Here is a 114,439-nt window from a genome sequence, read left to right on the forward strand (position 1 = left end):
GGTCGACAGGTGCACGAAGCGCGCCGTCTCGGGGAAGGCGGCCAGCGCGCTCCTGGTGGTCAGCACGTTGCCGTGGTGGAAGGCCTCGGGCCGGGCCCAGTCGGTTGCCAGGCCCGCGCAGTGGATCACCGCGTCAGGGCGGGTGAACGGGGCCGGGAGGGCGGGCCGGGCCGTGGGGTCCGCCAGGTCCCAGGAGAGGTAGGGCGCGCCACCGACCAGGTCGGCGGGGACGGCGCGCCGCCGTCCCAACGCCAGCACCTGGTGTCCGGCGGCCCGCGCCGCACGGCACACGGCGCTGCCGACGAAGCCGCTGGCCCCGGTGACGACGGTGATCACGGTGCCTCCTTCGTGACCAGCGTGCGGAGTTGTTCGCGGTCGGGTTTTTCGGTCCGCCCGCGTCGGGGGATCGCCGGGAGGCAGTGGATCCGGTCCGGCAGCGCCGCGTGGTCGATCGTCCGGGGCAGTTCGCGGTGCAGGCGGCGCAGGAGTTCCGGTTCCGGGACCGAGCCGTCCGGGCGTACGGCCAGTACCACCGCCTCGTCGGCGGTCAGCGGGTCGGGGACGCCCACGATGACGGCCTCGGCGATGCCCGGGAGGGCGGCTATCGCGGATTCGTACAGGCCCGGGTAGAGGTTGAAGGAGCCGCGGATCAGCATGTCCTTGGTCCGGCCGAGCAGCACGATCCGGCCCTCGGCGTCGATCCGGGCCCGGTCGCCGGTGTTGAGCTCGCCGATCGGTCCGTCACCGAGGTAGCCGATCGCCAGGTGAGCGCCGCGCAGCAGGAGTTCGCCCTCGTCGTTGAGGCGTGCCGTGACTCCGGGCAGGGGGTGGCCGGCCAGGTCGCCGTGGGGTGCGTGGTCGAGTTTCTCCTCGGCGTCGGTCACGGCGATCGGCAGCATTTCGGTCGCGCCGTAGATCACGGCGATCCGGGCCGAGGGGAGCACGGTCCGCAGGCGGCGCAGGATCGGGGGCGGCACGGGCGCGGCTCCGAGCAGCACCGTGGCCAGGGTGTCCGGGAGTTGGCCGGCGGCGAGCAGGCGGGCCAGGGAGGCCGGGGTACCGAAGGTGTGGGTGGCCCGGCGGCGCCGCAGGTCCCGCAGGAAGCGCTTCGGACGGACGGGGAGCGGTGCCACCGACCAGGTGGCGCCGGCGGCGAGGAAGGCGAAGGCGATCATCAGCTGCTCGGAGTGCACGACGACCGGGCCGGAAGCGGCGGGCAGGCCCAGGCTCTCGCCGAGCAGGTCGGCGCCGGCGAGCAGCGTGGCCTGGCTGTGCACCACCGCGCGGGGGCGGGCGGTCGTGCCGGAGGTGAACACGACGAGGGCCGGTCGGGCTGGGTCCCCCGAGGCCGCGGGTTCCGGCTCGGGTGCGGACGCGCCGCGGGCCAGGGTGGCGGCGGAGAGCGCGTTCGGGGGCAGGCCCGGCAGGCGCGGTCCGGTGTGGACGAGGCGCAGGGTCGGGTCGCAGAGCGCCGGCAGGTTCAGACCGAGGCGGCGCAGCAGCGTGCGTCCCGCCTTGGGGGCGGAGAGCGCGCGGAGCCAGGACTCGGCGGCCAGCCAGCGCGGCGCGGCGAGGCGCTCGGTGACCAGCCGCCCGCGCGCGGCGTCGAGTTCGTCGCCCGCGCCCGGGTCGGCCACCACCACGGCGGCGCCCACCGTCATGACGGCCAGGCCGAGCACCAGGGCGTCCCGGCCGGGGCGGACGGCGAAGAGCACCGTGTCACCGGCGGACATGCCGGCGGCCCGCAGCCCGCTCGCGGTGGCGGCGATCCGCTGGGCGAGCTCGGCGTAGGTGAGCGTGCCGTCCGCGTCGAGCAGGGCGACCGCGTCGGGCGTTCGGCGCGCGTGGTCCGCGATCCGGCCGGCCAGTCCGGCGCCCGGGGGGTTCGGCGTGCCGCTCATGAGGCGGTCACCTCCAGCGTTGCGTGGTTCGAAGGCCCCCGGTGAGCCGCCACCTCGAGCCGCGCGTAAGTCGGTATCAGCACCCGCCGTTTGACCCGTCGTCGCACGACGCGATCGGCCCCTGCCGTCAGCAGCGCCCGCATCAGAACCCTGATCTCGGCCAGCGCGAGCGGCGCACCGATGCAGTAGTGCGGGCCGGCCCCGAACCACAGGCGCTTGGGGTCGTGCGCCGGGCACCGGCCCAGCGCCGCCGCCGGGTCGAACGGCCCCGCGGCGACGTCGCACCGCGCGGTGGCGATGACCACCCGGTCGCCCTCACGCACCGCCGTCGCACCCAGTCGGCCCGGCCGCGCGGCCCGGCGCAGCATCGCCGGGCTCGGGGTGATCACCCGCATCGCCTCGTCGATCGCCGCGTCGAAGGTCGTGCCGCCCGCCTCCTCCAGGCCCGCCCGCAGCGCGGGCAGGAGCCCGGCGTCGTGCCAGATCGCGTAGACCCGTGGCACGGTGGTCGCGACCGTCTCCGTCCCGGTGAGCAGGAACGCCGCCGCCAGCCCGAGCGCCTGCTCGCGGTCGAGCCCGTGGCCGCGCAGCCGGCCCATCATCGAGTCCGGCTCCGCGCGGTCGTACGCCTCGCCCGCCGCCGTCACCAGGCCGGCCAGCACCGCCTTCGCCCTGGCGACCTGCCGTGGAGCCAGTTCCTTCGTCCGCAGGCCGACCAACCGCACGATCCGCTCGCCCCGCTCGAACACCTCCGCGCCGGCGGCGTCGGTCACCCCCAGCAGTTCGCCGATCACCGTGCCGGCCGCCGTCCTGGTCAGGGCGACCAGGTCCACCGCGCCGCCCGCGCCCAGCCGTTCGGTGGCCGCGTGCAGCACCGGTCCGAGCACCCGGGTGCACAGCTCCGTGGCCTGGGCCCGGGTGAACAGGCCGGCCAGCGCGGTCCGCAGCCTCCGGTGCTCCTCGCCCTCCATGTTCAGCAGGACGGCCGGCCCCAGGACCGGCGTCCACAGGGCGCCGGATGATCCAGGGCCGTCCTTGCGGAACCCCTCGTGGTCGAGCAGCACCTGCCGGGCCAGCTCCGGATCGCTGACCACGATCCCGACCCCGGGCACCCGCACGGCGGGGCCGCGCCGGGCCACGGCCGTGATGAACGGGTACGCGAACGGGTGGGCGCCCAGCTGCACCCGTCGCTCCCAGATCTGTTCGCGGTGCTTCATCGGATGTCGACCACGTCGGGCCGGTAGCGGTGGTCCGCGTACCAGGCGAGCGTGTTGCGCAGCCCGAAGGCGCGCAGCCGCCGCACCGAGCCGTAGACCCGCATGCCCGGGACCTGCCCGTAGGCCGCGGTGAGCCTGCGCACCTGGTTCACCAGGGCGCGGTCCTCGTGCACCTCCTCGATCGCGGTGCGCGGGAAGCCGCCACAGCGCTGGTAGAGGTCGGCGGTGATGGCCAGGTTGCAGCCGGGGCACATCAGGTACGGGCCGAGGTACTGCGGGTCGCGGTTGCCGGGCCGGAACCTGCCGAACCAGGCCGCCAGCGCGATGACGGCCGGCAGCAGCCGGCTCTCCCACAGCCTGAGCGCAAACTCGTCGGTTCGCGGCAGCAGTTGACCGGTGACCAGTTCCAGCCCGCCGGTCAGGCCGCGGCGGACGGCGGCCGTCCAGCCGGGTACCGGGAGGCAGTCGGCGTCGGTGCGGGCCAGGTACCGGGCGCCGGCCTCGATCGCGAACCGCATTCCAGTGTCCGCCGCCGCGCCGGTGCCCTTGCGCGCCTCGGTGATCAGGTGCAGCGGGAAACCCGCGGTGACCGCGAACTCCCGGACGACCTCGGCGGTCCGGTCGGTCGAGGTGTTGTCGACCACCACGCACTCGAAGTCCGCGTCGGTCTGCTCCGCCAGCGCGCGAAGCGTGGCCGGCAGCGAGACCTCCTCGTTGTAGGCCGGCACGACCACCCACAGGTCCGTCACTGGTGTTCCCCCCCAACCGGGCTCACAGCCGAGCCCACGACTGTCCTCACGACCGAGGCCACGACCCGGCTCACAGCTGCGCGAAGACGACGCCGAGCGAGACCCCGCCGGCCAGTCCGATCAGTGCCACCCGGTCGCCCGGCCCGCAGCGGCCCTGCTCCAGCGCCCGGGCGAGTTGGAACGGCAGCGCGGCCGAGGCGAGGTTGCCGTGCTCGGGCAGCACCGGCACCAGCGACCCGGCGGTCAGACCGGTCCTGCGCAGGAAGGTGTCCAGCAGCGGCACGGTCACCTGGTGCACCGCCACCACCGCGAAGTCCGCCCAGGCCAGACCGTGTTCGGCGAGCGCCCGATGGATCAGCTCGGGGCCGAGCGCCTCGAAGGCCGCGTGCAGCCGCGCGCCGTCCATCCGGAAGTAGCCCGCCTCCGGGTCCCGCGGGTACGCGGTGCCGCCGCCGGGCAGGGTGCCGACCTCCCAGGCCGTGGAGTCCGCGGTGAAGGCGCGGTGGAAGATCCCGGCCGGTGCCGTTCCCGCCTCCAGCAACACGGCCGCTCCGCTGTCGGACAGGGTGTAGCCGGGGAACGACTCGGCGAACTGCCTGCGGTCCCGGACCGACCAGCGGATCGCTCGCGACGGCACCTCCCCCGTGCACACCAGGACCCTGCGGTACTGCCCGCCGGTGATCAGCGCCTCGGCGACCTGGATCCCGTTGAGCACGCTGTTGCAGGCGTTCTTCACGTCGAACACCGGGCAGCGGGCCCCGATCTTGGCAGCCAGGATGTGCGCGGTGGCGGGCTCGACCATGTCCTGTGAGGCGCTGGCGAAGATCAGCAGGTCGAGGTCCCCGGCGTCATGGCCGGCGTTGGCCAGCAGCTTCCGGGCGGCTGCCGCGGCCAAGTCGGAGGCCTGCCAGTCCTGGGGGGCGACGTGCCGCGCGGCGATTCCGGTGACCGCCTCGATCAGCCCGCGGCGCGGCCGGTAGGGGCCGCTGTCGGCGATCCGCTGCTCCACCTCGCGCGAGGTCAGCGATTCCTCGGGCAGGTGCACCGCCACCGCGGCGATCACCGCGCGCTCCCCGCCGCCTTGCCCGACCAACTGTCCACTGCCCTCCGACACGGTGCTCAAGCCTCCCCCGAGCCGCCTGATCATACGATGATCACCGACTCGGCCTGTCACGGTACGGTTCCCAGCACAATCACTCGGGGCGGCGGTAGGACGGGGCGGCGATGGGCGCGACGACGGCGGAACGGCACGAGAGCAGACTCCTGTGGGCCAGCCGGCCCGCCCTGTGGACGCTGACCAGGATCACCATGGCCCGGCCCTTCGGACCGATCCGGCGGGTGCCCCGACTGGGCTGGGTGGCGAGCGAACCCACCCTGATCCGGGCGGTGCTCAACGACCACGAACACTTCACCCTGCTCGGCGAGGGCGGCGTGGGCCACCTGTGGGAGCAGATCCTCGGGCCCTACGTCACCCGGCTCTTCGACGGCGCCGGCCACGCGGACCTGCGCCGGCGCGCCCGGGACCTGTTCACTGAGGAGAACTCCGCCGCCCTGGTCGAACGGGCCTGCGGATCCGTCTACGCCGACGTCACGGCGCGCCTCACCGCCGGGGAACGGGTCGACGTCGCCGCGGCCGCCCGGCTCGTCGTCGGCCGGCTGATGGCCGACCTGCTGGGTCTCCAACTTCCACCGGAAACCCCGGACTCCACATACCTGGAGACCTTCGCCGCCGGCGAGCGGCTGGCCGCGCTGGCACTCGACACGGCCGCCTCCACCGAACTGCCGCCGGAGCGAATCGAAGCGGCCAGGGACATCGTCAGGTCACTGACCAGCGGCGTCCCGGAGGCGTACGCCAGTGCCGAACCCGAGACCCTGCTCGGCCGCTGCCGCCAGGCCGGGATCACCCTGGAGGAAGCCGGCGGGCTCGCCTCACTGCTGCTCGTCGCGGGCACCGAGACCGCCGCCAGCGCGATGGGCCGCACCGTCGCGCTGATCCACGACACCGGGCAGCAGGAACCGCTGCACGCCGACCCCGGGCTGATCCGCGACGCGGTCCGCGAAGGGCTCCGGGTGACCACCCCCGCGCCCGTGATCGGACGGCACGTCAGCAACGACGTCACCTTGGCCGGCCGCCGACTGCGCAAGGACGAGCGCATCCTCCTCGTCACCTACGCAGCCGACAACCTGGCGGGCGGCTTCGACCTGACCCGCCCGTACGACCCGCGCTCGCGCCAGCTCTGGTTCGGCGCCGGCCGCCACCTGTGCCTGGGCGCGCCCGTCGCACGCGCCGAGATCGCCCGCATGGTCGCGGCAGTCTGCGCGGCGGGGCGCCCGTACCGGATCGTCTCGCGCAGCTACGCCCGGAAGGTGATGATCCCCTCCTACGCCTCACTCGTCGTCGAGCTCGACTGACCGGACGTCCGGCGACTGCCGCTGCCGCGATCCTTCGCGGCAGTTCCGCTGTGTCGCCCACCGGTCCCCGACAGCTGTCGCGGGCCTTGTCCTGGGCTCCGGCCGGGGCGCCGACCTGCGGTCCCGTCCTGCCCGGACGCCGGAACGCGGTGCTCCGCCTGCCCGACGGCGCTCGTGCCTGTGCCCGGCACTCCGGCCGCGCGTAACGCGCACGTTCCTCGCGGCCGTCACCCCGCCACACCGGCCGGTGACCACTTGGCGGGCAACGGTTTGGCGTCGTATATGGGAAGCGGCAAGTTGATCGACTCCGGCAGGATGACGTGGTGAACTTCTTCTTCCGTCGTCAGCAGCCCCTCTCGCAGCCTTCCCCTGGCACGGACGCCTTGGAGCGTGTCCGGCTGGCGGTTGCCGGGGCACGGGCTCGGGAAGGAGGTGCGCTCGAGGAGTTGACCGCCGCGCTGCTGGCGGTGGGCTCGGCCGCGGATCGGGAAGACGCGATCGAGGCGCTGCGCGTGCTGACGGAACGTCCGGCGCTGCTGTTGCGCCTGGATGCCTTCATACGGCGGGAGTCGTGGTATTCGGCGCGCCCGGCCCCCTTGCTCACCGAGGCCGACCCGGTCGCGCTCGCCCTGGCGGCCTCGCACGCCGATGGCCGCATCCGCGAGCGCGCGGTGCGGCGGATGCTGAACCAGCCGTACCCGGAGACGATGCCGTTTCTGGTACTGCGGACCAGCGACTGGGTCAGGCAGGTCCGGGAGCCGGCGTGCACGGGTCTGGCCGTGCTGCTCCACGAGAACCCCCTGCTGGCCACCCCCGTGACCGTGCGTACGGCCCTGCTGGTCAACCGGCGCCGACGCGGCGCCTTCGCTCACGCTCAACTGCGTGTGCCGTTGCTGGATGAGTCGGGCACGACCCTGTCCGGAAGGCTTCTCACGGCCCCCGAGCCATCGGTGCGTCGCTTCGTCCTCGACACCGCCGCGCAGCGCCTGCGGCTTCGTGACCTCGCCGTCCTCGCCGAGAGCGATCTCGACCGGCAGGTCAGGGCCCGGGCCGCCGAGGCCGCCGCCCGGCAGGCGGTATGGACCGACCAGGTCGAGCTCCTTCATCGCCTGGCCCGCAACCGTCACGCCGAGGTCCGGATCACCGCCCTCACAGGGCTGATGCGCACCGGTTCCCCCCAGCGCGTGGTGCCGTTCCTCGACGACCCGTCCGCGCTGGTCCGGGCTCTGGCGCGGGAGGCGGCACGCCGCACCGGTACGGATTCACTGGCCTACTACCGTGCGGCGGTGCAGGCCGCCGAACCGCAGGTCGGAGCGGTCGGCGGGCTCGCCGAGACCGGCAGCCGGGCTGACGGCCCACTGCTCACCGCCCTCCTGGACAACCCGGCCCCTCAGGTCCGCGTCCACGCGCTGCGCGCCCTGCGGAGCCTGGATGCGGTGCCCGTGCCCCGGGTCACGCTGCTGCTTCGGGATGGCTCCACGGCGGTGGTCAAGGAGGCCGCCGCAGCCCTCGCGCCAAGTGCCACCCAGCTGCCCGCCGGCCTGCTGTGGGACATGCTCACCGACCCGCACCGGCCGGCGGTGCGACGGGCCGGCTACCGGCTCCTTAACCGGCACGACCGCCCCACCGCACTGCGCGCCGCCCTCGTCCTGAGCGCTGATACCCACCCCCGACTCGCCGCCCAGGCCAAGACCGACGCCACCACACAGATCCGCACCCTGGCTTCGCACCCCTGGCGCACCCGCCCGGTCCCGTCCCTCAATGCCAGCCCCGCACAGGCCGCCGAACTGCTCGCCCTGGCGGAGCAGCGCCGCACCGAGATCACCGAGGGCATGGTGCAACTGCTGCGTGACCTACTTCGTATGGCGCCTGGCAGTCGGTAGCGGAGACGGGCGGGCGCGCACAGCCGGCCGAATCGCTGCGCTGCGCGCGTTGCTCTGCTGTGGCTTGGTGCGGCGGCTGGCCCGCTGTACCTGGGCCGGCCCGTCGGCATGCGTCCAGGGGCCGTGATGGGTGGTGTGTCCGGGCAGGGGGCCGTAAGCGGCGCAGAAGCCGCAGTCGCAGCTGGTCATGGAGTTGGCCTGGCAGTGAGCGGTGGGCCGGTACGGGGACGCGCAGGGGCCGGGGTCGACAAGGGTGTCGTCGCCTTCGTGCTTCCCGCAGTCTCGGCGGGCCCAGTCGGTCAGAGGGCGGCGAGGCGGCGAGAGGTGCGCTCCACCGCGTCGAGCTGGGTGGTGGTGAGGCGTCGCGCTTCCCAGATGACGGCGGCCACGTCGGCGGCCCGTGGATGGAGCGGCGTCAGGTCGTCCGGCAGGCGGATGCCGCCGATCGCGCCCAGATCGTGGGCAGGAATGCCGAGCAGGCCCGCGAAACCGGCGACCAGTTCGGGGGTCACTTCGACGGTGCCGCGGCCGATCCCGCCGATGGTGGACGCCGACAGGTAGACCCGCCCGCCGGTCACCGCGTACAGGGCCTTGGCCGTGCACGTCCACTTGAGGTTCCGGCTGTGTGTGAGCTCCAGGAGCACCGCGCCGAAGCCCGGCTCGTACCGGTGGTACGGCCGGTCGGTCCCACCCCGTCCCTCCCGCGCGACCAGGGGCTGCGCCCGGATCGCGTCCAGCAGCGGGCGCCGGGTGACTGGCGTCAGGTCGTCGGGTACCGGCTGCCCGGCGAGGACGAACAGGTCGGCGGCGTGCAGGCCGGGTATCGGCCCGACGGTGCCGAGCAGCCGTTCGGTCGGCGGTTTCCCGTCGAGCACGGCCTGCAGCTCCTCCAGGCCGGTGCCGGCCGCCGTCGAGAGCACGCAGCCGTCGAGCGTTCGATGCCTCAACAGGCGCGCCAGCAGCGCGCCGAACTCCAGTGCTCCTGTCATCCCGTCAGCCTGTCGACCTGCGTCAGAGGCCAGCTGGAGCCTGCCCGGGCCCCGTGTGGCACCGGCGTTCGGCGCAGGCAGACAGGTCCGCGCGTACCGCCGAACCGTTCCACCTCTCTGCCGCCGCCGCGCCGTGCTGCCTCTACCGCACGCCCCGTCCTGGTGTCAGTGGAATGCCGATTGCGCTATCACCGGGGTTCAGGGCCCGGTGTCCTGGGTCCCGGACACCCGTGCGCAGGCGCACGGGTTCTCACGGTGTCGGGGGAGGGGGGTGGTGCTCGTGCGGGGGAGGACGGACCAGCCGACGCGGGGCCGGTGGTGCCGGTGGCGCTGGCGCGGCAGCAGGCGGTGGAGCGGCTGCTGGATCTGGACGCGCGGGGTGAGCTGGCGACCGGCCATGTGCGGCTGGTCGCGGACGTGGTGGGGGTGTCGCTGCGCACGGTGTGGCGCCGGCTGGCCGCGGGCCCGTGCCGAGGAAGGACCGGGACGCGGCAGCGGGAGTGTTTCACGCTCACCCCGCAGCTGCATGCCCGGCTGGTTCTGTGGCGCGGGAACGCGGCCGCGGTGCATCGTGAACTGCTTGCCGAGGCCAGAACGTGTGGCCTGGGTACGACAGCACCGTGAGACAGCCTCCCGTGCTTTGGCCGACGGCAGCCGTCCGTGACCTGCGGCAGCGGAGTTAGAACGGTTGTCGCCGAAGTCGGGACAACGCTGGTTTGCGGCAATGGTGTTGGGACTGGTTGGTCTCGTCGGCCGACGGGTCGGAAGCCGTTGCCGCTGTCGGGCGTCCGAGGTTACTGCTCGGCGTGCGTGCGATAGGTTGCCCGCCATGGCTGAACTCGGACCCGTCGCCTGGCCGCCCGCCCCGATCAGGACCGAAAGGCTCGTGCTCCGTGAGCCCGAGGCCCGGGACCGTGCGGCGTTCATCGAGCTGCTGGCGTCGCCGCAGGTGCATACCTACCTCGGCGGCCCCCGGCCGCGTGACGAGCTCGAGCGCGAGTTGCCCGCGGCGCCCGAGCGGTGGCCCGGGAGTTTCGTCGTCGATCTCGACGGGGCGGTGATCGGCCAGATCCTGCTCAGGAGAGCAACGGAGCACCGCCGCCCGGCTGCCGCGGGGAAGGCCGATCTCGGGTACCTGTTCCTGCCGCGGGCGTGGGGACGCGGGTACGCCGCCGAGGCGTGCGCGGCGGTACTCGACTGGTTCGACGGCGTCCTTCCCGGCGAGCCGGTGGTGCTCACCACCCAGACCGCCAACGTCGGATCGATGCGCCTCGCGGCAAAGCTGGGGTTCACCGAAGTAGAGCGGTACCAGGCCTGGGACGCCGAGCAGTGGCTCGGCCTGCGCTCCCCGGCCACGCCGTCCGCCTGAGCCCACGCTCGACAGCGCGGATCCACGAGGCCACCGATCGGCCGTCGGCGTCGGCGCGCCGTTTGCACCAGCGGTTCCCGACTTCGCTGTCGGTGGGTGTTCTGCGAGCGCTCGGCTGACTCGCGGTAGTTGACGCCAAGGTGTCCGGTTTCTGGGCTTCACAGCAAGCCGGGGATGCGGTGCTCTGGTGGACGTGGATGGGCGTGCGCCGTACCCCAGTGACCTTCCGGATGACGCCTGGAGTCCTTCCCTCCAGAGGGGAACCACCGATCCGGGCACCGCTCCGGCGACCCGCGCAGACCGTTCACCGGCCACCCCGGCCAGCGGCGCCTCCTCGCCTGCAGGCGGTTCTGCCAGGACTTCGGCCACCGTCTGACGGGCGATCACGAACCGCTCCCACGCGACTTCCGCCTCCTGCAGCTCGGCCTGCAGAGCCTCCACCCGCTGCCGAGCAGCACGCTCGCGCTCCTCCAGCAGCCCCATCACCGACGGCATCCGACACCTCCACCGAAGAGACGACACGACACCCCGTCTCTGCCACCGAGGCACCAACACCATGCCTGACCAGCAGAAACACATCCGTCACGATCGGAAACACAACGGCTTCTGACCGGCTGCCGTGCCGACGCCGTGTGGGGCCGGGACTGCCGACTTTGGATCGAGCCACTCGCGGAAATCAGGCGACGATGCTGATGCCGTCCCCAAGGAGTTTGAGACCGAGGACGAAGAACAGGACGGCCATGACCGCGACGTTGTGTTGTGCCGCCCAGTCCCGCCAGGTGCTGAGCACGCTCTTCGCCCGCTCGCCCATGATCAGGTACACGCCCAGCGGGGCTAGGACCCCGAGAGAGGCGGTGATCACGAAGATGGCGAGTGTTCCGACCTGCTGTGGCACCGGGATGCCGGCCGAGCTGATTGAGGCGCCGGCGGCGATGGTCAAGGGGGCGTTCTTGAGGTTGGCCGCTGACAAGGCCAGCCCGAGTCCGAGGACCTTGGGTGGGGTGAAGCGGTCGATTGCGGCCATCCACTTCGGCAGCTGGGCCTGGGAGGGGTCGGTGGGACGGCGGCGCCACTGGTGAGCTCCGAACAGGACGAGCAGCACACCGAGGGCGAGTTTGAGGGCACCCACCCACGTGGCGGGGTGTTTGTGGGTGGAAGCGTCGCCCGTGCCGCCGACCGCCAGCATGACCGCACCCAGGAGCGTGAGTCCCAGGACCCAGCCGAGGGCGAACAGCGGACCGTTGAGGCGACCGCGGGGTGTGGCCAGGATGAGAATGATCGCCACGATCGGAAGAGGGCTGACCGCGACGCCGGCGGCCAGGCCCAGCACGTCACCGACTGCGTGTCCCAAAACGTCCTCCACTCGCGGGTAGGGGAAACGGGGCTCACCGGGGCCAGGGCGCCTGTTGGGCCCCTCTGGCCGGCGGCTCTCCCGTACATCATCCGGCGATCTTGGTTGCGAAGGTGCGGTGCCAGGTGCGAATGGATGAGTCCGTCGATCGGTCCGGTGCCGGGACGGCCGTCTTCCGCATGCGTCCGGTCACCGGTCGTGCCTACGGTGGGTGGAGAGCCCACCTGCAGCACCTCAGCGATCTTCGGGGACTTGCGGCACCACGGCGGCAGGATCGCCGAGGAGAACCGCTTGCGCTCGCCGGTGGCCTCATCGACCCGCTTGTCGTTCACCCGCGGGGCCTTGACCTCGATCACACCCGCGGCGGTGGTGACCTTCCGTGGCTGGTGGTAGCCGTTGCGGACCAGGCGGACGCCGAGGAGCCGACCGACGAACTCGCCGACATCCTCCTCACCGAAGACTGCTTCGACGCCGACTGGGAGATCACGCCGTTCGGTGACCTGCTGGTCAACCCGCTGCCGCTGCACTGGATCCAGAAGGACGCCGTCGCCGCCGCCGTCCGGCAGGTGAAGAACGGCGGCCGCGCGACGGTCGTCGCCGCCACCATCTCCGGCAAGGAGCGGTGGCGTCCGATGAACGCCGGCAAGCAGTGCCGCTCGTCGCCTGTGCCGGCGGTGAAGGCGAGGTGGGCGGCGAGCCGGTACACCCCGCCCTCGCCAGCGGGCAGCGCACGGGCGGGGATGAGGTCGAGCGGGCCGCAGGCCTCGCCGCGGGCGCGGGTGTCAGTGAGCTGCCAAGGGCCGGGACGCGGAACAGCGCCGTTCGCACACGTCGTTGAACGGGCAGCGTCCCCACCAGGACGCGCGACTGCGCCTGCTCCATACTGCCCGGCACGTACACCTCCACGGCCCCGGGTGCCCGTAGGGTGAAGCCTGGGACGGTCGGGCCTGCATACAGCCCGGCCGCCCGACACGGTCTCCGTCTTGGGCGCGGCGAGTCGGCTGCCGATCGTCGGCACCGCACGGTCAACCGGACCCCGCGCCAAGCTGCCGAGCCGAGCTCGCCTCGGCGGCGTTCCGTCGGGCAGGCGGACCGATCCACGACGATCGCTTACCTCCTGGAGCGAGGCCAGCGCTCGCCCCTGATCCACGACCCCTGCAACCACATGGCCGAGGACAACTGCCCCGTCCGCTATATACGAATCAGGTCGCACGCACGCACGCACGCGCGTGCGGTCGGCCGGTGTGGCGTCCCGGCGCAGTTCGCCGGCCGCGTTGGCGGGAGGGGTCGGGGGCGTTCAGAGAATCGTGTGCAAGGTTGGCCGGTGGTGCGGTTGCGCCGGACCAAGTCGGGCGCTCAGAAGGCCGAGGGGCCGCAGGGTGAGGTCGGTGGCGGTGGCCCAGTGGGCGGCGTCGGCGGTGACGATCACACAGCCCTGCTGGGAGGGCAGCCGAGGGACGAGGGTACTGCGACAGCCATGGCGGTAGCGCACCTCCACCGGGGCGGGGACGCCGTGGAGCAGCACCTCGCCCGGGGTGGGCGGCCGTCGAGCGGGGCGAGGCCGGTACGCGGCTTGAGGCGGTCCGATTCGGCAAGGAAGGTGGAAGTTGGAACTGCGGAGGGGTGGGGGAGCCCACCCGGGGGCTTGCCGGAATGGGGCATGAGGTCTGGACGACGACGAGTTCGCCGTCCAGGTGATAGTTGGAAGTCGAGGTGGGAGAGGTAGCCGTCGGAGGACAGCCGCCCCAGCAGGACGACCCAGCCGGGCGGGGCGGCGCGGAGCGGGGCGATCTACCCGCCCCACTCCTCGGCGGTCTCGCGGTGGATCGGTATGCGGAGGGCGCGCGGGCGGGTGTCACGGAACAAGGGCTTCCCTCTACGAGCGTTACGGGAACGGTCGTGGGGACGAGCATGCGGGTGCCGCCCGGGGCAGGGCGGCGGGGACGCGCTCGGGGCGACCCTCCGGCTGTCGCCGGCGGGCCGCCCGGGCTCCATGTCAGGGATTGCTGTGCATGATGCGTCCGTTGGCCTCGATGAAGCCGATGTAGTGGAGCACGGCCGCGATGGTGGCGACGGTGTGGCCCATGACGGTGATGGTCGCCGTGCTCGGATCCCTGCGGGCGTTGCGGATGAACTGGCTGATCTCCCCCCACTGGTTCTCCACGTTTGCGGCCAGGATGTTTTCGCGGTTGTCGTTGACGTAGTTCAGCGGCCGGTTCAGGCCGGGGCGCTCGATGTTGCCCCGGACGACGTCGAAGACCACGCCGAAGCGGGACGCCTCCGAGAAGACCTGGATCGCCGTCAGCAGTGCCCGTCCGGTCGTGTCGTTGTACGCCCCCGCGCGGCCGAGGGTGCGCATGTCGTTGTAGATGCGCTCGGGGTTGAGCACCAGGGTTCCCCGGTCGTTGCCGCCCGGGATGTTGCTGTAATTGCCGCTGGCGATCCGGTGGTTGGCGGCGACCGTCACGCCCAGCGCGTTCTGGAACTCGTTGATCCGGTCCTGGAACGCCCAGTGGATGTTGGTCTGCGGGGAGTAGAAGCCCGCGACGTAGAGGTCGTCCGCCCAGATGTAGACGGACGTGAGGTGGACGTTGTTGGTGTCGAGGACGCGCACCTGTACGAGGCGGCCGCGTTCGGTGGTGGTCTCGGTGACGCCGTTGAGGCCGGTGGAGTCACCGTAGGTGTGCCGGTGGATGGCGTCGATCAGGTTCCAGTAGTTCTGGTGGGGGATGCTTCCTCCCGCGGTGATGTTCGAGATGTGCCAGTCGATCACCTGGTAGTTGGTCGCGGACGCGGTGCCGCTGAGCGCCGTCACCAGGCCCATGGAGATGGCCAGGGTCAGCAGGGCTGAGCAAAGTCGTTTCAGCACGGTCTTCTCGGTCTTCCGGATGGAGGCCTCGGGTCAAGGCCTGTCGCGGAACGAGGCTAGGAGCCGCCGTGCCCGAGGAGTCAGCCGTCCGCGCATCACCATGTGCCCGAGAATGCACTGCCTGAAAAGAGACATGACGGAACCTCATGTGGCGGCGGCCGTCGTCGGCCCCCGCAGATGAAGTCGGTAGGGGCTGCGCGACGGGGATCGGGTTCGGCCGGACGAGTGGTTTCCTCGGCCAGTACGGCATCCAACCGCTGCCGCCGTCCTATCGGACCAGCGCGCCCCGTCCCTGCGAGGGCCTGATGAAGTCCGTCCGCCAGCTGATCGAGGTCGTCAACGACACCCTCGAAGGCCAGCTCGGACGAACAGCACGGCGGCCGCACCATCGAAGGCATCGACGCCCGAGTCGGCCAGCGGCTCCCGGGCTGTGGGGTCGACTTCGCCTTCCTCAGGCCCGCCGAGGAACCTCCGAGCCGGGTGTCACACCCCCCGGATCGCGTCGAGCCGAGGCGTGGAACGGCGGCCGTCGAACAGCAGCCCGGTCGGCAGGCTGCCCCTGGCTTCCCGATGCGGCAGGAGCAGCTCCGCGGTTCGGGTTCGCCCCCGGGTACGGCGTCCGGCGCACTCCACGCGCACCTGGCATTCCTCGAGGATCCCGTGGCCGTCCCCGAGTCCGGACCATCGCTGTTCGACGACGGCGAGGTGCAGCTGCGCGCCAGGCCACGGGTTGTCGTAGGCGAGGACGACATTGTTGTTCGTGCGGAAGCGGGAGTCCAGGCGGGCGGTGAACTTGGCGGACACGTTCGTCGGCGGGCGGACCACGATCAGGGGGCAATTGGGGACGATCAAAGCCGGCAAGGCCGACCTGAACGAGCTGCACACCGCCGGGAAGGCCGTCGTCGGCGGTGACCTCACCGTCAACGGCCGGACGGATGCCATGGGTGAGTTGCACGCCGCGCAGAACATCACCGTTGACGGTGACCTCACCGTCAACGGTGTCAACACCAATTCCCGGCTGATCGTCCACGGGGCGTCGCAGTTCGAGGAAAGGGTGAACGCCAACGGCGATCTGCACGTCGACGGGGCCTCGGTGTTCCTCGGGAGGGTCAACGCCAACGGGCTCCTGTCGGTTCGCAACCAGGGCCAGCAACTCATGCACGTCAGCTGACGTGGTGGCGGTGGGTGACCTTGTTGCCGTAGCTCCCTCGACGGTCTCCAGGGTGCCGTCGCCGTTCACACCGACGACCACACCGACGTGCCCGCCGGGGGTCGCCTTCGCCGGCGGGCCGTAGACCACCAGGTCGCCCGGCTTCGGGGTGTACCCGGACCGGTCATGGAACAGTCCGTGCTGCTGGCCCCAGTAGCCGACACCACGTCCCGTCAGGTCGCTTGGCACGCTACGCCCCGGCCTGGTGCCAGGTCCATTCCGCGAACGCCGCACACCAGCTGATGCCCGGCCCGGCGCGATCCGCCGCCTCCAGCTCGACGACCTCGACGTCGGCAACCGCCGGCTGGTCGTCGAGGGCCGTGTCTGCCCCCTGGACGAGCTCGCCTGCAGGCCACCCTCGCCGGTTGGAGTACCGGCGACAACGCTGACCAGACACCGCCGACCCGCATGGGTTCACGGTGGAGGGGAGGAGGGCGGTTGCCAGAGCCCATGAGGTCAGGACGGGAGGGGAATGAACAGGAGGATGCCGTGGGCGGTGGAGGCGGAGTAGCAGGCGGTGCCGGGGAATGTGGCGGTGTAGAAGGGGGTGGCGACGGCGAAGACGGGGACGATGGCGTTGTGGATGGTGGCGGTGCCGCTGGCATCGGTGACGGTGGTACCGAGGTTGACCGGGCCGAAGAGCGTGATGGCGGTGAAGGTCACCGGCTGACCAGCCACCGGCATCCCCGAGGTGGTCGTCAGGGTGGCACTGAGGGTGGGGATGTAGAACTCCGGCAGCGGGGTCAGCCGGAGCCGGATCGTGCCTGGCTGTGCGGTCAGCGTTGTGGGATTGGGCGTCACGGTGACGGGAGTGCTGGCGGTGGAGCCGGTGAAACAGCTGTCACCGCTGTAGGCGGCGGTGAGGGTGCCGGCGGTCAGGGCGGTGGTGGTGAAGCAGGCCTGCCCCACGCCGTTCACGGGGACCATCTGGGTCTGGCCGTTGGGGAGGGTGAAGGTGACCGTGCCCATCGGCACTGAGGTGGTGCCTGTTGCCGGGGTGATGGTGGCGCATACGGTCACGCTCTGCCCACAGCTGGAGGGGTTCGGCGTCACCGACAGCGTCGGCGTTGTGGGGTTGGGGCTCACGGTGACGGGGGTGGGGTTGCCGTTCACGGTCGCGGTGAACGTACCGACGGTGTAGGTGTGGGTGGTCTGCCCGCTCCCGGTGGCGTCCAGGGCGGCGGTGACCGTGGGGCTGGCGTCCCCGAAGTTCACCACCGCTGTCCCGTTCGGAGTTCCCCCGGAAATGCTGAATGTCACCGCTTGCCCGCACCTCGGCGACGCCGGTGAGGTCGTCACCGTCAACGGCGAGATCTCCGTCACGGTCGCCGAATTGGCGTTGGTGACGTAGACGTTGCTGTTCGCCGCCGCCGCCGCCACCGAGAACGGGAACGCGCCGACGGGGACGGTGGCCAGGACGGTGTTCGTGGCACTGCTGATCACCGTCACGTTGTTCGAATTGGAGTTGCCGACGTAGACGTTGCCGTTCGGCGCCACCGCCACCCCGAACGGGCCGGCGCCGGTGCCGACGGTGGCCAGGACGGTATTCGTAGTGCTGCTGATCACCGTCACGTTGTTCGAAATGGTGTTGGTGACGTAGACGTTGCCGTTAGGCGCCACCGCGATCACCCCCGGGACAATGCCGGCGGGGACGGTGGCCAGGACGGTGTTCGTGGCACTGTCGATCACCGTCACGTTGTTCGAGGTCTGGTTGGCGATGTAGACGTTGCCGTTCGGCGTCACCGCCGCGAAGCCCGGGAAACCACCGGAGGGGAGGGTGGTCAGGACGGTGTTCGTGGCACTGCTGATCACCGTCACGGTGTTGTTGTTCCGGTTGGCGACGTAGACGTTGCCGTTCGGCGCCGCCGCCACCGCGTCCGGGACCGCGCCGACGGGGACGGTGGCCAGGATCGTGTTCGTGGCACTGTCGATCACCGTCACGTTGTTCGAGATGGAGTTGGCGACGTAGACGTTGCTGTTCGGCGCCACCGCCACCGCGAACGGGCCCCCGCCGACGGCGACGGTGGTCAGGACGGTGTTCGTGGCACTGTCGATCACCGTCACGTTGCTCGAGCTCTGGTTGGTGACGTAGACGTTGCCGTTCGGCGCCACCGCGATCATCGCCGGGTTCGAGCCGACGGGGACGGTGGCCAGGACGGTGTTCGTGACGCTGCTGATCACCGTCACGTTGTTCGAATTGTTGTTGCCGACGTAGACGTTGCCGTTCGGCGCTACCGTCACCGCGAGCGGACTCGTGCCCGCCGGGATCGTCACCGTGGAGAACGCCGCACTCAACAGCGGCGCCACAAGCCCCCGCACAGCGGGCACCTCGGATCCACCCACCGGTGCAACCGGCCGAAGCCCGCAGACTATCGCCGGAACTCCCGACCAACCCGTATTCGGCTCCATGGCAAACCTCTCTCAGCTGAGAGGGCCACCCAAGAAATCCCACCGGGGCCCGCGCCGAACGGCGCCGGTATACGCGAACCGGATCACCGCTTGCGCACCGGGACAGAGAGAAGGACCCGCCTACGCGTTCCGCGCACACAGGGGTTGCCTCTATCCCCGGAGAGATGGGCAACCCACCGGAAAAACGGTCACCACCATTAACCCGAAATAGGCAAGACGGCACCAGCCCTTGACGCGAATTCACCCAATCGGACCAGTCCACCACCCAACCGATCACGCCGCACGACGCACGAGAGGACGAACTGCCACGCAATGTCGCCCGGACGGTGGAGCTGAGCATGGGGACGAAGCGAGAGATGGAGCCGCTGACCGTGGAGGAGGGCGAACCTGACAGCTGGCCGGTCGGCGTGTTGTCCAGGAGGGGGCGGCGAAGCCCGCCGCCCAGATGCCCCGGTGAACGAGCTCGATGGGGTAGCGGTCGAGCTCGGAGTGACGCAGTTGCAAGGTCCGCTTGGACGTCGGCTGGAGTCCTGCAGCGAATATCGCGGAGCGCAGGGGTTGGTGGCGGTCGATCTCGATCACGACTTCGCCGGGCCGCCCGCTGGCCCGGCCGGGCGGGCGGACCCAGCGGGCGTCGAGGCCGACGGTCTGCAGGAGCGCAGCGCCTCCCCGGTCTTTGGCTGTTGTCTTTCCAGGCTTGAGGACTGCGTTCTCGCTGGTCAGGCATAGGGTCGACGGTCTCGTGAGAGTGGTGAGGTGTCGTGTCGTTGCTCTGGTGGAGGTCGCAGATGCCGTCGGTCGTGGGTTTGCTGGAGCAGCGAGAGCTCGCTGCTCGCCGTCGTGTGGACGAGTTGGGGGAGAAGGCCGACCGGATCCAGGCCGAGCTGGCCGTGGCTGAGCGACTGGAACGAGTGGGCCATCGTCTGCGCGCGGGTCGGCGAGGTGCTGGCCCCGACCGACGGCGGTGCCGTCGGCCCCGCGACGGGCGACTGATGCGCGCGGGCTGCAGGGAGCCAAGGCCGTAGCGGTGGTCGGCTTTGCCGATGACGGGCGTTGACGCCCCTTGCCGGTCCAGCCGGAGCTCCAGGCCCGCGGGGCGCCCATCTGGGCGGTTGAGCAGTCGACCGTGACGAGCCCGACGCCCGACCGCGCGACAACTGCCGCACTTTGTCCGTCCGCGCCTTCGGGGCGCGCAGGGCCGGGAGCGGCCCTGGGGCGCCCGGCACGGCACAGCACGGCGCCCAGCCACCGTCGCGCCGTCCGTGGCCCTCGCCCACGCCTGCCGCACCTGCGGGTTCCCCGCACGGATGGCCTCGAGGTCGGGCCGCACCACGGATCCCGGGGCCGATCACCGGTTCCGCCGACGAATCAACAGAACGGCCGGCGGCGGAGGACGGCATCCAGTGATCAGAAGCCCGGAAGGGTCCCCGCCCCGCGACCGGCGGACTTTTTCTGCCGCCCGTGACATCCCGGCACCGGGTGCGCTCCGTCGAAGTGGGCAGAGACGAACGGAGGACACACCCTGTGCGTAGCGCAGACCTGGAGGAATTCCGCGGCTTCGCCGAGGACCGGATGCCGCACCTGCGGCGGACCGCGTACCTCATGTGCGGCGACTGGCACCACGCCGAGGACATCACGCAGACCGCACTGACCAAGCTGTACGCGGTCTGGGGAAGACGGCACCGGATCGCCAACCTGGAGGCCTACGCCCACCGCGTGCTGACCCGTACCTGCATCGACCACACCCGGCGCCGCTGGCGACGGGAGGACCCGACACTCGCACTGCCCGACCGGCCCGGCCCGGGCACCGACCCCTCGCTCGGCCTGCAGGTCCGCACCGCGCTCGCCGCCCTGCCGCCTCGTCAACGGGCCGTGGTGGTCCTGCGGTACTGGGCCGACCTGGACATCGCGGACACCGCCAAGGCCCTCGGCTGCACCGCCGGAACCGTCAAGAGCAATACCGCCCGCGCGCTCACCAAGCTGCGCGCCCTGCTCGGCGACACCGACCCGTTCGACGAACTGACCGCCGCTCCGACCACCCTGAAGGAAACGCTGTGACCCACCACGACGCCCTCGACCCGCAGGACGAACTGCGCACCCTCCTCGCGGCCGGCCTCGGCGCCGAACCGGCACTGCGCCCCGGCACGGTGGACGCGGCGGTCGCGGCCGGACGCCGCCGCCGCGGCACCCGGCTGGCCGTCCGCGGCGGCGCCACGGTCGCCGCCACCGCCGCCCTGGCCGCCCTGGTGGCGACCCTGCCCACCGGCGCCACCCCCGCCCCCGGCACCCCGGGCAACCCGGTGGCGGCCGCCGACCCGCTGACCGGCCCGCTCACCCTGGCCAGCGCGGCAGGCGCGAGCGCCGAACCACTGCGCCCGGACTCCTTCGGCCCCGGCAGCGGCCGCGCCACCGACTGGACCAGCGACCGCCTGGGAACCACCCTGGCGGGGTTGCTCCCGGCCGGCGCCAAGACCGTGCGCGCCGGCGACATCCCGGGCCGCACCTTCCGGGTCGCCTGGCAGTCCCCGGCCGGCCCGGTGGACTTCATCGGCGGCGCCGAGCGCACCGCCGACGCGCCGAAGGTCCCGTTCTGCGCCGCCATCGCCCTGCCAAAGGTCACCGCGCGCCCCGGCGTGCCCAGCCCGCAGGAGGTCGCCCCGCGGACATCCTGCCACCTGGTCGAGCTCCCCTCCGGCGCGCGCGGCGAGGCCGTGACAGTGACCCTCCCGCAGAGCGGCCGCACCTCCCAGTACATTCGCCTCCAGCGCGCCGACGGCCGGACGGTGACGCTCCAGCAGTGGGCCGAACAGCCTGACGCGGGCCTGGACGAGGCCGCCCTGCTGGCGATCGTCGACGCCCCCGCCTGGCGGTTCTGACCCGCCTCCTACGTCGGTCGGTCGGGCCCGGGGGAGACCGGGCTGCGAGAGTGCTCCTTCGTTGCCGTCGGGGGGGGGGGGGGCCCCCCCCCCCACCGCCCCCCAACCGGGGAACACCGCCGGGGGCCCGCGCCCCGGGAAGCCAACACCCGGGCGGCGCGCGGCAAGCCCCCCCCCCCCCCCCCCCCCCGCCCCCCCCCCCGCCCCCCCCCACCCCCCCCCCCCCCCCCCCCCCCCCCCGGCGCCCCCCCCCCCCCCCCCCCCCCCCCCCGCCACGAGGGGAGACCACCGTGACACCGCCGGCCGCAGCCAGCGCCGCCGCCATCCGTACCGACGACCCGACCACCGACCCCGCCGCGGACAGCACCGCGGCCGCCGACGCCCAGGCCTCCGCCCCCAGCGGACAGCCCGGCAGCGGCGACGACGACCCCGACGAACGCACCGCGGCGGACCCCGCCGCTCAGCGCCGAGCCCATTCGGCCGCATCTCCCACGGGAGCCGAGTTCACCCGGCCCAGGGGGATGTTCTCCTCCCTGCGCGTTCGCAACTACCGCTACTACTTCGCCGGCCAGGTGGTGTCCAACACCGGCACCTGGATGCAGCGGATCGCCCAGGACTGGCTGGTGCTGAGCCTCACCGGCAGCCCGCTCGCGGTCGGCATCACCACCGCCATGCAGTTCCTGCCGATGCTGCTGCTCGGCCTGTTCGGCGGCGTGCTCGCCGACCGGATGCCCAAGCGCCGGCTGCTGATGTACACCCAGGGCGCCATGGGCCTGCTCGCCGCGGGCCTGGCCGCGCTCACCATCGGTGACGTGGTGACGCCGTACTACGTTTACGCCTTCGCACTGCTGCTCGGCCTGGTGACCGTGGTCGACAACCCGACCCGGCAGGCCTTCGTCTCCGAGATGGTCGGGCCCAAGGACCTCGCCAACGCCGTCAGCCTGAACGCCGCCAACTTCCAGACCGCCCGCCTGGTCGGCCCCGCCGTCGCGGGCCTGCTGATCGCCGCGGTCGGCAGCGGCTGGGCGTTCGCGGTCAACGCGCTGTCCTTCGCCGCGGTGATCGGCGGGCTGCTCGCCATGCGGGAGGACGAGCTGCGCCCGACCGAGCCGATCGCCCGCGAGAAGGGCCAGCTACGCGAGGGCCTGCGGTACGTGAAGGAGCGGCCCGAACTGCTCTGGCCGATGGTGCTGGCCGGGTTCATCGGCACCTTCGGGTTCAACTTCCCCACGCTGCTGTCCGGGTTCGCGTACGACACCTTCAAGGTGGGCGCGGGACAGTACGGCCTGCTGAACACCGCGATGGCGGTCGGCTCGCTGGCCGGTGCGCTGCTCGCCGCCCGCCGGGGCGCGCCCCGGCTGCGCCGGCTGGTCGGTGCGGCGCTGGCCTTCGGCACGCTGGAGGTCGTCGCGGCCTTCGCGCCCGACTACTGGACCTTCGCGCTGCTGCTGACGCTGATCGGGGTCTTCGGGCTGAGCTTCAACACCTCGGTCAACTCCACCATGCAGCTGGCCACCGACCCCGAGGTGCGCGGTCGGGTGATGGGCCTGCTGGTGCTCGTCTTCACCGGCGGCACGCCGATCGGCGCCCCGGTCGTCGGCTGGGTCACCGCCTCGTACGGGCCCCGGCTCGGCCTGCTGGCCTGCGGCGTGGTGTCCGCGCTGGCGGCCGGCGCGGTCGCCCTGGTGCTGGCCCGCAGCGCGGACCTGCGAGTGCGGTTCGACCTGCACCCGGGACGCGGCGGCCGGGTGGTGGCCTTCGTGCCGCGCACCGCCGCGGCGGGCAAGGGTGAGCTGGTCCCCGCCTGCTGACCGACCGTCGGGGAATCCCGGGAGCGGGTTCCGGGATTCCCCGACGGTGCGTCGGGCGGAGCGTCAGACCCGGATCTCCAGCACCTGGCCGGGCCAGGTGCCGGTGGGCTGCTCGACCTCGAAGCCCACGGTCTCGGTGAAGCCGAGCGCCCGGTACTGGCCGACCAGCTTGCGGTCGGCACCGGCGTAGCAGTCGACCCGCAGCAGGCCGATGCCGCGCCGACGGGTCTCCTCGACCGCGTCGGCGATCAGCGCGGCGCCGATGCCGGAGCCCTTGCGGCTGCGGTCGGTGACCAGGTTGCGGACGTAGAGCTCGCGCTCGTCCACGGCGGGGATGTACTTGCCGCGCTCCTCGGACAGCACGCAGCAGCCGACCGTGCGGCCGTCGTCGTCCACCGCCAGGCGGATCAGGAACGGCTCGGCGGCGTACTGCTCGATGTGCTCCACCCGGGCCGGGTTGGTGGAGAACGGCTGGTCGCCCCACTGCCCGGTGCGGTCCTGGGCGGCCAGCCAGGAGACGGCGCCGTCGAGCAGGGACAGGATGTCGGGGACGTCCTCGGGACCCCCGTTGCGGATCTTCATGGACATCCGTTCTACCCCAACGGGCCGATCGCGGGAAGATGGGACCATGAGGCTGTTCGTGGCGGTGCTCCCGCCGGACGCGGCGTTGCAGGGGCTCTCGGACGCGGTCGCGCCGGTGCGCGGGCTGCCCGGGGCGGACCGGCTGCGCTGGACCACCGCCGAGGGCTGGCACCTCACCCTGGCCTTCCTCGGCCAGGTGCAGCCCGAGCGGCTGCCGGAGCTGGAAACCGGCCTGGCGGCCGTCGCCGAGGTGCACCCGGTGCACCGGCTGCGGATCGCGGGCGCCGGCCGGTTCGGCGACCGGGTGCTCTGGGCCGGGGTAGAGGGGCAGACCTGGGCGCTGCGCCGGCTCGCCGAGGCCGTCACCGGGGCCACCACCGAGCTGACCGGGGAGACCGACGCCTTCGCCTTCCACCCGCATCTCACGCTGGCCCGGGCCGGCTCCTCGCGCGGCCACCGGCGGGCCGTCCAGCGGGTCGCGGCGGCCGAGCTGGAGGCGCTGGCGGCGGCGCTGGCGGACTACCGGGGGCCGGAGTGGGAGGCCGCCGAGCTGCACCTGATGAAGAGCGACCTGGACGGGGGCTTCGCCCACTACGAGTCGCTGCGCTCCTGGGCGCTGGCCGACTGGATCTAGGGGCCCGGTCCGGTCGCCGTGGCGCGAGCCGAGGGGCTCCGATTCGCGCGGGTGTGAGCCGGAGGTACGCTCGTTGACCGTGGATCCCAAGACTCGTATGCGCATCGTCTCCGGCACCCTGGTGCTGCTGCTGGTCGTCGTGCTGATCAGCTCACTGGTCAACCGGTAGGCCGGACGGACGCAAGGGCCACCGCCCGCAGGCGGTGGCCCTCAGCTGTGCTCGGAAGCCGCTGTCAGAGCCGCTCGACCACGTGGTCGATGCAGTGGGTGAGCGCCTCGACGTCCGCCGGGTCGATCGCCGGGAACATCGCGATGCGCAGCTGGTTGCGGCCCAGCTTGCGGTACGGCTCGGTGTCCACGATGCCGTTGGCACGCAGTGCCTTGGCGACCGCGGCGGCGTCCACCGACTCGTCGAAGTCGATGGTGCCGACCACCTGGGAGCGCTCGGCCGGGTTCGCCACGAACGGGTTGGCGTAGGAGGACTTCTCGGCCCAGCCGTACAGCCGGGAGGAGGAGTCGGCCGTACGGGCGACGGCCCAGTCCAGCCCGCCGTTGCCGTTCAGCCACTCCAGCTGGTCGGCCAGCAGGAACAGGGTGGCGATCGACGGGGTGTTGTACGTCTGGTCCTTCGACGAGTTGTCGATGGCCGTCGGCAGCGAGAAGAACGGCGGGATGTACCGGCCGGAGCCGGCGATCTCGGCGGCGCGCTCCAGGGCGGCCGGGGAGAAGGCGGCCAGCCACAGGCCGCCCTCGGAGGCGAAGGACTTCTGCGGCGCGAAGTAGTAGACGTCGGTCTCGGTGATGTCGACCGGCAGGCCGCCGGCGCCCGAGGTGGCGTCCACCAGCACCAGCGAGCCCTCGTCGGCGCCGGCCGGGCGCCGGATCGGCATCGCGACGCCGGTCGAGGTCTCGTTGTGGGTGAGGCCGTAGACGTCCACCCCCGCCTCGGCGACCGGCAGCGGGTGGGTGCCCGGGGCGGTCTTGATCACCGTCGGCTCGGCCAGCCACGGGGCGGCCTTGACCGAGGAGGCGAACTTCGAGGAGAACTCGCCGAAGTCCAGGTGCTGGGACTTCTCCCGCACCAGGCCGAAGGCGGCGATGTCCCAGAAGGCGGTGGAGCCGCCGTTGCCGAGGACGACTTCGTAGCCCTCCGGCAGCGAGAAGAGGCTGCTCACGCCCTCGCGTACGCGCTTGACCAGGTTCTTCACCGGGGCCTGGCGGTGCGAGGTGCCGAGCAGCGAGGTCTGGGTGGCGGCGAGGGCACTCAGGGCCTCGGGGCGCACCTTGGACGGTCCGCAGCCGAAACGGCCGTCTGCGGGCTTGATGTCAGCGGGGATCTGGATCTGAGCCACGCGCGCAGCCTACCGGCCGTGGCCCCCGCCGGATACGGTCGTCCGCCCGCTGAGATTGTGATCTCGGCAGCTCGGCGGTGTGCGAACAGCGGGCCCGGCCGGAGCCGGACCCGCTGGTCAGGGGCGCTTTTCGCGGGCGGACGCGCGGTGCGTCCGGTGCGCTCAGTGCGCGATGGCGTCCCAGCCCTCGATCTGCTCGGGGCGGCGCGGGCCGGGGCCGATGTAGCGCGCGGAGGGGCGCACGAGGCGACCGGTGCGCTTCTGCTCCAGGATGTGCGCCGACCAGCCCGCTGTGCGCGCGCAGGTGAACATCGAGGTGAACATGTGCGCCGGGACCTCGGCGAAGTCCAGCATGATCGCGGCCCAGAACTCGACGTTGGTGGCGAGCACCCGGTCGGGGCGGCGGGCGTGCAGCTCCTCCAGCGCGGCCTTCTCCAGCGCCTCGGCGACCTCGAAGCGCGGCGCGCCGAGCTCCTTGGCGGTGCGGCGCAGCACGCGGGCGCGCGGGTCCTCGGCGCGGTAGACGCGGTGGCCGAAGCCCATCAGGCGCTCGCCCTTGTCCAGCGCGTTCTTGACCCACTTGTCGGCGTCGCCGGTGCGCTCGATCTCCTCGATCATGCCGAGCACGCGGGAGGGGGCGCCGCCGTGCAGCGGACCGGACATCGCGCCGACCGCGCCGGAGAGCGCGGCCGCGACGTCGGCGCCGGTGGAGGCGATGACCCGGGCGGTGAAGGTGGAGGCGTTCATGCCGTGCTCGGCGGCCGAGGTCCAGTAGGCGTCGACGGCCTTGACGTGCTTCGGGTCCGGCTCGCCGCGCCAGCGGATCATGAAGCGCTCGACGACCGTCTCGGCCTTGTCGATCTCGCTCTGCGGGACCATCGGCAGGCCCTGGCCGCGGGCGGACTGGGCGACGTAGGACAGTGCCATCACGGCGGCCCGGGCGAGGTCGTCGCGGGCCTGCTCGGCGGAGATGTCGAGCAGCGGCTTGAGGCCCCAGACCGGGGCGAGCATGGCGAGCGCGGACTGGACGTCGACCCGGATGTCGCCGGAGTGCACCGGGATCGGGAAGGGCTCGGCGGCCGGCAGGCCGGGGTTGAACTTGCCGTCCACGAGCAGGCCCCAGACGTGGCCGAAGGAGACGTGGCCGACCAGGTCGTCGATGTCGACACCGCGGTACCGCAGGGCGCCGCCCTCGCGGTCGGGTTCGGCGATCTCGCTCTCGAACGCGACGACTCCCTCAAGCCCGGGTACGAAATCGGACATGCGACGGCTCCTTCAGTTCTGCGATCGGCGCTCCGCCGTGGTGGGGCGGTCCGCCAGTGACCGAATCGTGGTTGGCACTCGGTGCCAGAGTGACAGGCACGGGGTGCATTGCGCCATACACCACCGCGGTGATGTTTCCCGTGGGACCGCTTGACTCTCCGCCGAGGGTCGGTCGCGCCCGGGGGATCCGCGGAACCAAACGCCCGGTTCCGGGCAATTCCCCGTACGGCGGGCGGCCAAGCGGTGGCGAGTCACCATATCTCCGACGCGGGTTTGTCCGGAGGTAGCGGTGCCGGTTGCTTGTCGTACGGGATGATGTTGGCGTGCAGACCCCGGAACGCGCCCAGCCGACGCCCCTGAGCCCCGCCACCCGGACCCTGGCCGACGAGGCCGGTCCCGGTCCGGACCTCACCGTGATGCGCAAGCACTACACCCACGAGGGCCTGGCCGAGGAGCAGCTCGCGCCCGAGCCGATCGGCCAGTTCACGCGCTGGTTCCTGGAGGCGGACGGCGCCGGGGTGGTCGAGCCCAACGCCATGGTGCTCTCCACCGCCGACGCCCGGGGCAGGCCCAGCTCGCGCACCGTGCTGCTCAAGGGCTACGACGCGCGCGGCTTCGTGTTCTTCACCAACTACGGCTCCCGCAAGGGCTCCGAGCTCGCCGCCAATCCGTACGCCGGGTTGCTGTTCCCGTGGATCGCGCTGGCCCGCCAGGTGATCGTCCAGGGCCGGGTCGAGAAGGTCGGCCGGGACGAGACCGCCGCCTACTTCCGCACCCGCCCGCACGGCTCCCAGCTCGGTGCCTGGGCCAGCGAGCAGTCCAGCCCGGTCGGCGGCCGCGAGGTCCTCGAACAGCGCTACGCCGACCTGGAGCGCCGCTACCCCGAGGGCGAGGGCGTCCCCGTCCCGCCGTTCTGGGGCGGCTACCGGGTCGTCCCGGAGAGCGTCGAGTTCTGGCAGGGCCGCGAGAACCGCCTGCACGACCGCCTCCGCTACCTCGCCGACCCGGCCGGTCCGACGGGCTGGCGGGTGGAGCGGCTCTGCCCGTGACCGCGGGGCGGGCCGCGGCCGGCCGTACCGCAACCCGGCGCGGCGGACGCACGAATCTGACGCACCGTCACCGCATTGTGTAGAATGTGCGCGTCGCGGACCGGGGTCGATCCTTTTTCTGCCCCCGGCCCGCCGTGCCGACGTGATCGAGCGAGGGACTAAGGGACTGATGGGCGCCACCGGTGCGGAAACCGCCGCGGGACTCGGCTCCGACCTGGTCGACGTCGCCGCCCTGCCACTCGACGAGCTCGACGCCCTTCCCGACACCGTCCTCGGCGACCTGCTCCGCCGGGTCGTGGCGGACGCCCTGACCCCCGGCGCGGAGCCGCTGGCCGCCTTCCAGTCGGCGCTCGAACTCCGGTGACCGGTCACTGACCGCCGGTTAAACCCCCGGGGCCCGGGAAAATCACCAACTCCCGCACTTACCGGTGCAGTTCACGACATGCTGGGTAAGAAACCAGCGCCGTCACGGCACCGTCGGGGTCGGGGGGAACAGGTGAGTGAACGGGAACAGCAGCGGCCGTACTTCTTCTTCAGCTACGCGCGTCGGGACTTCGAGGCGGGGGACGCCTTCGTCGACCAGTTCTTCAACGACCTGAGGGACGAACTCGGACGCGTCCTCGGACCGGCGGTCCAAGCCGACGAGCTCGCCTTCCGGGACACCGAGCGGCTGCGCCTGGGAGACGAGTGGGCCGAGAAGCTGGCGCTGATGCTCGGCCGCAGCCGGACCATGGTCGCGCTCTACTCCCCGGCCTACTTCTCCAGCCTGTACTGCGGCAAGGAGTGGACGGCCTTCCGCGGCAGGGTCCGGCGCCACCACGAGGAGACCGCGGAACTGGTCTCGGCGCTGATCCCGGTGCTCTGGGAGCCGGTCGCGCCCGAAGACCTGGTCACCGAGGTCACCAAGATCCAGTGGGCCCAGCCGGACATGGGGGACGCCTACGCCCGGCACGGCCTGCGCGCCCTGCTGCGCACCGCCCAGCAGGACGCCTACCGGCAGGTCGTCCGGGTGGTCGCCGGGAGGATCCGGGACGCGGCCGTGCGGCGGCTCGCCGAACTGCCCGAGTTCGACCTCGACGCCGTCCGCGGCTACTTCCCCGGACCGGCCGCGCCGGTGCCCGCCACCGAGCCCGGCATGGTGCGGTTGTTCATCGCGGCCGGCCGGGCCTCGGAGGCCGCCGCCGAAGGCGGCTCGTACGCGGGCGGCTGGTACGGGGCCAAGCCCTGGCACTGGGCGCCGTTCTTCCCGCCCGCCCAGCCGTCGCTGGCCTCGCGTGCCCAGCAGGTGATCACCAACGCGGGGCACACCACCACGCTGGAGGAGATAGGCGACGGGCTCGGCGAGAAGCTCGACCAGGCCCGCGAGGACAGCCAGGTCAGCGTGCTGCTGGTGGACCCGTGGGCGGCCGGGAGCGAGCGCTACCGGGCCGCCCTGAGCGAGTACGACGACCAGAACCACCCGGTCACCGGCGTGGTGGTGCCGATCGGCGGCAACGACCCGGAGGGGGAGCGCGAAGCGCCGTGGGCCGGCGTGCGCGGAGTGTTCCGCCGCAACTGGTTGCGCCGGCGTGACCCGGAGCAGTTGTTCCGGGTGAAAGTGAGCCGGGAGAGCTTCGACAGTGACCTCGCCATCATGGTGACGGTCGCCCAGAACAAGCTCATGGACGACAACCTGGATTGGGGGGACGATGGCGGCGACGCCTTCGGCTTCGGCCCGGGCGGCGGCCCTGACATGCCCGGGCTGACCATCCCGGCCGGCCCGCCCGGTCCCTCCGGTCCGCCGCGGAGCCCGTCCGCGCGCCCCGATCCGGACCCGACACCGAACGACGTGCCCGGCCAGCGTCCGGGCAGCCACGACGGCTCTGTCCCGCTGAGGGGAGACGGACGATGAGCACTGAACCCGGCGCGGAGCCGGGACGCGGCGGACCGGGTTCGGTCGTCACGTTCTACTCGTTCAAGGGCGGCACCGGCCGGACCATGGCACTCGCCAACGTCGGCTGGATCCTCGCCAGCCGGGGCCTGCGGGTCCTGGTGGTCGACTGGGACCTGGAGGCGCCCGGCCTCCACCGCTATTACCACCCGCTCCTGGTCGACCCCGAACTCCACTCCACCGACGGGCTGATCGACCTGCTGCGCTCCTACGTCAAGCAGGCGCTGCCCTCCGCCGCCGGACCGACCGGCCTGCCCCCGGCCGCCTGGCTGGACGAACCCGGGCGCCTCGACGGCTACATCTGCGGCCTCGCCCTCGACCTGCCCGTCGGCGGCCGGCTCGACTTCCTGCCCGCCGGCCGGCAGAACGCCGCCTACGCGGCCGCCGTCACCAGCTTCAACTGGCGCAGCTTCTACCACGGTCGGGACATCCGCGGCGGGGAGTTCCTGCGCGAGCTGCGCGAACGCTGGGCCCGCAACTACGACTACGTGCTCATCGACAGCCGCACCGGCGTCAGCGACACCTCCGGCATCTGCACCGTGCTGATGCCCGACACCGTGGTCGACTGCTTCACCTTCAGCGCCCAGAACATCCGCGGCGGCGTCGACGCGGCCCGGGCCATCGCCGAGGCCGAGGAGCGCGCCATCCGCGTCCTGCCGGTGCCGATGCGGGTCGAGGACGCCGAGCAGGAACGCCTCGAAGCCGGACGGGACTTCGCCCGGGAGGCCTTCGCCCCCTACCTCGGCCGCTGGCTGCCCGGGGACCGCCGGGCCGCCTACTGGGCCGACGTCGAGGTGCCGTACAAGCCGTTCTACGCCTACGAGGAGGTGCCGGCCACCGTCGCCGACCGCCCGCAGGAGGCGCGCAGCCTGCTCAACGCCTTCGAACGGCTGGCCGAGTGGATCACCGACGGACGGGTCCGCTCGCTGCGCCCGCTCGGCTCCGAGGCCCGGCGCCGGCTGTACGGCGCCTACCTGCGCTCCGCCCGGGCGGTGCCCCGCCAGGTCTTCGTCAGCTACGCCCCCGAGGACCGGATGTGGGCCGAGTGGGCGGCCGGAACCCTCACCCGCTTCGGCTATCAGACCTCCCTGCACAACGCCGCCGAGCCGCACGCAGGCCAGCGGCCGCCCGAGGTCGCCGGACCGCTCGACGGCCAGGGCCGGCTGCTCGCGCTGCTCTCGCCCGAGTACACGGCCCTGCCCCGTGCCGCCGAGGTGTGGCAGCTCCTCCAGGGCCGTGAACTCCCCTCCGGCACCTCGGCACTGGTCGCCCTCCGGCTGCAGGACTCGGACGAGCCGGTGCCCCGCCCGTTCATCGGCCAGGCGGTGCCCGACCTGATCCGCTCCTCCGCGACCGGCGCCGAGGCCCAGCTGTACGGCGAACTCGGCCCACCGCCCGGCAACAACCGCCAGTTCGACTCCGACAGCGGCGAGTTCCTCGCCCCGGCCCGCTTCCCCGGCACCGCCCCGCAGGTCCAGGAGGCCCCTTCGCGCAACGCCGCCTTCATCGGCCGCGGCAAGCTGCTCGAACTGCTCCGCAACCGCTTCACCGGCGGACCCGCCGCCGTCCTCAGCCAGGTCCTCTACGGCTTCGGCGGTGCGGGGAAGTCCCAGATCGCCGCCGAGTACGCGCACCGCTTCAAGTCCGCCTACGACGTCATCTGGTGGGTGCCCGCCGAGGAGCCCGCCAACATCCCGCAGAAGCTCGCCGAACTCGCTCCCCGGCTCGGCGTGCCCACCAGCGACGACGTCGCGCACACCGCCGCCGCCGTCCTCGACGCGTTGCGCCGCGGCCACCCGTACCGCCGCTGGCTGCTGGTGTTCGACAACGCCGGCACCCCCGAGGAACTCGCCTCCTGGCAGCCCGGCGGCTCCTCCGGCGGGCACGTGCTGATCACCTCGCGCAACCAGGGGTGGGCCCGGCACGCCGGTCTGGTCGAGGTCGACGTCTTCCTGCGCGAGGAGAGCATCCGGCTGCTGCGCCGCTTCAACGGCGGCCTCTCCCCGGAGGACGCCGACCAGGTCGCCCACCGCCTCGGTGACCTCCCGCTGGCCGTCGGCCAGGCCGCCGTCTGGCTCCAGGAGACGTCGATGCCGATCGCCACCTACCTCGAACTGCTCGACGGCGAGCTCACCGAGATGCTGGAGCGCACCCGGCTGCGCCCCGCCGAGTACCCCCACTCCGCCGCCGCCACCTGGCGCATCTCGGTCGAGGAACTGCGGCGGATGAACGCGCCGGCCGCCCAGATCCTCGAGATCTGCGCCTTCTTCGGCCCGGACGCCATCCCGATGCGGCTGCTCTACAGCCGGGCCGTCACCCGCGCCCTGCGGCTGCCCCCGCGCGCGCCCCGCGACAAGCTCGCGATCGGCGAGTTCCTGCGCGCCATCAACCGGTTCGGGCTCGCCCGCACCGACCAGGGCAGCGAGACCATCACCGTGCACCGGCTGGTCCAGGCCGTGCTGCGGGACCAGGTCGCGGACGAGCGGCAGGCCGAGCTGCGCGGCGTCGTGCACGCGGCCCTGGCCACCGCCAACCCCGGCGACCCGGACATCCCCGCCAACTGGGCCGAGTACGCCGAACTCCTGCCCCACCTCTGGCCGTCCGGCGCGCTCGACAGCTCGGACGAGGACGTCCGGCAGTGGATCATCGACTCGGTCCGCTACCAGTGGAAGCGCAGCCTGCACGAGTCCGGCCGGGAACTGGCCGAACGGACCCTGGAGCACTGGCGCGAGGACGGCTACGGCGGCCCCGGTTTCGACGTCGACAACGACGCCCAGACACTCATGCTGCGCACCCAGCTGAGCAACATCCGCCGCTCCCAGGGCGCCCTCCAGGAGGCGTACGAGATGGACCGGGACATCCTGGAGCGGTTCACCGCGACCCTGGGCCCGGAGCACTCGCACACCCTCGCCGTCGCCAACAGCCTCGGTGCCGACCTGCGCTTCCTCGGCCGCTACGACGAGGCCCGGGCGCTCGACCGCAGGACCCTGGACGCGGCCAGGCGCACCCTCGGCCCGGACCACCCGCGCACCCTGATGATCACCAACAACCTCGCCGTCTCCGACTACCTGGCCGGCGACCGCCGCGCCGCCCTGGAACGGCACCGCAGCAACTACCTCCAGCAGCGCGAAGCCCTCGGCGCCCACAGCCTGTACGCACTGTCCTCCGCCTCCAACTACGCCCGCGATTTGCGCGAGACCGGGCGGCTGCGGGAGGCGCTGGACCTCCTGGAGGAGACCGTCCGGATCTACCAGCAGACCATCGGCGACAACCATACCGACACCCTGCGCGCCCGCAAGAACCTCGCGGTGGCGCTGCGCCGGGCCGGGCGCTACCACGAGGCCCTGGAGATCGACGAGGACATCTACCAGCGCTATCTGGACATCAACGGCCCCGAGCACCCGGACACCCTGGCCGCCGCCACCAACCTCGCCAGCGACCTCAACGCGCTCGGCGACACCGACCGGGCCATCCCGCTGGCCGAACGGGCGCTCGCGCGCTACCGCGACTACCTGGGCGAGGACCACCCGGTCACGCTGGCCGGAGCCAACAACCTCTCGGTCTACCTGCGGCTGTCCGGGCGGCTCGCGGAGGCCCGGGAGCTGTCCGGGCGCACGCTGGCGCAGTTCCGGACCGTCCTCGGCGCGCACCACCTCTACATCCCGGTCGCGATGATGAACCACGCGAACGACCTGGCGCTGGGTGGCGACATCGGGGCCGCGCTCGCCCTGGAACTGGAGGCGGCACCACTGATGACCGCGGCGCTCGGCCCGGACCACTACGACTCCATCGGCATCAACTCCAACCTGTCACTGAGCCTCGCGGCGGTCGGTGAGGGCGAGCGGGCCGCCGACCTGCGGGCGGACTGCATCCGTCGGGCCCGGGTGACGCTGGGGGAGGAGCACCCGACCACGGTCGCCGTGAAGGCGGGGACGCGGCTCGACTCGGACGTGGAGCCCCCGCACGTGTGACGGGAGGTCAGCGATCTTGCCGGGCGGTGCTAGGTTCACGCGCATGGTGCCGTTCCGGCAGTTCCTGCTGAAGATCCACAGCCGCTGCAACCTGGCCTGCGACTACTGCTACATGTACGAGGGCGCCGACCAGAGTTGGCGCGACCGGCCCCGGCGGATGGAGCTGGCGACCGTGCGCCGCACCGCCCGGCGGATCGCCGAGCACGCGGCCGAGCAGGGGCTCGACGAGATCTCCGTGGTGCTGCACGGCGGCGAGCCGCTGCTCGTCGGACCGGCCCATCTGGACGCACTCCTGGCCGAGTTGGCCGGGGCAGGACCGCGGGTGCGGTTCAGCCTGCAGACCAACGGGCTGCGGCTGCTGGACCAGCCCGCGCTGCTCGATGTGCTGCACCGCTACCGGGTCGGCGTTGCGGTCTCGCTGGACGGCGCCCGGGCCGACCACGACCGGCACCGGCGGTCGCCCTCCGGCGCGGGCAGCTGGGAGCGGACCGCGGCGGCGGTGCGGCTGCTCGGCTCGGACCGGCACCGGGAGCTGTTCGCCGGCCTGCTGTGCGTCGTCGACCTGGCCGCGGACCCGGTCGCCACCTACGAGGCGCTGCTGGAGTTCGCGCCGCCCCGACTCGACCTGCTCCTGCCGCACGCCACCTGGCGGGAGCCGCCGGCGGGCGTCCGGCGCGCGATGCCGTCGACGCCGCCTTCGGGCATCGATCCCGCGCCGTACGGGGCGTGGCTGATCGCCGCCTTCGACCGCTGGTACGACGCGCCCTACCGGGAGACGGGTGTGCGGCTGTTCGAGGAGCTGTCCGTCCTGCTGCTCGGTGGGCGGGCGGCCAGCGAGGCGGTGGGGCTGGCGCCGGTGGACCTCGTGGTGGTCGAGGCGGACGGCACGATCGAACAGGCCGACAGCCTCAAGGTGGCGTACGACGGAGCCGCCGGGACGGGCCTGGACGTCTGGCGGCACGGCTTCGCGGAGGCGGCCGCGCACCCGGCGTTCCGGGCCCGTCAGCGCGGCCTCGCCGGGCTCGGGCCGGTGTGCGTGGCGTGTCCGCTGGTCCGGGTCTGCGGCGGAGGGCTCTACGCCCACCGCTACGCGGGTGACGGCTTCGCCCATCCGTCCGTGTACTGCGCGGACATGGACCGGCTGATCCGGCACATCGCGGGGCGGCTGCGGGCCGGGGTGGTGGAGCTGGCCGGGGCTGGGCAGCGGCGGTAGCGGCCTCGCGGACTCCGGCGAAGGTCCGGTGGTGGGCCGGCGGCGCGTGCCTCGCCGGCTGCCGCTCACCCGTCCGGGTCATGCACGGGGCCGGGCCGGCTGAGTAGGCGCCGTGTGGGGAGACTGCGGGCGGACCGGACGGGTGGCCGGGGCTGTTCAGGGCTTACAGGACCTTCGGGCTTTCGGGAGAGGACGGACCGGTGACGGGTGCGGACGAGGCGGTGGCGGCCGGGGTGCCGGGCGCACGCGGCGCGGACGGGGCTTCGGCGGACGGGCGTGGCGCGGACGGGCTGCCCCGGCACGTCATGGACCGGGCGACCTTCCGCGCGATCGCGGGCGCGCGCGGGGGCCCGGAGGCCGTCCGGCTGCTGCGTGCCGGACAGTTGAGCAAGCGCGCCCTGCTGCTGCTGGCGCTGCACCGGGAGGCTCCGCAGGACGAGGGCTTCCGGGAGGCGTACGGAGAGGTGTGCACGCTCCAGCGGACCGACCGGGCGCGCTGGGAGGAGGTGCTGCTGCGACCGGAGCTGGACGCCTGGGCGGCTGACTGCCTGCGGGCACTGTCGCTCGGATCGGTGGTGTCGCTGCACGGGCTGGACGAGTTCCTACGGGCCGACGCCGGGCCGGTGCTCGATCTGGAGTGCGACGGGCTGCGGTGGACGCCGGTGGTCGACCACCTCGGGCCGCGCCGGGTGGACTACGGCCGGCCCCCGGTCGGGCCGCTTCCCGCGTCCGAACTGCGCCAGTGGGAGCGGCGGTTGGCGACAGCCTGGGAGATCCTGGTGCGCCGCCATCCCCGGCACGCGGAGGCGGTGGCGGCCTGCGTCGCGGCCGTGGTGCCGTTGCGCGCCGCCCCGGGCGGGGAGGCGGTCAGCGCCGCGGCCCGCCGGGCCTACGGGGCGGTGGCGGCCTCGCTGCCGGGCGATCCGGTGCTGCTGGCGCTGGCCCTGGTGCACGAGTTCCTGCACGTCCAACTCGGCGCCCTGCTGGACCTCGTGCCGCTGCACCGGCCCAACGGTCCAGCGGTCTACCACGCCCCCTGGCGGCCCGATCCGCGCCCGGCCGGCGCCCTGCTCCAGGGGGCGTACGCGCACCTGGGCGTGGCGTCCTTCTGGTGCGCCGAGGCGGCCGCCGGTGTGAGTGAACCGGAGCGGGCGGAAAGGGAGTTCACCCGCTGGCGGGCGCACACCCTGACGGCGGCCGGGACCCTGCTGGAATGCGGTGAACTGACGGCGGACGGACGGGAGTTCATCGCTGAGATGGCGCGTTCCATCCGTGGGTTGGGTGCCTGAGCGGCTAGTCCGGCTTCCGGAGATCCGTCGGCCGGGCCTTCGCGCGGCGGTTCCGGGAGCGCTTTTGCTCCCGAGGCTCGCGTCCGTGCGGCGGGGGGGGGCGGGCCGAAGGGCTCGAACGCCTGCTTCCGTCAACGCGCTTCGGCGTGCGCCATGGCGAAGTGCGCGACCGCCGAACGGGTGAATTCTGGGCCGCTCGCGCGCTGTGGTAAGGCGTCGGCCGGCTGGGCAGACCAACTTGAGGAGGCAAGGTGCCGCGCGCAGTCCTCGCGGGCACTACATTGGTCGCAACCGGGTGGCCTACCCGCACTCGGCAGGTCCTAACCGCGCCTAAGGAAACGAACATGACTCCGGTAACCAGCACCAGGCCGGCCGGCAACCTCACTGACACTCAGGAGACGCCGGAACGCCCGTCCCTCGCCCAGCTCGCCGCCCTGGGTGCGGAGGAACTCGCCTCCCGGCTGCAGCGCGCCCTCCCCGGCACGGAATCCGGCCGCGTGCCGGTAGCGGCCTTCAACTCCTCGATCTGAGCCGGACCGGACCCCGAACGGACCCAGGCCGAGCTGAACCCGCCACACCCATGACGACGCGAATTCCGGTGCCACTGACGCAATTCGTCGTCAAGATGCACAGCCGGTGCGACCTCGCCTGCGACCACTGCTACGTCTACGAGCACGCCGACAGCAGCTGGCGCTCCCGCCCCAAGGTCATCGCGGACGGGATCCTGGTCAAGGCCGCCGAGCGGGTCGGCGAGCATGCGGTCGCCCACCGGCTGTCCGCCGTCCGGGTCGTCCTGCACGGGGGCGAACCCCTGCTCGCCGGCCCGGACCGGTTGCGCCGCGCCGCCGAGGCGTTCCGTGCGGCGCTGCCGCCCGAGTGCGCCCTCGACCTGCGCATCCACACCAACGGCGTGCTGCTCGGCCGCGCCTACTGCGCGTTGTTCGCAGAGCTGGGCGTCAAGGTCGGCATCTCGCTGGACGGCGACCGGGTCGCCAACGACCGGCACCGGCGGTTCGCCGACGGGCGGAGCAGCCATCCGCAGGTGCTGCGGGCGGTGAGGCTGCTGAACGAGCCGGAGTACCGGCACCTGTTCGCCGGGCTGCTGTGCACCATCGACATCGAGAACGACCCGGTGGCCGTGTACCGGGCGCTGGCCGAGCTCCGGCCGCCGGCGGTGGACTTCCTGCTGCCGCACGCGACCTGGGAGGAGCCGCCGAAGCGGGTCCCGGGGGGCGGGGAGGCGCCGTACGCGGACTGGCTGCTGGCCGTCCACCGGCTGTGGGAGGCGGACGGGCGGCCGTTCGCCGTACGGACCTTCGAATCCGTGCACCGGACGCTGCGGGGGCTGTCCAGTCTGACCGAGTCGATGGGGCTGGAGCCCTCGGACCTGGCGGTGCTGGAGACGGACGGGACGTTCGAGCAGGCGGACAGCCTGAAGACGGCGTACGACGGGGCGCCCGCCACCGGGATGAACGTTTTCGCGCACAGCCTCGACGACCTCGCCCGCCACCCCGGGATCGCCGCCCGGCAGTCCGGTCTGGCCGGGCTGAGCGCGGCCTGCCGGGCCTGTCCGGTGGTGCGCTCCTGCGGGGGCGGGTTGTACGCCCACCGCTACCGGGCGGACACTGGCTTCGACAATCCCTCCGTCTACTGCGGTGACCTCATGACGCTCATCAATGGCATTGCGGGGGACGGCGGTTCGTCCGCTGCGCCGGCCGCTGTACCGACTGCCGTACCGGCCGCTGTTCCGGCTCAGGGCGCAGAGCCGCTGCTGCCGGCCGCGCTCGCTCCCGCCCAACTCGACGAACTGGCCCGGGGGTACGGGAGCGCCGACACCGTCGCCGCCCTCGGGCGCTCCCAACTCGCGCTCACCCGAGCCATGCTGGCCGCCGCCTGGGACGCCTCCGGCCAGGGCCGGGCGCAGGCCTGGGCGCTGCTGTCGGAGCTCGACGGCGCGGTGCCGACGGCCGTGGACACGGTGCTGGCGCACCCGTACGCCCGGACCTGGGCCGCGCGGCGGCTGGCCGGGGACCTCGCGGCCGGGCTCGGGCCGCTGGCCGCGCTGGCCGCGGCGGCGGCGGTGCGAGCGGGGCGGGGCGACGCGGTCGCCGTGCCGGTGAGGGGCGGGTGGCTGCACCTGCCGACGCTGGGGCGGGTCGCGGTGCCGGACGGAGAGGCGGTGGTCACCGGGCGGGCGGACGGCTTCGAGGTGCGGGCCGCCGACGGGTCGGTGCGCACGGCGCTGGACCAGCCGCTGCGGCGGGTCCGGCTGGCGGGGGGCTGGACGGTCGCGCTGGAGGACCTCGACCCGCTGCGGGACAGCCACGACCACCCGGTGGCCGAGCGGCTGTCGGAAACCGAACTGCTCGGCTGGACGGGGGCGTTGCGGGAGGCCTGGGAGCTGCTCGGGCGTGACCTGCCCGCCTACGCGGAGGGCATCCGGGCCGGGCTGGGGACTGTGACCCCACTGCGGTCGGGCCCGGTGGGCCGGGACGTCAGCTCGGCGGCGCGGCAGGCGTACGGGGTGGTCGGCATCGCGCGGCCCGCGACGGCGCCGACCCTGGCGCTGCTGCTCGCGCACGAGTTCCAGCACGTGAAGCTGGGGGCGGTGCTCGACCTCTTCGACCTCCACGACCGGGCGGACGACCGGCTGTACTTCGCCCCCTGGCGGCCCGATCCGCGCCCACTGGAGGGGCTGTTGCAGGGCACGTACGCGCACCTGGCGGTGACCGAGTACTGGGGCACCCGGACGGCCGCGTACGACGGTCTGGCGGGGGAGGCGGCCGCGCGGGCGCGGGCGCAGTTCGCGCTCTGGCGGCGGTACACGGCGGAGGCGGTCGAGCGGCTGGCCGAATCGGGGGCGCTGACCGGGCTCGGAGTGCGGTTCGCGGAGGGGATGCGGGGGAGCGTCGAGCCGTGGCTCGCGGTCCCGTTGCCGGAGGCGGCGGAGCGGGAGGCCGAGCGGGTGCGGCGGGAGCGCGACGAGCACGGTCGGCTGCGGTCGGTCGAGGCCTGATGGGGAATCGGGAGGACTGCCGGTGATCACTACGGCCGCGCTCGTCGAACGGTTCGACCGGCTGGGCGTCCGGCCGGGGATGGTGCTGCACGTCCAGGCCTCGCTGCGGGCGCTCGGACCGGTCGAGGGCGGGGCGGCGGGCGTGGTGGATGCCCTGTGTGAAGTCCTGGGGCCGGACGGGACGTTGGTGGCGTACACCGCCACGCCCGAGAACTCCTCGACCTCGCGGATCCACCAGGAGGCCGTGGCCGGCCTCTCCCCGGCGGAGGCCGAGGCCCACCGGGCGCGGATGCCGCGCTTCGACCCGGCGGCCACCCCGGCGTCCCCGACCATGGGGGCGCTCTCGGAAGCCGTCCGCACCCGGCCCGGCGCCCTGCGCAGCGGCCATCCGCAGACCTCCTGGGCGGCCCTCGGCCCCCGGGCCGAGGAGATCACCGCCAGCCATCCACTCACCTCCCACCTGGGCCCGGAGTCCCCGCTCGGGCGGCTCTACGAGCTGGACGCCCGGGTGCTGATGCTCGGCGTCGGGATGGCCCGCCTCACCGCCTTCCACCTCGCCGACCTGCGCCAGCCGGGCGTCCGGCTGCGCGAGTACCGGTGCGTCGCCCCGGAGGGCTGGACCACCTTCCAGGCGCCCGACCTGGACGACCTGCACTTCGCCGAGCTGGGGGAGCGGGTGCTGAGCGCGGCGACCGGGGTGTCGAGCGCGCGGATCGGAGCGGCGGACTGCCTGCTCGTGCCGGTCCGGGAGGCCGTCGACCTCGCCGACGGCTTCCTGCGCCGCGCCCGCGGCTGACTCGGGAGCAGCACCGCACCCCGCGGCACCGGCATCCGGACCGGCGACTGACTCCCGGTCAGGCCGCAGCGGCCCCGCGATAGCGTTCACCCTCAGTCCATTGCAATGGGCGGGCGGGGAGTCGTTGCATTCCTGGCAGAATCGTTGCAATGAATATATGCCTTTGACCTGCTGTATCGCTGTTTTGGCTCCGCAGTAGCCTTGTCAGAATACTGAACGCAACGTAGCGTTTCTCTCATCAGAAAGCGGCGGGCCGAAGGGGCCGACGCCGTGGAAGAGAAGGAGCGCACGATGCAGAAGTTCGCCACCCCCGCCCCGGTCTCGGCCGTCCTGGACATCCCCGCCGGCCGCATCCGGTTCATCGCCGCGGACCGGACCGACACCGTGGTCGAGGTCCGGCCCGCCGACGCGGGCAAGAGTCGCGACGTGAAGGCCGCCGAGCGGATCGAGGTCGGGTACGCCGACGGCATGCTGCGGATCCACGCCCCGGAGGCGGAGAACCGGGTCCTCGGCAACTCCGGCAGCGTCGAGGTGACCGTCCAACTGCCCGCCGGCTCCCGGGTCGACGCCAAGGCCGCGCTCGGCGAGTTCCGGGGAGTCGGACGCCTCGGCGAGGTCACCCTCCGGGCCGCGCAGGGCACCGTCAAGCTCGACGAGACCGCCGGCGCCCACCTCGCCCTCCAGGCCGGGGACATCGCGGTCGGCCGACTCGGCGGCTCCGCTGAGATCCGCACCCGGAAGGGCGACCTCCGGGTCTCCGAGGCCGTCGGCGGCGTCGTCACCCTGCGCACCGAGTACGGGCAGATCGCGGTCGGCGCCGCCCGCGGGGTCTGCGCCGCCCTCGACGCCGGCACCGGCCACGGCCGGATCCACAACGCCCTGAAGAACGCCGACGGCACCCTCGGCCTGACCATCCACGCCACCACCGCCTACGGCGACATCACCGCCCGCAGCCTCTGATCCGCACCTCCGGCGAGAGAAGGAACGACCATGAGCACCATCGGGCAGAACGTCGCGCAGGCCCGCCCCGACCTGCAGAAGGCCATCCAGGACGTCGTGGACGTCGGCTTCGCCGGCATACAGATGCGGGTGTGCGAGGAGCGCGGCGGCGGCGAGTGGGTCGGCAGCGCCGGGGTGCACGAGCTGGGCGGGCGCGCCGAACCGTCCACGGACGGACGGTTCTGGATCGGCAGCACCACCAAGACCTTCGTCGCGGCCCTGGTGCTGCACCTGGTCGCCGACGGCAGGGTCGAGCTGGACTCCCGCGTGGCCGAGCACCTGCCCCGGTTCGGCCTGGACGAGCGGATCACCGTGCGGATGCTGCTCCAGCACACCAGCGGCATCTACAACTGCACCGGTGAGCTGGACGAGCAGGGCACGTTCGTGCCCGGGCTGCCGTCGGTCGGCAAGGCCTGGGTGGAGAACCGGTTCCACAGCTACCGGTCGGACGAGCTGGTGCGGTTCGCACTGGCGAAGCCGGCGCGGTTCGAGCCGGGCACCGACCAGAGCTACTCCAACACCAACTACACGCTGGCCGCGCTGCTGGTCGAGGCGCTCAGCGGCCGCTCGTACGCCGAGGAGATGCGGCGGCGGATCCTGCGGCCGCTCGGACTGCGGGACACCGTGGTGCCGGGCGACTCGCCGGACATCCCGGGCCCGCACGCCCACGGCTACTACCGCTACCAGGACGGTGGGGCGTGGAAGGTCGTGGACGTCTCCCGGCAGAACTCCTCGCTGCTGACGGGCTCCGGGGACATGATCTCCACCACCCGTGACCTGCACGTCTTCTTCGCCGCACTGCTCGGCGGCAGGCTCCTCCCGGCCGCGCTGCTGGACGAGATGCGGACACCGCACGGCAAGCTCGGCTACGGACTCGGGCTGTTCATCCAGGACCTGGGCCCGGAGGACGGGGGCATCACCATCGTCCACCACAACGGCGGCGCCCCCGGCGGCTACGGCGCGCTGATGATCAGCACCCCGGACGGTGGCCGGACGCTCACCGCCGGGCTGACCACCGGCGATTCGGACGCGGACCCGGCGCAGGAGTTCCCGAAGGCGCTGAACGGCCTGATCAAGGCGGTGTTCTGCCGCTGACCCCGGACCCACCCCGGGCGCCGGGTGACCCCCCAGTGGGCCGGGTCGGGCCCGCGCAGGAAGTCGACGGGGCTGACTTCCTGCGCGGAGGGGGCGCACTTCGGCCCGAAGCGGTCCCGGTACCGGCCGTGCGCTCGCTCGGCGGTGATGCCGTACGGGAACCTCGCGGTGATCACCGAGTCGACGAAGTCCTGGAACTCCTGGTCCGTGACGGCGGGACCGCCGTCGGGCCGCGCCGGTGGATGCGCCGGTTCAGCCGCTCGGGCGAACGCTACCGGCGCTTCTGCCACGCGCTCCGGGTGAGCTCGTACTCGACCTCGCCGTGTTCGGACCCGGGGATCGCGTCCGGCCAGTCCCCGGTGAAGTTCCGGAGGAACGAGAGGCCCGACTTCTCCATCACGCGCCGGGAGCGGGTGTTGACGGCCATGGTGTTCGCGGTGACCCGTTCCACCCCGAGGTCGGTGAAGCCCTTGTCGATCAGGGCCAGCGAGCCCTCGGTGGCGTAACCCCTGCCCCAGGCTGCCCGGTTCAGCCGGTAGCCGAGCTCGACGACGGCGGGGCTGTGCTCGGCGAGCGGGCGGAGCTCGAACCAGCCCAGGAACCGGCCGGTGGCCTTCTCCTCGGCGGCCCAGAAGCCGCGGGTGCCGAAGCACGGGTAGTCGTGGAGGAGGCGCGGCAGGACCCGGGTCTCCACGGTCTCCCTGCTGGTCGGCTCACCACCGTTGATGAAGCGCATGACCTCGGGGTCGTCGTCCAGCGCGTGGAGGTGATCGGTGTCGGCTTCGGTGAACGGGCGCAATACGAGCCGCCCGGTCTCAAGGAAGACGTGCATGTGGCGATTCTGGCTTCCCGGTGCGAGGCGTGCCACCGGATATCCGTGCCCCGGCGGCGGGCCGGGGCACGGCCGGAGTTCGAGCGGCACCACGCTTCGTCAGCCTCCGGGGCTTCTACCGGCTGACCCCCGGACCGGCCGACGAACTCGCGGAGCCCGTCGGGTCCTGATCCCGCCCTCAGACCGCGCCCAGTGCCTCCGCCACGGCCCCTCGCACCGCTCCCTCGGTGGGGACGGGCCGACCTGCGGCGGTGGCCGTCTCCGCGAGCGAGGTCATGGCGACCTCGGGCAGCCCACAGGCCGTGAAGGCGGAGAACGCCGCCAGGTCCGGTGCGATGTTCAGCGCGAACCCGTGGCTGGTCACGCCGCCGCGGATCCTCATGCCGATCGAGGCGACCTTCCGGTGCCCCGGGTCCCAGACCCCCACCAGGCTCTGGGACCCGGGCGGGGTGTCACGCCGGACGGCCCCCAGGCCGAGCGACGCCAGGGCGCTGATCAAGCCGTTCTCCAGCCAGCGCACGATGTCGGCGGGGCCGCGCTCACGGAGGTCGACCACCAGGTAGCCGATCAGCTGCCCGGGCCCGTGGTAGGTCGCCTGACCACCCCGGTCCACCTCGACCAGGGGTATCCGGCCGTGCGTCGGCAGTTCCTCGGGCGGCGTCCGGGCGCTGTACGTGATCACCGGAGGGTGGGTGAGCAGCACCAGCCGATCCGCGATCTCCCCCTCCTGCCGCTGCCGGACCCAGCCGCCCATCCGCTCGACGGCTTCGGCGTACGGAACAGCGCGCAGGAAGTCGGCCGGGCCGACTTCCTGCGCGCTGCGTGCCCTAACCCGTCACCGGCTCCAGCCGGAGCTGCTGGACGGGCCAGGGCGGGGGCGCCTCGACCGGACCGAACCAGACGCGGACGTCCTCGCCGGTGCGGACGGGGAGGGCGGGGAAGTCGTTCTCGGCGTGTTCGGTGCGGTGCAGCGCGTGCTCGGGGCCCAGGTACCGCGCGGCGTAGGTGTCGAAGGCGGCCGGCTCGCAGGGGTGGCAGACGGTGGCGCGCAGCTCGCGGCGGTCAGCCGGGAGTGCGAAGCCGGGGCCGCGCAGCAGCAGGACGTCGTCGCTGTCGACCATGGTCGCGTTGGCCGCGTCGCGGTGCTCCCGCCAGACGGGGCCGTAGTAGAACGCTTCCAGCGCGCGGCGGCGCTCCGCCATCGACGGGAAGGCGCGCAGCCAGACGAAGCGGTCCGGGTCGTCCAGGTCGCGGAAGCGGCCGCCGACGCGGATGCCGACCGCCTCCTGGCCGGTCACGAACTCCCGCTCGAACAGCTCGATCAGGGTGTCCCGGGCGCCGGGGTGCAAGGTGTACCGGCGCAGTTCGACGACGAGGTTCATGCGGCGAGCCCGCCCAGGGCCGGGCCGGTGCGGGTGAAGTCCATGGTCCAGTTGAGCTTCCAGTGACGGCCCCCGTCGGCGGAGAACTCCTGCTCCCAGCGGGCGGTGTCCGGTCCGAGGCGGTACCAGGTGAAGTGGACCAGGATCGGGCGGCCGCCGTGGACGTCCCGGCCGTGGAAGTCGCCGCGGTCGCCGCTGAAGCCGCCGGTCACCGGGGGGTCCAGCCGGCCGGTGCGGCTGTCGGACCAGTGGATCGACCACTGCCCGGTCGCGCGGTCGAACAGCCGCAGCGTCACGCCCCGGCGGTCGAGGGTGGGGAAGACGAGCTCCTCGATGTTGCCCGCGCCCCCGAACAGCGGCCGGACCGACGTGTGGCCGGGGAACTCCTCCCAGGTGCCGCCGCCGCTGAGCGGCGCGGACAGGCGGCGGTTGGCCACGTCCCACGAGCCGTGAAAGAAGTCGAAGTCGTTCATGCGCCGCAGGCTAGGGTCGCTCCACTGACAACCCCTGTCAGTGGATACTGGGCGATGTGCGCGCGAGCCGGCTGGTCAACCTGCTGCTCCTCCTCCAGAACCGGGGCCGGATGACCGCCCGGCAGCTGGCCGAGGAGCTGGAGGTATCCGCCCGGACGGTCTACCGGGACGTCGAGGCGCTCGCCGCCGCCGGGATCCCGCTGTACGGCGAGGCCGGGCACGCGGGCGGCTACCGGCTGGTCGACGGCTACCGGACCCGCCTCACCGGGCTGACGGCCGACGAGGCGCAGGCCGCCTTCCTCGCCGCGCTCCCGGGCACCGCCGCCGAACTCGGCCTCGGCGAGGCGCTCGCCACCGCCCAGCTCAAGCTGCGGGCCGCTCTCCCGGCCGAGCTGCGCGAGCACGCCGGGCGGATCCAGGAGCGCTTCCTGCTCGACGCCCCCGGCTGGTACGGCGACGCGGACGAGACCCCGCACCTGGCGGACGTCGCCGCCGCCGTCTGGGCACGACGGGCGGTGGTGCTGCGGTACCGGCGCTGGCGGCCGCCGGAGGAGATCGAGCGGCGGGTGGAGCCGTACGGGCTGGTGCTCAAGGCGGGCCGCTGGTACCTGGTCGCCGGCGGGCCGTCCGGGACGCGCACCTACCGGGTCGACCAGATCATCGAACTCGGCGGCCAGTGCGAGGAGTTCGCGGTGCCGGACGGTTTCGACCTGGCCGACTACTGGCAGGGCTACCTGGCGGACTTCCGCACCCGGCTGCACACCGGTGAGGCGCTGGTGCGGCTGACCCCGGAGGGTGCCCGCCGCCTCGGGGTGCCACCGGCGGAGGACGGCTGGACGCAGGCCCGGGTGCCGATCGAATCGGTGGACCACGCCCACGGCGAGTTCCTGCGCCTGGGCGCCGACGTCGAGGTCCTGGAGCCGGCCGAACTCCGCGACCGCATCGCCGGGACGGTCGGTGCGCTCGCCGCCCGCTACCGGCGGTGACGGCTCAGAGGCCGACGAAGTGGTCGAACTCGCCGTCCTTGGCGCCCAGGATCCAGGCGTTGAGCTTGGTGCGGGTGGTGGTGACGACCAGCTCGGGGTTGTTGGACTCGCGGAGATAGACGAGGTCGCCCTCGGAGGCGATCTCGATGTAGTCGGCGCTGTCCTCGCTGAAGCTCGACCTCTGCCAGTTGAGCTGCTCCATGCGTACCCCTCCTGATCGTTCACGACGGCCGCAACGAGGGTACTGGTCCACCGAAGAGCACGGCGGCATCGTTTCGGTCATGTCAATTCGTGCTAGTCGTTGTGCTATTCCATTGGGACGTCAGTCGTTCCTACACTGAGACCCCGCCGCACGGGGGCTGCGGGAACCAGGTTGCCGACGGGCCCGGGGGAGGCGCGTGTGAACGACCGTGGCTGGGACGAGGACGAGGCCCGGCCGTACTTCTTCCTCTCCTACGCGCACACCCCCAAGTCAGGCGCGCGCGGCGCCGGTGACCCGAACCACTGGGTCCGCCAGCTGTACCGGGACCTCTGCGAGGCGGTGCTGCAACTCACCACCGTCCCGGCCGGGGTGCCGGTCGGGTTCATGGACGAGTCCATGCACCAGGGCGAGTTGTGGGCCGAACGGCTGTCCGAGGAGCTGGCCAGCTGCCGGGTGTTCGTGCCGCTGTACTCGCCCCGCTACTTCAACAGCGTTCCGTGCGGTCAGGAATGGCACGCCTTCACCCGCCGCCCGGTGTACCCGGCGACCATCGACGCCGAGCGCACCAGCGGCATCGTCCCGGTGCTGTGGGCGCCGATGAGCCGCTACCGGCTGCCCAAGGTGGCCAGTGAACTCCAGTTCAACCACGCGGGTTTCGGCCCTGACTACGCCACCGAGGGCCTGTACGCGCTGATGAAGCTCAGCTACTTCCGCGCCGCCTACGAACTGGCCGTGCACCGGCTGGCCGCGCGGATCGTGCAGGTGGCGGAGGAGACGGTGATCCCGGTGGGCCGCCGGCTGGACTTCAACGCGCTGCCCAGCGCCTTCAACGTGACCGCCCCGACCAAGCAGCTGCGGATCTCCGTACTCACCTACCACCAGGGCGAGTTGCCGCCGGACCGCAACCCCGACTTCTACGGTGCCCGGCGCACCGACTGGCACCCCTACCGCCCGGCCGGGTCGCCGATCGCCCAGCACGCGGTGCGCCTGGCACGGCAGTTGGGGTTCCAGCCGACCGTGCACGAGTTCGACGACGAGGTCGAGTCGATCATCGAGGGCAACGCCGAGGCCCCCGGACTGCTGCTGCTGGACCGGTGGGCGCTGCGCGACCCGCACCGTCGCGAGCTGGTCCGCCGCTTCGACCGCTGCGACGCCACCTGGGTGAGCGTGCTGGAGCCGTGGAACAGCGACGACCCCGAGTGCGACGGCGGCGGCCGCGAACTGGTCGAGCTCAGCGACCAGATACTGCGGATCACCCGGCGGGCCGGCCGCCCGAGCTTCCTCGGGGTGACCGGCCCGACCGGGCTGGACACCCTGGAGGACTTCGACGACGCGCTGCCCCGGGCGGCGATGAAGGCCAAGTACGCCTTCGAGGGCCGCACCAGGGCCGAACCGGAGGAGCCGCCGACGCCCCGGCCGAGCCTGCGGGAGGCCTTCCGGCGCGGACCGGGGGCGTACGGGCCGGACGGCTTCGGCGGACACCGGCCGGAACCCTACGAGCCGGAGCCCTACGACCGCGACCGCGACCGAGACCGCGACCCGGACTCCGGAAGCAACCACCGCACCGCCCGTGACAACGACCACCGCGACACCCGCGACGACCGTGACGACGGCGATGACCCCGATGCTGGGATGGCGCCCTTGGGAGGACCGTACCGATGAGTGACAACACCACCAGGAACTTCCGGATCGGCGCCGCCGAGCTGGCCGCCGCGCGCGAGGCCGCCAGGCAGGCCGCGGAGCAGGACCGCCAGGGCCGGATCATCACCTTCTACTCCTACAAGGGCGGCACCGGCCGCACCATGGCCCTCGCCAACACCGCCTGGATCCTCGCCGCCAACGGCTTCCGGGTGCTCACCGTGGACTGGGACCTGGAGGCGCCCGGCCTCGCCAAGTTCTTCCACCCCTTCCTCGACCCGGCCTCGCTGGCCGGCACCACCGGGATGATGGACCTCATCGCCGAGTACCGCGAGGAGGCGCTGCGCCCGGTCGAGCACGCCGAGGGCTGGCACCTGGACTTCGCCCGGGTGCACCCGCACGCGCTGTCGCTGTCCTGGCCGCACTTCCCGTCCGGCGGCAGCCTGGACTTCCTCTCCGCGGGCCAGTTCAACCGCGACTACTCCGAGGCCGTCACCCACCTCGACTGGGACATCTTCTACGACCGCTTCGACGGCGGGCAGTTCTTCGACGCGCTCAAGGCCGACATGTCCAAGCGCTACGACTACGTGCTGATCGACTCCCGCACCGGCCTGTCCGACATCGCCGAGATCTGCACCGTCCAGATGCCCGACGACCTGGTGGTCTGCTTCACCCTCAGCGACCAGTCCATCGACGGCGCCTCCCGGATCGCCCAGCACATCCACGACCGCTACCGCGACCGCGGCATCCGCATCCTGCCCGTCCCGATGCGCATCGACGAGGGCGAGAAGGAGAAGGCGGACGCGGGCCGCGCCCTCGCCCGGGTGCGCTTCGACGGCCTGCCCGCGGGCCTGAGCGGTGAGGAACTCGCCGGCTACTGGGGCTCGGTGGAGATCCCGTACCGGCCGTTCTACGCCTACGAGGAGATCCTCGCCACCTTCGGCGACCAGACCGGCACCCCGACCTCGATGCTGGCCGCCTGCGAACGGCTCACCTCCATGATCACCGAGGGGCGGGTCACCGGACTGCCGCCGGTGGACGAGGAGGTGCGGCTGCGCTACGTGGACGCCTTCACCCGCCGCCGCCCGTCCGTCCCCGCCGACCTCTACCTGTCCTACGTGCCCGAGGACCGGATGTGGGCGGACTGGATCGAGTCCGTGCTGACCCGGGCCGGCTTCCGGGTGCTGCCGCGCGACCTCAGCGCCGGCACCGACCCGAGGGAGGAGACCGAGCGGGGCATCGACTCCGCCTACCGCACCGTCGCCGTGCTCTCGCCCGCCTACCAGCGCTCCCCGCAGGCCCGCGCGCTGTGGGAGTCGGTGGTCAACTCCGACCCCTCCGGCACCCGGCGCCAGCTGCTGCCGGTGCGCGTCGGCGACGTCCGGCTCACCGCGCCGTTCAGCAACCGCAACCCGGTCGACCTGGTCGGCCGCGACGAGGCCCAGTCCGTCCAGAGCCTGCTGCGGGCGCTCGGGCGCGGCGACGCCCCGCTTGGTGACGCCCCCAGCGGCGGCCCGCGCTTCCCCGGCAGCAAGCCCTCGGTGTGGGACGTGCCGCCGCGCAACCCGTCCTTCACCGGCCGCGCCGCCGTCCTGGAGCAGCTGCGCAACCAGCTGCGCGGAGGCATGGCGGCCGTCCTGCCCACCCCGCAGACCCTGTACGGGCTCGGCGGCGTCGGCAAGACCCAGGTCGCGCTGGAGTACGCCCACCGCTTCATGTCCGACTACGACCTGGTCTGGTGGATCGACGCCGAGCAGACCGAGCTGGTCGCCCCCGCGCTCGCCGAACTCGCCCGCCGCCTCGGCCTGCGCGTCGGCGACTCCGTCACCGAGGCCGCCGAGGCCGCCCGGGAGGCGCTGCGCCGCGGCGTGCCCACCTCGCGCTGGCTGCTGATCTTCGACAACGCCGACGAGCCCAGCGAGATCCGCCGCTTCTTCCCCGGCGGCTCCGGCCACATCCTGGTCACCTCCCGGAACCAGGCCTGGACCGGCCACGCCGAGGCGCTGGAGGTCGACGTCTTCACGCGCGGCGAGAGCGTCGAGCACCTGTGCCGGCGCGCCCGCAGCCTCTCCCGGGCGGACGCCGACCGGGTCGCCGAGGCCGTCGGCGACCTGCCGCTGGCCGTTGAGGTGGCCGCCGCCTGGCTGGACACCACCGGCACCCCGGTGGACGCCTACGTCACCCAGCTGCACGCCGAGGCCGCCCGCGCCCTCGCCGTCGACCACCCCACCGACTACCCGACCCCGGTCGCGGCGACCTGGAACGTCTCGATCGGGCGGCTGCGCCAGCAGTCCCCGGCCGCCGTGCGGCTGCTCCAGCTGTGCGCCTTCTTCGCGCCCGAGCCGATCTCGATGAACCTCTTCTACAGCGACCAGATGATCCGGGCGCTGGTGAAGTACGACGCCGACCTCAGCGACAAGTTCATGCTCGGCAAGGTCATCCAGGCGATCGGCCGGTACGCCCTCGCCAAGGTCGACGCCGGCAGCAACAGCTTCCAGGTGCACCGGCTCGTCCAGGCCGTGATCCGGGCCGGGATGAGCGACGACGAGCAGGAGGTCGCCGTCCACGAGGTGCACCGCATCCTCACCGGCGCCCGGCCCGTCCTCGGCGACACCGACGACCCGGCCAACTGGCCCGCCTTCGACGAGATCTGGCCCCACCTGTCGCCCTCCAAGGCCCACAACTGCGACGAGGCCGACACCCGCCAGCTGCTCATCGACCGGGTCCGCTACCTGTGGAAGCGCGGCGAACTCGACCGCGCCCGCGACCTCGGCCACGCCCTGGACAGCGAGTGGACCGGCAAGCTCGGCGAGGACGACCGGCAGACCCTGCTGCTGCGCTTCCAACTCGCCAACGTGCTGCGCTCCCAGGGCAACTACGCCGAGGCGCTGGCCCTGGACGAGGCCACCCTGGAGCGCCAGCGGGCGCTGCTCGGCGAGCACCACCCCTACACCCTGATGACGGCCGGCTCGCTCGGCGCCGACCGCCGGGCGCTCGGCCGCTTCCAGGCCGCGCTCGACCTCGACCAGGAGATCCTGGAGCAGTTCCGCGAGCTGTTCGGCGACGACAATCCGCGCACCCTGTCGATGGCGAACAACCTGGCCATCGACTACCGGCTGGTCGGCAACAGCGAGGCCGCCCGCGAACTCGACCAGGAGACCCTGGACCGGCGCACCGCCGTCCTCGGCCCCAAGCACCCCTACACCCTGTCCACCAAGTCCAACCTGGCCCGCGACCTGCGCGAACTCGGTGACTACCGCGGCTCGGTGGACCTCCTCCAGGAGGTCACCTCCGACCTCGGCGACGTGCTCGACCCCGACCTGCCGGAGAACCTGCGCAACGCCAAGTCGCTCGCGGTCTCACTGCGCCGGATCGGCCAGCTCTCCGAGGCCCGCCGGATCACCAGGGAGACCTACGAGCGCTACCTGGAGCGCTACGGTGCCGACGCCCCCGACGCGCTGGCCTGCGCGCTCAACCTGGCCGCCGACCACAGCGCCTCCGGCGACAAGGAGGCCGCCCGCGACCTCTGCGCCACCGTCTTCGAGGGCCACCGGCGGCTGTTCGGCGACGAGCACCCGTTCACCCTGGCCTGCGCCAACAACCTGGGCATCTACCTGCGCGGCAGCGGCGACGTCCAGGGCGCCATCGAACGCGGTCGGCTCACCGTGGAGGGACTGACCCGCTCGGTCGGGGCGGACCACCCGTACACCCTCAACGCGGTGATCAACCTGGCCAACGCCTACGGCGACGACGGGCAGACCGAACTCGCCGAGGAACTCGGCCGGGCGGCGTACGCGGGCCTGTGCGCGCGCTACTCCTCGCAGCACCCGGACGCGGTGGCCTGCGAGGCCAACCTGGCGGTCACCCTGCGGGCGGCCGGCCGGCACACCCAGGCCGCCGAACTGCGCGCCCGGGCGATCTCCGAGCTGATCCGGCAGTTCGGCGAGGAGCACCCCAACACGGTGTCCGCGCGCGGCTGGAAGCGGATCAACCGCGACCTGGAGCCGCAGCCGGTGTGACCGGGGAAGGGGGCGGGGTACGCTGCGCCCTGCGAGCGCAGCGAGCGAATCACGGAAGGTGCGCATGGACACTCCGCCCCCGGTCCTGGTCACCCGGCGCCCCGCGCCCGGCGTCCTCGAACGGCTCACCGCCCGGTACGCCGCCACCTGCCGCGAGAGCGACCGGGAGCTGGAGCGGGCCGAACTGCTCGACGCCGTCCGCGGGCGCCGGGCCGTGCTCACCACCCTGAACAACCGGGTCGACGCCGAGTTCCTGGACGCGGCCGGCCCGCAGCTGGAGATCGTCGCCAACCACGCGGTCGGCTACCACAACATCGACCTCGCGGCCTGCGCCGAACGCGGCGTGGTGGTCACCAACACCCCCGGGGTGCTCACCAACGCCACCGCCGAGACCGCCTGGGCGCTGCTGCTGGCCGCCACCCGCCGGCTCGGCGAGGGCGAGCGGCTGCTGCGCTCCGGCACGCCCTGGACCTGGAGCCCCAACTTCCTGCTCGGCCTGGAACTGGCCGGCACCCCCCTCGGCGTGCTCGGCATGGGCCGGATCGGGCAGTCGGTGGCCCGGCGGGCCCGGGCCTTCGACATGCCGGTCAGCTACCACAACCGCCGCGAACTGCCGCCCGGGCAGGCCGACGGCGCCGAGTGGAAGCCGCTGGAGGAACTGCTCGCCACCTCCACCGTGCTGGTCGTCACCTGCCCGTGCACCGACGAGACCCGGCACCTGCTGGACGCCCGCCGGCTGGCCATGCTGCCGCCCGGGGCGGTGGTGGTCAGCATGACCGCCGGCGTGGTGGACGAGGAGGCGCTGGCCGCCGCGCTGGAGTCCGGGGCGCTGTTCGCCGCCGCCGTGGACAACTTCGAGCACGAGCCGGACGTACCGTCCGCGCTGCTCGCCCAGGAGCGGGCGGTGCTGGTCCCGCACCTGGGCAGCGCCACCGTCCGCACCCGGCAGGCCATGGGCGGCCTGGCGGTGGACAACGTCGTGGCCGTACTGGACGGGGGCGAACCCCTGACCCCGGTCAATCCCTAGCCCGCCGCCCAGGCCAGGGCCGTGGTCATCACCCGGAACGCCCCGAAGTGCGCGGCGCCGGGCTCCAGGAAGAGCTCGGCGCCCGGGACGTGGTCGGCCAGCCAGCGGGAGTGGTCGACCGGCGAGAACTGGTCGTCCGCGCCGTGCCACAGCCAGGTCGGCACCCCGATCGATCCGACCTCGAAGCCCCAGTCGGCCGTGAAGGCCAGGACGTCGTCGATCCAGCCGTCCGCGCCGTGCCGGAACGCCTCCCGGTAGTTGCTCTGCAGCATCCGCCGCAGCCCGCTGTCCGCCACCACCTCCCGGTCGGCGGCGGAGAGTTCGGTGCGCAGCCCGTTCAGCAGCCGGACCGGGTCGTCCTTGATCTGCCGGGAGCGGAACTCCATCGCGTCGGCGATCCGGCCGTGCCCGCGCTCCGCCTCCTGGTAGGCGCGGACGTTGGACGGGGTCATCCCCGCGTACCAGTCCAGGCCGGTCGCGTTGCGCGGCGCCAGCCCCACCAGCACCGCCACCCGGCTGACCCGCTCCGGCAGCATCGCCGCGCAGGCCAGCGCGTGCGGGCCGCCGCCGGACCGGCCCAGCACCGCGAAGCCGTCCAGCCCCAACTCGTCGGCGATGGTGCGTACGTCGGCCGCCGCGTGCGACACCCGGCGGCCGAACAGCCGGGTCGAGTCGCCGTAGCCGGGGCGGTCGTAGGAGATCAGCCGCACGCCCAGCCGGTACAGCACGGTGCTGCGCGGGTGCGGGCCGACCCGACTGCCGGGCATGCCGTGCAGCAGGAACACCGGACGGCCGCGCGGGTCGCCGAGGGACTCGACGGCGAGGGCCCGGCCGTCCGCCGTTTTGACCATCCGTAACGCCACGCGTTCCTCCTCAGTGCTCCCGGTCGGTGGTGGTGCGCACCTCCCGGCGGGCCTGCCAGGTGGTGTGCTCGCGGGACACCGCGTCCTCGGCGTCCCGGGCGAGCCGGGCCCAGATCTCCTCGGCGTCGACCGACTCCAGGTCCAGCCGGGCGAGTTGGAGGCGGATCAGCTCCAGCTCCTCGGCCGCCAGGCCGTACGCGGCGGCCAGCGGGCGGTACTGGCGCAGCTGCGCCCAGGCCGTCACCGAGGCGGCCACCGCCGAGACCGTGCCCAGCGCGTCGTAGGTGAACGCGCCGAGCGCCCGCAGCACCGCCAGCGCCAGGCCCAGCGCGGGCAGCAGCACGCCCAGAACGCCGGTCCAGTACCCGGCGCGGGCGCAGTAACGGGCCTTGCTGCGGTACCAGTCGTGCTGCACCCGGATCCGCTCGTTCAGGTACACCTCGCGGCGCACCGCCAGCGGCTGCCCGCGCAGGTCGCGCATGGCCTCGGTGATCTCGACCCCGGTCGCCGGCACGGCCACCGGACCGCCCCGGAAGGCGCCCAGCACCCGGGTGAGCTGGAAGCGGTACAGCCCCTCGGCGTCCGGCAGGCTGCGCGGCGGCGGCTGGTAGGCGTCCGCCCGGACGGCGAACTTCCAGGCCAGTGTCTTCACCGACTCGGCGGCCGCCCGGCCCTCGTACCAGAGGCCCTGCGGGTTCTGCCGGCTGATCACCACCGCCAGCGCCATCGCGCCCAGGTAGGCCGCGGCGGCCGGCCAGGCCCACGGCTCGCCGTCGGCCGAACCGGTCGCGGCGGCGACCAGCAGCAGGGCCAGTTCCCAGGCGGAGAGCAGCACCGAGCGGCGCTGGCCGCGCAGCGAGGCCGCGTCGGCGGCCCAGAAGAACTCGGGCAGCAGCTCCCGCTCGCGCACCCACCCGGTCCGTCCCGCACCAGACGCCATGTTTCGGCCCCCACCCGTCGCTCCGGTCCCTCCGCTCTCCTGCCCCCGGCGGCTTCCCGGTACGCCTGGCGCCCGCCGGGGCGGTCGGCAATGGCCGGGAAGCCCCGGTGGATTGTCCGGTACGTTCCGTGGCCGGGTGGGCACCTGCCGTCATGTCGGGTGTCAGCGGACGTGGGTGTCAGTAGGTGTAGAGGATGCGCCCGGCGTTGTCGGCCATCTGCTTGGCGTTCCACTCGGTGCCCCCTGGGACGTTGCCGGAGCGGAACAGCGGCGGTGCGGGCGCGTCCCCGGCGGCCGCCAGGTCCGCCAGCCGGCCGACCGCCGAGGCGACCACGGCCTGCATCAGCGCGCTGGTGACGATGGTGGAGACCGGGCCGAAGGAGGTCTCGGCGCCGGGGTGGGTCAGCTCGCCGTCGCCCACCGCGACCTTGTTGTCCAGCACCACGTCGCAGTGGTCCTTGAGGTAGGTGCCGGAAGGGTGCGCCGAGGACACCTCGCCCGGGTAGGCCAGCGAGGTCACCCCGATCACCTTCAGCCCGCGGTCCCGGGCGTGCCGGGCCAGCTCCACCGGCATCACCTGGCGGCCGGACAGCGAGATCAGGAACAGCAGGTCCCCACTGGTCGCGGGGGTCAGGTCCAGGGTCGAGGTGGCGAGCCCGGGGACCCGCTCCAGCGCGCTGGACAGCGGCGCGGGCATCATCGTCACCCCGGCCATCCCCGGCACGTTCAGCAGGTTCATCGGGACCAGCCCGCCGGCCCGGTAGACCACGTCCTGGGCCGGCAGCGAGGAGTGCCCGGCGCCGAAGGTGAAGACCCGACGGCCCCCGGTGATCGCCTCGGCCAGCAGGGCGGCCGCCGCCTCGATGCTGTCGGCCTCCTCCTCGCGGACCCGGTTCAGGTGGGCGATCGCGGCGTCGAAGTACCTGCCGACCAGGTCGTTCATCGGTTGCCTTCGCTCTCTGCCGGTGGAGGAGCCGGCCGGGTGGGGCGGCCGGGGTGGTCCGGACCGCCAGTGGAGAAAGCTACGGCGAGCACGGTCGCGTCCCGGTGGCACCGCTGTCAACAGGAACGAAAACCGGTACCGGGAGGCCCCGGGCGGGCTCGGTTGTCGGTGCGGTACGTCAGAATTGGCGGTGAGGACACCGAAGAACGGAGCCAGCGGCGATGTCTGGGCTGATCGACACCACTGAGATGTACCTTCGCACCATCCTGGAGCTGGAGGAAGAGGGCATCGTCCCGATGCGCGCCCGGATCGCCGAGCGCCTGGAACAGAGCGGTCCCACGGTCAGCCAGACGGTCGGCCGGATGGAGCGCGACGGGCTGCTCCAGGTCGCCGGGGACCGCCACCTCGAACTGACCGAGGAGGGCCGCCGGCTCGCCGTGCGCGTCATGCGCAAGCACCGGATCGCCGAGTGCCTGCTCGTCGACGTGATCGGTCTGGAGTGGGAGCAGGTGCACGAGGAGGCCTGCCGCTGGGAGCACGTGATGAGCGAGACGGTCGAGCGCAAGGTGCTCGCCATGCTCGGCCACCCCACCCAGTCCCCGTACGGCAACCCGATCCCGGGCCTGGACGAGCTGGGCGACGCCAAGGCCGAGGGTGAGGGCTTCGACGCCGCGCTCGTCCCGCTGGACTCCGTCAAGCCCGGCGACACCGGGGCCGACGTGGTGGTCCGCCGGATCGGCGAGCCGATCCAGACCGACAGCGCCCTGATGAGCACCCTGCGCCGGGCCGGCATCCGGCCGGGCTCCACGGTCAAGGTGACCACCGGCGTCGGCGGCGTCCTGGTCGGCAGCGGGGAGAACGCGGCGGAGCTGGGCAAGGACATCGCCCAGCACGTGTTCGTCGCCCAGGCCTGAGCCCTCGGGCCGCCGGTCCTGCCGCTTCCTCCGCCCCTACCGCCCCGGCGGTACCGACGATCAGGGCCCGCTGCTCCCCGTGCAGCGGGCCCTTCCCGTCCTCCCCGGATCCCTCCCGATCCCCTCCGTCCCTCCCGCTCCCTCCCGGCCCCTCCACCGCCTCGCCCGGCTTCCCCGTCCGAGCGACCCTTCCGGCGTCCCCTCGCACCGCAATTCCTCCCCTCGGCCGATCATGGCAATCCTTGAGCGCTGTCACTCGTACGAGGGGCTTTCCCGGTTGACCAGCGGGTAGACAAAGGCCTTATCCGCACATGCGTGTGACGGGCCCCGTCTCCGGTGGGAGACAAGGCCCGTCACTCGTGCGCGTTGTGTCGCGCGGTGCTCGCCCTCACCCGATCGGCGCAGGGCGGCAGATTCAGGGGCCGGCGTCCGGGGTCAGACCCCGGCCGGCTGGGCGGCCTGGAACTGCTGGGCGGGCGCCTCGCGGCCGCAGGCGTACGCGAGCGGGCTGATCAGCTCGGCGGCGTCCGGCAGCCAGCGGTTGGACTCCGAGGGGGAGCGGGCCCACTGGGCGTAGCCGGTGGAGCCGATCCGCGACGGCGGGGCGACCGTCCAGTCCCCCTCGCCGCGGGCGACCAGGTCCAGCCGCCCGGGCGGCCAGCCCAGCTTGCGGAGCATCTCCGGCAGCTTGGCCGCGACCCCGGGCAGCACCAGGAAGTGCAGCCGCCGCCCGATCCGCCCGGGCGAGGACGGCAGCACCACCACCGGGCCGAGCTGGAGGTCCATCCGCTCCATCCGGGCCAGCGCCAGGCACCCGGCCGTCTCCGGCACGTCCAGGACGTCGAAGGACCGACCGGTGGGCAGCAGGATCGACGCCTCGGGCCGTTCGGTCCACCACCGCCGCACCGCACCCGGCCCGGCGCTCGCCTTGCGGGCCCAGTCCGCGTCCAGCGGGTGGGCGCCGGGAAGCGCGCAGCGCGGGTCACCGCAGGAGCAGCGGGCGGGCCCGTCGCCGTCGACCAGCCAGGCGCCCGGGGCCACCTCCCAGTGGCGGTTCTCGGCGTAGCCGACGGCTTCGATCAGCAGCGGGGGCGGGCCGGCGTTCTCGTCCTGGCCGGGGGCGTCGGGGATGTCTTCCACGGGCTGCTCAACTACCGTCCGTGAGGCTGGTTACGGCCCCGAGGCCCCCGGTCGGCCGTATCCCGGCAATGTCACCCGAACCGGTGACTCAAGCGAGTTGGAGCGGGCGGAGGCGGGCGCAGCGGGGGCGCACGGAAGCATTCCCCAGGGCGCGCGGGGGGTGCGGTTCGTCACCGTGGGTATCCCGCTGGCGTTGCTGATCGCTAACCTGGTGTCAGATTCCTTTGACGGTCGGACAGTCGGCAACAGATCAGCACATCGTCGCCCGCCGGCCGGGACCGGAGGGTGTGGGGAGGCGAAGCCCAATGGCCGCGAGACCACTCGTCGCACGACAGCCCAACGAGCGCCTGCAGCAGCTGATCCAGGAGGCCAGCTGCTCCAACGCCGGCCTGGCCCGCAGGGTCAACCTGTGCGGCGCGGAGCACGGACTGGACCTGCGCTACGACAAGACCTCCGTCGCCCGCTGGCTGCGCGGGCAGCAGCCGCGCGGACAGGCGCCGGCCGTGATCGCCGAGGCCCTCGGGCGCAAGCTCGGCCGCAGCGTGTCGGTCGAGGAGATCGGCATGGCCGACGGCAAGAACCTCAGCTCCGGCATCGGGCTGCAGTTCGCGCCGACCCTGGGCGCCGCCCTGGAGCAGGTGTGCGAGCTGTGGCGCAGCGACGTCGGCCGGCGGGACTTCCTGACCGGGGCGACGGTCGCCGCCTCCGCGCTGGTCGAGCCCAGCCGGGACTGGCTGATCACCCCGCCCGACCCGGTGGTGGCCCGCACCGGCGGCACCCGGGTCGGCCCGACGGACGTGGCCGCGATCAAGGCGACCACCGCGATGCTGGTCGACCTGGACCACCGCTTCGGCAGCGGGCACGTGCGCCCGGTCGTCGTGCACTACCTCAACTCGGTGGTCTCCGGCCTGCTCGGCGGCGCCTACCGGGAGGAGACCGGTCGCCAACTCTTCGCCGCGGTGGCTCGGTTGACCGAACTGGCCGGCTACATGGCGGTGGACACCGGGCAGCCCGGGCTGGCCCAGCGCTACTACATCCAGGCCCTGCGGCTCGCCCAGGCCGCCGACGACCGCGGCTACGGCGGCTACGTCCTCGCCGCCTCGATGAGCCACCTGGCGGCCACCCTCGGCAACCCGCGGGAGATCGCCCAGCTCGCCCGCGCCGCCCAGGAGGGCGCCCGGTCGGTCGCCACCCCGACGGCGATGGCGATGTTCTACGCCGCCGAGGCCCGCGGCCACGCCCTGCTCGGCGACGCCCGTTCCTGCGAGGCGGTGTCGGCCAAGGCGCTGCAGATGATGGAGAAGCGCCACCCCGAGGACGACCCGGACTGGATCGTCCACTTCGACGACGCCTACCTCGCCGACGAACTCGCCCACTGCCACCGGGACCTGGAACAGGCCGGGCCGGCCGAGCACTACGCCCGCCGGGCGCTCGACCTGCACCCGCCGACCCGGGTGCGCCGCCGCGCGGTGGACCTCGTGCTGCTCGCCACCGCTCAGCTCCAGCAGCGCGACCTGGAGCGCGCCTGCGAGACGGGCACCCAGGCGGTGCGGCTGCTGAGCGGGCTGCGCTCCAACCGGGGCGTGGAGTACCTGGACGAGTTCCGGCGCCGGCTGGAGCCCTACCGGGAGCAGCGGGTGGTGCGCGAGTTCCACGCCAGGGCGGACGCGGAGGCGGCCTGAGGACCGTCCGCGCTGGGGAGCAGGTGGATTGTCCCGCCCACGTGGTCACCCGGTGAGGCGAACCGGTAGCGTGGGCGCGACGTCCAAGGAACTGTGATGCCCCCAAGAACCGACGAGATGTGGTCCGCCGCCTGTGCGCGGTCCTGCACAGGTGAGGAATCGCGTTGAGTCAGCGCCGCTCGTACCCCAACTCGGGTGACTTCAACCTGGACGACCTGTTCCGCCCCGAGCCCGGCCAGCCCCAGGGCCAGCCGGGCCAGCAGGGCCAGCCGCAGGGCCCCACGGCCGTGCCGCCGGTGGGTCAGCCGTCCGGTCAGCCGGAGTACCTGGGCGAGGGCGTACCCGCCCAGCAGCAGTGGGGTGCGGCGCCGCAGCCCGGCTACGGCGCCCCGCCGCAGGCCGACCCGGCGCCGGCCACCCAGCACCTGCCGCCGTACCCGGGCGGCGACCCGCAGGGCGGCGGCTACCCGGCGCCGCAGCCCGGTTACGGCGTCCCGCCGCAGGCCGCGCCCGGCTACCAGGGCTACCCGCAGGCCGCACAGCCACAGTCGCAGCCGCAGCAGCCCGGCTACCCGGGGCAGGGCTACGGCCAGGAACCGGCGCACCCCCAGGGCGGCTACGGAACGGACGGCTACGGGCAGGCCGGCTACCGCACCGACGGCCACGGACAGCCCGGCTACGGCCAGGACCCGGAGGCGACCCGGGGCGGCCGCCCGGGCCGCGGCGGCCGCTCCTCCAACAAGCTGATCGTCGGCGGCGTGGTGGCGGGCTGCGCGGCGGCCGGCATCCTGGTCGCCGTCCTGATGAGCGGCGGCGGCACCGACAAGACCGGCCAGGGGAGCACCCCGGTCGCCGCCACCGGCAGCACCGCCCCCGACAGGGCGAGCGCGAGTGGCTCCGGCGCCGCCGCCGACCCCGAGGTCAAGGCACAGGCCCAGCCGCTGTCCGACCTGCTGGGCACCGCGAGCGACAGCCGCAGTTCGGTGGTCTCGGCGGTCGCCTCGGTGCAGAAGTGCGACAAGCTCCCGGACTCGCAGCAGGCCCTGTCCGCCGCGGCGGGCAAGCGGCGCGAGCTGCAGACCAAGCTCGGGCAGCTGAAGACCGACAAGCTGCCCGGCGGCCCGCAGCTGATCGAGCAGCTCAACGCCGCCTGGACGGCCTCGGCCCAGGCTGATGACGAGTACGCGGCCTGGGCGACCGACGCCCAGTCCTCCTGCGACCCGAAGAAGCCGGACACCGGCAACCAGCACTACAAGAACGCCGTGCAGGCCAGCGGCACGGCGACCACCGCGAAGAAGCAGGCCTCGACCCTGTGGAACGCGATCGCCACCCAGACCGGCCTGCCTTCCCGTGGCGACGGCGACCTGTAGGGCGGCCCGCCCGCCCGGCCGGGGCGACGACGACGCGTCACGACGGTGAAGGGCGGGCCCCGGGCCCGCCCTTCACCGCGCCGCGGCTCAGGCCGGGGGCCGGCCCCCGGTGAGCGCCCAGCGGACGTCCACGAAGCCGGGTTGCTGCAGGGTCATCCGCCCGTTCCGGACCACCTGGTAGGTGATCCAGGTGTTCACCAACCGCGGCGACTCGGTGCTGGGCAGCATGTTGGTGGTGCCCCAGTTCAGCGGCGGGGTGAGGCCGACGTCGATGCCCTCGCCGCTGTCCAGCAGGGCGGTGATGGACTTCGAGTCGACCGGCTTGCCGGCCGCCGACAGCTTCTCCGCCACCACCCGGAACACCTCGTACGCGACCCAGGTGGTCTGCACGCCCGGGTCGGAGACGTCGATGGTGCGCCCGCCGGTGGTGTCGGAGCGCACCACCGAGCGCAGCCCGTCCCAGATCCCGGCCGACTCCGGCGGGTACCAGCTGGTGACGAACGCGCCGGCCAGCGGGCCGGAGTCGCCGCCGGTGGAGTCGACCACCGACTGCTGGACGCTGCCGATCACCGAGGCGATCCGGGTGTTCTTCGGGGTCAGCCGCCGGTAGGCGTCCAGCAGGTTGCCGGTCGGCTCGGCGGCCATCGCGCTGGTGACGCAGTTGCCGGGCTCGTCCCGGCCGATCGCCTTGCGGGCCACCGAGGAGTAGTCGGAGGACTGCTCGGGTGCCTTGACGTCCAGCAGCTTCATGCCGGCCGGCTTGAGCGCGTTGCCCAGGTAGCCGAGCAGGCTGTCCCCGGCCGGGGTGTCGGGGCGGATCAGCGCGATGGACCTGCAGCCGGCCTCGACCAGCTGGCGGCCGCTGCCCGCGATCAGCGCGGGCATCCCGCCGTCCACCGGGTAGGACAGCGGGCTGGAGAACTCGGGTTGGGAGAGGCCGTACCCGCCGATCAGCGGGATCCCGGCGCGCTCCAGGACCGGCATGAAGGCGTCGCCCCACTGGCTGTAGGAGCCGATCACCGCGGCCGCCCCGGCGTCCACCGCCTGCTGGGCGCAGGCCTTTGCGCCGTCGGCGGTGTTGTGCTCGTTGCAGGTGACCACGTGCAGCTTGTGGCCGTTCAACCCGCCCTTGAGGTTGACGTCCCGGCCGATCGAGTCGGCGAGCGCGGTCATGCCGGGGCGGTCCGCGGAGCCGGTGCCGGACGGGGCCCAGGTCATCACGGTCAGGTCGTCGGCGCTGGTGGAGGCATCGGCCGGTCCGCCGCACGCGGAGGCCGAGAAGAGGGTGGGGAGCAGCGCCGCGGCGGTCACTGCGGCGGCGATCGGACGCCGGCGGCGCCGGGCGATCGTGGGACGGGCCCGGAACGAGTCCCTTCGGCTGGTCATCGGTCTTCCCTCTCTGGGCGCCATCCGGCGCACCGGAAACAGCCAAGACCCGGAGCCGCAAGCCGAGAGGGCCGAACTGCGAACGCTCGGCAAACGACGGCTGAAATCCGGAGGGGTACGCGTGTAGATCGCGAGTGGAGCACGAACAGACGGAGAACGTACGATCGTTCACCATGTCCGCCAGCACAGATTCTTCGCACCGGTCCGCCCGAAACCCTTCTCGTCCGGGCCACCGCTCCAGCACGATGGGCGGCATGCCGCTCAACGACCTGCCCTGGTGGCGCTGGCGAGCCCGACTGCGTTCGGCGCTGCACATGCTGTCCGACCCCGGATTCCAGCAGGAGACCTGGCTGGCCGGACGGGAGGGCTACGGGGACGTGACCGACGCCGTCTACCGGCTGGTCGAGGACACCTGGCTGGACCGCTGGTCCGCCGAGAAGTACGTGGGCACGATGTTCCGCGACTCCGCCGAGGCCGCCCTGGTCGACGTCGCGGTGCTGCGCGCGGTGCAGATGCTGCACGAGGTCGGCGCGGACGCCCCCGCCTCCGCCTACCTCGGCCACCCCGGCTGGCCGGAGACCGTCCGGGCCGCCCGCGAGGCCCACGTCGCCCTGGCCGTCGGCGACGGCGAGGACCCGGACGCGGCCCCCAGGTCGCTGGACGTGCTGCGCATCCTGACCCAGGTCTGAGGCGCGTCCGTCGGGCGGTGCCGTCCCGCAGTACGGGCAGCGGGGCGCCCACTGTCCAGGATGTGACACGCTGGACCATTCACGAACTCGCACGACCTCAGGACGGGATACCCCCAGTGGAACAGCAGCCGGCCAGCGCCCAGTACGTCCTCACGCTGTCCTGCCCCGACAAGCAGGGCATCGTCCACGCTGTCTCCAGCTACCTCTTCATGACCGGCTGCAACATCATCGACAGCCAGCAGTTCGGGGACGGGGACACCGGACTGTTCTTCATGCGGGTGCACTTCTCCGCCCCCGAGCCGGTCACCGCCGACAAGCTGCGGGCCAGCTTCGCCGCGATCGGCGCCTCCTTCGGGATGGACTGGCAGATCCACCCGACCGAGCAGCGGATGCGGATCGTCCTCATGGTCAGCAAGTTCGGGCACTGCCTGAACGACCTGCTCTACCGCACCCGGATCGGCGCCCTCCCGGTGGAGATCGCCGCGGTGGTCTCCAACCACACCGACCTGCGGGACCTGACCGAGAGCTACGGCGTCCCCTTCCACCACATCCCGGTCACCAGGGACACCAAGGCCGAGGCCGAGCGGCAGCTGCTCGACCTGGTCGAGAAGGAGAACGTCGAACTGGTCGTGCTGGCCCGCTACATGCAGGTGCTCTCCGACCAGCTCTGCACCGAGCTGTCCGGCCGGGTGATCAACATCCACCACTCCTTCCTGCCGAGCTTCAAGGGCGCCAAGCCGTACCACCAGGCGCACGCCCGCGGCGTGAAGCTGATCGGCGCCACCGCGCACTACGTCACCGCCGACCTCGACGAGGGCCCGATCATCGAGCAGGAGGTGGCCCGGGTCACCCACGACGTCAGCCCGGACCAGCTGGTCGCGATCGGCCGGGACGTCGAGTGCCAGGCGCTGGCCCGCGCGGTCAAGTGGCACAGCGAGCACCGGGTGCTGCTCGACGGCAGCCGGACCGTCGTCTTCGGCTGAGCGTCTTCGGCTGAGCCGCCACGGTCCTCAGGGCCGCGACAGCAGCGGCAGCGCGTGCAGCACCTCGCGCACCGCGGCCCGGTCACCGTGTTCGCCCACCGGCAGCCGGTCCGGGTCACGGTGCGCGGCGGCCAACTGGCACAGCTCCAGGCCGTCCAGCACCATCGAGGCCACCGGCTCCCCGCCCGGCGGCCCCGCCTCCTCGCCGTCCAGCGGCACCAGCCACTCGCCCGCCGCCGGACCGTCCACCACCAGCCGCAGCCGCCTCGCCTCCCGCAGGGCCCGCCCGCCCGGCACCCCGGCGGGCTCCGGGCGCGCCGCCCGCAGCCCGGCCAGCGCCCGCGGCAGCAGCCGGACCACCAGCTCCACCATCTGCCGCAGGTGCTGCGGCGCCGGTGGGGCGTACGGGTAGGCGACCGCCCGGGCCACGTCCTCGCCGCGCACGAAGCACTCCAGGGCGCGGTCCACGAAGGCGTCGCGCAGCGGCAGCACCGCGAAGCCGAGGTCGACCGGGGTGCTGCCCTGCGGGGCCAGCGCGGCGCTGCGCACCAGGTCATGGGTCTGCTGGCGCCAGCGGGCGCGCACCGACTGCGGCGGCAGCCCGGCCTGGTCGGCGAGCAAACGGGCGGTGCGTGCGGTGACCGCGGCGTACGGGCCGCCCTGCGGCGGCACCCGCGGCACCGGGACGGCCGCCTCCTGCGGCGGCACCCGGCGCTGGGCCGTGGGTGCGGGCCCGGGCGTGAGTGTCGGCGCCGGTGCGGACGGGGCGGCGGCCGGGACCGGGTCGGGCAGGCCGAGGGCGAGCGCCAGGAAGCCGTCCACCGCGGTCAGCCGGCCCAGCACCTCGGCCGGGCGCAGCAGTTCGGCGCCGCCGTGCCACGGCAGTTCGGCCACCTCCTGCCACTCCTCCGGGCCGAGGTCGCGCAGCAGCGCGTCGAGCTTGGCGGTCTCCGCGGTGTACGGCATTCCCCAGGCGGGGACGGGCAGTTCGGCCGGGCGGCGGGCCAGGCACCAGTCCAGCACCTGCTGGCGCAGCGAACCGGGCTGGTCCAGCGGCTCGTCCAGGGAGAGCCAGCCGGCCGCGTCGCGCAGCCGGGCCGCCTCCTCGGCGCACTCCGCGCAGTCGCGCAGGTGCTGCTCCAACTCGGCGGCCTCGCGCGGTGGGCAGGCGCCGAGGGACCAGGCGCCGAGCAGCGAGCGCAGGGCGTCGTGCCGCTCCTCGTTCATGCCCGCCCGCCCTCGTCCTCGTCGCCGTTCCCGTCGCTGTTCCCGGTTCCGTCGCCGTTCCCGTTCCTGTCGCGGTTCCCGTCGCCGGTCCCGTCCCCGTGCACCGCGCCTGGCTCCTGGCGGGCGCGTTCGTCGGCCAGTTCGGTGGCCAGCAGCTCCAGACCGAGCCGCATCCGCTGCTTGGCGGCCTGCTCGCTGATGCCGAGCAGGCGGGCCGTCTCCTGGTAGGTGCGGCCGTCGTAGTACGTCACCGCGATGGTCTCCCGCAGGGGTTGGGGCAGGGAGTCGACCACGTACTGGATGCGCGCGGCGGTGGCCACGGCGCGGATCTCCTCCTCGGTCGCGCCGGTGCCGCGCTCCGGCGCCCGCTCGGCGCCGCGGCGCGCCCGCAGCCGTTCGACCGCGCGGCGGTGGGTGAGCGCGCCGAGCCAGGAGCGCAGCGAGCCCTGGGCGGGGTCGAAGTCCTCGGGGTGCTCCCAGACGTGGGCGAAGACCTCCCGGGTGAGCTGGGCGGCGGAGGCCTGGTCGGCGAGTATCCGCCCGGCCAGACCGTGCACCATCGGGGAGAGCCGGTCGTAGAGTTCGCCGAGCGCGGTCTCCTCGCCGCGGGCGAGGCGCCGCTGCAACTGCTCGTCCCAGCGCGGGATCCGGTCCGGGGCGGCCATCAAGAACCACCCTCCTGCCCGGTTCGCTTGGCGTTACCCAACGGTATCCCGTGGCCGGTCGGCGGCGGGAGGGAATCCGGCAAGAACGGAGCCCCGCCCCGTGGTTCGGCCGCTCGTGGCGGGGCGGCCCGCCGGTGCCGCCGTTCGAGACCCGTTGGACATATGTCGCACGGGTGGTTCCCGAGTGGCGGGCGGGGCGGTGGGAGTGTCCGGCGGTACGTTCCCGCCAGGGCGTGTCCCACACGCCCTGAGCGGGACCGGCGTCGGCCCGGACCGGACGAGTGCCGGTGCGAGGCTCGCGAGAGTGAACGGGACAGTATGCACTGCGCTGTCCCCCGATCGCCGGAATATGCCCGAAGCGCTTGCTGCCGTCCGCCCGCCCGCCCATCCTGAGGCGTATTCGTGTCGCGGCCTGTGTGCGACTGACGAGTTGGCGCGGGCGAGTGGCGCGGGCGAACGGGTCGGCGAGCTCCCGGGCGGGCCCCGGGAGCACCGGGCGAAGAGCGAGGGCCCCGCCGGCCGGCTGATCCGGCCCGATCGGGACGTTGGCCGAACTGCGAGTGCGGGTGGTGGAGCGGTGCAGGTTCTTCAGGTACAGCTTGCGGTGCGGGCGGAGCCCTCGGAGGTCGGCCGGGCCCGCCGGTGGGTGCGCTCGCGGCTGCTGAACCACGGAGTGGACCCGGACGCGCCGATGGCCGAGACGGTGGTGCTGGTGGTCTCGGAACTGGTCACCAACGCCGTGGTGCACACGGGCTGTCCGGCCGTGCTGAGACTCTGCCTGCCGGTGGGCGACGGCTCCGCGCAGGCCGGTCCGTCCGGCCTGCTGCGGGTGGAGGTGGCCGACGCGAGCCAGGTCGCCCCGGCTCCCCGGCACGCCGGTGCGGACGAGGACGCGACCAACGGGCGCGGACTGGAACTGGTCGAGCTGCTCTGCGAACGCTGGGGCTGGTACCCGGACGGATCGGGCAAGCGGGTCTGGTGCGAGATCGATACCCGGGCCCGGCCGGTGGACCCGATGGCCGGGGCGGACTGGGCGGCTTTGGCTCAATAGCGGCTACCGGCAACGGGTTTCGGCGGTCTCCGGCACCGCCGTCGGGCCGGTCGGCGGGCAGTGCGGATCGCCGCGGTGATCACCGGCCGAAAGTTGACGCAACCATTCCGAATTTCGGACTACCCATTGACGTGACGTATCCGACTGATCACGCTTGGGTGCGGCTCTCCGTTGCGAGGGGACGCCGAGGGGACGTCCGTCCGCCACCACGGTGCTGCTGTCCAGGGGGAACGCGTCAGCAGGGGGATCGTGGCCCGCCGGACGCGGCCCGCTCCTCGGCGAGTGCGGAGGTCGCGGCGCGGGTTCAGGGCCCGTGCGCCGCGGTCGGACGGTGGCCCGCCGCGCTGCGCCCGGTGCGCACGCGGTCGGCCGCCGTCCGTCGCGTCGCTCCAGCGGGGCGAATCCCGGCCAACCGCCAGCCTTTTTCCAGGAATCACTCAGCTTCACTCGGGTCCTGTCCCGTTCCGCCGAGCTGTGCCCGGGGAGTGCGGTCCGGTGCTCCGCCGGGGCGGTGCTACGCCGGGGCGGTGCGGAAGGTGCGCCGGTAGGCGTTCGGCGCCACGTCCAGCCGCCCGCGCAACTGCAGCCGCAGTGAGGCGGCCGTGCCGAAGCCGGACCGCCGGGCGACCTGGTCGATCGTCAGGTCGGTTCGCTCCAGCAGCTGGCGGGCCCGCTCGGTGCGCTGGGTGGTGATCCACTGGCCGGGGCTGGCGCCGGTCTCCTCGCGGAAGCGCCGGGTGAAGGTCCGCACGCTCATGCCCGCCCGGTCGGCGAGCCGGCGCAGCGGCAGCGGCTCGTCCAGGTGCTCCAGCGCCCAGGCGCGGACGGCCGCGGTGCCGGAGCCGCCGGTGGACACCGGGCTCGGGGCCTCCACGTACTGCTTCTGGCCGCCGTCGCGCCACGGCGGCACCAGGCAGTTGCGGGCCACCGCGTTGGCCACCGCGCTGCCGTGGTCGCGGCGCACCACGTGCAGGCACAGGTCCACCCCGGCGGCGACCCCGCCGGAGGTGAGGATGTCGCCGTCGTCGGTGTAGAGCACGTCCGGGTCCAGCAGGACCTTCGGGAACGTCCGGGCGAAGAGCTCGGTGTAGCGCCAGTGGGTGGTGGCCGGGCGGCCGTCCAGCAGCCCGGCGGCGGCCAGCAGGAAGGAGCCGGTGCAGATCGACATCAGCCGGGTGCCGGGCCGGATCCGCCGCAGGGCGGCGGCGAGTTCGGGGGTGAAGGGGGCGTCCGCGGTGTCCGGGTCGGAGTCGTGGGAGGCCGGGAGCACCACGGTGTCGGCCCGCTCCAGCAGTTCGGGCCCGTGGTCGACCGCGATCCGGAAGTCGGCGCTGGTGGCGACCGGGCCGCCGTCCAGGGTGCAGGTGGCCACCTCGTACAGCGGGCGGCCGGCACCGTCCTTGGCGTTGCCGAAGATCCGTGCGGGGATGCCGAGTTCGAAGGCGATCGCGCCCTCCAGGGCGAGTACCGCGACCAGGTGCGCCATGCCGTTTCCTTCCCGGGAGGGGATCCGGGTTCCTTCCCGGGAGGGGATCCGGGCCAGCGTACGCGAGAGCGTGGCCCGATTCTTGCGAAAGCTGTCATTCAGGCCACTCGTCCCGGCTCCGCGTGCTCGGGAGACTCGTCCACGTGACCGAACGCAGTGCCCCCGCCGCCTCCACGCCCACCGGCTCCGCCGCCCCGACGGCCACCGGCCCCGCTCCCGGACGGCGCCCCCGGGTGCACTACGCCTGGGTGGTCGCCGCCGTCGCGCTGCTCGTCCTGCTCGGCTCGGCCGGCTTCCGCTCCACGCCCAGCCTGATGATGGACGCCCTGCACAACGAGTTCGGCTGGTCGCTCGGGACGATCGCCAGCGCCACCTCCGTCAACCTCACCCTCTACGGCCTCACCGCCCCCTTCGCCGCCGCCCTGATGGACCGTTTCGGCGTGCGCCTGGTGGTCGTCTGCGCGCTGCTGACCATCTCGGTCGGCGCCGGCCTCACCATGCTGATGCGCCAGCCCTGGCAGCTGGTCCTGTGCTGGGGCGTGCTGGTCGGCCTCGGCAGCGGTTCGATGGCCGGAGCCTTCGCCACCACCATCACCGGCCGCTGGTTCCAGGCCCGTCAGGGACTGGTCACCGGCGTGCTCACCGCCGCCGGAGCAGCGGGCAACCTGGTCTTCCTGCCGGTCGGCGCCTGGCTGGTCGAGCAGCACGGCTGGCGCTCGGCCGTGGTCGTGGTCTCGCTCGCCGCCAGCGCCGTCGCCGTGCCCGTCCTGCTGCTGATGCGCGAGCGCCCCGCCGACCTCGGCCTGCTCCCCTACGGCGCCACCGAGGCCCCGCCCGCGCCGGTGCGGGACGCCCGCGCCCTGACCCGCACCCTGCGGGTGCTGCGCGACGCCGCCCGCACCCGGCCGTTCTGGCTGCTGGCGGGCTCCTTCGCGATCTGCGGCGCCACCACCGCAGGCCTGGTCGGCACCCACTTCATCCCGGCCGCCCACGACCACGGCATGCCCGTCACCACCGCCGCGAGCCTGCTCGCCCTGATCGGCCTGTTCGACGTCGCCGGCACCGTGTTCAGCGGCTGGCTCACCGACCGGGTCGACTCCCGGCTGCTGCTCACCGTCTACTACGGGCTGCGCGGGGTGTCCCTGCTCCTGCTGCCGCAGCTGCTCGCCGGCTCGCTCCAGCCGCCGATCCTCGCCTTCGTGGTCTTCTACGGCCTGGACTGGGTGGCCACCGTGCCGCCGACCGTCGCACTGTGCCGCCGCCACTTCGGCGAGGACGCCCCGATCGTCTTCGGCTGGGTGCTCGCCGCCCACCAGATCGGTGCGGCCGTCGTCGCGGGACTGGCCGGCCTGGCCCGCGACGCGCTCGGCAACTACGACCTGACCTGGTACGGGGCCGGCGCGCTGTGCGCGATCGCGGTCGGGCTCTGCCTGGCGCTGCGCACCGGACGCCCGGCGGACCGGGCGGTGCCCGCCCTCCCGTGAGCGTGCGCTACCGGACCCCTATGCTCCGCTTCATGGCGCTCACCTTCACCCTGGACCCGAAGCTCGACCCCGACCTGCGCACCGCCGTCGTCCGGCTGTGGACGGACGTGACCAACGCCGGCGGCGCGGTCGGCTTCGTGGCCCCGGTCACCGAGGACGAGGTCTGGGACACCGCCGACCGCCAGTTCGCCGGGGTCGCCCCCGACGGCCCCGACCGGCTGCTGGTCGCGCACGAGAGCGCGACCGGCCGGCTGGTCGGGGCGCTGTTCTTCGCTTCGATGCGCTTCGGACCGATGGAGCACTGGCGGATGCTCAAGCGGGTCATGGTGCACCCCGACTTCCAGGGCCTCGGGCATGGCGCCGAACTGCTCGCCGAGGCCGAACGGGTCGCCCGCGCCTGGGGCCTGGAGTCGCTGCGGCTCACCGCGCGCGGCGGCCTGGGTCTGGAGCGCTTCTACACCCGCTGCGGCTACCGGGAGGTCGGCCGGGTGCCGGCCGCGATCCGGGTCGCCCCCGGGGACGACCGCGACGACATCACCATGTGGCTCGACCTGCGCTGAACCCCTCCGGGCGCCGTCGGGGACGCTCCGGGCGAGGGACGGGAGACCCCTGGCCCGCGCCGGGTGTCAGGCATGCTTGACTGGAAGTCCCGCCCCGGCTCGAACCAGAAGGATGTGTCCCAGTGAGCAGCAACGGCCCGCAGAAGTCGCACGCCACGCTCCGCTACACCTCCATGCGGGCCAGCATCTTCCTCGGCTGCCTGCTGGTGGCCCTGCTGCTGGGGCACTTCGGAATCATCCCGGTGAGCGGCGAGGCCGGGGTGGTCTTCCTGGTCCTGCTGGCCGCGATCGCCTCCGCGCCGCTCAGCTACGTGCTGCTGAGCAAGCAGCGCGACGAGATGTCCTCCCAGATCACCACCAAGGTCGCCGGGATGCGCAGCCGCACCGCCGAGCGGATCGCCACCCAGAACGCCGAGGAGGACGCCGCGGACGACGCCGCCCGCGCGGCCACCTCCGGGCAGAGCTGACGCCGGGCGCCGCCCGCCGTGGCTACTGATCCTGCTGAACCGGCCGAGGCCGGAACGGCCGTCGGGGCCGACCGGCCCACCGGGACGTGGCCGGCCCCCGTGCGCCGGCCCACCGGGCGGGACGTGGCCCGGCTCGCCGGGGTGTCCCAGGCCACCGTCTCGCTGGTCTTCTCCGGCGCCGAGGCCGGCCGCCGGGTGTCCGAGGCGACCCGGGAGCGGGTCCGCGAGGCCGCCCGCAGCCTCGGCTACCGACCCCAGGCGGCGGGCCGCCAACTGCGGTTGGGCCGCAGCGGGATGATCATGCTGGCCGTGCCGAACCTGCAAGGCCCGTTCTTCGGCCGGGTGCTGGAGGGCGTCCACCACGAGGCGGGCCGGCACGGCCTGGCAGTCGTGGTCAGCTCCGGCTGGGGCAGCGCCACCCTCGCCGAGGCCGCCACCGCGGGCCGCTTCGACGGCCTGCTGATCTGCTCCCCGGACGACAGCCAGCTCGGCGAACTGCCGCCCGACACCCCTGCCGTCTTCCTGGACGCCGATCCCGGCACCGACCGGGCGCGCCCGACCGTCGAACTCGACGTGGCCGGCGGGATGCGGGCCGCGGTCGAGCACCTGGCCGCCCTCGGGCACCGCCGGATCGGCCACCTGCGCTCCACCCACGCCGCGTACACCTTCCGGGTCCGGCAGGCCGCCTTCGAGCAGGCCGTCCGTGAACTCGGCCTGGAGGTCGTGGAGTTGGGTGTGAGCCTGAACGAGGGTTACGCGGCGGCGCGGAGCGTGGCGGCGGAGCTGCTGGAGCGGGCGGACCGTCCGCGCGCGATGATCTGCGACGACGACGTGGTCGCCTCCGGGGTCTACCAGGCCGCCGCCGAGCGGGGGCTTCGGGTGCCGGACGACCTGTCGGTGGTCGGCATGGACAACGTCGCCGTCTCCGGGCTGCTCGCCCCGCCGCTGACCACCGTCGACCTGCCCGGCGAGGACCTCGGCCGGGCGGGCGCGGCCGCGCTCGCCGGGCTGCTGCGCGGCGAGCGGGTGGAGCCGGTGGCGCCGCTGGCCACGGCGCTGGTGCAGCGTTCCTCGACGGCGCCGGCACGGCCCTGACGCGCCGCTGCTCCTGGCGTGCCGTCGGTCCCGGGGTGCCGCCTGCCCTGACGCACCGCCGAGCGACCTGTGGCCCGGGGGGAAAGGACCGCGCCCGCCGGCCAGACCCCCGGCGGGCGCGGTCGTTCGTGGGGGCGGCCGGTCAGCCCACCGGAACGGGCTCGACGTGCGGCGCCGCCGGCGCGGAGCGGAACCAGCGGCGGGCGCCGAACAGCACCAGTCCGCCGAGCGCGATCCCGCCCGCCGCGCACACCGCGACCGGGCGGAGCGAGGAGTCCTCGGCGAGGTGGCCGGAGACGGCGTAGCCGAGCGAGTTGCCGGTGGCGAACAGGGTCACCAGCCAGGCGAAGGCTTCGGTGACCGTCCCGGTCGGGGCGAGTTCGGCGACCAGCACGAAGGCGGCCGCGAGCAGCGGAGCCAGCAGGATGCCGGAGATGAAGGCCAGCGCGGCCATCGGGTAGGGGCCGGGCAGCGCCACCAGCGGGAGGTAGGAGGCGGCCATCGCGAGGGCCATCAGCCAGGTGCGGGTCGCGGTGGTCTGCCGCCAGTCGACCATGCCGTAGGCCAGGGCACCGAGTAGTCCGCCCAGCGCGGCCAGTGCCAGCAGGGTGCCCCCGCCGCCGGGCAGTGCGCCGGCGTGCCGTTCGGCGTAGGCGATGAAGAGCACGTTCTGCGCGCCGACCGCCCAGCCGCCCCCGGCCAGTCCGATCAGCAGCAGCACCAGGCCGGGGGAGCGCAGCGGGCCGAGCAGCCCGGCGGACTTCTCGCGGGCGGGGGCGCGCCAGGCCCGGGCGGGGGCGGCGGTGGCGACGACCAGGGCGCCTGCCAGTCCGAGCCCGGCGGCCACCCAGAGCGCGGCGACCGGGCTGAACAGTCCGGCGATCCCGGCGACGGCCAGTGGCCCGGCCACGTAGAGGATCTGCTGGGAGGCGGAGTCGAAGGCGTACGCGGTGTCGAGCTGTTCGTCCTCGACCACGTCCGGCCAGAGCGAGCGCAGGCAGGGCTCCAGCGGCGGCATCGCCAGGCCGGCGACGGCGGCGCCGAGGGGTGCGGCGACGGGGGAGCCGGGGGCGAGGGCGAGCAGCGCGTACCCGCCGCCGGCGATCACGGCGGAGGCGAGCAGGACGCGGGGCTGGCCGGTGCGGTCGACGATCCGTCCGAGCACCGGCCCGCCGACGGCGGCGGCGAGCGCGTAGACGGAGGTGGCCAGTCCGATCCGGCCGTACGGGACGCCGGCCTCGCGCAGGGCGAGGGCGATCACCAGGGCGGTCATACCGGCGGGCAGGCGGCCGAGCAGGGTGCCGAACAGGAGTCGGGTGACGTGCGGGGCGCGGAGCAGGGCGAGGTAGCCCATCGGTGGTCTTCTCCGGTGTCGGGGCAGGGGAGGGCGTCTGGGCAGCGGGTCTGGGCAGGGGAGGGTGTCTGGGCGGGGGGCGGGAGGGCCGGGGACGCCGTCAAAGTTATACGTATAACTGCCGGTCGGTCAATCCGACCGGAAGGTGGAGCTGATGGGGTGTCAGCATGGTTCGTGCCCGGATCTCAACCCTCGGGTGGGCGCTGGATCCGGCCTGATCTCAAACAACTACTTTGAACATCTCAAACCTTTACTGCTAACGTATCGACCGTGACCACCTCAGACGCACTGCGGATGCACGGCCCGGGCCCGCTGCCCGGCGCCGCCCGCCCCTGTGCTCTGACCGGTGCTGTGGACAGTCCGCGCCGTTGTCGCGCCATGGGCTGTACGGCCATGAGCTGTATCGCGGCGGCACGCCCCTGAACCGGGGCCCGAGCCCTCCCACGCCCGGCCCCCGCGCCGTGCCGCCTCCTCCGCCCCACACCCCACCGTCAGCAACGCCCTCCCCCGGAGTCGCACCCCCATGTCCACAGCGCCCGAGGCGACCTCGTCGCCGTCCGTGCTCACCCGCATCCGCAAGACGCCGTTCTGGGTGCAGATCGTCGCCGGCCTCGTGCTCGGCGTCGGCCTCGGCTACCTGGCCCGCGCCGCCGACATCTCCTGGCTGGCCACCACCCTGGAGACCATCGGCAAGATCTTCGTCCAGCTGCTCAAGCTGGCCGTGCCCCCGCTGGTCTTCACCGCGATCGTGGTGAGCGTCGCCAACCTGCGCAACGTCACCAACGCGGCCCGCCTGGCCACCCGCACGCTGCTCTGGTTCATGATCACCTCGCTGGTCGCGGTCGGCATCGGCCTGGGCCTGGGCCTGCTCACCAACCCCGGCCAGGGCACCAACCTCAAGACCGAGGGCCTCAAGGCGCTCGACTCCAAGGGCACCTGGGTCGACTTCCTGACCGGGATCTTCCCGACCAACATCGTCGACGCCTTCGTCAAGGTGAACGTCCTGCAGATCGTCTTCATGGCGGTCGTGGTCGGCGCCGCGATCATCAAGCTCGGCACCAAGGCCGAGCCGGTCCTCAAGCTCAGCGAGACCGTGCTGGAGCTGACCCAGACCGCCCTGTGGTGGGTCATCCGGCTCTCCCCGCTCGGCACCCTCGGCCTGATCGGCAAGTCCGTCGCCAAGTACGGCTGGGACCTGCTCAAGCCCTTCGCCACGCTGACCCTCGACATCTACGTCGGCTGCGCGCTGGTGCTGTTCGTCGTCTACTCGCTGGTGCTGCGCTTCGCCGCGGGCCTCAACCCGCTGTACTTCTTCAAGGGCGCCTGGCCCGCCATCCAGCTGGCCTTCGTCTCCCGCTCGTCGGTCGGCACCCTGCCGGTCACCCGCCGCGTCACCGAGCGCCTCGGCGTCCCGAGCGAGTACGCGTCCTTCTCCGTGCCGTTCGGCGCCACCACCAAGATGGACGGTTGCGCCGCGGTCTACCCGGCCGTCGCCGCGATCTTCGTCGCCCAGGTCTACAACATCGAGCTGGGTATCAAGGACTACATCCTGATCGCCTTCGTCTCGGTGGTGGGCTCGGCCGCCACCGCGGGCCTCACCGGTGCGATCGTCATGCTGACGCTGACCCTGTCCACCCTGGGCCTGCCGCTGGAGGGCGTCGGCCTGCTGCTGGCCATCGACCCGATCCTGGACATGATGCGGACCGCGACCAACGTCGCCGGTCAGGTGGTCGTGCCGATCGTGGTCGCGGCGCGGGAGCGGATCCTGGACGTGGCCGCGTACAACAACCCCTCGGGGGACCTGTACGAGGAGGACGCGCCGAAGGCCGTCATCCCGGTGCCGGCCGACGTGAACGGCGCGGCCACGGCCTGACCCGGTTCCCGTGATCCCCGGGGCCTCGTGATCCCGCTACTTCAATCGTGCTCCCGGTTCTTCCAGGGTGCACGAAGGGCCCTCTCCCCATGTCGGGGGGAGGGCCCTTCGGCTTTCCTCGTCACCTCCCCGGGCGCGGCCCGAAAAGGCAGGGGGCCCGCCGCGATGGGCAGGCCCCCTTGGGTGCTGCTCTTGTGCTCATGGTGACGGCTGTCGGGAGCCGCCGGCGGACCCGAAGGGGTCCCGAGCGATCAGAACATCAGAGGATGGTCAGACGGCGGTGACGTTCTCCGCCTGCGGGCCCTTCGGACCCTGGGTGACGTCGAAGGTGACCGCCTGGTTCTCCTCCAGCGAACGGAATCCGTTCGCGTTGATGGCGGAGTAGTGGACGAAGACGTCGGGGCCGCCGCCCTCCTGGGCGATGAAGCCGAAGCCCTTCTCAGCGTTGAACCACTTGACGGTTCCCTGAGCCATGCCGTTCTCCTTGCGATGCGTGTCGGGGGCCACACCGTGTGGTCCCCGGTCCGCTGCGCTGATCGCCCTGCCTCCGGACGAGTCCGAAGTTTTTCGATATTGCTGAAAAACTACAAAAAGCCTGCGGTTACATGCTCCGCAGGCTTCAAGTACTGCAAGGGGAATCAAACTGCAACTGAGGGCAACGCTAGCATGCGGCCGCTGTGACGACCAGGGGTCACTTGCCCTCCGGACGGGGCGTGTCGTAGGTCCGCGGGAGAGGGCCGGGAGACGCCTGGGAGCGGTCGGGGAGGGCGCGTTGGGGGCGCGCACGGCTCTGACGAGCCGCGCTCGTGCGCGTGTCGGGTGGCCGGTGCGAGCCGGCGCGAACAGCGGGCATACGCTGCGGGGAAGCGCACGAACAGCAAGGGAGCGGCGCAGTGGCAGCACCGGACGCGCAAAAGCGGGAGCCCGACGAGCCAGACGAGAACACCCCGGTCAGGCCGCGGGTCGGCCATATTCAGTTCCTGAACTGCGTCCCCCTCTACTGGGGCCTCGCCAGGACCGGAAACCTGCTCGACCTGGACCTCACCAAGGACACTCCGGAGAAGCTGAGCGACCAACTCGTCAGCGGCTCCCTCGACCTCGGGCCGATCACCTGCGTGGAGTACCTGCGCAACGCCGACGACCTGCTGGTCCTGCCCGACATCGCGGTCGGCAGCGACGGCCCGGTGATGTCCTGCCTGATCGTGAGCAAGGTGCCGCTCGCCGACCTCGACGGCCGCCGGGTCGCCCTCGGCTCCACCAGCCGCACCTCCGTCCGCCTCGCCCGACTGCTCCTGGAGGAGCGCGAAGGCGTCCGCCCGGACTACTTCAGCTGCCCCCCGGACCTCAGCGCGATGCTCGCCGAGGCCGACGCCGCCGTCCTGATCGGCGACCCGGCCCTGCGCGCCTACCTCGGGCAGGCCGCCGACCTCGGGCTGACCGTCCACGACCTCGGCGAGATGTGGAAGGAGTGGACCGGCCTCCCGTTCGTCTTCGCGGTCTGGGCCGTGCGCCGCGAGTTCGCCGAGCGCCGTCCCGAGCTGACCGCGGCCGTCCACCGGGCCTTCCTGGAGTCCCGCGACCTGTCGCTGGTGGAGGCCGCCAAGGTCGCCGAGCAGGCCGCCCGGTGGGAGGCCTTCGGGGCGGACGTGCTGGAGCGGTACTTCAGCGAGGCGCTCGACTTCTCGCTCGGTGAGCGGCAGCTGGCCGGGGTCGCCGAGTTCGCCCGCCGGGTCGCGCACGACAGCGGCTTCGCGCCGGACGTGGCGGTGCGGCTGCTGGAGCCGGCGGCGCTGCCGGTCGGAGGGTAGCCGGAGGGGGACGGGGGGAGGGCCGGGCGGACCAGGCCGGGGCCCGTCCGGCTCGTCCGGTTCATCGGCTCGTCCGGTCTGCGGGGCGGGCGGGGGGCTCGCTCACGTCCACGTCGACGCCCACGTCCACGTCCACGGACTCGCCCACGTCCACGGACTCGCCCACGTCCTCGGCCTCGGCCTGGCGAACCGTGACGTCAAGCCCCCCAACGTGCCGTTCACCCTGGACGGGTCGCGGCTGACCGGCTTCGGGATCGCCCGGGGCCTGGACGCGACCAGTGGATTCACTCGTCCGGGTTGTGCGGTGGGATCGCCCGGCTTCATGTCACCCGATCAGGCGGACGAACAGGCGCACAGGCGGACGGACGGGCGGGCGGACCGGTTGGCGACGTCTTCTCGTCCGGCGCCGTCCTGGCCTTCGCCGCCAGCGGCGTCCATCGGCACGATGCGCCGGGTAGGCGGGGAAACGGGCAGGGTGCGGGCGGGGTGAGGCGCGGGCGGAGGGCGCCTGCCGAGGGGCGTCCCAGCCGACTGCGGCGCAGTTCAGCGGGCTGACGCGGGCGCCCGAAAGGCCTGGCGTAGGCTGGTTCGGCCGTACCCCAGTAGCACTTGAGAGAGAGAAGGCCGCCAGGTGACCGAGCTCGCAGCGACCACCCTCGATGCGTCCAGCACCGACCTGCAGGCCGTGCTCGACCGGGCCGCCGCCGGTGGCCGGATCACCCCGGAGGAGGCGCTCGAGCTCTACCGCTCCGCGCCGCTGCACGCGCTCGGCTCCGCCGCCGACGCGGTGCGCCGCCGCCGCTACGCGGGTACCGAGCACATCGCGACGTACATCATCGAGCGCAACATCAACTACACCAACGTGTGCGTGACGGCGTGCAAGTTCTGCGCCTTCTACGTGCCGCCGAAGAGCGACAAGGGCTGGTCCCGCGAGCTCGACGAGATCCTGCGCCGTTGTGCGGAGACGGTCGAGCTGGGCGGCACCCAGATCATGTTCCAGGGCGGCCACCACCCGGACTACGGCGTGGAGTACTACGAGCGCGCGTTCTCGGCGATCAAGGCCGACTTCCCGCAGCTGGTGATCCACTCGCTGGGCGCCTCCGAGGTCGAGCACATGTCCCGGATCTCGGGCGTCTCCATCGAGGAGGCCATCACCCGGATCCACAAGGCGGGCCTGGATTCCTTCGCCGGCGCCGGTGCCGAGCTGCTCCCGGAGCGGCCGCGCAAGGCGATCGCTCCGCTCAAGGAGTCCGGTGAACGCTGGCTGGAGATCATGGAGGCCGCCCACGGCCTCGGCGTGGAGTCCACCTCCACCATGCTGATGGGTACCGGCGAGACCAACGCCGAGCGGATCGAGCACCTGCGGATGATCCGCGACGTGCAGGACCGCACCGGCGGCTTCCGCGCCTTCATCCCGTACACCTACCAGCCGCAGAACAACCACCTCAAGGGCTCGACCCAGGCCACCGTCTTCGAGTACCTGCGGATGATCGCGATCGCCCGCCTGTTCCTCGACAACGTCGCCCACATCCAGGGCTCCTGGCTCACCACCGGCAAGGAGGCGGGCCAGCTGTCGCTGCACTACGGCGCGGACGACCTCGGCTCCGTGATGCTGGAGGAGAACGTCGTCTCGGCGGCCGGTGCCAAGCACCGCTCCAACCTGACCGAGCTGATCCACCTCATCCGCGCCGCCGACCGCGTCCCGGCGCAGCGCTCGACCACGTACGAGCACCTGCGGGTGCTGGACGACCCGGCGAACGACCCGGTCGACCCGCGGGTCGCCTCGCACATCGCCTCCACGGCGATCGAGGGCGGCACGGCGCACCCCGAGCTGAAGATCCTGGACAACTGAGTCCGCTGAGTCCGCTGAGTCCGCTGAGTCCGAACCGGTGCTGACCCTCCACCGGGCGGCCCTCGTGCTGCCCGATCCGGCCGATCCCACCGCCCCGTCCTTCGCCGACGGGGCGGTGGTGGTGCGCGGCGAACTGGTCGAGGCCGTCGGGGCGTACGGGGAACTGGCGGCGGCGCACCCGTCGGCGCGGGTGCGGGACTGGGGCGCGGCGGCCGTGCTCACGCCCGGGCTGCGCAACCCCTGGGGGCAGCGGCTGTTGGAACGGGACTACCACCCGGACCCGCGCGAGGAGATCGGCGTCGAGCCGGTGGCGGACGGGCTGGTGGGCTGCACCGACGAGACCCGGTACGGGGCGAGTGCGCGGCGCGGGCTGCAGCGGATGCTCGGGTTCGGGGTGACGGCGGTGGCCGGACCGTTCGAACGGGCCGCGGTGCGGATGGCGGTGGTGCGTTCGGGGCTGGGGGCGCTGCCAGGGGCGTCCGGTGCGGCGAGGGCGTTGGATCCGCTGGCGGTGCTGCCGCTGGCGCTGGCCGTGCACGGGCGGGTGGCAGCCGGAGGGCGGGCGGACTTCGCGGTGTTCCCGGCGGTGCCGGCGGTGCCGGAGGTGCCGGGTGGTAAGGGTGAAGGTGAGCACGGGGTGCGGCCGGCGCCCGGTGGGTGCCTGGCGACCGTGCTGGGCGGGCGGTTGGTGTACCGGCGGAGGTGACGCCCGGCGAGGGCGGGTGACCCGGCCGGTGTGACGTACTCGTCAGTAGTCGGATTGCCTTGCCGCGCAAGGCACTTCCTTCGTGTGCACCCGAACTTCCGTGCCTTCTCGGAGGGGTGATTGTCCCTTCGCCGTGACCTGAGGGCCCGCCAGCGGATACCATCCCGGACAGCTCACTCCGTACCCTCACCACACCACTGCCCGCGCCCGCGGGCGGCGGGGCCGTGTCCCAGGCCCCGGAGGCAAGCCAGGACAGGAACCATGCGAACCGCGACCGTTCCCCCGCCGCGATCCCCGCGGTTGGGCCGTGGTTGGTACCTCGCCGCCGTGCTCAGCGCTGTGCTGGCCGTCGGGATGTGCCTGCTCGGTTGGCGCCAGGCCGACCAGGCCGACCGGATCGCGGCCCACCCGGTGAGAGTCGAGGGCGTCGTCACCCAGCTGCCGACCGGCGGCGGCACGTACAGCGCCGTCAGCTACAAGGTGAGCGGGCAGCCGCACACCGCGGCCGCGCTGCCGCTCGCCGACGGCATCAAGGTCGGCGACCCGGTCTGCCTGGAGCACGCGGCCGACGACCCGGGCGCCGTGCGGATCTGCGGCGACACCTACCCCCAGCCGGTCGGCGTGGGACTGGCCCGGTTCAGCGTGCCGGTCGCCGTCGTGCTGTTCGTGATCTGCGTGCTGCGCATCCGGCGCCACCGGCGGGCCGTGGCCGTCCGCAGCGGGCAGGGCCGACTCGCCGCCAACCTCGCCCTGGCGACCGGGGCGCTGGCCGAGGGGATGCCCGCGATAACCCAGGGCAAGCGCTCACGGCGCCGACGGCGCGCGGGCGGACGGCGGGGGTCGTCGCAGCAGGGCGGGTGACGGCCGGTGGTGGCCGGTGGTGGTCGGCCGGTGGCAGCCGGTCGGGGCTGGCGGGCCGGTGGCGGCCGATCGGTGGGAGCCGGATCGGTGGTAGCCGGTCGGGGCTGGTCGGCTCGTGGTGCCGTCTCGTTCGCCCCGTGGGTCGGGGTGTCCGTCACAGGGTGAAGAATGGGGGCGTGACCCGAGCCTCCCTGGACAAGCAGCCGCACGAAGTCGCCGCCATGTTCGACGACGTAGCGGCCAAGTACGACCTCACCAACGACGTGCTCTCCCTCGGCCAGGCCCGCGCCTGGCGCCGGGCGGTGGCCGAGGCGGTCGCCGCCGGACCGGGGGACCTCGTACTCGACCTCGGGGCCGGCACCGGCACCTCCTCGCTGCCCTTCGCCGAGGCCGGGGCCAAGGTCGTCCCGTGCGACTTCTCGGTCGGCATGCTCACCGAGGGCAAGCGCCGCCACCCCGAGCTGCCGCTCACCGCCGGCGACGCCACCCGGCTGCCGTTCGCGGACGACACCTTCGACTCGGTGACGATCTCCTTCGCGCTGCGCAACGTCCAGGAGACGGACGCGGCGCTGCGCGAGATGCACCGGGTCACCAAGCCCGGCGGCAAGCTCGTGATCTGCGAGTTCTCCACGCCGACCTGGACGCCGTTCCGGACCGTCTACACCGAGTACCTGATGCGTGCGCTGCCGCCGGTCGCCACCGCCGTCAGCAGCAACCCGGACGCGTACGTCTACCTCGCCGAGTCCATCCGGGTCTGGCCGGACCAGCCCGCGCTGGCCTCCCGGATGCAGGAGAGCGGCTGGTCGAAGGTCGCCTGGCGGAACCTGACCGGCGGGATCGTCGCCCTGCACCGCGGGTACAAGTCCGCCTAGCGGGGCGGGGGCGGCCCACGGGGAGGGTAGCCGTGCCGTGCTGCCCCTCCGTCGGGGCGCGGGCGTCTCCGGCGGCGTGAGCGGAACTAGACTGCCGGAGACAAAAGCCGCCATCCCCCGCCGCAGCTCCAGGAGTGTGTCCACGTGTCCGAGACCGCAGTCGATCTGACGAAGCCGGACAGCACGGTCGAGAGCACCGCCGACGTCATCGTGGTCGGCGCGGGCCCGGCCGGCTCCACGACCGCGTACTACCTCGCGCAGGCCGGGCTGGACGTGCTGCTGCTGGAGAAGACCGCCTTCCCGCGCGAGAAGGTCTGCGGCGACGGCCTCACCCCGCGCGCCACCAAGCAGCTGGTGGACATGGGCATCGACGTCTCCACCGAGAACGGCTGGCTGCACAACAAGGGCCTGCGCATCATCGGCGGCGGCGTCCGGCTGGAGCTGGACTGGCCGGAGCTGGCCTCCTTCCCGGACTACGGCCTGGTCCGCAAGCGCGCGGACTTCGACGAGCTGCTGGCCCGTCAGGCCGAGAAGGCGGGCGCCCGACTGTACGAGCGCTGCAACGTCAGCGGGCCGGTGCTGGACGACCGCACGGGCCGGATCGTCGGGGTCACCGCCAAGCTCGGCGAGGAGAAGCGGCCGGTCGCCTTCCGGGCCCCGCTGGTGGTCGCCGCGGACGGCAACTCCACCCGGCTCTCGCTCGCCATGGGCCTGCACCGCCGCGAGGACCGCCCGATGGGCGTCGCCTACCGCACCTACTTCAACTCGCCGCGCCACGACGACGACTACCTGGAGTCCTGGCTGGAGCTGTGGGACACCCGTGGTGGCCAGCGCAAGCTGCTGCCCGGCTACGGCTGGGTCTTCGGCATGGGCGACGGCACCTCCAACGTCGGCCTCGGCATCCTCAACTCCTCGCCCGCGTTCGGCGAACTCGACTGGCGCGAGGTGCTCAAGGCCTGGTGCGCCGGCATGCCGGAGGAGTGGGGCTACACCCCCGAGAACATGACCGAACCGATCCGGGGCGCCGCGCTGCCGATGGCCTTCAACCGGCAGCCGCACTACACCCGCGGCCTGCTGCTCGTCGGCGACGCGGGCGGCATGGTCAACCCGTTCAACGGCGAGGGCATCGCCTACGCGATGGAATCCGGCCAGATCGCCGCCGGGGTCATCGTGCAGGCCCACGCCCGCCTGACCGACGGCGGCCGCGAGCGCGCCCTGCAGGCCTACCCGCGCATCCTCAAGGACGTGTACGGCGGCTACTACACCCTCGGCCGCGCCTTCGTGAAGATGATCGGCAACCCCAAGGTGATGCAGCTCGCCGCCCAGCACGGCCTGCCCCGGCCGCTGCTGATGCGCTTCACCCTCAAGCTGCTCGCCAACCTCACCGACCCGAAGGGCGGCGACGCGATGGACCGCATGATCAACGGGCTGGCCAAGGTCGCGCCCAACGCCTGACGGCGGGCTCGGGGCTTCGGGGCTCGTGGAGTTCGTGGGGATCGGCAGGGATTGGCAGGGATTGGCAGGTCTCGTCGGGATCGTCAGGTCTCGTTTGGCCTTGTTTCAGGCTTTCTCCTCCGCCGTCTCCTCGGACCCGTCGACCGGGCGCCGGGAGGCGGCGGAGCGCTGTTCTACGTAGGCCAGGCGCTCGGCGAACACCCGGGCCGCGTCGGGGGTGAGCGTCCGCAGGGCGACGAGGGCGCTGAAGACGACGTCGCAGAGCTCGTGCTGGACGTCCTCCCACGTGTGGGTGACGCCCTTGCGCGGGTTCTGACCCGTGGCGCCGATCACCGCCGCGCCGACCTCGCCGACCTCCTCGGAGAGCTTGAGGAGCCGCAGCAGGCGCTCCTCCTGCGGTGACTGTGTGCTCTGCTCGTCCAGCCATGCGACCAGGTGGTCGACGCTCTCCCAGATCCGGCTGTCCATGCGGTGCGGCTCCCTGCGGTGTCGTTGGTGCTGCCACCGTACGGGAGCGGCCACGGGGGGTGGGGCCGGGCGGGTCCGCCCGGCCCTCCCGCCGGTCGGCCGCTGGTCAGTGATCGCTGATCTTCACGTGGCGGATGTTCACGGGGAGGTCGGGGTAGCCGTCGCCGGGACCGTTCTGGTCGTCCTCGCCGGCGGCGGCGATCTTCTGCAGGACGTCCATGCCGGCCGTGACCCGGCCGAACGGGGTGTAGGCGGGGGAGAGCTTGGTGTCCTTCCAGACGATGAAGAACTGGCTGCCATTGGTATTCGGACCGGCGTTGGCCATGGCCACTGTGCCTGCGGGGTAGGTGGCGCCGGTCAGGTTCTCGTCCGGGAAGGAGTAGCCCGGACCACCACTGCCCGTCCCGGTCGGGTCGCCGCACTGCAGGACGTAGATCCGCTGGGTGGTGAGGCGGTGGCAGCGGCTGCGGTCGAAGTAGTCGTGCTCGGCGAGGAAACGGAACGAGAAGGTGGTGCAGGGTGCCTTGTCGGTCAGTGCTTGGAAGGTGATCGGGCCCTGGTTGGTCCGCAGGGTCGCGTGGTACGGGCGGGCGGCCTTCTGGGCGTCGAAGACCGGGATCCCCTTGAAGTTGTCGGCCGGGACGGCGGGCGTGTAGGTGCAGGCCGCACTCTGGGAGGGGGTGGCGCCGGAGGGCGCCGCGACGGCGGTGCCGGTGCTCGCCGCGAGCGGGAGGACAGTGGCGGCGGCGACCAGCGCCCAGTGCTTGCGCTTCACGTGACGGGCCTTCCGTGGGGTGGTGGACGGCGTGCTTGTCATGCAGGCATCATCCACGGCCGGGTGGGTCTCCGGTAGGGGTCGGGACGGCTGGGACTCCTTCGGCTGGGTGGTGGTCATGTGTAGTCAGCTGGGCTGTGGGACGGCTGACCGCTGGGCAGTGGCCACGGCCGTAGGTGTGGCCACGGCTACGGCCGCGACTACGGGTATGGCTGCGGCTACGGGGTGGGGGCGTTCGGTGCGGTGCCAGGTGCCGGGTCGGTCGGGGCGGAGCTGAACAACCCGGCACGGGCGGCCAGGGCGGCGGCGTCGGCGGCCCGCTCGGCGGTGCGGGCATCCAGTGGTTCGCCGGTGACGAACAGTCGGTAGTAGAGCGGGGCGGTGGCGGCCCTGATGACCTCGGCGCCGTCCGTCCCAGCTGGCAACTCGCCTCGGGTGACGGCTCGTTCGGCGATCTCGGCGGCCTGGCGGTGACGGGCCGCGAAGAACTCGCGAAGGGCTGCCGCGCCGGCGTCGGAACGCTGGGCGGCGGAGATCAGCGCGGTGGGTGTGGGGCTCTGCTCGGGGTCGGTGAAGACGTCGAACACCTCCTGGGTGATCCGGCGGAGGTCCGCCTGGAGATCTCCGGTGTCAGGCAATGGCCAGGGCTGGTCGGCCGAGGCGGACAGGGCGTCCGCGACGAGTCCGTCGACCCCGCCCCAGCGCCGGTAGAGGGTCGCCTTGTGGACGCCGGACCGGGCCGCGACCGCCTCGGCGGTGAGTCCGTCGTAGCCCTTCTCCGTGACCTCGGCGAGCGTGGCGGCGACCACGTCCGCGCGGACCCGGGCGCTTCGGCCGCCAGGGCGTGGGGTCGGCGTGCGGGGCTGCCAGGCGGGGTGGATGGGCTCACTCAAAGTCGACTCCAGTCGCATTAACGCTTGCTGCGGGGTGGGCGGTCGTGCCATGCTCATCGTAATGCGACGTGAGTCGCATTACGAGAGGAGCCTGTGTGACCGCCACCGCCATCCCCGACCCGACCGCTCTCCACCCGCTCGCCGGCCACGAGAGGGTGGTCCTGCTGCGCCCGCTCGTCACCGACCCGAGGATCGAAGTCGGTGAGTACACCTACTTCGACGACCCCGACGGAGCCACCCGCTTCGAGGAGCGCAACGTCCTCTACGCCTACGGCCCCGAACGGCTGGTGATCGGAAGGTACTGCGCGATCGCCACCGGCACCCGTTTCCTGATGGCCGGGGCCGCCCACCCGACCGTCGGTGTGTCCACCTTTCCTTTCACGATGTTCGGCGGCAGCTGGACGGAGCAGACCCTCGACATCGTCACCGGCCTTCCCAGCCGGGGCGACACCGTGGTCGGCAACGACGTCTGGTTCGGCTTCGGCGCCACCGTCCTGCCCGGTGTCCGAATCGGCGACGGAGCGATCATCGCGGCCGGTGCGATGATCACCGCTGACGTCGAGCCCTACACGATCGTCGGTGGCAACCCCGCCCGTCCGATCCGGCGCCGCTTCGACGACGCCGACATCGAACGCCTGCTCCGCGCCGCCTGGTGGGACTGGCCGGTCGAGCTGGTCACCGAGCACGTCCGCGCCATCATGTCCGGCACCCCAGCCGACATCGAGGCCATCGCCGACGCGAACGGCTTGATCGTCTCCTGACCCGTCGACACCAGACAGGGGCATTGATCATCGGCGGGCCGGTGCGCGAAGATGGCGCCCCCTTGCTCCATCCCTCACCCCGTCCGCCGCTGAGCCACACGCTCAGCTGCTGGGTCCGTCCGACGCCGTACGGTCCTCGCACCCGCCGGTTCCGTTCGCTCGGAGGGATCCTCTTCATGCGTGCCTCCCTGTCCTCATCCTCATCGGTCCTTCGTGATCTGCCGGTCCTGCTCGTGGCAGTGGTCTGGGGGTCGAGCTTCCTCGCCGTCCAACGGGTCGCCGAGCCCGGGACGGTCGTGGCGATGCTCGTGCTGCGCTTCGGACTGGTGCTGCCGCTGCTCGGGCTGGCCGCGTGGCGGGCCCTGCGGAAACTGACCCGCGCCGAGTGGCTCGGCGGCGCCGCACTGGGCCTCGTCCTCAGTGGAATCTTCCTACTGGAGACTTACGGCGCCGTGCACACCTCCGCCACCAACGCGGGGCTGATCATCAGCCTCGCCATGGTGCTCACCCCGCTCGGCGAGAGCGCCCTCAGCCGGACCGCGCCACCACGGGCCTTCCTCGCGGCCGCCGGGCTGGCTGTCCTCGGCGTCGCGCTGCTCACCGGCGACGGCGGGCTGCGCCCTCCGACGCTCGGTGACCTGCTCGTGCTGGGCGCTGCCCTCGTCCGCTCCGCGTACGTCCTCGCGATGGCCCGCACCCGGGCCGTTCGCGACACCGACATGCTCGCCGTGACCTGGGTCCAACTAGCCGTGGCCACCGTAGTGTTCGCAGTCGTCGCAGTCGCCGTTGGGCCCGCGGCGTGGACCGTCGCGCTCTCGTACGGAGCCGGCCAGTGGGCCTGGCTGCTCCACCTGTCCTTGTTCTGCACGCTCTTTGCCTTCTTCGTTCAGATGTGGGCCGTCCGGGCCACCTCGCCGTCCCGGGTGAGCCTGCTGCTCGGCACCGAACCCCTGTGGGCCGCGATCTTCGGCATCACCGTTGCCGGGAACCGGATGGGCCCGCTCGCCCTGCTCGGCGGAGCCCTGGTGCTGCTCGCGACCGAGTGGGGCCGGCGCACCGCCCCCGCGCCGCACCCGGCCAGGGGCGAGGACGGGATGGGCGCTGCGGCGGGTGCGAGGACCGGAGAGCAGACGCGCGAGCCGACGCCGGCATGATCCGTCGCCGCGCTCATCGGCGCCGCCACAGCGTCCGACGGGCGTAGTCGACCGTGACCGCGCCGAGCAGCGGGCCCCAGGCCACCAGGGGCAGGTAGGCGGCGGTCATCACGAGGCCGGCGACGCCGTGCGGCGCATCCGGCTCGGCCAGGTTGTGGGCCCAGCGGCCGAACAGCCCCTCCATGCCGACGACCGTGAGTATCGCCGAACCCAGCAGGGCCGGGACGATCGCCGCGAGCGGCTGGACCCGGCGTCCGCCGATCAACGGGATCCACCGGGGGGCCACCAGCCCCCAGGGCCGGACCAGGCCCAGGGTCAGGAAGGCCAGCGCCTCGGTCAGGGCGCTCAACGCCACGCAGTAGACCGTGCCCCAACCCGGCTGGTGAGCCTCGTACGCCGCGGCCGTTGCACCGGTGAAGCCGAGCGGGACGCCGAAGCCGAAGACGATCCGCCACACCCCAGAGGGAACGGTGCTCAGAGCGGCGGCCTTGGCGGCCAGCTGGGCCCAGCGCGGTGCGGGAGAGACGTTCGGGGCGGCGGGGGCGACCTTGTCCACCGCGCTTGCCGCCTCGGCCGGATGGGTTCGGCGGGTGGTGGCGGTGCGGGCGTTGATCACGAGCTTAGGCACGGTGGGCTCCTTTCGGCCCGGCTCCCTCGGCCGGTGCGATGACTCAAGACTGGAGTTCGGCCAGGGGCCCGCGGCAGTGTCGATCGGGCTGTTCCCGCTGCTCAACCGGCCTGGGAAATATGCCGATCGGCACAGGCGGACCCGCTGCGGCCCGTCGTAATGTGACGGCATTCGAAGAGCCAATGAGAGGCGGTGACGATGTCTCAGCTTCTGTCCCTGGTCGTCCCGGTCCTGCTGCTGCCGGCCTGGTTGCTCCGCAGGCGGTACGGACCGGCGGCGTTGACCACCGTGCTGGGGGCAGTGTCGGCGGCGATCTCGGTCACTGTCTGGTTCGCCGGCCGCTGGACGGAGGCGGAACGCTGGACCGGGCTGGTCGGTCTGGCCGAACTGGCCGCGCTGCTGCTTGCGGTGGTCCTCAGCCTGCGCGCCGAGGACGGCCCGCGATGTGCGGCGGCCGCCTGGACGGCGTGCGGGGCGGTCGCGCTCTGGCCGTCCCGGTTCGACGGGCCCGCCGACGCGCTCACGCTCTTCGGGTTCGGCTCGATGCTGTCCCTGCCGACGGTGCTGATCGGGCTCTACCTGCGCGGTCTGGACGAGGGCCGGGCCCGCGCGGTGGCCGAGGCCAGGCGGGCGCAGCGGATCGAACTGGCCCACGACCTCCACGACTTCGTGGCGCACGACGTCAGCGGCATGGTCGCGCAGGCCCAGGCCGGGGCGTATCTGGCCTCCGTCGACCCGGCGCGGTCGGCCGAGATGTTCGAGCGGATAGAGCAGGCGGGGCAGCGGGCCCTGGCCTCGCTGGACCGGACCGTGCAGCTGCTTCGCAGTGAAGAGGCCGGCGGCCGCGGTCCACAGCCTGGTCTCGCTGAACTGTCTCAGGTCGCAGAGCGGTTCGCGGCCGCCGGTGGCGCGGAGGTCCGACTGGAGCTGCCGGGCCAGCCGGTTCCGCGGGAGGTGGGCGGGACGGTCCACCGGATCGTCGTCGAGGCGCTGACCAACGTGCGACGGCACGCGCGAGGTGCCCGCCGGATCGACATCCGGGCCCACTGCGCCGGCGAGTGGCTGGAGCTGACCGTGACGAACGACGGCCGTACACCGGGTCCGGTCGCCCGCCCCCGCCGTGGCGGCGGCAGCGGATTGCCGGGGCTGGCGGCGCGAGTGGAGGCCCTGGGCGGCACGTTCGAGACGGGCGCGTACAAGCAGGAGGCCTGGCGCGTGGCGGCGAGGCTGCCGTTGACAAGGCGGGCGGAACCGGAGCGGCCGGAGACCCCGATGAGGACCAGGGCGGGTGCAGGGGAGAAGAGCAGATGAGCAGCAGCGCAGGACCGATTCGGGTCCTGGTCGCCGATGACCAGGCCGATGTCCGCAGCGCATTCCGGATGATCCTCGACGTCCAGCCGGACATGACGGTGGTGGCCGAGGCGGCGGACGGCGCCGCAGCGGTGGCAGAGGCGAAGAGGCTGCGGCCCCACGTGGTGCTCGCGGACATCCGGATGCCGAAGCTCGATGGTCTGGAGGTCACGCGACAGCTGGCCGGCGAGTGCAAGGTGATCGTGGTGACCACCTTCGACCTGGACGAGTACGTACACACGGCTTTGCGGCGTGGTGCGGCGGGCTTCCTGCTCAAGCGGTCCGGGCCGGTCCTGCTGATCGAGGCGATCCGGGCGGCGATGGCCGGGGACGCATTGATCAGCCCACAGATCACGGTCCGGCTGCTGCAGCACATGGCACTGCAGGGCTCCGGTCCGGCATCCGGGCCCGCGACCGGGGCAGGCGTGCCGGGCCCGTTGATAGCCGGCCCGGTGGAAGAACTGACCGAGAGGGAAAGGGAGATCGCTGAGCTGGTGGCCGACGGAGCGACCAACGCCGAAATCGGCGCCGGGCTCTTCATCTCACCGGGAACGGTGAAGAACCACCTCGCCAACATCCAGCGCAAGCTCGGCGCCCGCAACCGGGTGGGCGTCGCGTCCTGGGTGTGGGAACAGGCAGCCGGTAACCGGTAACCGGTGGCCTGGCCCGCAGGGCGGAAGCGAATCAGTGAGGGAGGCCCGCACGAAAGCGAGCCCCGGGAACGAGAGGGAGGCAGGACCGGAGGGGGAGACGGGCCCAGGGGATTGAGGGCCGCACCAGAAAGTTGGGCCTGCCCGAACCGGAGGCAGAGCCGCGGTAGCGGTAGCGGAGAGCGGCGGAGGAGGAGGGCAAGGACGAGGGCAGGCCCCCCAGGGGCCCGCAGGCTGCCGGAGCTGCGAGCGCGCAGCAGCTCCGCGCTGGGACCGGCCGGCCCAGCGCAGGCGACACCGGCAGCAGGTGGGCAAACCGGGCGCGGGCGCGGGCGCGGGCGGCGGGCGGCGGGCGGGTGGGGGTGGGGGGAGGGTAGATCCCGAGAGGAGACCCCACGACAACTTCGCGCGCTTGTGAACGAAGGGTCAAGCAAGCGTTCCTCCCCCCACCACCCCTCCGAGTGAGCCCCAATAACACGTCAACATGACGCCCGGAAATTTGCCACTGCCGACGCATAGTTGATATAGGAACCCACTCCTGACCAGCCGCTTCAAAGATAAATGCGACTGCTTGTGACCATTTGACTCCTTTGCGTCGACAACTCTGGTCATGTTCACATTCGCTACCATTCACATGGTGTCGTAGATCACAAAGATGGCGACGAACTGCGTGTCGCAGATCACAAGCGACCGGGCATAGGATGCGCTCGTTCCAGGCTTTGTGAACTGCCTCACATGGGGTGGATCTCGGGAACTGGAACGCGGGTTCACCACAGCGTGACCCGCCGGTTCCGATCTGCAGTCAAGGACGACTGGACGGAGGGAGCGGGGGCTATGAATGCCTACGCGCCGATCCTCGTACTCGGTGCCATCGCGGCGGCGTTCGCGGTCGGTTCCGTCGTGATGGCCTCACTCACCGGCCCCAAGCGCTACAACCGGGCCAAGTTGGAGGCGTACGAGTGCGGCATCGAGCCGACCCCGCAGCCCGTGGGCGGCGGTCGGTTCCCGATCAAGTACTACCTGACGGCGATGCTCTTCATCGTCTTCGACATCGAGATCGTCTTCCTCTACCCCTGGGCGGTGACCTTCGACGCCCTGGGGATCTTCGGATTGGTCGAGATGCTCCTGTTCATCGCCACCGTCTTCGTCGCCTACGCCTACGTCTGGCGCCGCGGCGGCCTGGAGTGGGACTGAACCCCCGGAGCGGGACCGCGCCCCGGAGCGGGACCGGGCCAGGGGTGGCGCCGCCACCCTTGTGAACGAGCGGACAAGCTCGAAACGGGCCGGACGTTCCCCCGGACTTCCCCCGGACGCTCCCCGGGCGCATCGCCGGACGTACCAGAGGACTTGAGGGCATTGAGAGGGATCTGATGGGAATCGAGGAGAAGCTGCCGAGCGGCTTTCTGCTCACGACCGTGGAGACGGCCGCCGGCTGGGTGCGCAAGGCGTCACTCTTCCCGGCCACCTTCGGTCTGGCCTGCTGCGCGATCGAGATGATGACCACCGGCGCCGGCCGCTACGACCTGGCCCGGTTCGGCATGGAGGTCTTCCGGGGCTCCCCCCGGCAGGCCGATCTCATGATCGTGGCGGGTCGCGTGAGTCAGAAGATGGCCCCGGTGCTGCGCCAGGTGTACGACCAGATGGCCAACCCGAAGTGGGTCATCTCGATGGGCGTCTGCGCCTCCTCCGGCGGGATGTTCAACAACTACGCGATCGTCCAGGGCGTCGACCACATCGTCCCGGTGGACATCTACCTGCCCGGTTGCCCGCCCCGCCCGGAGATGCTGATGGACGCCATCCTGAAGCTGCACGACAAGATCCAGCACGAGCCGCTGGGCGTGAACCGGCGCCGTGCCGAGGAGCTCGGCGAGGCCCTGGCCCTCAAGGCCACCCCGGTCAGCGAGATGCGGGGGCAGCTGCGATGAACGAGCAGGTACCCGAGACCCGCCGCGAGAAGCCGGTGCGCGAGATCCCGGTCGAGGTGGTCGGCCGCCGTCAGGGCATGTTCGGCACCCGGGGCAGCGGCGACACCTCCGGCTTCGGCGGCCTGGCAGCCCCGATCGTGCTGCCCGGCCCGAGTGAACGCCCGTACGGCGGCTGGTTCGACGAGGTGGCCGACGAGTTCGAGGGCGCCCTGGAGGAGCAGGGCCTGGACCCGGCCGAGGTGATCGAGAAGACCGTTGTCGACCGCGCCGAACTGACCTTCCACCTCGACCGCACCCACCTCCTGAAGGCCGTGCGCATCCTGCGCGACGACCCGGCGCTGCGCTTCGAACTGTGCCTGGGCGTCAGCGGAGTGCACTACCCCGGCGACAAGGGCCGCGAGCTGCACGCGGTCTACCACCTGCGCTCGATCACCCACGGCCGGCTGATCCGGCTGGAGGTCACCGCGCCGGACGCCGACCCGCGCATCCCCTCCGTGGTGAGCGTCTACCCGACCAACGACTGGCACGAGCGCGAGGCCTACGACTTCTTCGGCCTGGTCTTCGACGGCCACCCGGCGCTCACCCGGATCATGATGCCGGACGACTGGCTGGGCCACCCGCAGCGCAAGGACTACCCGCTCGGCGGCATCCCCGTCGAGTACAAGGGCGCCCAGATCCCGGCGCCCGACCAGCGGAGGTCGTACAGCTGATGAGTACTCAGCACTACGAGGAAGCAGACGCCCGCGAGACCACCGAGGGCCGGGTCTTCACCGTCACCGGCGGCGACTGGGGCGAGGTGGTCGAGGCGGTCGGCCGGGCCGACGACGAACGCATCATCGTCAACATGGGCCCCCAGCACCCGTCCACCCACGGCGTGCTGCGGCTGATCCTGGAGATCGACGGCGAGACGGTGAAGGAGGCCCGCTGCGGCATCGGCTACCTCCACACCGGCATCGAGAAGAACATGGAGTTCCGCAGCTGGGTCCAGGGCACCACCTTCGTGACCCGCATGGACTACCTGACCCCGCTGTTCAACGAGACCGCCTACTGCCTGGCGGTCGAGAAGCTGCTCGGCATCACCGACGACGTCCCGGAGCGGGCCAGTGTCATCCGCGTGATGATGATGGAGCTCAACCGGATCGCCTCGCACCTGGTCTGCCTGGCCACCGGCGGCATGGAGATCGGCTCCACCACCCTGATGATCTACGGCTTCCGGGACCGCGAACTGATCCTGGACGTCTTCGAGCTGGTCACCGGCCTGCGCATGAACCACGCGTACGTGCGCCCCGGCGGCCTCGCCCAGGACCTGCCCCCGGGCGCGGTGGACCAGATCCGGGAGGCGGTCCGCACCTTCCGCTCCCGGATGCACGAGTACGACAAGCTCGCCACCGCCAACCCGGTGTTCAAGGCCCGTCTGGTCGACGTCGGTTTCCTGGACCTGGCCGGCTGCCTGGCCCTCGGCGCCACCGGCCCGATCCTGCGCGCCACCGGACTGCCGCACGACCTGCGCAGGACCGACCCGTACTGCGGCTACCAGGACTACGACTTCGAGGTCGCCACCGCGGACAGCGCCGACTCCTACGGCCGCTTCCTGATCCGCCTGGAGGAGATGAAGCAGTCACTGCGGATCGTCGAGCAGTGCCTGGACCGACTGCGCCCGGGCCCGGTCATGGTGGCCGACAAGAAGATCGCCTGGCCCGCCCAGCTGGCCGTCGGGCCGGACGGCCTGGGCAACTCGCTCGATCACATCCGCAAGATCATGGGCACCTCGATGGAGGCCCTGATCCACCACTTCAAGCTGGTCACCGAGGGCTTCAGGGTCCCGGTCGGCCAGGCGTACGCGGCGGTCGAGTCGCCCAAGGGCGAGCTGGGCGTGCACGTGGTCAGCGACGGCGGGACGCGCCCGTACCGGGTCCACTTCCGGGATCCGTCGTTCACCAATCTGCAGTCGATGGCGGCGATGTGCGAGGGCGGCCAGGTGGCCGACGTGATCGTCGCGGTGGCCGGGATCGACCCGGTGATGGGAGGCGTGGACCGGTGACCAACGTCGAACTCGGACTGCCGGCGCTGCCGGCCCCGCCCTACCCCGAGGAGGTGCGCACCCGGCTGGCCGCCGACGCCGCCGAGCTGATCGGCCGCTACCCCCAGGCCCGTTCGGCACTGCTGCCGCTGCTGCACCTGGTGCAGGCCGAGGAGGGCTTCGTCAGCCCGACCGGCATCCGGTTCTGCGCCGAGCAGTTGGACCTCACCACCGCCGAGGTCACCGCCGTCGCCACCTTCTACACGATGTACCGGCGGCGCCCGGCCGGGAAGTACCACGTCGGGGTCTGCACCAACACCCTGTGCGCGGTGCTCGGCGGCGACCAGATCTTCGCCGAGCTCCAGCAGCACCTGGGGATCGGCAACAACGAGACCACCGAGGACGGCGGGATCTCGATCGAGCACATCGAGTGCAACGCCGCCTGCGACTACGCCCCCGTGGTGATGGTCAACTGGGAGTTCTTCGACGACCAGACCCCGGAGAGCGCCCGGCGGCTGGTGGACGACCTGCGGGCCGGCCGCGAGGTGCGGCCCACCCGTGGCGCCCGGCTGTGCGGCTTCAAGGAGACCGCCCGGATCCTGGCCGGCTTCCCCGACGAGCGCCCCGGCGCCAACGACGAGTCCGGCGCCGGCGGCGCCCCCTCGCTGGCAGGCCTGCGCCTGGCCCGCGGCGAGGCCCTGCCCGGCACCCCGGGCGCCAAGGTCGTCTCCCCCCGTCACGAGGAGCCCCACCACGGGGAGCCCCGTCACGAGGAGCCGGGCCAAGAAGGCAAGGCCGACGGCCAGGAAGGGACCGAAGCGTGATGACCTCCGCCGAGCCGGCCGAGAAGCTGCTCACCCCCGTCCTGTCCGACCCCTGGGACGACAACCGCCCCTGGACCCTCGCCACCTACCGCCGCCACCACGGCTACGAGGGCCTCAGGGCGGCCCTCGCCATGCCCCCGGACGACGTGATCGCCCTGGTCAAGGACTCCGGTCTGCGCGGCCGCGGCGGCGCCGGCTTCCCCACCGGGATGAAGTGGCAGTTCATCCCGCAGAACGACGGCAAGCCGCACTACCTGGTGGTCAACGCCGACGAGTCCGAGCCGGGCACCTGCAAGGACATCCCGCTGCTGTTCGCCAACCCGCACTCGCTGATCGAGGGCATGGTGATCGCCTCCTACGCGATCCGCTGTGGCCACGCCTTCGTCTACCTGCGCGGCGAGGTCGTCCCGGTGCTGCGCCGCCTGCACGCGGCCGTCGCCGAGGCGTACGGGGCGGGGCTGCTGGGCCGGAACATCCTCGGCTCCGGCGTGGACCTCGACATCACTGTGCACGCCGGCGCCGGTGCGTACATCTGCGGCGAGGAGACGGCGCTGCTGGACTCGCTGGAGGGCCGGCGCGGCCAGCCGCGGCTGCGGCCGCCGTTCCCGGCGATCGCCGGCCTGTACGCCTGCCCGACGGTGGTCAACAACGTCGAGTCGATCGCCTCGGTGCCGGCGATCCTGGCCCGTGGCAAGGAGTGGTTCAAGGGCCTGGGCACCGAGAAGTCCCCCGGCTTCACGCTGTACTCGCTCTCCGGGCACGTCACCAACCCGGGCCAGTACGAGGCGCCGCTCGGCATCACCCTGCGCCAGCTGCTGGAGCTCAGCGGCGGCGTCCGGGCCGGCCACCGCCTGAAGTTCTGGACCCCGGGCGGCTCCTCCACCCCGATGTTCACCGACGAGCACCTCGACGTCCCGCTGGACTACGAGGGCGTCGGCGCGGCCGGTTCGATGCTCGGCACCAAGGCGCTGCAGGTCTTCGACGAGACCACCTGCGTGGTGCGGGCGGTCACCCGCTGGACCGAGTTCTACGCCCACGAGTCCTGCGGCAAGTGCACCCCCTGCCGGGAGGGCACCTACTGGCTGGTCCAGCTGCTGAAGCGGATCGAGGCGGGCGGGGGCGTCGAGGGGGACCTGGAGAAGCTCCTCGACATCGCCGACAACGTCAACGGCAAGTCCTTCTGCGCGCTGGGCGACGGTGCGGCCAGCCCGATCGTCTCCTCGCTCAAGCACTTCCGGGCCGAGTACGAGCAGCACCTGGCCGAGCGCCGCTGCCCGTTCGACCCGGCCGCCTCCACCGTCTGGGCCGACGGCCCCCGCCCCGGCCACCAGCCCGCCACCGAAAGGGAGGTGCACGCGTGACGATCACTGAGCCAACGGCCTCCAAGAACGACGACACCGCGGTCGAACTGGTCACGCTCACCATCGACGGCGTCGAAGTGAAGGTTCCCAAGGGCACCCTGGTGATCCGGGCCGCCGAGACCATCGGCACCCAGATCCCGCGCTTCTGCGACCACCCGCTGCTGGATCCGGCCGGTGCCTGCCGGCAGTGCATCGTGGAGATCGAGGGCCAGCGCAAGCCGGTGGCCTCCTGCACCATCCCGGTCGCCGAGGGCATGGTGGTGCGCACCCAGCTGAGTTCGCCGGTGGCCGAGAAGGCGCAGCGCGGCGTGATGGAGCTGCTGCTGATCAACCACCCGCTGGACTGCCCGGTCTGTGACAAGGGCGGCGAGTGCCCGCTGCAGAACCAGGCGATGTCCACGGGCGACGCGGACTCCCGCTTCGAGGGCATGAAGCGCACCTACGAGAAGCCGGTGCCGATCAGCAGCCAGGTGCTGCTGGACCGGGAGCGCTGCGTGCTGTGCGCGCGTTGCACCCGGTTCTCGCAGCAGATCGCCGGGGACCCGTTCATCGACCTGGTGGAGCGCGGGGCGCTGCAACAGGTCGGCACGGGGGAGGGGGACGACTTCGCGTCGTACTTCTCCGGGAACACCATCCAGATCTGCCCGGTGGGCGCGCTGACCTCGACGGCTTATCGTTTCCGCTCGCGCCCGTTCGACCTGACCTCCTCGCCGAGCGTGTGCGAGCACTGTGCGTCGGGCTGTGCCCAGCGCACCGACCACCGGCGGGGCAAGGTGCTGCGCCGGCTGGCGGGCGATGACCCGGCGGTGAACGAGGAGTGGAACTGCGACAAGGGCCGGTTCGCTTTCCGCTACGCCCAGCAGCGCGACCGGCTGACGACCCCGCTGGTGCGGGTGGACGGCGAGCTGGTGCCGGCGTCCTGGCCGGAGGCGCTGGCCCGGGCGGCGGAGGGGCTGGGCGGGGCCCGTACGGGTGTGCTGGCGGGCGGCCGGGTGACGGTGGAGGACGCGTACGCGTACGCGAAGTTCGCCCGGGTGGTGCTGGGCACCAACGACGTGGACTTCCGGGCCCGCCCGCACAGCGGTGAGGAGGCGGACTTCCTGGCCGCGGCGGTCGCCGGGTGCGGGGTGGACGTGGACGGCACCGGCGTGGACTACGAGCGGCTGGAGCAGGCGCCGGCGGTGCTGCTGGCGGGTTTCGAGCCGGAGGAGGAGTCGCCGATCGTCTTCCTGCGGCTGCGGAAGGCGAGCCGGGCGAAGGGCCTGAGGGTCTTCTCGGTGGCGGCCTTCGCCTCCCGGGGCCTGGCGAAGCTGCGGGGTGCGCTGCTGCCGGCGGCTCCGGGCACCGAGCCGGAGTGGTTGGCGGCGCTGGCCGCGGACGAGCCGTTGAACGACGACGCGGGCCGGGCGGCGGAGCTGCTGCGCCGGCCGGGTGCGGTGATCCTGGCGGGTGAGCGGCTGGCGGCGGTGCCGGGTGCGCTGACGGCGGTGCTGCGGCTGGCGCACGCGACCGGGGCCGAGCTGGCCTGGGTGCCGCGCCGGGCGGGCGAACGCGGCGCGGTGGAGGCGGGTGCGCTGCCGGGCCTGCTGCCGGGTGGCCGTCCGGTGGCCGCGGCGGCGGCGCGGGCGGAGGCGGCCGAGGTCTGGGGGGCGGAACTGCCGTCGCGCCCGGGCCGGGACACCGGCCAGATCCTGACCGCGGCCGTGCGGGGCGACCTGGACGCGCTGCTGGTCGGCGGGGTGGATCCGGACGACCTGCCGGATCCGGCTCTGGCCGGGGAGGCGTTGGCGGCGGCGTTCGTGGTGTCGCTGGAGCTGCGCCCGTCGGCGGTGACCGAGCGCGCCGACGTGGTGCTGCCGGTCGCGGCGGTGGCGGAGAAGGCGGGCACCTTCCTGGACTGGGAGGGCCGGGTGCGGATGTTCGAGGCCGCGCTCAAGCCGGACCAGCAGATGGGCCGTCACCTCCAGTCGGACCTGCGGGTGCTGGCGATGCTGGCGGAGGCGCTGGGCAAGCGCCTGGGCCTGGCGGACGTGCGGGCGGCCCGGCTGGAGTTGGACCGCTTCGAGCCGTGGCGCGGTGACCGCGCGGCCGCTCCGGCGGCGCACCCGGGCGTGCTGCCGCGGCCGGCCACCGGCCAGGCGGTGCTGGCGGGTTGGCGCCTGCTGCTGGACGAGGGCTCGCTGCAGCAGGGCGATCCGCACCTGGCGGGCACCCGGCACCGGGCGGTGGCCCGGGTGTCGGCGGCCACCGCGAAGGAGGCCGGCGCCGAGGCGGCAGGGGCGCTGCGGCTGACCGGCCCGGCCGGTTCGCTGGTCCTGCCGCTGGAGGTCACCGAGTCCGTCCCGGATCGCACGGTCTGGATCCCGCTCAACTCCACGCCGGGGGGCGCCCACCGCGCGCTCGGCACCACCGTCGGCCACCTGGTGACGATCGCCGCGGCCGAACTCGCGCCGGTCGCCACCGCCGAGGAGGCCGACGACGCCAAGGGCGTCGGGGACGCGCAGGGCGCCGGCGACGCCAAGGGCGCCGAGGACGTCGAGGACGTCGTGGGCGAGGCCCGGGAAGGGGAGGTCCGATGACGACTCCGCAGCCGTACGAGACGCTCCACTTCTTCGGCCAGGACCCGTGGTGGCTGGTGCTGTTGAAGGCCGTGTTCTGCTTCGCGTTCCTGGTGCTGACGGTGCTGGTCGCGATCGTCTGGGAGCGCAAGGTGGTGGCCTGGATGCAGTTGCGCATCGGGCCGAACCGGCACGGGCCGTGGGGCCTGCTGCAGTCGCTGGCGGACGGCGTGAAGCTGGCACTGAAGGAAGACCTGGTGGTCAAGGGCTCGGACAAGGTGGTCTACGTCCTGGCCCCGATCGTCTGCGCCATCCCGGCGTTCATGGCCTTCGCGGTGATCCCGTTCGGTCCGGCCGGTGACGAGGTGTCGATCTTCGGCACGCGGACGCCGCTGCAGCTGACCGACTTCCCGGTGGCGCTGCTGTACGTCCTGGCGACGGCCTCGGTGGGCATCTACGGGATCGTGCTGGCGGGCTGGTCCTCCGGTTCGACGTACCCGCTGCTGGGCGGGTTGCGCTCCTCGGCACAGATGATCAGCTACGAGATCGCGATGGGTCTGTCCTTCGCGGCGGTGTTCATCTACTCGGGTTCGATGTCGACCTCGGAGATCGTGGCGCACCAGCAGACGACCTGGTTCGCGGCGCTGCTGCCGGTGTCGTTCATCGTCTACGTCATCGCGATGGTGGGCGAGACCAACCGGGCGCCGTTCGACCTGCCGGAGGCCGAGGGCGAGCTGGTGGGCGGTTTCAACACCGAGTACTCCTCGCTGAAGTTCGCGATGTTCATGCTGGCCGAGTACGTCAACATGGTGACGGTCTCGGCGGTGGCCTCGACCCTGTTCCTGGGCGGCTGGCGGGCCCCGTGGCCGGTGTCGACCTTCTGGGAGGGCGCCAACCACGGCTGGTGGCCGATGCTCTGGATCATGCTGAAGATCCAGCTGCTGCTGTTCTTCTTCATCTGGCTGCGCGGCACGCTGCCCCGGTTCCGCTACGACCAGTTCATGAAGCTGGGCTGGAAGGTGCTGATCCCGGTCTCGCTGGTGTGGCTGGTGCTGCTCGCGAGCGTGCGGGCGCTGCGCAACGAGGGGTACGGCTTCGGTCAGGTGGTGCTGTGGGTGGGCGCGCCGGTCGGCGCGGTCCTGCTGGTGGCGCTGGTGCGGGACTTCCTGAGGAAGCAGCCCGAGGAGGCCGCGGCGGCCGAGAACGGGCCGGCCGCGGGCGGGTTCGACCCGATGGCGGGCGGGTACCCGGTGCCGCCGCTGCCCGGCCAGGTGCTCCCGCCGGTGCCGCGCCGCCCCAGCCGCGCCCCGAAGCAACTCCAGGACGCCCTCAACGGGGCCGACCATTCCGAAGGGAGCTGATCCGCGATGTCGTCCGACCAGACGGGCCGGCCCGAGCGGGCCGACCGGCCGTCGATCCTCGGCCCGGCCGCCGGTTTCGGCGTGACCTTCAAGGCCATGTTCAAGAAGCGGCTCACCGAGCAGTACCCGGAGCAGAAGAAGCCCACCGCGCCGCGCTTCCACGGCCGCCACCAGCTGAACCGGCATCCGGACGGCCTGGAGAAGTGCGTGGGCTGCGAGTTGTGCGCGTGGGCCTGCCCGGCCGACGCGATCTACGTGGAGGGCGCGGACAACCGGGACGAGGAACGCTACTCGCCGGGTGAGCGCTACGGCGCGGTCTACCAGATCAACTACGCCCGCTGCATCCTGTGCGGGCTGTGCATCGAGGCCTGCCCGACCAGGGCGCTGACCATGACCAACGAGTACGAGCTGGCGGACTCCTCCCGCAAGGACCTGATCTTCACCAAGGAGCAGCTGCTGGTGGGCCTGTCCGAGGGGATGGTCGACACCCCGCACGCGATCCACCCGGGCACCGACGAAGGCGCCTACTACCGGGGCGAGGTCACCGCGGCGGCGCCGGGGACGGTCCAGCAGGAGCGCACCGACCGGGAGAAGGAGGTGCGGCCGTGATCGCACATCTGGCGGCGGCGAGCGGGACGACCTCCACGGGTGAGGCCGTCCAGTTCTGGGTGCTCGCGGTGATCGCGGTCGGCGGCGCACTGGGCATGCTGCTGATGCGCAAGGCCGTGCACAGCGCGCTGTGCCTGGCGGCCACCATGCTGGCGCTGGCGGTCTGTTACATGGCCCAGGGCGCGGTGTTCCTGGGTGTGGTGCAGATCGTGGTCTACACCGGCGCGATCATGATGCTGTTCCTGTTCGTGGTGATGCTGGTCGGCGTGACCAGCGAGGACACGCTGAAGGAGCAGCTGAAGGGCCAGCGGTTCGCGGCGGTGCTGTGCGGGCTGGGCTTCGGCGTGCTGCTGATCGCGGGGATCGCCAGCGCGAAGCTGGACCACTTCACCGGGCTGGCCGAGGCGAACGCCGAGGGCAACGTGCCGGGCCTGGCCCGGCTGATCTTCACCCGGTACGTGTGGGCCTTCGAGGTCACCGGCGCGCTGCTGATCACCGCGGCGATCGGCGCGATGGTGCTGACCCACCGCGAGCACGTGAAGGCGCCGAAGACCCAGCGCGAGCTGGCGGAGCAGCGGGTCAGGGACAACATCCAGGTGCCGCCGCTGCCGGCGCCGGGCGTGTACGCGCGGCACAACGCGGTGGACGTCCCGGGGCTGCTGCCGGACGGCACGGTCGCCGAGGACTCGGTGATGGCGACGCTGCGCGAGCGCGGCCAGGTGCGGGACGTCAGTCAGGCGATGCTCCGGCGGATGGCGGAGCTGGAGAACAGCACGGCGGACTGGCTGGGCCGCCCGCCCTCGGAGCGGCCCGCGGTGGCCGGTCCGCGCAAGTCCCTGGAACCGGTGCCCAACCACGAGACCGGCGAGGAGGACGCGCAGTGAATCCGGTCAACTACCTGTACCTGTCGGCCCTGCTGTTCACCATCGGGGCGTCCGGGGTGCTGATCCGGCGCAACGCGATCGTGCTGTTCATGTGCGTCGAGCTGATGCTGAACGCCTCGAACCTGGCGCTGGTCACGTTCTCCCGGCTGCACGGGTTCCTGGACGGCCAGGTCATCGCCTTCTTCACGATGGTGGTCGCGGCGGCCGAGGTCGTGGTCGGCCTCGCCATCATCGTCTCCATCTTCCGGACCAGGCACTCCGCTTCGGTCGACGACAGCAACCTGATGAAGCTGTAGGCGGAGGGCCTTCGGTGAACTCTCTCATTCCGCTGCTGGTGGCGGCCCCGCTGGCCGGCGCCGCCCTGCTGTTGCTCGGCGGCCGGGCACTCGACCGGTTCGGCCACTGGTTGGCCACCGGGCTCGCCGCGCTCTCGTTCGGCTTCGGCCTGGCGCTGTTCTCGGACATGCTCGGCCGTGACGCCGCGCACCGGTCGGTGACGGAGCACCTGTTCAGCTGGGTGCAGGTGAACGCCTTCCAGGCGGACGTCTCGTTCCGGCTTGACCAGTTGTCGATGACCTTCGTGCTGCTGATCACCGGGGTGGGCACGCTGATCCACCTGTACTCGGTGGGCTACATGGCGCACGACGAGCGCCGACGCCGCTTCTTCGCGTACCTGAACCTGTTCCTGGCCGCCATGCTGCTGCTGGTGCTGGCGGACAACTACCTGCTGCTGTACTTCGGTTGGGAGGGCGTGGGTCTGGCCTCGTACCTGCTGATCGGCTTCTGGCAGCACAAGCCGAGCGCGGCGACGGCGGCGAAGAAGGCCTTCATCGTCAACCGGGTCGGCGACATGGGCCTGTCGATCGCGATCATGGTGATGTTCGCGGAGTTCGGCTCCTTCGCCTTCACCCCGGTCTTCGGTGCGGCGCACGGGGCGAGCGAGGGCACGCTGACGGCGATCGGCCTGCTGCTGCTGCTGGCGGCCTGCGGCAAGTCGGCGCAGGTGCCGCTGCAGTCCTGGCTCGGGGACGCGATGGAGGGCCCGACCCCGGTCTCGGCCCTGATCCACGCGGCCACCATGGTGACCGCGGGCGTCTACCTGATCACCCGCTCCTCGGTGATCTTCAACCTGGCGCCGGACGCCCAGACCGCCGTGGTGGTGGTCGGCGCGGTCACGCTGCTGTTCGGTGCGATCGTCGGTTGCGCCAAGGACGACATCAAGAAGGCGCTGGCCGGCTCGACCATGTCGCAGATCGGCTACATGGTGCTGGCGGCCGGCCTGGGCCCGATCGGCTACGTCTTCGCGATCATGCACCTGGTGACCCACGGCTTCTTCAAGGCCGGGCTGTTCCTCGGCGCGGGGTCGGTCATGCACGGCATGGACGACGAGGTGAACATGCGTCACTACGGCGGCCTGCGCAAGCACATGCCCTGGACGTTCGCCACCTTCGGACTCGGCTACCTCGCCATCATCGGCTTCCCGGGCCTGTCCGGCTTCTTCTCCAAGGACCGGATCATCGAGGCGGCCTTCGCCAAGGGCGGCACCGAGGGCTGGATCCTCGGCCTGTGCGCGCTGGTGGGTGCGGCGATCACCGCGTTCTACATGACCCGGGTGATGCTGCTGACCTTCTTCGGCGAGAAGCGCTGGCAGCCGGACGCCGAGGGCAACCCGCCGCACCCGCACGAGGCGCCGAGGACCATGGTCATCCCGATGGTGCTGCTGGCGTTCGGCTCGGTCTTCGCGGGCGCGCTGTTCGACGTCAACGACTCCTTCCTGAAGTGGCTGGAGCCGGTCACCGGACACAGCGAGGGCGACTCGCCGCTCAGCTCGTGGACCGTCACCGGGCTGACCACGGTCTGCATGCTGGCCGGCCTGGGCGTCGCGTACGCGATGTACGGCCGCTCTCCCGTCCCGGTGGTGCCGCCGGTCGGCTCCCCGCTCACCCGGGCCGCCCGCCGCGACCTGCTCCAGGACGACTTCAACCACGCCGTGCTGGTGCGGCCGGGCTCGGCGCTCACCGCGACCCTGGTCTTCTTCGACAGCCGCGGCCTGGACGGTTTCGTCAACGGCCTGGCCGCGGTCATCGGGGGCCTGTCCGGCCGGCTGCGGCGGGTCCAGAACGGCTTCGTCCGCTCGTACGCGCTCTCCATGTTCGGCGGCACGCTGGTGCTGGTCGCCTCGACTCTCCTGATGAGGTCCGTGTGATGACTCGTCCTGAAACCTGTCGGGAGGTCAGGCCGTGAGTGTGCTGCTGACCACCACCTGCGCCGTCCCGGCGGCCGGTGCGGTGCTGACCGCCGCCCTGCCCGCCGGGGCGACCGAGGCCCGGCGCCGCACCACCAAGACCGTCGCGCTGGCCGTCTCGGCCGTCACCCTGGCGCTGGCCGCCGTGGTGGCGCTGCGGTTCGACCCGCACGGCGCCCGTTACCAGCTGACCGAGTCGTACAGCTGGATCCGTTCCTTCGGCATCACCTTCTCGCTCGGCGTGGACGGCATCGGCGCGGTGCTCGCCCTGCTCACGGCCGTCCTGGTGCCGATGGTGATGCTGGCCTCCTGGCACGACGCCGACCCGGGGCCCGCCGCGCCGGACGGCACCTTGGACCCCGACACCTTCGAACGGCGCCGCCGCACCCAGGGCTTCTTCGCCCTGATCCTGGCGGTGGAGGCGATGGTGATCGTCTCCTTCTACGCCACCGACGTCTTCCTGTTCTACGTGTTCTTCGAAGCCATGCTGATCCCGATGTACTTCCTGATCGGCGGCTTCGGCGACCGGGCGGGCGGCCCGGAGTCGGCCCGGCAGCGCTCCTACGCGGCCGTCAAGTTCCTGCTGTACAACCTGCTCGGCGGCCTGGTGATGCTGGCCGCCGTGATCGGCCTGTACGTGCTCGCCCAGGACCAGGGCTTCGGCACCTTCGACCTGCCGACCCTGACCGACGCGATCGCCGACGGCAGCCTGAAGCTGTCCGGCACCGCCCAGAACGCGCTGTTCCTCGGGTTCTTCTTCGCCTTCGCGGTGAAGGCCCCGCTGTGGCCGCTGCACACCTGGCTGCCGAACGCGATGGGCGAAGCCACGGCCGGCACCGCCGTGCTGATCACCGCCGTGGTGGACAAGGTCGGCACCTTCGCGATGCTGCGCTTCTGCCTCGGGCTGTTCCCGGACGCCTCGAAGACCTTCGCTCCGGCGATCCTGGTGCTGTCGCTGATCGGGATCGTCTACGGCGCGCTGCTGGCGATCGGCCAGAAGGACATCAAGCGGCTGGTCGCCTACGCCTCGATCTCGCACTTCGGCTTCATCATCATGGGCATCTTCGCCATGACCAGCCAGGGCCAGAGCGGCGCGACCCTCTACATGGTCAACCACGGTCTGTCCACCGCCGCGTGGATGCTGGTGGCGGGCTTCCTGATCTCCCGCCGCGGCTCGCGGCTGATCGCCGACTACGGCGGGGTGCAGAAGATCGCCCCGGTCCTCGCCGGGACGTTCCTGATCGGCAGCCTGGCGACCCTGTCGCTGCCGGGGCTGGCCCCCTTCGTCAGCGAGTTCCTGGTGCTGGTGGGCACCTTCACCCGCTACCCGGCGATCGGCGTCATCGCCACCGTCGGCATCGTGCTGGCCGCGCTGTACGCGCTGCTGCTGTACCAGCGCACCATGACCGGCCCGGTGAAGGAGGGCGTGAGGTCGATGTCCGACCTCAAGGTCCGCGAACTGGCCGTGGTGGCGCCGTTGGTGGCGCTGACGATCCTGCTCGGCGTCTACCCCAAGCCGCTCACCGACCTGGTGAACCCCTCGGTGGACGCGACGCTCTCGCAGGTCCACCGGACCGACCCGGCGCCGGCCCACCCGGTCGCCGCCACCTCAGGAGGTGAGCAGAAGTGAGTGCCAGCGCAGTGCTCGCCGCCGCCGGCGGCAACACCCCGAGCATCCCCGCACCGCACATCGAGTACGGCCAACTCTCCCCGATGCTGGTGGTGTTCGGCGCCGCCGTGGTCGGCGTCCTGGTCGAGGCCTTCGTCCCCCGACGGCTGCGGCACTGGACCCAGGTCTCGCTCGCCCTGGTCGCGCTGGTCGGCGCCTTCGTCGCCGTGGTGGTGCTGGCCGCGCAGGGCCACGGCGCCCCCCGGATCGACCTGCTGGCCATGGAGTCGGTCGCGCTGGACGGCCCGGCGCTGTTCCTCCAGGGCGTGATCCTGCTGGTCGCGGCCGTCACGGTGCTCACCTACGCCGAGCGGAAGCTGGAGCCGAAGGCCGGCGGCGCGCCCGCCGACGCCTTCGCCGCCCAGGCGGCCGCCACCCCGGGCGGGGAGCAGGAGCGGGCCGCGGTCCGGGCCGGCTTCACCACCACCGAGGTGTTCCCGCTGACCATGTTCGCGGTCGGCGGCATGCTGCTCTTCCCGGCCGCCAACGACCTGCTGACCATGTTCGTGGCGCTGGAGGTCTTCTCCCTCCCGCTGTACCTGCTCTGCGCACTGGCCCGGCGCCGCCGGCTGCTCTCCCAGGAGGCGGCGGTCAAGTACTTCCTGCTCGGCGCCTTCGCCTCGGCGTTCTTCCTGTTCGGCACGGCGCTGCTGTACGGCTACGCCGGCAGCGTGAAGCTCGGCGACATCGCGGACATCATCTCCGGCAAGACGTCGACCACCGTGGCGCAGCTGAGCAGCACCCGGAGCGACGTGCTGCTGCTGACGGGCCTGGCGATGCTGGCGGTGGGCCTGCTGTTCAAGGTCGGCGCCGTGCCGTTCCACTCCTGGACCCCGGACGTCTACCAGGGCGCGCCGACCCCGGTGACCGGTTTCATGGCCTCGGCCACCAAGGTCGCGGCCTTCGGGGCGTTCCTGCGGCTGTTCTACGTGGCCTTCCCCGGGCTGCGGCTGGACTGGCGGCCGGTGCTGTGGGGCGTAGCGATCCTGACCATGGTGGTGGGCGCGGTGCTGGCGGTGACCCAGCAGGACGTCAAGCGGCTGCTGGCGTACTCCTCGATCGCGCACGCCGGGTTCATCATGACCGGCGTGATCGCCGTCAACAAGCAGGGCCTGTCCTCGGTGCTGTTCTACCTGGCGGCGTACTCCTTCGTGACGCTGGGCGCCTTCGCCGTGGTCACCCTGGTGCGCGACTCCAAGGGCGAGGCGACCCACCTGTCCAGCTGGGCGGGGCTGGGGCGGCGCTCGCCGCTGGTGGCGGCGGTGTTCGCGCTGTTCCTGCTGGCCTTCGCCGGGATTCCGCTGACCTCCGGTTTCACCGGGAAGTTCGCGGTGTTCCAGGCGGCCGCGGCCGGCGGGGCCACGCCGCTGGTGATCGTCGGTGTGCTGAGCTCGGCGGTGGCCGCGTTCTTCTACATCCGGGTGATCGTGCTGATGTTCTTCTCCGACCCGCAGCCGGGCGGTCCGACGGTGGCGATCCCGAGCGCTTTCACGGCGACCGCGATCGGGGTGGGGGTGCTGGTCACGCTGGGCCTGGGCCTGCTGCCGCAGTACTTCCTGGACCTCGCCTCCAAGGCCTCGCTGTTCGCGTACTGACCGTCACGGCCGGTTTGCTGGAGATCGGTCCGGATGTCCGGGCCGATCTCCAGCCTTTGTTTCCAGACGAATTCGCCCCCACCGCCGCTTCGCCCGCGAAGCGCCCCTGACCAGGCCTTCCGGCTCGGGCATGACGGGATCCGCACGCCCGTGCAGTGATCCACTCACGACCGGATACCCTGCCTGTATGGCCAGCGGCGGCACTCAGGGACCAGGCCGCTAGATCGACCAGGGACAGAGGAGTGGTCTTCGTGACCGTCGTGGGACCCTTCGGGCTCAGCGTGCAGGACCGCGACCTGACCCGGGACGTCCAGATCGGACTGGACGCGGTGGAGGCGGCGCTCTCCGAGGCCGTCAAGTGCGACGTCCCCTTCATCACCGTCACCGCCAGCCACCTGCTGGAGGCCGGCGGCAAGCGCTTCCGCCCGCTGCTCCTGCTGCTGGCCGCCCAGTTCGGCGACCCGGGCGCGCCCGGCGTGGTGCCGGCCGCGGTGGTGGTCGAGCTGACCCACCTGGCCACGCTGTACCACGACGACGTGATGGACGAGGCCCCGGTGCGCCGCGGGACGGAGAGCGCCAACTCCCGCTGGGACAACTCGGTGGCCATCCTCACCGGCGACTTCCTGTTCTCCCGCGCCTCCCAGGTGCTGGCCGACCTCGGCCCCGAGGCGGTGCGGATGCAGGCCGAGGCCTTCGAGCGGCTGGTCACCGGTCAGATCCTGGAGACCCGCGGCCCCGGCCCGGACGGGGACCCGCTGCTGCACTACCTGGACGTGCTGGAGGGCAAGACCGGATCGCTGATCGCCGTCTCCTGCCGGATAGGAGCGCTGGTGGCCGGCGCCGAGCCGTGGCTGGTGGAGACCCTCGGCGAGTTCGGCGAGCGGATCGGCATCGCCTTCCAGCTGGCCGACGACGTGCTGGACATCGCCAGCGACGGCGACGAGTCCGGCAAGACCCCCGGCACCGACCTGCGCGAGGGCGTGCCCACCCTGCCGACCCTGCTGCTCCAGCAGATGCCGGCCGACCCGTCCGACCCGGACGACACCCGGCTGCGCGAACTGCTCACCCTGGACCTCTCGGACGACGAGCTGCACGCCGAGGCGCTGCGCCTGCTGCGCGCCCACCCGGCGCTGGAGCGGGCCCGCCGGGAGACCCTGCGGCACGCCGAGGAGGCCCGGGCGCTGCTGGCCCCGCTGCCGGACTGCGCGGCGAAGGCGGCCCTGGACGGGCTGTGCGACGCGGTGGCGATCCGCACGATGTGACCGGCCCCGGGCGATCCGGGACCCGGCCCGCGACCGGGGCCGGGGCGATCCCGGACTCGGCCCGCGCGGGCGCGCCCGGATGGGGGAGACTGGCTCCCGTCAGCTCACGCCTGCCCGGAAGGTCGCCATGCGCCGCGTCGTCATCGCCGAGGACTCCGTACTGCTGCGGGAAGGTCTGACCCGGCTGCTCACCGACCGCGGTCTGGACGTCGTGGCGGGGGTCGGGGACGGTGCCGCCCTGGTGAAGACCATCCACGACCTGGCGGCCTCCGACGCCCTGCCGGACGTGGTGGTCTCGGACGTGCGGATGCCGCCGACCCACACCGACGAGGGCCTGCGCGCCTGCGTGGAGCTGCGCGGGCGCTACCCGCAGCTGGGCGTGCTGGTGCTGTCGCAGTTCGTGGAGGAGCGCTACGCCTCCGAACTGCTGGCCGGCTCCACCCGGGGCGTCGGCTACCTGCTCAAGGACCGGGTCGCCGAGGTGCGCGAGTTCGCCGACGCGGTGGTGCGGGTCGCCGAGGGCGGCACCGCGCTGGACCCGGAGGTGGTGCAGCAGCTGCTCAGCCGCAGCCGCAAGGGCGACGTGCTGGCCAATCTCACGCCGCGCGAGCGCGAGGTGCTCGGGCTGATGGCGGAGGGGCGCACCAACGCGGCGGTGGCCAAGCAGCTGGTGGTCTCCGACGGCGCGGTGGAGAAGCACGTCAGCAACATCTTCCTCAAGCTCGGCCTGGCGCAGAGCCCGGAGGACCACCGCCGGGTGCTCGCGGTGCTCACCTACCTCGACTCGTAGCGGGAGGCCCTGCGGCCCGGGTGCGGAAGGCCGGTCCGTACGCGGAATGATCTCCGGCGGCCGTGCGTTGTGGAGGGGTGCGGTACGAGCGCGGGCGGGTGGAAATTCCTGCCGGAGTTCCGGTCGGGCTCGTGTGCGCGCGCATAGGATGCCAGCGGTGCACCAGGCGGACGGGGCACGGGGCCGCGCCCGCGGTGGTGTGCCCACGAGGAGGTCCGCGGCAGTGACCAGTCAGGTCGATCAGTCAGAGGCAGTGGACGGACCGGACGGCGGCGAGGGCCGTACGGGTCCCGCTCCGGGCGGCCCGCCGGAGAAGCGCGCCAAGCCCGTCCGCAGACTCGACCGGGTGATCATCCGGTTCGCCGGCGACTCCGGTGACGGCATGCAGCTCACCGGTGACCGGTTCACCTCGGAGACGGCGGCCTTCGGCAACGACCTCTCCACGCTGCCGAACTTCCCGGCCGAGATCCGGGCGCCCGCCGGCACGCTGCCGGGTGTCTCGTCCTTCCAACTGCACTTCGCCGACCACGACATCCTCACCCCGGGTGACGCCCCGAACGTGCTGGTGGCGATGAACCCGGCTGCGCTGAAGGCGAACCTGCCGGACCTGCCGCGCGGCGCGGAGATCATCGTCAACACCGACGAGTTCACCAAGCGCGCGCTGGCGAAGGTCGGTTACCCGGTGGACCCGCTGGACGACGGCTCGCTGGACGCCTTCCACCTGCACAGGGTGCCGCTCACCACGCTGACCCTGGAGGCGCTCAAGGACAGCGGGCTGGCCCGCAAGGACGCCGAGCGGGCGAAGAACATGTTCGCCCTGGGGCTGCTGTCCTGGATGTACCACCGCCCCACCCAGGGCACCGAGGCCTTCCTACGCGGCAAGTTCGCCAAGAAGCCGCAGATCGCCGAGGCGAACATCAGCGCCTTCCGGGCGGGCTGGAACTTCGGCGAGACCACCGAGTCCTTCGCCGTCTCCTACGAGGTGCCGCCGGCCAAGCTCCCGGCCGGGCGCTACCGCAACATCTCCGGCAACCTGGCGCTCTCCTACGGGCTGATCGCCGCCGCCCAGCGCTCCGGCCTGCCGCTCTACCTGGGTTCGTACCCGATCACCCCGGCCTCGGACATCCTGCACGAGCTGTCCAGGCACAAGAACTTCGGGGTGCGCACCTTCCAGGCCGAGGACGAGATCGCCGGCATCGGCGCGGCGCTCGGTGCGGCCTTCGGCGGGGCGCTCGGCGTGACCACCACCTCCGGGCCGGGCGTGGCGCTGAAGTCCGAGACGATCGGTCTGGCGGTGTCGCTGGAACTGCCGCTGCTGGTGGTGGACATCCAGCGCGGCGGCCCGTCCACCGGCCTGCCGACCAAGACCGAGCAGGCGGACCTGCTGCAGGCGATGTTCGGGCGCAACGGCGAGGCGCCGGTGCCGGTCGTGGCCCCGGCCACGCCCGCCGAGTGCTTCGACGCGGCGCTGGAGGCGGCCCGGATCGCGGTGACCTACCGCACCCCGGTGTTCCTGCTCTCGGACGGCTACCTGGCGAACGGCTCGGAGCCGTGGCGGATCCCGGAGCTCGACGAACTCCCGGAGATCGACCCGGACTTCGCGACCGGGCCGAACCGGGAGGACGGCGCCTTCTGGCCCTACCTGCGGGACCCGCACACCCTGGCCCGGCCCTGGGCGGTGCCCGGCACGGCCGGACTGGAGCACCGGATCGGCGGCATCGAGAAGCAGGACGGCACCGGGAACATCTCCTACGACCCGGCCAACCACGACTTCATGGTGCGCACCCGGCAGGCCAAGGTCGACGGCATCACGGTCAGGCCGGTGGAGGTCGACGACCCGAGCGGCGACGCCCGGGTGCTGGTGCTCGGCTGGGGCTCGACGTACGGCCCGATCACCGCGGCGGTGCGCCGGGTGCGCGCGGACGGCGGCGAGGTCGCCCAGGCGCACCTGCGCAACCTCAACCCATTCCCGGCCAACCTCGGTGCGGTGCTGCGCAGTTACGAGAAGGTCATCGTGCCCGAGATGAACCTCGGGCAGCTCGCGCTGCTGCTGCGGGCGAAGTACCTGGTGGACGCCGAGTCCTACAACCAGGTGCGCGGTCTGCCGTTCAAGGCGGCCCAGTTGGCGGACGTGCTGTGGGCGGCGATCGGCAGCCTGGACGAGGAGGACCACCGATGACCGAGAACGGCTTTCCCTCGCTGCGGCTGGTGCCCAGGGCCGAAGCGCCGCAGAGCGCCCGGGACTTCAAGACCGACCAGGAGGTGCGCTGGTGCCCCGGCTGCGGGGACTACGCGATCCTGGCGGCGGTGCAGGGCTTCATGCCGGAGCTGGGCGTCAAGCGCGAGAACACCGTGTTCGTCTCCGGGATCGGCTGTTCCTCGCGCTTCCCGTACTACATGAACACCTACGGGGTGCACTCGATCCACGGCCGCGCTCCGGCGATCGCGACCGGGCTGGCCTCCTCCCGGCGGGACCTGAGCGTGTGGGTGGTGACCGGGGACGGCGACGCGCTGTCGATCGGCGGCAACCACCTGATCCACGCGCTACGACGGAACGTCAATCTGAAGATCCTGTTGTTCAACAACCGTATCTACGGCCTCACCAAGGGCCAGTACTCGCCGACCAGCGAGCTCGGCAAGATCACCAAGTCCACCCCGATGGGCTCCCTGGACGCGCCGTTCAACCCGTTGTCGCTGGCGATCGGCGCCGAGGCCTCCTTCGTGGCCCGCACCATCGACTCCGACCGCCAGCACCTCCAGTCGGTGCTGCGGGCGGCGGCCGAGCACGAGGGCACGGCGCTGGTGGAGATCTACCAGAACTGCAACATCTTCAACGACGGTGCCTTCGAGGTGCTGAAGGAGGCCGGCACCCGGGACGAGGCGCTGATCCGGCTGGAGCACGGGCAGCCGATCCGCTTCGGCGAGGAGGGTGCCAACGGCGTCTTCCGGGGCCCGGACGGCGAGCTGTTCACCGCCCCGGTCACTGCGGAGAACGAGGCGGGGGTGCTGGTGCACGACGCCCACGCGACCGGCCCCGCCACCGCCTTCGCGCTTTCCCGGATCGCCGACGCGGACACCCTGCACCACACCCCGATCGGCGTGCTGCGCGACGTCCGGCGTCCGGTCTACGACGAGTTGATGGAGAGCCAGCTGGCCGCCGCCGTCGACCGGCACGGCTCGGGCGACCTGGCGTCCCTGCTGGCGGGCAGCGACACCTGGACGGTGGACTGACCGTCCGGCAGGGCGAGCTCGGCGCGCCCCCGCCCCGGGGAACCGGGGCGGGGGCGCCTCGCGTCGGGCTACTGCGCCCACTCGACCAGCTCGACCACGACCCCGTTCGGGTCGGTGACCTGGAACAGCTTTTCGCCCCACGGCTTCTCGCGCAGTGGCAGGGTGATCGCGACGCCCTCCTCGCGCAGCCGCTCCTCCTCGGCCGCGATGTCCTCGACCACGAACGCGAGGATCACCCCGGCCGCCGTCCGGTGCCGCTGGTCTCGGGCAGCACCTCCAGACCGCGCCGCAGGTAGACGACGTTCGTCCCGCCGCCCGGGTGGACGAGCGAGACGAAGCCGTCGGCGGACATCTGCTCGGTGTAGCCGAAGTGTCGCTGGAGGAAGGCGGCGGAGGCGGCGGTGTCCTCGACGGTCAGGGAGACGGTGGTGCGGGTGATCTGCATGGCGGAGCCCTCTCGTCAGTGCCCACACTTATCCCGTACGCAGTACACCATGCATGGTACGGAGAATTTCGCCAGGGAGGACCCGGGAAAGACGTGAGGGAGGCCCCGGCGGGGACCTCCCTCACAGTGCGGTGCGGGTCGCGTCAGAAGACGCAGGGGATGCCGCCGTCGGACTCGGCGTCGACGCCGGGGCCCTGCATCGGCAGGTTGGCGGCCGGGTCGCCGGTGGGGGCGGTGCCGCCGGGGGCGGCGGGCTTGTCGCCCGCGACGCCGGTGAAGCCGCTGCCGAGGGTGACCACGACGTGGTCGGCGGCGACGGAGGCGGACTCGGTGGCGGTGACGCCGTAGCGGGCGGCGATCTGGTCGGCGGCGTCCTTGGCGCCCTTGCCGTAGGTCACCGTGGTGGCCTTCTGCTTGGTGCGCGCCGGGCCGGTCGTGCCCTCCTTGAAGCCCATCGCGACCAGGGCCTTGGCCTCGCCCGAGGAGGAGACCCCGGCGGCCGAGGAGCCGTTGAGGACGTCGACGGTGGCCGGGGAGGCAGCCTTGGCCGGGGCGGTCGCGGTCGGCGAGGGGGCGGGGGCCCCGGTGGTCGGGGCATCGGTGGCGCCGTCGGCCGGGGCGGCCGGGGCGGCGGGGGCGGCCGCGTCGGCGTAGCCGAACACCTGCTTGACCACCTTCTGGATCTTCGACGGAGTCACCAGGTTGACGTCCTGGCCGTTCCTGGTGCCGAAGCCGTCGAAGGTCAGGGTGTTGAACTCGACGTTGCCGCCGGTCAGCGCCGGGGCCTGCTGGGCGAAGTCCAGGACGTTCCACTCGTTGTCGATCACCAGGTCCTTCTGGACGACGCCGAACAGGTCCTTGAGCTTGCCGATGTCGCTGATGATGCCGTCCTGCTTGAGCTTGTGCACGACGGAGGAGATAAAGGCCTGCTGACGGTGGGTACGGGCGAAGTCGCCGGTGTTGCCCTTGCCGTCGTCCAGGTTGTGGCGCTGGCGGACGAAGGCGAGCGCCTGGGAGGCGTTGAGGGTGTTGACACCCTTCTTGAAGTCGGCGCCGGAGCCCTGGCCCTCCATGGCCGGGTCCTTGGTGTCGTGCGTCAGGCAGACCTGGATCGGCTCGACGGCCTTGGCGATGTCGTAGAAGCCCATCAGGTTGACCTCGGCGACGTGGTCGACGGGCTGGTTGACGAAGGTCTGGACGGTGCGGATGGTGGCCGCGCGGCCCTCGTCGCGGCCGGCCTTCTCCAGGTCGGCGCCCTTGAGTCCCTTGGCCTTCGAGCTGCCGTCGAACTTGTCCTTGGCGATCCCGTACGCCTCCTTGATCTTGTGCATGCCCTGCTGGGAGCCGTCCCCGTTGTAGGTCATGACGTAGTCGTCGCGCGGGATGGAGATCGCCTGCACCTTGCCGCCGCTCGCCGGTATGTGCAGCAGGATCAGCGAGTTGGTGTTGTAGCCGCCGACGTCCGAGCTGTGGCCGGCGTGCAGTTCGTCCTGGACGAACTGCGGGGGCAGGTCGGAACCGTCCATGTTCTTGCGGCTGTCCAGGCCGATCAGCAGCAGGTTGACCGAGTTGTCCAGGTGCTTGGGGGCGTCCTTCTTGGTCTGCGCGATGGCGTTGGAGGTGGTCATCCCGTCCGTGAGGGACGTGTACTCGTACCAGACCACGCCGCTCGCCGCGAACACCGCGAGGCCCACCGTGGTGGCCACCACCCGGGTGGCGATCAGCAGCGGGGAGCCGCGGCGGCCCTGCGGGGCGTCCGTGCTCCTGCCGGCGGCGGTCCGGCCGTCCTCCTGCCGTTCGCGGTCGTCAGCCATGCCGCCTCCTCCGGTCCAGGACCACCCGGGCCACGATCACCAGCAGGGCCGCGACCACGGCCTGCGCCATCACCGGGAAGCCGTGCACCACCCACTTCGCGGAGCCGGTCGCCAGGGCGTTGCCCTGGTACTTCTCGGAGTTCGCCGAGAATTCGACCGCGGCCGTCACGCCGAGCACCACCAGCGGGGAGGCGGCGAGCACCCACCACCAGCCGCGGCGGGTGCTGAGCCCGGCCGCCAGGCCGGTGCCGAGCACCGCGCACACCGCGAAGGCGACGCCCATGCCCGGTCCGGAGAACTCGTCGACCACCGCGCCCACCAGCGGCAGCCCGACGGCCACCACCCCGGGCAGGGCCGGCCCGCCGGAGAAGGGACGACGCTCGGGGCCGGTGGGGCGGTCCCCTGTCGCCCGCCGCCGTGAACCCTGGTCGGGCGACCGTCCTCGCTGCCCCGCCACTCACTCACCCCCGGTGTTCCCGTGCTTCGCGCGCCGCCTCGGCGCTGCGCCGGGCCTGCTGTGGGAGAGCGGTAGCGGCGCTGCCAGTACGGGACGCTGGTGTTCGGCCGGCCGGTTCCCGTTCTCGGTTTCCCGCTGCTGCTCGGGGGCAGGCACGTTTTCGGATTTGCTCTACAGAGGTGTAGAGATC

General features: G+C 72.5%; 97 protein-coding genes and 5 pseudogenes (1 of these 102 running past the window's edge). 64 read left to right on the forward strand and 38 right to left on the reverse strand.

Translation table 11 applies throughout. From position 1 onward, the window contains the following. The 5 genes from ACH4J0_RS15115 to ACH4J0_RS15135 all read right to left on the reverse strand — a co-directional run. Nucleotides 1-336, reverse strand: the 5' end (the start) of a protein-coding gene (locus ACH4J0_RS15115) for an NAD-dependent epimerase/dehydratase family protein (protein ID WP_396240081.1). 627 nt of this gene lie to the left of the window's left edge; only the first 336 of its 963 coding nucleotides appear in the window; it begins with the start codon at nucleotides 334-336; its stop codon lies off the left edge, out of view. Then, a complete protein-coding gene (locus ACH4J0_RS15120) occupies nucleotides 333-1,901 on the reverse strand; it encodes a class I adenylate-forming enzyme family protein (RefSeq protein WP_396240083.1) in 1,569 nt (522 codons plus the stop codon). The genes ACH4J0_RS15115 and ACH4J0_RS15120 overlap by 4 nt, the downstream gene beginning before the upstream one ends. After that, a complete protein-coding gene (locus ACH4J0_RS15125) occupies nucleotides 1,898-3,118 on the reverse strand; it encodes a cytochrome P450 (protein WP_396240085.1) in 1,221 nt (406 codons plus the stop codon). The genes ACH4J0_RS15120 and ACH4J0_RS15125 overlap by 4 nt, the downstream gene beginning before the upstream one ends. Continuing rightward, nucleotides 3,115-3,867 (reverse strand): glycosyltransferase family 2 protein, encoded by a 753-nt coding sequence (locus tag ACH4J0_RS15130; protein ID WP_396240087.1) that lies wholly within the window; start codon nucleotides 3,865-3,867, stop codon nucleotides 3,115-3,117. The genes ACH4J0_RS15125 and ACH4J0_RS15130 overlap by 4 nt, the downstream gene beginning before the upstream one ends. A gap of 70 nt (nucleotides 3,868-3,937) precedes the next feature. Then, on the reverse strand, nucleotides 3,938-4,981 hold the full coding sequence (locus tag ACH4J0_RS15135; protein ID WP_396240441.1) for a 3-oxoacyl-ACP synthase III family protein: 1,044 nt from the start codon (nucleotides 4,979-4,981) through the stop codon (nucleotides 3,938-3,940). A gap of 110 nt (nucleotides 4,982-5,091) precedes the next feature. On the opposite strand from ACH4J0_RS15135, the gene ACH4J0_RS15140 reads away from it, so the two are divergent. Together ACH4J0_RS15140 and ACH4J0_RS15145 are read left to right on the forward strand one after the other, a co-directional pair. After that, nucleotides 5,092-6,279, forward strand: a complete 1,188-nt coding sequence (locus tag ACH4J0_RS15140) for a cytochrome P450 (protein WP_396240089.1) — start codon at nucleotides 5,092-5,094, stop codon at nucleotides 6,277-6,279. A gap of 446 nt (nucleotides 6,280-6,725) precedes the next feature. Next, on the forward strand, nucleotides 6,726-8,162 hold the full coding sequence (locus ACH4J0_RS15145) for a hypothetical protein (RefSeq protein WP_396240091.1): 1,437 nt from the start codon (nucleotides 6,726-6,728) through the stop codon (nucleotides 8,160-8,162). 299 nt (nucleotides 8,163-8,461) lie between these two features. On the opposite strand, the gene ACH4J0_RS15150 is transcribed toward ACH4J0_RS15145, so the two are convergent. Then, on the reverse strand, nucleotides 8,462-9,151 hold the full coding sequence (locus ACH4J0_RS15150; protein WP_396240093.1) for a hypothetical protein: 690 nt from the start codon (nucleotides 9,149-9,151) through the stop codon (nucleotides 8,462-8,464). Between the two features lie 318 nt (nucleotides 9,152-9,469). Here ACH4J0_RS15150 and ACH4J0_RS15155 point away from each other — a divergent pair, with 318 nt between their 5' ends. Together ACH4J0_RS15155 and ACH4J0_RS15160 are read left to right on the forward strand one after the other, a co-directional pair. Continuing rightward, a complete protein-coding gene (locus tag ACH4J0_RS15155) occupies nucleotides 9,470-9,775 on the forward strand; it encodes a hypothetical protein (RefSeq protein WP_396240095.1) in 306 nt (101 codons plus the stop codon). A 205-nt stretch (nucleotides 9,776-9,980) separates the two neighbouring features. Then, the gene (locus ACH4J0_RS15160) at nucleotides 9,981-10,520 is read left to right on the forward strand and encodes a GNAT family N-acetyltransferase (protein WP_396240097.1); all 540 of its coding nucleotides are present in this window, start codon (nucleotides 9,981-9,983) and stop codon (nucleotides 10,518-10,520) included. A gap of 676 nt (nucleotides 10,521-11,196) precedes the next feature. On the opposite strand, the gene ACH4J0_RS15165 is transcribed toward ACH4J0_RS15160, so the two are convergent. From ACH4J0_RS15165 to ACH4J0_RS15180, 4 genes and pseudogenes are all read right to left on the reverse strand, one after another. Next, the gene (locus ACH4J0_RS15165; RefSeq protein WP_396240099.1) at nucleotides 11,197-11,871 is read right to left on the reverse strand and encodes a GAP family protein; all 675 of its coding nucleotides are present in this window, start codon (nucleotides 11,869-11,871) and stop codon (nucleotides 11,197-11,199) included. A 227-nt stretch (nucleotides 11,872-12,098) separates the two neighbouring features. Then, nucleotides 12,099-12,278: pseudogene (locus ACH4J0_RS15170) on the reverse strand (IS256 family transposase); the annotation flags it as partial. Nucleotides 12,279-13,867: 1,589 nt separating this feature from the next. Beyond that, the gene (locus ACH4J0_RS15175) at nucleotides 13,868-14,740 is read right to left on the reverse strand and encodes a ribosome-inactivating family protein (RefSeq protein WP_396240101.1); all 873 of its coding nucleotides are present in this window, start codon (nucleotides 14,738-14,740) and stop codon (nucleotides 13,868-13,870) included. Nucleotides 14,741-15,223: 483 nt separating this feature from the next. After that, complete coding sequence (locus ACH4J0_RS15180; RefSeq protein WP_396240463.1) at nucleotides 15,224-15,544, reverse strand: hypothetical protein; 321 nt, start codon at nucleotides 15,542-15,544, stop codon at nucleotides 15,224-15,226. A gap of 34 nt (nucleotides 15,545-15,578) precedes the next feature. On the opposite strand from ACH4J0_RS15180, the gene ACH4J0_RS15185 reads away from it, so the two are divergent. Beyond that, nucleotides 15,579-15,911, forward strand: a complete 333-nt coding sequence (locus ACH4J0_RS15185) for a hypothetical protein (RefSeq protein WP_396240465.1) — start codon at nucleotides 15,579-15,581, stop codon at nucleotides 15,909-15,911. Between the two features lie 45 nt (nucleotides 15,912-15,956). Here ACH4J0_RS15185 and ACH4J0_RS15190 read toward each other — a convergent pair. Then, nucleotides 15,957-16,184: pseudogene (locus ACH4J0_RS15190) on the reverse strand (CHAP domain-containing protein); the annotation flags it as partial. Nucleotides 16,185-16,406: 222 nt separating this feature from the next. Beyond that, nucleotides 16,407-18,269, reverse strand: a complete 1,863-nt coding sequence (locus ACH4J0_RS15195; RefSeq protein WP_396240103.1) for an Ig-like domain repeat protein — start codon at nucleotides 18,267-18,269, stop codon at nucleotides 16,407-16,409. 543 nt (nucleotides 18,270-18,812) lie between these two features. On the opposite strand from ACH4J0_RS15195, the gene ACH4J0_RS15200 reads away from it, so the two are divergent. The 4 genes from ACH4J0_RS15200 (at nucleotide 18,813) to ACH4J0_RS15215 (ending at nucleotide 23,046) form a co-directional block, all read left to right on the forward strand. Continuing rightward, nucleotides 18,813-19,088 (forward strand): hypothetical protein, encoded by a 276-nt coding sequence (locus ACH4J0_RS15200; RefSeq protein ID WP_396240105.1) that lies wholly within the window; start codon nucleotides 18,813-18,815, stop codon nucleotides 19,086-19,088. Nucleotides 19,089-19,883: 795 nt separating this feature from the next. Beyond that, nucleotides 19,884-20,417 (forward strand): SigE family RNA polymerase sigma factor, encoded by a 534-nt coding sequence (locus tag ACH4J0_RS15205; RefSeq protein ID WP_396240107.1) that lies wholly within the window; start codon nucleotides 19,884-19,886, stop codon nucleotides 20,415-20,417. Then, nucleotides 20,414-21,235: a hypothetical protein gene (locus ACH4J0_RS15210; protein WP_396240109.1), complete on the forward strand. Its 822-nt coding sequence runs from the start codon at nucleotides 20,414-20,416 to the stop codon at nucleotides 21,233-21,235. Before ACH4J0_RS15205 ends, ACH4J0_RS15210 begins: the two co-directional genes overlap by 4 nt. 521 nt (nucleotides 21,236-21,756) lie before the next feature. Further along, nucleotides 21,757-23,046 (forward strand): MFS transporter, encoded by a 1,290-nt coding sequence (locus tag ACH4J0_RS15215; RefSeq protein ID WP_396240443.1) that lies wholly within the window; start codon nucleotides 21,757-21,759, stop codon nucleotides 23,044-23,046. A 63-nt stretch (nucleotides 23,047-23,109) separates the two neighbouring features. On the opposite strand, the gene ACH4J0_RS15220 is transcribed toward ACH4J0_RS15215, so the two are convergent. Next, nucleotides 23,110-23,634: a GNAT family N-acetyltransferase gene (locus tag ACH4J0_RS15220; RefSeq protein WP_396240112.1), complete on the reverse strand. Its 525-nt coding sequence runs from the start codon at nucleotides 23,632-23,634 to the stop codon at nucleotides 23,110-23,112. Between the two features lie 40 nt (nucleotides 23,635-23,674). On the opposite strand from ACH4J0_RS15220, the gene thpR reads away from it, so the two are divergent. Beyond that, nucleotides 23,675-24,262 (forward strand): RNA 2',3'-cyclic phosphodiesterase, encoded by a 588-nt coding sequence (gene thpR / locus ACH4J0_RS15225; protein ID WP_396240114.1) that lies wholly within the window; start codon nucleotides 23,675-23,677, stop codon nucleotides 24,260-24,262. A 233-nt stretch (nucleotides 24,263-24,495) separates the two neighbouring features. On the opposite strand, the gene serC is transcribed toward thpR, so the two are convergent. Then, nucleotides 24,496-25,614 carry a phosphoserine transaminase gene (gene serC / locus ACH4J0_RS15230; protein ID WP_396240116.1) on the reverse strand — a complete coding sequence of 373 codons (1,119 nt, stop codon included), beginning with the start codon at nucleotides 25,612-25,614 and terminating at the stop codon, nucleotides 24,496-24,498. A gap of 162 nt (nucleotides 25,615-25,776) precedes the next feature. After that, nucleotides 25,777-26,877 (reverse strand): citrate synthase 2, encoded by a 1,101-nt coding sequence (locus ACH4J0_RS15235; RefSeq protein WP_396240118.1) that lies wholly within the window; start codon nucleotides 26,875-26,877, stop codon nucleotides 25,777-25,779. Between the two features lie 416 nt (nucleotides 26,878-27,293). Between ACH4J0_RS15235 and pdxH the strand changes: the two genes are divergently transcribed. The 11 genes from pdxH (at nucleotide 27,294) to ACH4J0_RS15290 (ending at nucleotide 42,235) form a co-directional block, all read left to right on the forward strand. Beyond that, nucleotides 27,294-27,926: a pyridoxamine 5'-phosphate oxidase gene (gene pdxH, locus ACH4J0_RS15240; protein WP_396240445.1), complete on the forward strand. Its 633-nt coding sequence runs from the start codon at nucleotides 27,294-27,296 to the stop codon at nucleotides 27,924-27,926. A 169-nt stretch (nucleotides 27,927-28,095) separates the two neighbouring features. Continuing rightward, nucleotides 28,096-28,290 carry an FxSxx-COOH cyclophane-containing RiPP peptide gene (gene fxsA, locus ACH4J0_RS15245; RefSeq protein ID WP_396240121.1) on the forward strand — a complete coding sequence of 65 codons (195 nt, stop codon included), beginning with the start codon at nucleotides 28,096-28,098 and terminating at the stop codon, nucleotides 28,288-28,290. Nucleotides 28,291-28,422: 132 nt separating this feature from the next. Beyond that, on the forward strand, nucleotides 28,423-29,817 hold the full coding sequence (locus ACH4J0_RS15250) for a TIR-like protein FxsC (RefSeq protein ID WP_396240123.1): 1,395 nt from the start codon (nucleotides 28,423-28,425) through the stop codon (nucleotides 29,815-29,817). After that, nucleotides 29,814-33,827 carry an FxSxx-COOH system tetratricopeptide repeat protein gene (gene fxsT, locus ACH4J0_RS15255; RefSeq protein WP_396240125.1) on the forward strand — a complete coding sequence of 1,338 codons (4,014 nt, stop codon included), beginning with the start codon at nucleotides 29,814-29,816 and terminating at the stop codon, nucleotides 33,825-33,827. The genes ACH4J0_RS15250 and fxsT (ACH4J0_RS15255) overlap by 4 nt, the downstream gene beginning before the upstream one ends. A gap of 43 nt (nucleotides 33,828-33,870) precedes the next feature. Beyond that, complete coding sequence (locus ACH4J0_RS15260) at nucleotides 33,871-35,040, forward strand: FxsB family cyclophane-forming radical SAM/SPASM peptide maturase (RefSeq protein WP_396240127.1); 1,170 nt, start codon at nucleotides 33,871-33,873, stop codon at nucleotides 35,038-35,040. A 200-nt stretch (nucleotides 35,041-35,240) separates the two neighbouring features. Beyond that, on the forward strand, nucleotides 35,241-36,329 hold the full coding sequence (locus ACH4J0_RS15265; protein WP_396240129.1) for an aKG-HExxH-type peptide beta-hydroxylase: 1,089 nt from the start codon (nucleotides 35,241-35,243) through the stop codon (nucleotides 36,327-36,329). Nucleotides 36,330-36,673: 344 nt separating this feature from the next. Continuing rightward, on the forward strand, nucleotides 36,674-36,859 hold the full coding sequence (gene fxsA / locus ACH4J0_RS15270) for an FxSxx-COOH cyclophane-containing RiPP peptide (RefSeq protein WP_396240131.1): 186 nt from the start codon (nucleotides 36,674-36,676) through the stop codon (nucleotides 36,857-36,859). A 50-nt stretch (nucleotides 36,860-36,909) separates the two neighbouring features. Further along, entirely contained in the window at nucleotides 36,910-39,345 is a 2,436-nt protein-coding gene (locus ACH4J0_RS15275) for an FxsB family cyclophane-forming radical SAM/SPASM peptide maturase (RefSeq protein ID WP_396240134.1), read from the forward strand. 22 nt (nucleotides 39,346-39,367) lie between these two features. Continuing rightward, a complete protein-coding gene (locus tag ACH4J0_RS15280) occupies nucleotides 39,368-40,141 on the forward strand; it encodes an aminoglycoside N(3)-acetyltransferase (protein WP_396240136.1) in 774 nt (257 codons plus the stop codon). A 291-nt stretch (nucleotides 40,142-40,432) separates the two neighbouring features. Then, the gene (locus ACH4J0_RS15285) at nucleotides 40,433-41,101 is read left to right on the forward strand and encodes a DUF4097 family beta strand repeat-containing protein (protein WP_396240447.1); all 669 of its coding nucleotides are present in this window, start codon (nucleotides 40,433-40,435) and stop codon (nucleotides 41,099-41,101) included. A gap of 30 nt (nucleotides 41,102-41,131) precedes the next feature. Continuing rightward, nucleotides 41,132-42,235: a serine hydrolase domain-containing protein gene (locus ACH4J0_RS15290; protein WP_396240138.1), complete on the forward strand. Its 1,104-nt coding sequence runs from the start codon at nucleotides 41,132-41,134 to the stop codon at nucleotides 42,233-42,235. A 122-nt stretch (nucleotides 42,236-42,357) separates the two neighbouring features. Here the strand turns inward: ACH4J0_RS15290 and ACH4J0_RS15295 are convergent. The 5 genes and pseudogenes from ACH4J0_RS15295 to ACH4J0_RS15315 all read right to left on the reverse strand — a co-directional run. Then, nucleotides 42,358-42,525 (reverse strand): annotated as a pseudogene (locus ACH4J0_RS15295) (DUF3574 domain-containing protein); the annotation flags it as partial. Then, nucleotides 42,507-43,067, reverse strand: coding sequence for a GNAT family N-acetyltransferase (locus ACH4J0_RS15300; protein WP_396240140.1), 561 nt, complete (start codon nucleotides 43,065-43,067; stop codon nucleotides 42,507-42,509). The gene ACH4J0_RS15300 and the pseudogene ACH4J0_RS15295, both read right to left, overlap by 19 nt. A gap of 178 nt (nucleotides 43,068-43,245) precedes the next feature. Further along, nucleotides 43,246-43,821, reverse strand: coding sequence for a lipoyl(octanoyl) transferase LipB (lipB, locus tag ACH4J0_RS15305; RefSeq protein ID WP_396240142.1), 576 nt, complete (start codon nucleotides 43,819-43,821; stop codon nucleotides 43,246-43,248). Between the two features lie 73 nt (nucleotides 43,822-43,894). Next, a complete protein-coding gene (locus ACH4J0_RS15310) occupies nucleotides 43,895-44,449 on the reverse strand; it encodes an NIPSNAP family protein (protein WP_396240144.1) in 555 nt (184 codons plus the stop codon). Next, nucleotides 44,446-44,922 (reverse strand): hypothetical protein, encoded by a 477-nt coding sequence (locus ACH4J0_RS15315; protein WP_396240146.1) that lies wholly within the window; start codon nucleotides 44,920-44,922, stop codon nucleotides 44,446-44,448. Before ACH4J0_RS15315 ends, ACH4J0_RS15310 begins: the two co-directional genes overlap by 4 nt. A 56-nt stretch (nucleotides 44,923-44,978) precedes the next feature. On the opposite strand from ACH4J0_RS15315, the gene ACH4J0_RS15320 reads away from it, so the two are divergent. Next, nucleotides 44,979-45,908, forward strand: a complete 930-nt coding sequence (locus ACH4J0_RS15320; RefSeq protein WP_396240148.1) for a helix-turn-helix transcriptional regulator — start codon at nucleotides 44,979-44,981, stop codon at nucleotides 45,906-45,908. A gap of 4 nt (nucleotides 45,909-45,912) precedes the next feature. On the opposite strand, the gene ACH4J0_RS15325 is transcribed toward ACH4J0_RS15320, so the two are convergent. Next, nucleotides 45,913-46,110 (reverse strand): DUF397 domain-containing protein, encoded by a 198-nt coding sequence (locus ACH4J0_RS15325; protein WP_396240150.1) that lies wholly within the window; start codon nucleotides 46,108-46,110, stop codon nucleotides 45,913-45,915. 198 nt (nucleotides 46,111-46,308) lie between these two features. Here ACH4J0_RS15325 and ACH4J0_RS15330 point away from each other — a divergent pair, with 198 nt between their 5' ends. The 3 genes from ACH4J0_RS15330 to ACH4J0_RS15340 all read left to right on the forward strand — a co-directional run bounded on the left by ACH4J0_RS15330 (nucleotide 46,309) and on the right by ACH4J0_RS15340 (nucleotide 52,794). After that, entirely contained in the window at nucleotides 46,309-47,772 is a 1,464-nt protein-coding gene (locus ACH4J0_RS15330) for a TIR-like protein FxsC (protein ID WP_396240152.1), read from the forward strand. Then, nucleotides 47,769-51,767 carry an FxSxx-COOH system tetratricopeptide repeat protein gene (fxsT, locus tag ACH4J0_RS15335; RefSeq protein ID WP_396240154.1) on the forward strand — a complete coding sequence of 1,333 codons (3,999 nt, stop codon included), beginning with the start codon at nucleotides 47,769-47,771 and terminating at the stop codon, nucleotides 51,765-51,767. The genes ACH4J0_RS15330 and fxsT (ACH4J0_RS15335) overlap by 4 nt, the downstream gene beginning before the upstream one ends. A gap of 64 nt (nucleotides 51,768-51,831) precedes the next feature. Beyond that, on the forward strand, nucleotides 51,832-52,794 hold the full coding sequence (locus ACH4J0_RS15340) for a 2-hydroxyacid dehydrogenase (protein WP_396240156.1): 963 nt from the start codon (nucleotides 51,832-51,834) through the stop codon (nucleotides 52,792-52,794). On the opposite strand, the gene ACH4J0_RS15345 is transcribed toward ACH4J0_RS15340, so the two are convergent. From ACH4J0_RS15345 to ACH4J0_RS15355, 3 genes are all read right to left on the reverse strand, one after another. After that, a complete protein-coding gene (locus tag ACH4J0_RS15345; protein WP_396240449.1) occupies nucleotides 52,791-53,645 on the reverse strand; it encodes an alpha/beta fold hydrolase in 855 nt (284 codons plus the stop codon). The two genes, ACH4J0_RS15340 and ACH4J0_RS15345, sit on opposite strands and share 4 nt — an antisense overlap. Nucleotides 53,646-53,667: 22 nt before the next feature. Continuing rightward, entirely contained in the window at nucleotides 53,668-54,567 is a 900-nt protein-coding gene (locus ACH4J0_RS15350; RefSeq protein ID WP_396240158.1) for a DUF4231 domain-containing protein, read from the reverse strand. Nucleotides 54,568-54,775: 208 nt separating this feature from the next. Beyond that, complete coding sequence (locus tag ACH4J0_RS15355; RefSeq protein WP_396240160.1) at nucleotides 54,776-55,540, reverse strand: SIS domain-containing protein; 765 nt, start codon at nucleotides 55,538-55,540, stop codon at nucleotides 54,776-54,778. Between the two features lie 221 nt (nucleotides 55,541-55,761). On the opposite strand from ACH4J0_RS15355, the gene ACH4J0_RS15360 reads away from it, so the two are divergent. After that, nucleotides 55,762-56,454 (forward strand): metal-dependent transcriptional regulator, encoded by a 693-nt coding sequence (locus tag ACH4J0_RS15360; protein WP_396240162.1) that lies wholly within the window; start codon nucleotides 55,762-55,764, stop codon nucleotides 56,452-56,454. A 435-nt stretch (nucleotides 56,455-56,889) separates the two neighbouring features. Here ACH4J0_RS15360 and ACH4J0_RS15365 read toward each other — a convergent pair whose 3' ends face one another. Further along, nucleotides 56,890-57,594, reverse strand: coding sequence for a bifunctional DNA primase/polymerase (locus ACH4J0_RS15365; protein WP_396240164.1), 705 nt, complete (start codon nucleotides 57,592-57,594; stop codon nucleotides 56,890-56,892). A 305-nt stretch (nucleotides 57,595-57,899) separates the two neighbouring features. Here ACH4J0_RS15365 and ACH4J0_RS15370 point away from each other — a divergent pair, with 305 nt between their 5' ends. Both ACH4J0_RS15370 and ACH4J0_RS15375 read left to right on the forward strand, forming a co-directional pair. Then, the gene (locus tag ACH4J0_RS15370; protein ID WP_396240166.1) at nucleotides 57,900-59,276 is read left to right on the forward strand and encodes a transcriptional regulator; all 1,377 of its coding nucleotides are present in this window, start codon (nucleotides 57,900-57,902) and stop codon (nucleotides 59,274-59,276) included. Nucleotides 59,277-59,440: 164 nt separating this feature from the next. Beyond that, nucleotides 59,441-60,646 carry a hypothetical protein gene (locus ACH4J0_RS15375; protein ID WP_396240168.1) on the forward strand — a complete coding sequence of 402 codons (1,206 nt, stop codon included), beginning with the start codon at nucleotides 59,441-59,443 and terminating at the stop codon, nucleotides 60,644-60,646. Between the two features lie 87 nt (nucleotides 60,647-60,733). Here ACH4J0_RS15375 and ACH4J0_RS15380 read toward each other — a convergent pair whose 3' ends face one another. Next, nucleotides 60,734-62,032, reverse strand: a complete 1,299-nt coding sequence (locus ACH4J0_RS15380) for an ABC transporter substrate-binding protein (protein WP_396240170.1) — start codon at nucleotides 62,030-62,032, stop codon at nucleotides 60,734-60,736. A 173-nt stretch (nucleotides 62,033-62,205) separates the two neighbouring features. Here ACH4J0_RS15380 and ACH4J0_RS15385 point away from each other — a divergent pair, with 173 nt between their 5' ends. Together ACH4J0_RS15385 and purU are read left to right on the forward strand one after the other, a co-directional pair. Next, nucleotides 62,206-62,721, forward strand: coding sequence for a hypothetical protein (locus ACH4J0_RS15385; protein ID WP_396240172.1), 516 nt, complete (start codon nucleotides 62,206-62,208; stop codon nucleotides 62,719-62,721). A gap of 116 nt (nucleotides 62,722-62,837) precedes the next feature. Continuing rightward, nucleotides 62,838-63,704 (forward strand): formyltetrahydrofolate deformylase, encoded by an 867-nt coding sequence (purU, locus tag ACH4J0_RS15390; RefSeq protein ID WP_396240174.1) that lies wholly within the window; start codon nucleotides 62,838-62,840, stop codon nucleotides 63,702-63,704. Nucleotides 63,705-63,731: 27 nt separating this feature from the next. Here the strand turns inward: purU and ACH4J0_RS15395 are convergent, their stop codons facing one another. Continuing rightward, nucleotides 63,732-64,931 carry a zf-HC2 domain-containing protein gene (locus ACH4J0_RS15395; RefSeq protein WP_396240176.1) on the reverse strand — a complete coding sequence of 400 codons (1,200 nt, stop codon included), beginning with the start codon at nucleotides 64,929-64,931 and terminating at the stop codon, nucleotides 63,732-63,734. Beyond that, nucleotides 64,928-65,596 carry a sigma-70 family RNA polymerase sigma factor gene (locus tag ACH4J0_RS15400; RefSeq protein ID WP_396240178.1) on the reverse strand — a complete coding sequence of 223 codons (669 nt, stop codon included), beginning with the start codon at nucleotides 65,594-65,596 and terminating at the stop codon, nucleotides 64,928-64,930. The genes ACH4J0_RS15395 and ACH4J0_RS15400 overlap by 4 nt, the downstream gene beginning before the upstream one ends. A 577-nt stretch (nucleotides 65,597-66,173) precedes the next feature. Between ACH4J0_RS15400 and ACH4J0_RS15405 the strand changes: the two genes are divergently transcribed. Beyond that, the gene (locus ACH4J0_RS15405) at nucleotides 66,174-66,647 is read left to right on the forward strand and encodes an ATP-binding protein (RefSeq protein WP_396240180.1); all 474 of its coding nucleotides are present in this window, start codon (nucleotides 66,174-66,176) and stop codon (nucleotides 66,645-66,647) included. Between the two features lie 514 nt (nucleotides 66,648-67,161). Here the strand turns inward: ACH4J0_RS15405 and ACH4J0_RS15410 are convergent. Further along, nucleotides 67,162-68,133, reverse strand: coding sequence for a GlxA family transcriptional regulator (locus ACH4J0_RS15410; RefSeq protein WP_396240182.1), 972 nt, complete (start codon nucleotides 68,131-68,133; stop codon nucleotides 67,162-67,164). A 143-nt stretch (nucleotides 68,134-68,276) separates the two neighbouring features. Between ACH4J0_RS15410 and ACH4J0_RS15415 the strand changes: the two genes are divergently transcribed. From ACH4J0_RS15415 to ACH4J0_RS15430, 4 genes are all read left to right on the forward strand, one after another. Next, nucleotides 68,277-69,617, forward strand: coding sequence for an MFS transporter (locus tag ACH4J0_RS15415; protein WP_396240184.1), 1,341 nt, complete (start codon nucleotides 68,277-68,279; stop codon nucleotides 69,615-69,617). Nucleotides 69,618-69,649: 32 nt separating this feature from the next. After that, nucleotides 69,650-70,177: a GNAT family N-acetyltransferase gene (locus tag ACH4J0_RS15420; protein ID WP_396240186.1), complete on the forward strand. Its 528-nt coding sequence runs from the start codon at nucleotides 69,650-69,652 to the stop codon at nucleotides 70,175-70,177. 122 nt (nucleotides 70,178-70,299) lie between these two features. After that, entirely contained in the window at nucleotides 70,300-70,644 is a 345-nt protein-coding gene (locus ACH4J0_RS15425) for a DUF4229 domain-containing protein (RefSeq protein WP_396240188.1), read from the forward strand. A gap of 99 nt (nucleotides 70,645-70,743) precedes the next feature. Beyond that, the gene (locus ACH4J0_RS15430) at nucleotides 70,744-71,739 is read left to right on the forward strand and encodes a LacI family DNA-binding transcriptional regulator (RefSeq protein ID WP_396240190.1); all 996 of its coding nucleotides are present in this window, start codon (nucleotides 70,744-70,746) and stop codon (nucleotides 71,737-71,739) included. A 142-nt stretch (nucleotides 71,740-71,881) separates the two neighbouring features. Here ACH4J0_RS15430 and ACH4J0_RS15435 read toward each other — a convergent pair whose 3' ends face one another. Then, a complete protein-coding gene (locus ACH4J0_RS15435) occupies nucleotides 71,882-73,093 on the reverse strand; it encodes an MFS transporter (RefSeq protein WP_396240192.1) in 1,212 nt (403 codons plus the stop codon). A gap of 523 nt (nucleotides 73,094-73,616) precedes the next feature. On the opposite strand from ACH4J0_RS15435, the gene ACH4J0_RS15440 reads away from it, so the two are divergent. Beyond that, complete coding sequence (locus tag ACH4J0_RS15440) at nucleotides 73,617-74,966, forward strand: dicarboxylate/amino acid:cation symporter (protein ID WP_396240194.1); 1,350 nt, start codon at nucleotides 73,617-73,619, stop codon at nucleotides 74,964-74,966. A gap of 270 nt (nucleotides 74,967-75,236) precedes the next feature. Here the strand turns inward: ACH4J0_RS15440 and ACH4J0_RS15445 are convergent, their stop codons facing one another. Then, nucleotides 75,237-75,440, reverse strand: coding sequence for a cold-shock protein (locus ACH4J0_RS15445; RefSeq protein WP_030287184.1), 204 nt, complete (start codon nucleotides 75,438-75,440; stop codon nucleotides 75,237-75,239). A gap of 419 nt (nucleotides 75,441-75,859) precedes the next feature. Between ACH4J0_RS15445 and ACH4J0_RS15450 the strand changes: the two genes are divergently transcribed. From ACH4J0_RS15450 to ACH4J0_RS15475, 6 genes are all read left to right on the forward strand, one after another. After that, the gene (locus ACH4J0_RS15450; protein ID WP_396240196.1) at nucleotides 75,860-76,774 is read left to right on the forward strand and encodes a menaquinone biosynthetic enzyme MqnA/MqnD family protein; all 915 of its coding nucleotides are present in this window, start codon (nucleotides 75,860-75,862) and stop codon (nucleotides 76,772-76,774) included. Between the two features lie 631 nt (nucleotides 76,775-77,405). Beyond that, complete coding sequence (gene mqnC / locus ACH4J0_RS15455; RefSeq protein ID WP_396240198.1) at nucleotides 77,406-78,626, forward strand: cyclic dehypoxanthinyl futalosine synthase; 1,221 nt, start codon at nucleotides 77,406-77,408, stop codon at nucleotides 78,624-78,626. 37 nt (nucleotides 78,627-78,663) lie between these two features. Continuing rightward, nucleotides 78,664-79,332, forward strand: a complete 669-nt coding sequence (locus tag ACH4J0_RS15460) for an imidazolonepropionase-like domain-containing protein (RefSeq protein ID WP_396240200.1) — start codon at nucleotides 78,664-78,666, stop codon at nucleotides 79,330-79,332. A 261-nt stretch (nucleotides 79,333-79,593) separates the two neighbouring features. Then, complete coding sequence (locus ACH4J0_RS15465) at nucleotides 79,594-80,193, forward strand: hypothetical protein (protein ID WP_396240202.1); 600 nt, start codon at nucleotides 79,594-79,596, stop codon at nucleotides 80,191-80,193. Between the two features lie 176 nt (nucleotides 80,194-80,369). Further along, complete coding sequence (locus ACH4J0_RS15470; protein ID WP_396240204.1) at nucleotides 80,370-81,065, forward strand: demethylmenaquinone methyltransferase; 696 nt, start codon at nucleotides 80,370-80,372, stop codon at nucleotides 81,063-81,065. Nucleotides 81,066-81,209: 144 nt separating this feature from the next. Continuing rightward, a complete protein-coding gene (locus ACH4J0_RS15475) occupies nucleotides 81,210-82,520 on the forward strand; it encodes a geranylgeranyl reductase family protein (RefSeq protein WP_396240206.1) in 1,311 nt (436 codons plus the stop codon). Between the two features lie 105 nt (nucleotides 82,521-82,625). Here the strand turns inward: ACH4J0_RS15475 and ACH4J0_RS15480 are convergent, their stop codons facing one another. The 3 genes from ACH4J0_RS15480 to ACH4J0_RS15490 form a co-directional block, all read right to left on the reverse strand. After that, nucleotides 82,626-82,988 carry a MazG-like family protein gene (locus ACH4J0_RS15480; protein ID WP_396240208.1) on the reverse strand — a complete coding sequence of 121 codons (363 nt, stop codon included), beginning with the start codon at nucleotides 82,986-82,988 and terminating at the stop codon, nucleotides 82,626-82,628. A 106-nt stretch (nucleotides 82,989-83,094) separates the two neighbouring features. Continuing rightward, nucleotides 83,095-83,805: a peptidylprolyl isomerase gene (locus ACH4J0_RS15485; RefSeq protein WP_396240210.1), complete on the reverse strand. Its 711-nt coding sequence runs from the start codon at nucleotides 83,803-83,805 to the stop codon at nucleotides 83,095-83,097. A 176-nt stretch (nucleotides 83,806-83,981) separates the two neighbouring features. Further along, complete coding sequence (locus ACH4J0_RS15490) at nucleotides 83,982-84,656, reverse strand: TetR/AcrR family transcriptional regulator (protein WP_396240212.1); 675 nt, start codon at nucleotides 84,654-84,656, stop codon at nucleotides 83,982-83,984. A 95-nt stretch (nucleotides 84,657-84,751) separates the two neighbouring features. Here ACH4J0_RS15490 and ACH4J0_RS15495 point away from each other — a divergent pair, with 95 nt between their 5' ends. Together ACH4J0_RS15495 and ACH4J0_RS15500 are read left to right on the forward strand one after the other, a co-directional pair. Then, nucleotides 84,752-85,417 carry a CatB-related O-acetyltransferase gene (locus tag ACH4J0_RS15495; protein ID WP_396240214.1) on the forward strand — a complete coding sequence of 222 codons (666 nt, stop codon included), beginning with the start codon at nucleotides 84,752-84,754 and terminating at the stop codon, nucleotides 85,415-85,417. Nucleotides 85,418-85,593: 176 nt separating this feature from the next. Continuing rightward, entirely contained in the window at nucleotides 85,594-86,571 is a 978-nt protein-coding gene (locus ACH4J0_RS15500) for a DMT family transporter (protein WP_396240217.1), read from the forward strand. Nucleotides 86,572-86,584: 13 nt separating this feature from the next. On the opposite strand, the gene ACH4J0_RS15505 is transcribed toward ACH4J0_RS15500, so the two are convergent. Next, nucleotides 86,585-87,199 carry a hypothetical protein gene (locus ACH4J0_RS15505; RefSeq protein ID WP_396240219.1) on the reverse strand — a complete coding sequence of 205 codons (615 nt, stop codon included), beginning with the start codon at nucleotides 87,197-87,199 and terminating at the stop codon, nucleotides 86,585-86,587. Between the two features lie 198 nt (nucleotides 87,200-87,397). On the opposite strand from ACH4J0_RS15505, the gene ACH4J0_RS15510 reads away from it, so the two are divergent. From ACH4J0_RS15510 to ACH4J0_RS15605, 20 genes and pseudogenes are all read left to right on the forward strand, one after another. Next, on the forward strand, nucleotides 87,398-88,510 hold the full coding sequence (locus ACH4J0_RS15510) for a sensor histidine kinase (RefSeq protein WP_396240221.1): 1,113 nt from the start codon (nucleotides 87,398-87,400) through the stop codon (nucleotides 88,508-88,510). Further along, nucleotides 88,507-89,202 (forward strand): response regulator, encoded by a 696-nt coding sequence (locus tag ACH4J0_RS15515; RefSeq protein WP_396240223.1) that lies wholly within the window; start codon nucleotides 88,507-88,509, stop codon nucleotides 89,200-89,202. The genes ACH4J0_RS15510 and ACH4J0_RS15515 overlap by 4 nt, the downstream gene beginning before the upstream one ends. Before the next feature lie 831 nt (nucleotides 89,203-90,033). After that, nucleotides 90,034-90,393 (forward strand): NADH-quinone oxidoreductase subunit A, encoded by a 360-nt coding sequence (locus ACH4J0_RS15520; protein WP_030060100.1) that lies wholly within the window; start codon nucleotides 90,034-90,036, stop codon nucleotides 90,391-90,393. Between the two features lie 176 nt (nucleotides 90,394-90,569). Beyond that, nucleotides 90,570-91,124 carry an NADH-quinone oxidoreductase subunit B family protein gene (locus tag ACH4J0_RS15525; protein ID WP_030286559.1) on the forward strand — a complete coding sequence of 185 codons (555 nt, stop codon included), beginning with the start codon at nucleotides 90,570-90,572 and terminating at the stop codon, nucleotides 91,122-91,124. Then, nucleotides 91,121-91,834: an NADH-quinone oxidoreductase subunit C gene (locus tag ACH4J0_RS15530; protein ID WP_396240226.1), complete on the forward strand. Its 714-nt coding sequence runs from the start codon at nucleotides 91,121-91,123 to the stop codon at nucleotides 91,832-91,834. Before ACH4J0_RS15525 ends, ACH4J0_RS15530 begins: the two co-directional genes overlap by 4 nt. Beyond that, nucleotides 91,834-93,165, forward strand: coding sequence for an NADH-quinone oxidoreductase subunit D (locus ACH4J0_RS15535; protein WP_396240228.1), 1,332 nt, complete (start codon nucleotides 91,834-91,836; stop codon nucleotides 93,163-93,165). The genes ACH4J0_RS15530 and ACH4J0_RS15535 overlap by 1 nt, the downstream gene beginning before the upstream one ends. Then, complete coding sequence (gene nuoE / locus ACH4J0_RS15540; protein ID WP_396240230.1) at nucleotides 93,162-93,968, forward strand: NADH-quinone oxidoreductase subunit NuoE; 807 nt, start codon at nucleotides 93,162-93,164, stop codon at nucleotides 93,966-93,968. Before ACH4J0_RS15535 ends, nuoE begins: the two co-directional genes overlap by 4 nt. Further along, a complete protein-coding gene (nuoF, locus tag ACH4J0_RS15545) occupies nucleotides 93,968-95,329 on the forward strand; it encodes an NADH-quinone oxidoreductase subunit NuoF (RefSeq protein WP_396240232.1) in 1,362 nt (453 codons plus the stop codon). Before nuoE ends, nuoF begins: the two co-directional genes overlap by 1 nt. Then, a pseudogene (locus tag ACH4J0_RS15550) lies at nucleotides 95,326-97,803 on the forward strand (NADH-quinone oxidoreductase subunit G); the annotation flags it as partial. The gene nuoF and the pseudogene ACH4J0_RS15550, both read left to right, overlap by 4 nt. A gap of 101 nt (nucleotides 97,804-97,904) precedes the next feature. Continuing rightward, the gene (gene nuoH, locus ACH4J0_RS15555; protein WP_396240234.1) at nucleotides 97,905-99,248 is read left to right on the forward strand and encodes an NADH-quinone oxidoreductase subunit NuoH; all 1,344 of its coding nucleotides are present in this window, start codon (nucleotides 97,905-97,907) and stop codon (nucleotides 99,246-99,248) included. 6 nt (nucleotides 99,249-99,254) lie between these two features. After that, nucleotides 99,255-99,857, forward strand: a complete 603-nt coding sequence (nuoI, locus tag ACH4J0_RS15560; protein ID WP_396240236.1) for an NADH-quinone oxidoreductase subunit NuoI — start codon at nucleotides 99,255-99,257, stop codon at nucleotides 99,855-99,857. Beyond that, the gene (locus ACH4J0_RS15565; RefSeq protein ID WP_396240451.1) at nucleotides 99,857-100,741 is read left to right on the forward strand and encodes an NADH-quinone oxidoreductase subunit J; all 885 of its coding nucleotides are present in this window, start codon (nucleotides 99,857-99,859) and stop codon (nucleotides 100,739-100,741) included. Before nuoI ends, ACH4J0_RS15565 begins: the two co-directional genes overlap by 1 nt. Continuing rightward, on the forward strand, nucleotides 100,738-101,037 hold the full coding sequence (gene nuoK / locus ACH4J0_RS15570; RefSeq protein ID WP_396240238.1) for an NADH-quinone oxidoreductase subunit NuoK: 300 nt from the start codon (nucleotides 100,738-100,740) through the stop codon (nucleotides 101,035-101,037). Before ACH4J0_RS15565 ends, nuoK begins: the two co-directional genes overlap by 4 nt. A 14-nt stretch (nucleotides 101,038-101,051) precedes the next feature. Beyond that, nucleotides 101,052-102,947: an NADH-quinone oxidoreductase subunit L gene (gene nuoL / locus ACH4J0_RS15575; RefSeq protein ID WP_396240240.1), complete on the forward strand. Its 1,896-nt coding sequence runs from the start codon at nucleotides 101,052-101,054 to the stop codon at nucleotides 102,945-102,947. A 34-nt stretch (nucleotides 102,948-102,981) separates the two neighbouring features. Continuing rightward, nucleotides 102,982-104,616, forward strand: coding sequence for an NADH-quinone oxidoreductase subunit M (locus ACH4J0_RS15580; RefSeq protein ID WP_396240242.1), 1,635 nt, complete (start codon nucleotides 102,982-102,984; stop codon nucleotides 104,614-104,616). Beyond that, nucleotides 104,613-106,250 (forward strand): NADH-quinone oxidoreductase subunit NuoN, encoded by a 1,638-nt coding sequence (nuoN, locus tag ACH4J0_RS15585; RefSeq protein WP_396240244.1) that lies wholly within the window; start codon nucleotides 104,613-104,615, stop codon nucleotides 106,248-106,250. Before ACH4J0_RS15580 ends, nuoN begins: the two co-directional genes overlap by 4 nt. A 251-nt stretch (nucleotides 106,251-106,501) precedes the next feature. Beyond that, the gene (locus ACH4J0_RS15590; protein WP_396240246.1) at nucleotides 106,502-107,512 is read left to right on the forward strand and encodes a polyprenyl synthetase family protein; all 1,011 of its coding nucleotides are present in this window, start codon (nucleotides 106,502-106,504) and stop codon (nucleotides 107,510-107,512) included. 127 nt (nucleotides 107,513-107,639) lie between these two features. Next, nucleotides 107,640-108,302, forward strand: a complete 663-nt coding sequence (locus ACH4J0_RS15595; protein WP_396240248.1) for a response regulator — start codon at nucleotides 107,640-107,642, stop codon at nucleotides 108,300-108,302. Nucleotides 108,303-108,525: 223 nt separating this feature from the next. Next, nucleotides 108,526-110,481 (forward strand): 2-oxoacid:acceptor oxidoreductase subunit alpha, encoded by a 1,956-nt coding sequence (locus ACH4J0_RS15600; protein WP_396240250.1) that lies wholly within the window; start codon nucleotides 108,526-108,528, stop codon nucleotides 110,479-110,481. After that, nucleotides 110,478-111,533, forward strand: coding sequence for a 2-oxoacid:ferredoxin oxidoreductase subunit beta (locus ACH4J0_RS15605; protein WP_396240252.1), 1,056 nt, complete (start codon nucleotides 110,478-110,480; stop codon nucleotides 111,531-111,533). The genes ACH4J0_RS15600 and ACH4J0_RS15605 overlap by 4 nt, the downstream gene beginning before the upstream one ends. Before the next feature lie 68 nt (nucleotides 111,534-111,601). On the opposite strand, the pseudogene ACH4J0_RS15610 reads toward ACH4J0_RS15605, so the two are convergent. From ACH4J0_RS15610 to ACH4J0_RS15620, 3 genes and pseudogenes are all read right to left on the reverse strand, one after another. After that, a pseudogene (locus ACH4J0_RS15610) lies at nucleotides 111,602-111,978 on the reverse strand (VOC family protein). A gap of 143 nt (nucleotides 111,979-112,121) precedes the next feature. Further along, nucleotides 112,122-113,792, reverse strand: a complete 1,671-nt coding sequence (locus ACH4J0_RS15615; RefSeq protein WP_396240254.1) for an LCP family protein — start codon at nucleotides 113,790-113,792, stop codon at nucleotides 112,122-112,124. Next, nucleotides 113,785-114,135 carry a DUF6542 domain-containing protein gene (locus tag ACH4J0_RS15620; RefSeq protein ID WP_396240256.1) on the reverse strand — a complete coding sequence of 117 codons (351 nt, stop codon included), beginning with the start codon at nucleotides 114,133-114,135 and terminating at the stop codon, nucleotides 113,785-113,787. Before ACH4J0_RS15620 ends, ACH4J0_RS15615 begins: the two co-directional genes overlap by 8 nt. Nucleotides 114,136-114,439: the final 304 nt, after the last annotated feature.

This window comes from Kitasatospora sp. NPDC017646, from assembly GCF_044329365.1.
Taxonomy (GTDB): Bacteria; Actinomycetota; Actinomycetes; order Streptomycetales; family Streptomycetaceae; genus Kitasatospora.

Coding starts and splice junctions, on each gene's coding strand:
- ACH4J0_RS15120 (WP_396240083.1), bottom strand. CDS start 1,901: ATGAGCGGCACGCCGAACCCCCCGGGCGCCGGACTGGCCGGCCGGATC.
- ACH4J0_RS15125 (WP_396240085.1), bottom strand. CDS start 3,118: ATGAAGCACCGCGAACAGATCTGGGAGCGACGGGTGCAGCTGGGCGCC.
- ACH4J0_RS15140 (WP_396240089.1), top strand. CDS start 5,092: ATGGGCGCGACGACGGCGGAACGGCACGAGAGCAGACTCCTGTGGGCC.
- ACH4J0_RS15150 (WP_396240093.1), bottom strand. CDS start 9,151: ATGACAGGAGCACTGGAGTTCGGCGCGCTGCTGGCGCGCCTGTTGAGG.
- ACH4J0_RS15160 (WP_396240097.1), top strand. CDS start 9,981: ATGGCTGAACTCGGACCCGTCGCCTGGCCGCCCGCCCCGATCAGGACC.
- ACH4J0_RS15215 (WP_396240443.1), top strand. CDS start 21,757: ATGTTCTCCTCCCTGCGCGTTCGCAACTACCGCTACTACTTCGCCGGC.
- ACH4J0_RS15220 (WP_396240112.1), bottom strand. CDS start 23,634: ATGTCCATGAAGATCCGCAACGGGGGTCCCGAGGACGTCCCCGACATC.
- thpR (WP_396240114.1), top strand. CDS start 23,675: ATGAGGCTGTTCGTGGCGGTGCTCCCGCCGGACGCGGCGTTGCAGGGG.
- ACH4J0_RS15235 (WP_396240118.1), bottom strand. CDS start 26,877: ATGTCCGATTTCGTACCCGGGCTTGAGGGAGTCGTCGCGTTCGAGAGC.
- pdxH (WP_396240445.1), top strand. CDS start 27,294: ATGCGCAAGCACTACACCCACGAGGGCCTGGCCGAGGAGCAGCTCGCG.
- fxsA (WP_396240121.1), top strand. CDS start 28,096: ATGGGCGCCACCGGTGCGGAAACCGCCGCGGGACTCGGCTCCGACCTG.
- fxsT (WP_396240125.1), top strand. CDS start 29,814: ATGAGCACTGAACCCGGCGCGGAGCCGGGACGCGGCGGACCGGGTTCG.
- ACH4J0_RS15260 (WP_396240127.1), top strand. CDS start 33,871: ATGGTGCCGTTCCGGCAGTTCCTGCTGAAGATCCACAGCCGCTGCAAC.
- fxsA (WP_396240131.1), top strand. CDS start 36,674: ATGACTCCGGTAACCAGCACCAGGCCGGCCGGCAACCTCACTGACACT.
- ACH4J0_RS15275 (WP_396240134.1), top strand. CDS start 36,910: ATGACGACGCGAATTCCGGTGCCACTGACGCAATTCGTCGTCAAGATG.
- ACH4J0_RS15285 (WP_396240447.1), top strand. CDS start 40,433: ATGCAGAAGTTCGCCACCCCCGCCCCGGTCTCGGCCGTCCTGGACATC.
- ACH4J0_RS15290 (WP_396240138.1), top strand. CDS start 41,132: ATGAGCACCATCGGGCAGAACGTCGCGCAGGCCCGCCCCGACCTGCAG.
- ACH4J0_RS15300 (WP_396240140.1), bottom strand. CDS start 43,067: ATGCACGTCTTCCTTGAGACCGGGCGGCTCGTATTGCGCCCGTTCACC.
- lipB (WP_396240142.1), bottom strand. CDS start 43,821: ATGGGCGGCTGGGTCCGGCAGCGGCAGGAGGGGGAGATCGCGGATCGG.
- ACH4J0_RS15310 (WP_396240144.1), bottom strand. CDS start 44,449: ATGAACCTCGTCGTCGAACTGCGCCGGTACACCTTGCACCCCGGCGCC.
- ACH4J0_RS15315 (WP_396240146.1), bottom strand. CDS start 44,922: ATGAACGACTTCGACTTCTTTCACGGCTCGTGGGACGTGGCCAACCGC.
- ACH4J0_RS15325 (WP_396240150.1), bottom strand. CDS start 46,110: ATGGAGCAGCTCAACTGGCAGAGGTCGAGCTTCAGCGAGGACAGCGCC.
- fxsT (WP_396240154.1), top strand. CDS start 47,769: ATGAGTGACAACACCACCAGGAACTTCCGGATCGGCGCCGCCGAGCTG.
- ACH4J0_RS15340 (WP_396240156.1), top strand. CDS start 51,832: ATGGACACTCCGCCCCCGGTCCTGGTCACCCGGCGCCCCGCGCCCGGC.
- ACH4J0_RS15345 (WP_396240449.1), bottom strand. CDS start 53,645: ATGGTCAAAACGGCGGACGGCCGGGCCCTCGCCGTCGAGTCCCTCGGC.
- ACH4J0_RS15355 (WP_396240160.1), bottom strand. CDS start 55,540: ATGAACGACCTGGTCGGCAGGTACTTCGACGCCGCGATCGCCCACCTG.
- ACH4J0_RS15360 (WP_396240162.1), top strand. CDS start 55,762: ATGTCTGGGCTGATCGACACCACTGAGATGTACCTTCGCACCATCCTG.
- ACH4J0_RS15370 (WP_396240166.1), top strand. CDS start 57,900: ATGGCCGCGAGACCACTCGTCGCACGACAGCCCAACGAGCGCCTGCAG.
- ACH4J0_RS15380 (WP_396240170.1), bottom strand. CDS start 62,032: ATGACCAGCCGAAGGGACTCGTTCCGGGCCCGTCCCACGATCGCCCGG.
- ACH4J0_RS15385 (WP_396240172.1), top strand. CDS start 62,206: ATGTCCGCCAGCACAGATTCTTCGCACCGGTCCGCCCGAAACCCTTCT.
- ACH4J0_RS15395 (WP_396240176.1), bottom strand. CDS start 64,931: ATGAACGAGGAGCGGCACGACGCCCTGCGCTCGCTGCTCGGCGCCTGG.
- ACH4J0_RS15400 (WP_396240178.1), bottom strand. CDS start 65,596: ATGGCCGCCCCGGACCGGATCCCGCGCTGGGACGAGCAGTTGCAGCGG.
- ACH4J0_RS15410 (WP_396240182.1), bottom strand. CDS start 68,133: ATGGCGCACCTGGTCGCGGTACTCGCCCTGGAGGGCGCGATCGCCTTC.
- ACH4J0_RS15420 (WP_396240186.1), top strand. CDS start 69,650: ATGGCGCTCACCTTCACCCTGGACCCGAAGCTCGACCCCGACCTGCGC.
- ACH4J0_RS15435 (WP_396240192.1), bottom strand. CDS start 73,093: ATGGGCTACCTCGCCCTGCTCCGCGCCCCGCACGTCACCCGACTCCTG.
- ACH4J0_RS15440 (WP_396240194.1), top strand. CDS start 73,617: ATGTCCACAGCGCCCGAGGCGACCTCGTCGCCGTCCGTGCTCACCCGC.
- ACH4J0_RS15445 (WP_030287184.1), bottom strand. CDS start 75,440: ATGGCTCAGGGAACCGTCAAGTGGTTCAACGCTGAGAAGGGCTTCGGC.
- ACH4J0_RS15465 (WP_396240202.1), top strand. CDS start 79,594: ATGCGAACCGCGACCGTTCCCCCGCCGCGATCCCCGCGGTTGGGCCGT.
- ACH4J0_RS15480 (WP_396240208.1), bottom strand. CDS start 82,988: ATGGACAGCCGGATCTGGGAGAGCGTCGACCACCTGGTCGCATGGCTG.
- ACH4J0_RS15485 (WP_396240210.1), bottom strand. CDS start 83,805: ATGACAAGCACGCCGTCCACCACCCCACGGAAGGCCCGTCACGTGAAG.
- ACH4J0_RS15500 (WP_396240217.1), top strand. CDS start 85,594: ATGCGTGCCTCCCTGTCCTCATCCTCATCGGTCCTTCGTGATCTGCCG.
- ACH4J0_RS15510 (WP_396240221.1), top strand. CDS start 87,398: ATGTCTCAGCTTCTGTCCCTGGTCGTCCCGGTCCTGCTGCTGCCGGCC.
- ACH4J0_RS15515 (WP_396240223.1), top strand. CDS start 88,507: ATGAGCAGCAGCGCAGGACCGATTCGGGTCCTGGTCGCCGATGACCAG.
- ACH4J0_RS15520 (WP_030060100.1), top strand. CDS start 90,034: ATGAATGCCTACGCGCCGATCCTCGTACTCGGTGCCATCGCGGCGGCG.
- ACH4J0_RS15525 (WP_030286559.1), top strand. CDS start 90,570: ATGGGAATCGAGGAGAAGCTGCCGAGCGGCTTTCTGCTCACGACCGTG.
- ACH4J0_RS15530 (WP_396240226.1), top strand. CDS start 91,121: ATGAACGAGCAGGTACCCGAGACCCGCCGCGAGAAGCCGGTGCGCGAG.
- ACH4J0_RS15535 (WP_396240228.1), top strand. CDS start 91,834: ATGAGTACTCAGCACTACGAGGAAGCAGACGCCCGCGAGACCACCGAG.
- nuoF (WP_396240232.1), top strand. CDS start 93,968: ATGACCTCCGCCGAGCCGGCCGAGAAGCTGCTCACCCCCGTCCTGTCC.
- nuoH (WP_396240234.1), top strand. CDS start 97,905: ATGACGACTCCGCAGCCGTACGAGACGCTCCACTTCTTCGGCCAGGAC.
- nuoI (WP_396240236.1), top strand. CDS start 99,255: ATGTCGTCCGACCAGACGGGCCGGCCCGAGCGGGCCGACCGGCCGTCG.
- ACH4J0_RS15595 (WP_396240248.1), top strand. CDS start 107,640: ATGCGCCGCGTCGTCATCGCCGAGGACTCCGTACTGCTGCGGGAAGGT.
- ACH4J0_RS15605 (WP_396240252.1), top strand. CDS start 110,478: ATGACCGAGAACGGCTTTCCCTCGCTGCGGCTGGTGCCCAGGGCCGAA.
- ACH4J0_RS15615 (WP_396240254.1), bottom strand. CDS start 113,792: ATGGCTGACGACCGCGAACGGCAGGAGGACGGCCGGACCGCCGCCGGC.